Source organism: Micromonospora sp. NPDC049171 (assembly GCF_040648275.1).
In the GTDB taxonomy this organism is placed as follows: Bacteria; Actinomycetota; Actinomycetes; order Mycobacteriales; family Micromonosporaceae; genus Micromonospora.
The window spans coordinates 1-115,343 of sequence record NZ_JBEZDJ010000012.1 but is presented as its reverse complement, the minus strand read 5'-3'; the positions used below and the strand labels follow the sequence as shown (position 1 = coordinate 115,343).

The 115,343-nt window shown below is 70.6% G+C and carries 101 protein-coding genes and 1 pseudogene; 50 read left to right on the top strand and 52 right to left on the bottom strand.

Annotation, left to right across the window (positions count from 1 at the left end):
* The first annotated feature begins 23 nt into the window (after positions 1–23).
* Together AB0B14_RS17125 and AB0B14_RS17120 are read left to right on the top strand one after the other, a co-directional pair.
* The gene (locus AB0B14_RS17125) at positions 24–362 is read left to right on the top strand and encodes a type II toxin-antitoxin system RelE/ParE family toxin (protein ID WP_357071940.1); all 339 of its coding nucleotides are present in this window, start codon (positions 24–26) and stop codon (positions 360–362) included.
* The gene (locus AB0B14_RS17120) at positions 359–658 is read left to right on the top strand and encodes a helix-turn-helix transcriptional regulator (protein ID WP_357071943.1); all 300 of its coding nucleotides are present in this window, start codon (positions 359–361) and stop codon (positions 656–658) included. The genes AB0B14_RS17125 and AB0B14_RS17120 overlap by 4 nt, the downstream gene beginning before the upstream one ends.
* Positions 659–668: 10 nt before the next feature.
* Here AB0B14_RS17120 and AB0B14_RS17115 read toward each other — a convergent pair.
* A pseudogene (locus AB0B14_RS17115) lies at positions 669–1,079 on the bottom strand (DUF3427 domain-containing protein); the annotation flags it as partial.
* A 118-nt stretch (positions 1,080–1,197) separates the two neighbouring features.
* Between AB0B14_RS17115 and AB0B14_RS17110 the strand changes: the two are divergent.
* Together AB0B14_RS17110 and AB0B14_RS17105 are read left to right on the top strand one after the other, a co-directional pair.
* Positions 1,198–2,553, top strand: a complete 1,356-nt coding sequence (locus AB0B14_RS17110; protein ID WP_357522951.1) for a hypothetical protein — start codon at positions 1,198–1,200, stop codon at positions 2,551–2,553.
* Between the two features lie 401 nt (positions 2,554–2,954).
* Complete coding sequence (locus AB0B14_RS17105; protein ID WP_357071949.1) at positions 2,955–5,054, top strand: MMPL family transporter; 2,100 nt, start codon at positions 2,955–2,957, stop codon at positions 5,052–5,054.
* Here AB0B14_RS17105 and AB0B14_RS17100 read toward each other — a convergent pair.
* Positions 5,051–5,353 carry a hypothetical protein gene (locus AB0B14_RS17100; RefSeq protein ID WP_357522950.1) on the bottom strand — a complete coding sequence of 101 codons (303 nt, stop codon included), beginning with the start codon at positions 5,351–5,353 and terminating at the stop codon, positions 5,051–5,053. The two genes, AB0B14_RS17105 and AB0B14_RS17100, sit on opposite strands and share 4 nt — an antisense overlap.
* A gap of 165 nt (positions 5,354–5,518) precedes the next feature.
* Between AB0B14_RS17100 and AB0B14_RS17095 the strand changes: the two genes are divergently transcribed.
* Positions 5,519–6,265 carry an LPXTG cell wall anchor domain-containing protein gene (locus AB0B14_RS17095; protein ID WP_357522949.1) on the top strand — a complete coding sequence of 249 codons (747 nt, stop codon included), beginning with the start codon at positions 5,519–5,521 and terminating at the stop codon, positions 6,263–6,265.
* Between the two features lie 64 nt (positions 6,266–6,329).
* On the opposite strand, the gene AB0B14_RS17090 is transcribed toward AB0B14_RS17095, so the two are convergent.
* Positions 6,330–9,416, bottom strand: a complete 3,087-nt coding sequence (locus AB0B14_RS17090; protein WP_357522948.1) for a DUF3427 domain-containing protein — start codon at positions 9,414–9,416, stop codon at positions 6,330–6,332.
* 761 nt (positions 9,417–10,177) lie between these two features.
* On the opposite strand from AB0B14_RS17090, the gene AB0B14_RS17085 reads away from it, so the two are divergent.
* From AB0B14_RS17085 to AB0B14_RS17070, 4 genes are all read left to right on the top strand, one after another.
* Positions 10,178–11,122, top strand: a complete 945-nt coding sequence (locus tag AB0B14_RS17085) for a DNA adenine methylase (protein WP_357522947.1) — start codon at positions 10,178–10,180, stop codon at positions 11,120–11,122.
* A gap of 82 nt (positions 11,123–11,204) precedes the next feature.
* Positions 11,205–13,307, top strand: a complete 2,103-nt coding sequence (locus AB0B14_RS17080) for a DUF87 domain-containing protein (RefSeq protein WP_357522946.1) — start codon at positions 11,205–11,207, stop codon at positions 13,305–13,307.
* Between the two features lie 161 nt (positions 13,308–13,468).
* Entirely contained in the window at positions 13,469–14,758 is a 1,290-nt protein-coding gene (locus AB0B14_RS17075) for a hypothetical protein (protein WP_357522945.1), read from the top strand.
* 93 nt (positions 14,759–14,851) lie between these two features.
* Positions 14,852–16,402, top strand: a complete 1,551-nt coding sequence (locus AB0B14_RS17070) for an AAA family ATPase (protein WP_357522944.1) — start codon at positions 14,852–14,854, stop codon at positions 16,400–16,402.
* Between the two features lie 1,286 nt (positions 16,403–17,688).
* Here AB0B14_RS17070 and AB0B14_RS17065 read toward each other — a convergent pair.
* The 3 genes from AB0B14_RS17065 to AB0B14_RS17055 form a co-directional block, all read right to left on the bottom strand.
* Entirely contained in the window at positions 17,689–18,261 is a 573-nt protein-coding gene (locus AB0B14_RS17065; RefSeq protein WP_357522943.1) for a GNAT family N-acetyltransferase, read from the bottom strand.
* Positions 18,258–19,631 (bottom strand): hypothetical protein, encoded by a 1,374-nt coding sequence (locus tag AB0B14_RS17060; protein WP_357522942.1) that lies wholly within the window; start codon positions 19,629–19,631, stop codon positions 18,258–18,260. Before AB0B14_RS17060 ends, AB0B14_RS17065 begins: the two co-directional genes overlap by 4 nt.
* Positions 19,632–19,892: 261 nt before the next feature.
* Positions 19,893–20,411, bottom strand: coding sequence for a flavoprotein (locus tag AB0B14_RS17055; protein WP_357522941.1), 519 nt, complete (start codon positions 20,409–20,411; stop codon positions 19,893–19,895).
* Positions 20,412–20,631: 220 nt separating this feature from the next.
* Here AB0B14_RS17055 and AB0B14_RS17050 point away from each other — a divergent pair, with 220 nt between their 5' ends.
* On the top strand, positions 20,632–21,717 hold the full coding sequence (locus tag AB0B14_RS17050) for an FAD-binding oxidoreductase (RefSeq protein WP_357522940.1): 1,086 nt from the start codon (positions 20,632–20,634) through the stop codon (positions 21,715–21,717).
* Positions 21,718–22,094: 377 nt separating this feature from the next.
* Here the strand turns inward: AB0B14_RS17050 and AB0B14_RS17045 are convergent, their stop codons facing one another.
* Positions 22,095–22,976 (bottom strand): cellulose binding domain-containing protein, encoded by an 882-nt coding sequence (locus tag AB0B14_RS17045; protein WP_357522939.1) that lies wholly within the window; start codon positions 22,974–22,976, stop codon positions 22,095–22,097.
* Positions 22,977–23,204: 228 nt separating this feature from the next.
* Here AB0B14_RS17045 and AB0B14_RS17040 point away from each other — a divergent pair, with 228 nt between their 5' ends.
* The gene (locus AB0B14_RS17040; RefSeq protein ID WP_357071987.1) at positions 23,205–23,648 is read left to right on the top strand and encodes a peptidase inhibitor family I36 protein; all 444 of its coding nucleotides are present in this window, start codon (positions 23,205–23,207) and stop codon (positions 23,646–23,648) included.
* Positions 23,649–23,651: 3 nt separating this feature from the next.
* On the opposite strand, the gene AB0B14_RS17035 is transcribed toward AB0B14_RS17040, so the two are convergent.
* A complete protein-coding gene (locus tag AB0B14_RS17035; protein ID WP_357522938.1) occupies positions 23,652–26,174 on the bottom strand; it encodes a hypothetical protein in 2,523 nt (840 codons plus the stop codon).
* A 227-nt stretch (positions 26,175–26,401) separates the two neighbouring features.
* A complete protein-coding gene (locus tag AB0B14_RS17030; protein WP_357522937.1) occupies positions 26,402–26,923 on the bottom strand; it encodes a hypothetical protein in 522 nt (173 codons plus the stop codon).
* A 205-nt stretch (positions 26,924–27,128) separates the two neighbouring features.
* On the opposite strand from AB0B14_RS17030, the gene AB0B14_RS17025 reads away from it, so the two are divergent.
* Complete coding sequence (locus AB0B14_RS17025; protein ID WP_357071996.1) at positions 27,129–28,019, top strand: hypothetical protein; 891 nt, start codon at positions 27,129–27,131, stop codon at positions 28,017–28,019.
* A 119-nt stretch (positions 28,020–28,138) separates the two neighbouring features.
* Here the strand turns inward: AB0B14_RS17025 and AB0B14_RS17020 are convergent, their stop codons facing one another.
* The 6 genes from AB0B14_RS17020 to AB0B14_RS16995 form a co-directional block, all read right to left on the bottom strand.
* A complete protein-coding gene (locus tag AB0B14_RS17020; protein ID WP_357071999.1) occupies positions 28,139–28,975 on the bottom strand; it encodes a hypothetical protein in 837 nt (278 codons plus the stop codon).
* Between the two features lie 299 nt (positions 28,976–29,274).
* Positions 29,275–29,643, bottom strand: coding sequence for a DUF4180 domain-containing protein (locus tag AB0B14_RS17015; RefSeq protein WP_357072002.1), 369 nt, complete (start codon positions 29,641–29,643; stop codon positions 29,275–29,277).
* Positions 29,636–30,088 (bottom strand): helix-turn-helix domain-containing protein, encoded by a 453-nt coding sequence (locus tag AB0B14_RS17010; RefSeq protein WP_357072005.1) that lies wholly within the window; start codon positions 30,086–30,088, stop codon positions 29,636–29,638. The genes AB0B14_RS17015 and AB0B14_RS17010 overlap by 8 nt, the downstream gene beginning before the upstream one ends.
* 87 nt (positions 30,089–30,175) lie before the next feature.
* Positions 30,176–31,960, bottom strand: coding sequence for an ABC transporter permease (locus AB0B14_RS17005; protein ID WP_357522936.1), 1,785 nt, complete (start codon positions 31,958–31,960; stop codon positions 30,176–30,178).
* 1 nt (position 31,961) lies between these two features.
* Positions 31,962–32,690 carry an ABC transporter ATP-binding protein gene (locus AB0B14_RS17000; RefSeq protein WP_357522935.1) on the bottom strand — a complete coding sequence of 243 codons (729 nt, stop codon included), beginning with the start codon at positions 32,688–32,690 and terminating at the stop codon, positions 31,962–31,964.
* Complete coding sequence (locus tag AB0B14_RS16995) at positions 32,687–33,226, bottom strand: PadR family transcriptional regulator (RefSeq protein WP_357522934.1); 540 nt, start codon at positions 33,224–33,226, stop codon at positions 32,687–32,689. The genes AB0B14_RS17000 and AB0B14_RS16995 overlap by 4 nt, the downstream gene beginning before the upstream one ends.
* Before the next feature lie 103 nt (positions 33,227–33,329).
* Here AB0B14_RS16995 and AB0B14_RS16990 point away from each other — a divergent pair, with 103 nt between their 5' ends.
* Positions 33,330–36,677, top strand: a complete 3,348-nt coding sequence (locus tag AB0B14_RS16990; RefSeq protein ID WP_357522933.1) for an AAA family ATPase — start codon at positions 33,330–33,332, stop codon at positions 36,675–36,677.
* Positions 36,678–36,813: 136 nt separating this feature from the next.
* On the opposite strand, the gene AB0B14_RS16985 is transcribed toward AB0B14_RS16990, so the two are convergent.
* The 3 genes from AB0B14_RS16985 to AB0B14_RS16975 are packed head-to-tail and all read right to left on the bottom strand — an operon-like array spanning position 36,814 to position 39,264.
* The gene (locus AB0B14_RS16985) at positions 36,814–37,671 is read right to left on the bottom strand and encodes an ABC transporter permease (RefSeq protein WP_357522932.1); all 858 of its coding nucleotides are present in this window, start codon (positions 37,669–37,671) and stop codon (positions 36,814–36,816) included.
* Positions 37,668–38,681 (bottom strand): ATP-binding cassette domain-containing protein, encoded by a 1,014-nt coding sequence (locus AB0B14_RS16980; RefSeq protein ID WP_357522931.1) that lies wholly within the window; start codon positions 38,679–38,681, stop codon positions 37,668–37,670. Before AB0B14_RS16980 ends, AB0B14_RS16985 begins: the two co-directional genes overlap by 4 nt.
* A 25-nt stretch (positions 38,682–38,706) precedes the next feature.
* Positions 38,707–39,264, bottom strand: coding sequence for an NAD(P)H-dependent oxidoreductase (locus AB0B14_RS16975; protein WP_357522930.1), 558 nt, complete (start codon positions 39,262–39,264; stop codon positions 38,707–38,709).
* A gap of 132 nt (positions 39,265–39,396) precedes the next feature.
* On the opposite strand from AB0B14_RS16975, the gene AB0B14_RS16970 reads away from it, so the two are divergent.
* Positions 39,397–39,909, top strand: coding sequence for a GNAT family N-acetyltransferase (locus AB0B14_RS16970; RefSeq protein ID WP_357522929.1), 513 nt, complete (start codon positions 39,397–39,399; stop codon positions 39,907–39,909).
* 1 nt (position 39,910) lies between these two features.
* On the opposite strand, the gene AB0B14_RS16965 is transcribed toward AB0B14_RS16970, so the two are convergent.
* The gene (locus tag AB0B14_RS16965; RefSeq protein WP_357072032.1) at positions 39,911–40,663 is read right to left on the bottom strand and encodes an SDR family oxidoreductase; all 753 of its coding nucleotides are present in this window, start codon (positions 40,661–40,663) and stop codon (positions 39,911–39,913) included.
* Positions 40,664–40,765: 102 nt separating this feature from the next.
* On the opposite strand from AB0B14_RS16965, the gene AB0B14_RS16960 reads away from it, so the two are divergent.
* A complete protein-coding gene (locus AB0B14_RS16960; protein ID WP_357522928.1) occupies positions 40,766–41,608 on the top strand; it encodes a helix-turn-helix transcriptional regulator in 843 nt (280 codons plus the stop codon).
* A gap of 92 nt (positions 41,609–41,700) precedes the next feature.
* Here AB0B14_RS16960 and AB0B14_RS16955 read toward each other — a convergent pair whose 3' ends face one another.
* On the bottom strand, positions 41,701–42,552 hold the full coding sequence (locus AB0B14_RS16955; protein ID WP_357522927.1) for an aldo/keto reductase: 852 nt from the start codon (positions 42,550–42,552) through the stop codon (positions 41,701–41,703).
* A gap of 101 nt (positions 42,553–42,653) precedes the next feature.
* On the bottom strand, positions 42,654–43,613 hold the full coding sequence (locus AB0B14_RS16950) for a LysR family transcriptional regulator (RefSeq protein ID WP_357072040.1): 960 nt from the start codon (positions 43,611–43,613) through the stop codon (positions 42,654–42,656).
* A 51-nt stretch (positions 43,614–43,664) separates the two neighbouring features.
* Between AB0B14_RS16950 and AB0B14_RS16945 the strand changes: the two genes are divergently transcribed.
* Entirely contained in the window at positions 43,665–44,591 is a 927-nt protein-coding gene (locus AB0B14_RS16945; protein WP_357522926.1) for a serine hydrolase, read from the top strand.
* A 153-nt stretch (positions 44,592–44,744) separates the two neighbouring features.
* Positions 44,745–45,722 (top strand): MBL fold metallo-hydrolase, encoded by a 978-nt coding sequence (locus AB0B14_RS16940; RefSeq protein ID WP_357522925.1) that lies wholly within the window; start codon positions 44,745–44,747, stop codon positions 45,720–45,722.
* A gap of 42 nt (positions 45,723–45,764) precedes the next feature.
* On the opposite strand, the gene AB0B14_RS16935 is transcribed toward AB0B14_RS16940, so the two are convergent.
* Genes AB0B14_RS16935 through AB0B14_RS16925 form a run of 3 tightly spaced genes read right to left on the bottom strand, consistent with a single transcriptional unit; the run spans position 45,765 to position 48,159 of the window.
* Complete coding sequence (locus tag AB0B14_RS16935; protein ID WP_357072049.1) at positions 45,765–46,304, bottom strand: DUF1697 domain-containing protein; 540 nt, start codon at positions 46,302–46,304, stop codon at positions 45,765–45,767.
* A 29-nt stretch (positions 46,305–46,333) separates the two neighbouring features.
* Entirely contained in the window at positions 46,334–47,002 is a 669-nt protein-coding gene (locus tag AB0B14_RS16930) for a response regulator transcription factor (RefSeq protein WP_357522924.1), read from the bottom strand.
* Positions 46,999–48,159 carry a sensor histidine kinase gene (locus AB0B14_RS16925; protein WP_357522923.1) on the bottom strand — a complete coding sequence of 387 codons (1,161 nt, stop codon included), beginning with the start codon at positions 48,157–48,159 and terminating at the stop codon, positions 46,999–47,001. The genes AB0B14_RS16930 and AB0B14_RS16925 overlap by 4 nt, the downstream gene beginning before the upstream one ends.
* Positions 48,160–48,328: 169 nt before the next feature.
* On the opposite strand from AB0B14_RS16925, the gene AB0B14_RS16920 reads away from it, so the two are divergent.
* Both AB0B14_RS16920 and AB0B14_RS16915 read left to right on the top strand, forming a co-directional pair.
* The gene (locus AB0B14_RS16920; RefSeq protein ID WP_357522922.1) at positions 48,329–49,102 is read left to right on the top strand and encodes an ABC transporter ATP-binding protein; all 774 of its coding nucleotides are present in this window, start codon (positions 48,329–48,331) and stop codon (positions 49,100–49,102) included.
* On the top strand, positions 49,096–51,525 hold the full coding sequence (locus tag AB0B14_RS16915) for an ABC transporter permease (protein ID WP_357522921.1): 2,430 nt from the start codon (positions 49,096–49,098) through the stop codon (positions 51,523–51,525). Before AB0B14_RS16920 ends, AB0B14_RS16915 begins: the two co-directional genes overlap by 7 nt.
* Before the next feature lie 11 nt (positions 51,526–51,536).
* Here AB0B14_RS16915 and AB0B14_RS16910 read toward each other — a convergent pair whose 3' ends face one another.
* From AB0B14_RS16910 to AB0B14_RS16895, 4 genes are read right to left on the bottom strand one after another with little or no spacing between them, the layout of a single operon-like run.
* Positions 51,537–52,100, bottom strand: a complete 564-nt coding sequence (locus tag AB0B14_RS16910; RefSeq protein WP_357072063.1) for a heme-binding protein — start codon at positions 52,098–52,100, stop codon at positions 51,537–51,539.
* A 32-nt stretch (positions 52,101–52,132) separates the two neighbouring features.
* On the bottom strand, positions 52,133–52,882 hold the full coding sequence (locus AB0B14_RS16905) for a hypothetical protein (protein WP_357522920.1): 750 nt from the start codon (positions 52,880–52,882) through the stop codon (positions 52,133–52,135).
* 2 nt (positions 52,883–52,884) lie between these two features.
* Positions 52,885–53,682, bottom strand: a complete 798-nt coding sequence (locus AB0B14_RS16900; RefSeq protein ID WP_357072069.1) for an ABC transporter permease — start codon at positions 53,680–53,682, stop codon at positions 52,885–52,887.
* Positions 53,679–54,575, bottom strand: coding sequence for an ATP-binding cassette domain-containing protein (locus AB0B14_RS16895; RefSeq protein ID WP_357072072.1), 897 nt, complete (start codon positions 54,573–54,575; stop codon positions 53,679–53,681). The genes AB0B14_RS16900 and AB0B14_RS16895 overlap by 4 nt, the downstream gene beginning before the upstream one ends.
* A gap of 132 nt (positions 54,576–54,707) precedes the next feature.
* On the opposite strand from AB0B14_RS16895, the gene AB0B14_RS16890 reads away from it, so the two are divergent.
* The 3 genes from AB0B14_RS16890 to AB0B14_RS16880 all read left to right on the top strand — a co-directional run bounded on the left by AB0B14_RS16890 (position 54,708) and on the right by AB0B14_RS16880 (position 57,197).
* On the top strand, positions 54,708–55,961 hold the full coding sequence (locus tag AB0B14_RS16890) for a histidine kinase (protein ID WP_357072075.1): 1,254 nt from the start codon (positions 54,708–54,710) through the stop codon (positions 55,959–55,961).
* The gene (locus AB0B14_RS16885) at positions 55,940–56,677 is read left to right on the top strand and encodes a response regulator transcription factor (RefSeq protein WP_357072220.1); all 738 of its coding nucleotides are present in this window, start codon (positions 55,940–55,942) and stop codon (positions 56,675–56,677) included. Before AB0B14_RS16890 ends, AB0B14_RS16885 begins: the two co-directional genes overlap by 22 nt.
* 166 nt (positions 56,678–56,843) lie before the next feature.
* Positions 56,844–57,197 (top strand): hypothetical protein, encoded by a 354-nt coding sequence (locus AB0B14_RS16880; protein WP_357072078.1) that lies wholly within the window; start codon positions 56,844–56,846, stop codon positions 57,195–57,197.
* Between the two features lie 86 nt (positions 57,198–57,283).
* Here AB0B14_RS16880 and AB0B14_RS16875 read toward each other — a convergent pair whose 3' ends face one another.
* Positions 57,284–58,063: a D-Ala-D-Ala carboxypeptidase family metallohydrolase gene (locus tag AB0B14_RS16875; protein ID WP_357072081.1), complete on the bottom strand. Its 780-nt coding sequence runs from the start codon at positions 58,061–58,063 to the stop codon at positions 57,284–57,286.
* Positions 58,064–58,377: 314 nt separating this feature from the next.
* Between AB0B14_RS16875 and AB0B14_RS16870 the strand changes: the two genes are divergently transcribed.
* Positions 58,378–59,016, top strand: coding sequence for a hypothetical protein (locus AB0B14_RS16870; RefSeq protein WP_357072223.1), 639 nt, complete (start codon positions 58,378–58,380; stop codon positions 59,014–59,016).
* Positions 59,017–59,058: 42 nt separating this feature from the next.
* A complete protein-coding gene (locus AB0B14_RS16865; protein WP_357072084.1) occupies positions 59,059–59,523 on the top strand; it encodes a PPOX class F420-dependent oxidoreductase in 465 nt (154 codons plus the stop codon).
* Between the two features lie 22 nt (positions 59,524–59,545).
* Here the strand turns inward: AB0B14_RS16865 and AB0B14_RS16860 are convergent, their stop codons facing one another.
* Entirely contained in the window at positions 59,546–60,778 is a 1,233-nt protein-coding gene (locus tag AB0B14_RS16860; RefSeq protein WP_357072087.1) for a serine hydrolase domain-containing protein, read from the bottom strand.
* Positions 60,779–60,875: 97 nt separating this feature from the next.
* Between AB0B14_RS16860 and AB0B14_RS16855 the strand changes: the two genes are divergently transcribed.
* From AB0B14_RS16855 to AB0B14_RS16845, 3 genes are all read left to right on the top strand, one after another.
* The gene (locus AB0B14_RS16855) at positions 60,876–61,469 is read left to right on the top strand and encodes a pentapeptide repeat-containing protein (protein ID WP_357072090.1); all 594 of its coding nucleotides are present in this window, start codon (positions 60,876–60,878) and stop codon (positions 61,467–61,469) included.
* A 199-nt stretch (positions 61,470–61,668) separates the two neighbouring features.
* A complete protein-coding gene (locus AB0B14_RS16850; RefSeq protein WP_357072093.1) occupies positions 61,669–62,565 on the top strand; it encodes a hypothetical protein in 897 nt (298 codons plus the stop codon).
* A gap of 102 nt (positions 62,566–62,667) precedes the next feature.
* On the top strand, positions 62,668–62,997 hold the full coding sequence (locus AB0B14_RS16845; protein WP_357072096.1) for a hypothetical protein: 330 nt from the start codon (positions 62,668–62,670) through the stop codon (positions 62,995–62,997).
* Positions 62,998–63,042: 45 nt separating this feature from the next.
* On the opposite strand, the gene dacB is transcribed toward AB0B14_RS16845, so the two are convergent.
* Together dacB and AB0B14_RS16835 are read right to left on the bottom strand one after the other, a co-directional pair.
* Positions 63,043–64,629 carry a D-alanyl-D-alanine carboxypeptidase/D-alanyl-D-alanine-endopeptidase gene (dacB, locus tag AB0B14_RS16840; protein WP_357072099.1) on the bottom strand — a complete coding sequence of 529 codons (1,587 nt, stop codon included), beginning with the start codon at positions 64,627–64,629 and terminating at the stop codon, positions 63,043–63,045.
* Between the two features lie 65 nt (positions 64,630–64,694).
* Positions 64,695–65,411: an aquaporin gene (locus tag AB0B14_RS16835; RefSeq protein WP_357072102.1), complete on the bottom strand. Its 717-nt coding sequence runs from the start codon at positions 65,409–65,411 to the stop codon at positions 64,695–64,697.
* 328 nt (positions 65,412–65,739) lie between these two features.
* On the opposite strand from AB0B14_RS16835, the gene AB0B14_RS16830 reads away from it, so the two are divergent.
* From AB0B14_RS16830 to AB0B14_RS16820, 3 genes are all read left to right on the top strand, one after another.
* Entirely contained in the window at positions 65,740–66,021 is a 282-nt protein-coding gene (locus tag AB0B14_RS16830) for an adhesin (RefSeq protein WP_357072105.1), read from the top strand.
* A 320-nt stretch (positions 66,022–66,341) separates the two neighbouring features.
* The gene (locus AB0B14_RS16825; RefSeq protein ID WP_357072109.1) at positions 66,342–66,734 is read left to right on the top strand and encodes a cupin domain-containing protein; all 393 of its coding nucleotides are present in this window, start codon (positions 66,342–66,344) and stop codon (positions 66,732–66,734) included.
* Positions 66,735–66,782: 48 nt separating this feature from the next.
* Positions 66,783–68,582 (top strand): glycoside hydrolase family 15 protein, encoded by a 1,800-nt coding sequence (locus AB0B14_RS16820; protein ID WP_357072112.1) that lies wholly within the window; start codon positions 66,783–66,785, stop codon positions 68,580–68,582.
* 1 nt (position 68,583) lies between these two features.
* On the opposite strand, the gene AB0B14_RS16815 is transcribed toward AB0B14_RS16820, so the two are convergent.
* Together AB0B14_RS16815 and AB0B14_RS16810 are read right to left on the bottom strand one after the other, a co-directional pair.
* Positions 68,584–69,774, bottom strand: coding sequence for a threonine synthase (locus tag AB0B14_RS16815; protein ID WP_357072115.1), 1,191 nt, complete (start codon positions 69,772–69,774; stop codon positions 68,584–68,586).
* Between the two features lie 14 nt (positions 69,775–69,788).
* On the bottom strand, positions 69,789–70,838 hold the full coding sequence (locus AB0B14_RS16810; protein WP_357072118.1) for a DNA polymerase ligase N-terminal domain-containing protein: 1,050 nt from the start codon (positions 70,836–70,838) through the stop codon (positions 69,789–69,791).
* Positions 70,839–70,932: 94 nt separating this feature from the next.
* Between AB0B14_RS16810 and AB0B14_RS16805 the strand changes: the two genes are divergently transcribed.
* From AB0B14_RS16805 to AB0B14_RS16790, 4 genes are all read left to right on the top strand, one after another.
* A complete protein-coding gene (locus AB0B14_RS16805) occupies positions 70,933–71,721 on the top strand; it encodes an aldo/keto reductase (protein ID WP_357072121.1) in 789 nt (262 codons plus the stop codon).
* Positions 71,722–71,847: 126 nt separating this feature from the next.
* Complete coding sequence (locus AB0B14_RS16800; RefSeq protein WP_357072123.1) at positions 71,848–72,000, top strand: hypothetical protein; 153 nt, start codon at positions 71,848–71,850, stop codon at positions 71,998–72,000.
* Entirely contained in the window at positions 72,000–72,962 is a 963-nt protein-coding gene (locus tag AB0B14_RS16795; protein WP_357072126.1) for an N-acetylmuramoyl-L-alanine amidase, read from the top strand. The genes AB0B14_RS16800 and AB0B14_RS16795 overlap by 1 nt, the downstream gene beginning before the upstream one ends.
* A gap of 178 nt (positions 72,963–73,140) precedes the next feature.
* Positions 73,141–73,731 carry a hypothetical protein gene (locus AB0B14_RS16790; protein WP_357072129.1) on the top strand — a complete coding sequence of 197 codons (591 nt, stop codon included), beginning with the start codon at positions 73,141–73,143 and terminating at the stop codon, positions 73,729–73,731.
* Positions 73,732–73,804: 73 nt separating this feature from the next.
* Here AB0B14_RS16790 and AB0B14_RS16785 read toward each other — a convergent pair whose 3' ends face one another.
* Complete coding sequence (locus AB0B14_RS16785) at positions 73,805–74,914, bottom strand: cellulose binding domain-containing protein (RefSeq protein WP_357072132.1); 1,110 nt, start codon at positions 74,912–74,914, stop codon at positions 73,805–73,807.
* 298 nt (positions 74,915–75,212) lie between these two features.
* Here AB0B14_RS16785 and AB0B14_RS16780 point away from each other — a divergent pair, with 298 nt between their 5' ends.
* Together AB0B14_RS16780 and ctaD are read left to right on the top strand one after the other, a co-directional pair.
* Entirely contained in the window at positions 75,213–76,319 is a 1,107-nt protein-coding gene (locus AB0B14_RS16780) for an FAD-dependent monooxygenase (RefSeq protein ID WP_357072135.1), read from the top strand.
* Positions 76,320–76,449: 130 nt separating this feature from the next.
* Positions 76,450–78,210, top strand: coding sequence for a cytochrome c oxidase subunit I (gene ctaD / locus AB0B14_RS16775; protein WP_357072138.1), 1,761 nt, complete (start codon positions 76,450–76,452; stop codon positions 78,208–78,210).
* A 572-nt stretch (positions 78,211–78,782) separates the two neighbouring features.
* Here the strand turns inward: ctaD and AB0B14_RS16770 are convergent.
* From AB0B14_RS16770 to AB0B14_RS16755, 4 genes are read right to left on the bottom strand one after another with little or no spacing between them, the layout of a single operon-like run.
* Positions 78,783–80,030: an MFS transporter gene (locus tag AB0B14_RS16770; RefSeq protein WP_357072141.1), complete on the bottom strand. Its 1,248-nt coding sequence runs from the start codon at positions 80,028–80,030 to the stop codon at positions 78,783–78,785.
* A gap of 40 nt (positions 80,031–80,070) precedes the next feature.
* Positions 80,071–80,652, bottom strand: a complete 582-nt coding sequence (locus AB0B14_RS16765; protein ID WP_357072144.1) for an isochorismatase family protein — start codon at positions 80,650–80,652, stop codon at positions 80,071–80,073.
* 37 nt (positions 80,653–80,689) lie between these two features.
* Positions 80,690–81,976 (bottom strand): nicotinate phosphoribosyltransferase, encoded by a 1,287-nt coding sequence (locus tag AB0B14_RS16760; RefSeq protein WP_357072147.1) that lies wholly within the window; start codon positions 81,974–81,976, stop codon positions 80,690–80,692.
* 16 nt (positions 81,977–81,992) lie between these two features.
* Positions 81,993–84,671, bottom strand: coding sequence for a LuxR C-terminal-related transcriptional regulator (locus AB0B14_RS16755; protein ID WP_357522919.1), 2,679 nt, complete (start codon positions 84,669–84,671; stop codon positions 81,993–81,995).
* 197 nt (positions 84,672–84,868) lie between these two features.
* On the opposite strand from AB0B14_RS16755, the gene AB0B14_RS16750 reads away from it, so the two are divergent.
* The 11 genes from AB0B14_RS16750 to rdgB all read left to right on the top strand — a co-directional run bounded on the left by AB0B14_RS16750 (position 84,869) and on the right by rdgB (position 94,091).
* Positions 84,869–86,425, top strand: a complete 1,557-nt coding sequence (locus tag AB0B14_RS16750; protein WP_357072153.1) for a hypothetical protein — start codon at positions 84,869–84,871, stop codon at positions 86,423–86,425.
* A 148-nt stretch (positions 86,426–86,573) separates the two neighbouring features.
* Positions 86,574–86,864 carry an ATP-dependent Clp protease adapter ClpS gene (gene clpS / locus AB0B14_RS16745; protein WP_139583456.1) on the top strand — a complete coding sequence of 97 codons (291 nt, stop codon included), beginning with the start codon at positions 86,574–86,576 and terminating at the stop codon, positions 86,862–86,864.
* Positions 86,865–86,866: 2 nt separating this feature from the next.
* The gene (locus AB0B14_RS16740; protein WP_355033101.1) at positions 86,867–87,361 is read left to right on the top strand and encodes a DUF2017 domain-containing protein; all 495 of its coding nucleotides are present in this window, start codon (positions 86,867–86,869) and stop codon (positions 87,359–87,361) included.
* 52 nt (positions 87,362–87,413) lie between these two features.
* A complete protein-coding gene (locus tag AB0B14_RS16735) occupies positions 87,414–87,902 on the top strand; it encodes a M67 family metallopeptidase (protein ID WP_357072156.1) in 489 nt (162 codons plus the stop codon).
* Between the two features lie 65 nt (positions 87,903–87,967).
* Positions 87,968–88,330: a MoaD/ThiS family protein gene (locus AB0B14_RS16730; protein ID WP_357072159.1), complete on the top strand. Its 363-nt coding sequence runs from the start codon at positions 87,968–87,970 to the stop codon at positions 88,328–88,330.
* Between the two features lie 11 nt (positions 88,331–88,341).
* Complete coding sequence (locus AB0B14_RS16725; RefSeq protein WP_357072162.1) at positions 88,342–89,307, top strand: cysteine synthase; 966 nt, start codon at positions 88,342–88,344, stop codon at positions 89,305–89,307.
* 223 nt (positions 89,308–89,530) lie between these two features.
* Positions 89,531–90,274 (top strand): MBL fold metallo-hydrolase, encoded by a 744-nt coding sequence (locus AB0B14_RS16720; RefSeq protein WP_357072165.1) that lies wholly within the window; start codon positions 89,531–89,533, stop codon positions 90,272–90,274.
* A gap of 100 nt (positions 90,275–90,374) precedes the next feature.
* Complete coding sequence (locus tag AB0B14_RS16715) at positions 90,375–91,520, top strand: glycosyltransferase family 1 protein (protein WP_357522918.1); 1,146 nt, start codon at positions 90,375–90,377, stop codon at positions 91,518–91,520.
* Positions 91,517–92,686 (top strand): glycosyltransferase, encoded by a 1,170-nt coding sequence (locus AB0B14_RS16710; protein ID WP_357522917.1) that lies wholly within the window; start codon positions 91,517–91,519, stop codon positions 92,684–92,686. Before AB0B14_RS16715 ends, AB0B14_RS16710 begins: the two co-directional genes overlap by 4 nt.
* Positions 92,687–92,695: 9 nt before the next feature.
* Entirely contained in the window at positions 92,696–93,421 is a 726-nt protein-coding gene (rph, locus tag AB0B14_RS16705) for a ribonuclease PH (RefSeq protein ID WP_357072174.1), read from the top strand.
* Between the two features lie 52 nt (positions 93,422–93,473).
* Positions 93,474–94,091 (top strand): RdgB/HAM1 family non-canonical purine NTP pyrophosphatase, encoded by a 618-nt coding sequence (rdgB, locus tag AB0B14_RS16700; RefSeq protein WP_357072177.1) that lies wholly within the window; start codon positions 93,474–93,476, stop codon positions 94,089–94,091.
* Between the two features lie 45 nt (positions 94,092–94,136).
* Here the strand turns inward: rdgB and AB0B14_RS16695 are convergent, their stop codons facing one another.
* From AB0B14_RS16695 to AB0B14_RS16665, 7 genes are all read right to left on the bottom strand, one after another.
* Positions 94,137–95,360, bottom strand: a complete 1,224-nt coding sequence (locus tag AB0B14_RS16695; protein ID WP_357522916.1) for a hypothetical protein — start codon at positions 95,358–95,360, stop codon at positions 94,137–94,139.
* A 103-nt stretch (positions 95,361–95,463) separates the two neighbouring features.
* Positions 95,464–97,002 carry a histidine ammonia-lyase gene (hutH, locus tag AB0B14_RS16690; RefSeq protein WP_357522915.1) on the bottom strand — a complete coding sequence of 513 codons (1,539 nt, stop codon included), beginning with the start codon at positions 97,000–97,002 and terminating at the stop codon, positions 95,464–95,466.
* Positions 96,999–98,183 carry an imidazolonepropionase gene (gene hutI, locus AB0B14_RS16685; protein ID WP_357522914.1) on the bottom strand — a complete coding sequence of 395 codons (1,185 nt, stop codon included), beginning with the start codon at positions 98,181–98,183 and terminating at the stop codon, positions 96,999–97,001. The genes hutH and hutI overlap by 4 nt, the downstream gene beginning before the upstream one ends.
* Positions 98,180–99,547, bottom strand: coding sequence for a formimidoylglutamate deiminase (locus tag AB0B14_RS16680; RefSeq protein WP_357522913.1), 1,368 nt, complete (start codon positions 99,545–99,547; stop codon positions 98,180–98,182). The genes hutI and AB0B14_RS16680 overlap by 4 nt, the downstream gene beginning before the upstream one ends.
* On the bottom strand, positions 99,538–100,740 hold the full coding sequence (locus AB0B14_RS16675; protein ID WP_357522912.1) for an allantoate amidohydrolase: 1,203 nt from the start codon (positions 100,738–100,740) through the stop codon (positions 99,538–99,540). The genes AB0B14_RS16680 and AB0B14_RS16675 overlap by 10 nt, the downstream gene beginning before the upstream one ends.
* A gap of 55 nt (positions 100,741–100,795) precedes the next feature.
* Entirely contained in the window at positions 100,796–102,451 is a 1,656-nt protein-coding gene (gene hutU, locus AB0B14_RS16670) for a urocanate hydratase (RefSeq protein ID WP_357522911.1), read from the bottom strand.
* Between the two features lie 16 nt (positions 102,452–102,467).
* Positions 102,468–103,313 (bottom strand): MurR/RpiR family transcriptional regulator, encoded by an 846-nt coding sequence (locus AB0B14_RS16665; protein ID WP_357072199.1) that lies wholly within the window; start codon positions 103,311–103,313, stop codon positions 102,468–102,470.
* Positions 103,314–103,531: 218 nt separating this feature from the next.
* On the opposite strand from AB0B14_RS16665, the gene AB0B14_RS16660 reads away from it, so the two are divergent.
* The 3 genes from AB0B14_RS16660 to AB0B14_RS16650 all read left to right on the top strand — a co-directional run bounded on the left by AB0B14_RS16660 (position 103,532) and on the right by AB0B14_RS16650 (position 108,278).
* The gene (locus AB0B14_RS16660) at positions 103,532–104,659 is read left to right on the top strand and encodes a hypothetical protein (RefSeq protein ID WP_357522910.1); all 1,128 of its coding nucleotides are present in this window, start codon (positions 103,532–103,534) and stop codon (positions 104,657–104,659) included.
* A 92-nt stretch (positions 104,660–104,751) separates the two neighbouring features.
* Complete coding sequence (locus AB0B14_RS16655) at positions 104,752–106,245, top strand: O-antigen ligase family protein (protein ID WP_357072226.1); 1,494 nt, start codon at positions 104,752–104,754, stop codon at positions 106,243–106,245.
* Positions 106,246–106,286: 41 nt separating this feature from the next.
* Positions 106,287–108,278, top strand: a complete 1,992-nt coding sequence (locus AB0B14_RS16650; RefSeq protein ID WP_357072205.1) for a hypothetical protein — start codon at positions 106,287–106,289, stop codon at positions 108,276–108,278.
* A gap of 80 nt (positions 108,279–108,358) precedes the next feature.
* Here AB0B14_RS16650 and AB0B14_RS16645 read toward each other — a convergent pair whose 3' ends face one another.
* The 6 genes from AB0B14_RS16645 to AB0B14_RS16620 form a co-directional block, all read right to left on the bottom strand.
* Entirely contained in the window at positions 108,359–109,978 is a 1,620-nt protein-coding gene (locus AB0B14_RS16645) for a hypothetical protein (RefSeq protein WP_357522909.1), read from the bottom strand.
* An 88-nt stretch (positions 109,979–110,066) separates the two neighbouring features.
* Positions 110,067–110,930 carry a glycosyltransferase gene (locus tag AB0B14_RS16640; RefSeq protein ID WP_357081021.1) on the bottom strand — a complete coding sequence of 288 codons (864 nt, stop codon included), beginning with the start codon at positions 110,928–110,930 and terminating at the stop codon, positions 110,067–110,069.
* Positions 110,930–111,844, bottom strand: a complete 915-nt coding sequence (locus tag AB0B14_RS16635) for a glycosyltransferase (RefSeq protein WP_357522908.1) — start codon at positions 111,842–111,844, stop codon at positions 110,930–110,932. The genes AB0B14_RS16640 and AB0B14_RS16635 overlap by 1 nt, the downstream gene beginning before the upstream one ends.
* 49 nt (positions 111,845–111,893) lie before the next feature.
* Positions 111,894–112,973, bottom strand: coding sequence for a glycosyltransferase family 4 protein (locus tag AB0B14_RS16630; protein ID WP_357522907.1), 1,080 nt, complete (start codon positions 112,971–112,973; stop codon positions 111,894–111,896).
* Positions 112,970–113,821 (bottom strand): glycosyltransferase family 2 protein, encoded by an 852-nt coding sequence (locus tag AB0B14_RS16625; protein WP_357081012.1) that lies wholly within the window; start codon positions 113,819–113,821, stop codon positions 112,970–112,972. Before AB0B14_RS16625 ends, AB0B14_RS16630 begins: the two co-directional genes overlap by 4 nt.
* A 1-nt stretch (position 113,822) precedes the next feature.
* Positions 113,823–115,082, bottom strand: coding sequence for a hypothetical protein (locus tag AB0B14_RS16620; RefSeq protein WP_357522906.1), 1,260 nt, complete (start codon positions 115,080–115,082; stop codon positions 113,823–113,825).
* Positions 115,083–115,343 lie beyond the last annotated feature (261 nt).

The following is a 115,343-nucleotide window of genomic DNA, read 5'->3' as shown; positions in this document are numbered from 1 at the left end:
TCGATGCTATGGGTTGGGGTAGCGTGGAGCTGGAACCAGAGGTTCGAGACTGGCTGGAGGAATTGCCAACGGCCGACTTCGCCAGAGCGGCGTTCTACATCGATCTCCTGGCAGGCCGAGGTGTGCAGCTCGGGGAGCCGCACACCAGACAACTCGACGGCAAGCTGCGAGAGCTGCGGTTTTATTTAGAGCGCGATGCCGTGCGCGTGACGTACTGGATAGCCTCCGATCGGAGGATCATCCTGCTCACGGTGTTCCGGAAAACGCGGATGCGGGAGGACCGGGAAGTCGAACGCGCTCGACGCGCGTTCGAGCGGTGCGTGGCAGAGCGGCACATCGTGAACGAGGGGGCAGAGCGATGAATGATCGCCTGGATTGGAATGACCTGCGTGAGCGCCGCATGGCGGAGCCGGGGGCGGCCGAAACCTACGAGGCCACCCGGATCGCCTTCGAGCTTGGTGAAGAGGTGCGCCACCTGCGGGAGGGGCATGGTTGGAGCCAAAGCCAGTTGGCGCGAGCCGCCGGCATGACCCAGTCCGCGGTGGCCCGCTTCGAGGCAGGTGGCACCGTGCCGACTCTGCCGGTCCTGGAACGCCTCGCGCGCGCCCTGGACAGGAGGCTCGACGTCAGGTTCACGCCGAACGCGGACGCCGCCTGACCGGGCAGGGTTAAGCGGCAATCGTCCGCGCGGTGGCGTACACGTCGGCGGGCAGGGCGTGGTCGAGCTGCCAGAGGACGCGCATGGGCCGGTCGCCGGTGTGCGACTCGTACGTCATGGTGCCGGCATAGAGGTAGGGCGGTGCGCCGAGGTCCCGGTCGGCGATGCGGGTCTCCCGGACGAACAGGTGCACTGCCGAACCGCCCGTTCTGTAACGCTGCCCCGTCGCCGACGCCGCCGAGGTGGTGCTCTGCGACTCCCACTGGAACAGGCTGTCGGTGATGGGCCGGTCGGCGTACATCGTGGTGGGGGAGTAGTGCGCCGCCGACTTGACCAGGGTCACGAAGAACAGGTCGGCCTGGGCGTCGGGCAGCCACTTCACCCCCTCGCGCAGCGAGCCCGGGTTGGTCATCCCGTCTGCCCACCGTGGACGGCTGCGGTAGGGCGGGCCGAGCGGTGCGGGACAGTGCCAGCAGGGAGCCCGGTACTAAGATCTCGCCTTGCCGTCAGCATGCGGCTGGCCGACACGGGGAGGTGTCATGCGGCGTCGCCAACTGCTGGCGTCCGGGGTGTTCGCGGCGATCGGGCTCAGCGCTGGGGAGCTGTTGAGAGCTGCCCCGGCCGCCGCCGAGCCGGCCGTGCTGAAGAGCGTCGGCGTCCAGCTGCCGGTGGACGACCTGCGGGCGATCGAGCTCGACGAAGCGCGCGGCCGCCTATACATCGCACAGGGGGTTGGTGGCGCACTGCCGCTGGTGGTGACCGATCTCGACGGCCGCCTGCTGTCCCGGGTCACCGCGGTCGCTGACATTTCCGACCTCGTCCTCAGTGCCGACGGACGCTTCCTGTACGCGGCCCAGGGCTTCAACCGGATCATCGCGTTGGATGCCGCCACGCTCACCATCATCGCCAGCTATCCCGCACCCGTCGGCGCCCACCTGTATACGGTCGAACCGACTGGCGAGAAGGTCGTCGGCGGGTTCATCGACGCCGGTATCGGCTCCGGCGGTCTGCTGGTCTGGTCCGCGCCCGGAACCTCGCCAGTGGTTTACACCGCGGGTCCCAACTACCATCCGATCATCGACGCCAGCCCCGGCGCGCCCGGTCTCCTCGTCGCCGGCGACACCGGGTACTCGCCCGTCACCACGTATGTCATCGATGTCTCCGGTGACAGCCCGACGATCGTCGCACAGCGGGACTACACCGGCAGCAACCTCATCGACTACGCCGTGAGCCCGGACGGCACCGAAGTGGTGGAGACGGTGGGCAGCCCGTACGAGCACCACTCGTACCGGCTGCCGGATCTCGCCGACGCCAACGTCTATCCGAGCGGCGTCTATCCGCAGGACGCCGCCTGGTCCGGGGACGGCTCGACCGTCGCCATCGGCCGCGCCCTGACCGCCTCCGGTGCCGCCGATGTCTACCTCTACGCCAAGGGCAGCACGGTCCCGACGTACGCCGTCGACTTCCGCAGCGACGACAGCCTCTGGGCGGGCACGCTGCTGGTGAACCGGGACGGCACCCGGGCCTGGGCGGTCACCTCGACCGATCCCTACCAGGAAACTCAGCTGCTGCACTCCTTCGGGCCGGCGCACCCGCCGACGCCGCCGGTCACCGACCTGGCCGTCACCGCCCAGCTCGGGGGCGGCAAGGACAAGCAGACCGCGCAGCTCACCGTGACGTGGAGTTCGCCCATCGGTGACGACAACTACTGGTGGATCACCGCGTCGACCAACGGCGGGGCCGAGCGGGAGTTCTGGCGCGGCAAGCTGGACGCCACCGGCAGATACACCCTCACCTACTCGCTGCCGCGCGGCACCACCATCTTCACGGTCCGGTACCGCGACTACTACCAGTTCTACCCGGACGGCTACGCTACCGCGACGCTGCAACGATGAGCGCGCCGGCGACAGCGCGGGCCAGCTCGGCCGCCGGCCCTGGCCAGTAGGGCAACTCCGGCCCCGGAATTCCCTCGCGGCTACGCCCTGCTGTCGCAGACCGGCACTCTTCAGGCCAGCCAGCCGCACTCGCGGCCCAGACGTAGCTGCCTGGGCTGCCGAACCTCGTGTTGTCCCGACATGTCGCACCCCGACATCTGAAACTCCCGCCACCCTCGACGGCCAAGTATCCGGAAAGGTTTGGCGGGCGACTGTAGTCTGCACAGCGGGTAGCGAAGACCACCGAAGAGTGATGGGGCGCGCGCCCTGGGCGCTCCAGGCCAGACGACTGTGGTGTCGAACGCACGGGGGGAACCATGTTCGAGCGGCTGGGCAGATTCGTTGTGGGCAGGGCGTGGTGGGTGATTGCCGGGTGGGTGGTGGTGGCGGCAGCCATCATCCTCACCACACCATCGCTCAGCGACATCACCTCAGCGGATCAGGAAAGCTTCCTGCCCCGCTCGTACGAGTCCGTGCAGGCCACCGAACTCGGGCAGAAGGCGTTTCCACAGCAGGCCACCGCGACCGCGGTCATCGTGGTCAAGCGCGCCGACGGGCAGAAGCTGACGCCGGCGGACGAGTCGACGGTGGGCAAGCTCGCCCAGGCGCTCAAGGCCAAGAACATCCCGCACACGTCCGGCTACCAGACCGGTCCGCCAGCAGTGGCACCGGACAGGTCGGTGCAGATCGTCAACGTCGGGCTCGACGCCCCCACCCCCGACGACCCGACGCTGCTCGACGCCGTCCGCGATCTGCGAGCGGACATCGGCCCGGAGTTGGCGAACAGTGGACTGACCGCGGGCGTGGCCGGCGACGTGGCGAGCTTCGTCGACAACGAGGACACCTTCAACAACGCCTTCGCCGTGGTCGGCATCGCGACGATCATCCTGATCATCGGACTGATCCTGATCATCTTCCGCAGCCCCATCGCCGCGCTGCTGCCCGTGGTGGTCGTCGGCGTCGTCCTGAGCATCACGACGGGCCTCGTCGCCGCCGCCGGCAAGGCATTCGACCTCAGTGTCAGTCAGGACCTCCAGACGATCCTGCTGATCGTGCTGTTCGGCATCGGCACCGACTACATCCTGTTCCTGCTCTTCCGCTACCGGGAACGGCTGCGCGCAGGCGACGACAAGCGCACCGCGATGATCGTCACCGTCCAGCGGGTCGGCGAGGTCATCACCTCGGCCGCCGGAGCGGTAATCGTCGCGTTCCTCGTGCTGCTCCTCGCCTCCCTGGGCTTCTTCGGCTCGCTCGGCCCGGCGCTCGCGATCGCGGTCGGCGTCATGCTCGTCACCTCGCTCACCCTCGTCCCGGCGGTCGTCTCGCTGCTCGGCCGGTACGTCTTCTGGCCGTCGAAGGCCTGGCAGCGTACGCCCAAGGCCACCATCTCGCACCGGCTCGGCAGCACCGTCGGGCGCCGGCCGGCACTCGTCGCGGCGATCTCCGGCATCATCCTGGTCGCGCTCGCCGCAGGCGTGCTGAGCTACAAGGCCGACTACGACTTCAGCGCCGGCTTCCCGCAGGACACCGAGTCGGCGAAGGCCGCGCAGGACCTCCAGCGCGGTTTCGCCGCCGGTGCGCTCGCCCCCACCGAGGTCTACCTGACCACCAGTAACGGGTCACAACTGACCGAGCAGCAGGTCAACGAGTTCGCCGCGGCCATAGCGAAAGCCCCGGGTGTGGGCCAGGCGCAGCCGCCGGAGCGCAGCACCGACCCGAGTGTGGCCCGAGTCAATCTGCTGCTCAACGAGAACCCGGTCGCCAACAAGGCGATCACCCTCGTCCGTGAGGACCTGCGCGATGCCGTGCACGCGTCGGCGCCGCCCGGCACCCGGGCGCTGGTGGGCGGGACCACCGCGATCTTCGCGGACATCAACTCGGCGAACAACCGCGACCTGTCGGTGATCCTGCCGGTCGCAGCCGGCCTGATCGCGCTCATCCTCGCGCTGCTGCTGCGCAGCCTGGTCGCGCCGATCTATCTGGTGATCGCGGTGCTGCTCAACTTCGCCGCCACACTGGGCGCGACCGTCTACCTCTTCCAAGGGCTTCAGGGCGAGCCCGGTGTCACCTTCCAGTTGCCGATCATCCTCTACCTCTTCGTGGTGGCGATCGGGACCGACTACAACATCCTGATGATCGCCCGACTACGCGAGGAAGCGCGGGAGGGCAACGCACCACACGAGGCCGCCGCCATCGGTGTGCAACACGCCGGCCCGACCGTCGCGGCAGCCGGACTGATCCTGGCCGGCACGTTCGCGGTGCTGCTGCTCGCGCCGATCTCCTTCCTTCAGCAGATGGGCTTCGCGGTGGCGATCGGCATCGTGCTGTCGGCGTTCGTCATGTCGATGTTCTTCGTCCCGGCGCTGACCGCGCTGATCGGGCACAAGGCGTGGTGGCCGGGCCACGGGGACGAGCGGCCGGCCGGCGGGCGACACGCCCCCGCCGTCGACCAACCGAGCTAGTCGCGCACCCGCAGCTTGCCGGCCCTGAAGTCCCGCAGCATCCCCTGCTGCGTCGCGCGGTCGACACCTGACGTCACCGCCGCCGCCGCGACGCCGTGCTGCCGGAACCAGCCGGCCATGAACTCCGCGTGCCCGATGCTCACGCAGAACCCGAGCGCCCGCATCCGCCCGACGTCCACCTTGTCGCCGACCGCCCGCAGCACCGACCGCGCCCGAGCGTGGTTGCCGGTGTAGAGGACGTTGAGTTCCGCCAGGTCGTAGCCCTGCCCGCGCTTCCAGGTGACCTGCGACAGGTCCACCTGGGTTCGCTGCCTCCATTGATGAGACGGTGGCGTTCAACGGCGACTGCTGGACGGGCGGGGTGCCGGTGACCTACCCGACTCCGCTGATCCGTGGGGCATCGCTCTCCGCCGGCTGACTGTAATATCGCCATGCTTTGATCAACAACGGGGAGGAAGATCCACATGCGACGGAAGTTCACGGCCGGTGCTCTCATAGCGCTGGCTTTTCTGGTTCCGGCGGCACCGGCGATGGCGCAAACCAAGGCGCCCGGCCTGAACGCGGCCTGCCAAACGGTCGAGCGCAAGGTGTACAAGGACATTCGTGAGCTTGTCACCATCGACCTGGACACCGCCACGAATCAGCAGCTGCGGATATTGACCGCCCAGATCCTGGCCGCGACCGACTCGTTGCCCGTCCTGCCCGACAGGATCCAGGAGCGGTTGCGGGGCACGCCGGATGAGCTCCGCGCGTTCCTCAAGAAGGATCTGCAGAACGTCTGGCTGATTGCTCTGCGGATCTCGGTGGGCCAGACGATGACGGGCGCTGGTCCCAACGTGAAGAAGGCCGCACAGGACGTGCTCGACGAGGAAGCCGTCGATGCCTACCTGGCTTACCTGAACGACGGCCTGTACGCCGCGCGTGTGGAGGACTGCAAGTCTCAGCCGACGGCGACCCCGACGTCTCGACCCACCGCGACGCCGACGGCCACGCCGAGCGCTTCGCCGAGCGTCTCGCCCAGCGCCACGACGACCGTCGTACCGACCCCTGCCTCTTCCACCACCCCCGCGGGCGCGGGCGGCGGCGACGGCGGGCTGCCGGTGACCGGTGCCCAAACCGCGACCATGGCCGGCATCGGCGCTGCGCTTCTGCTCATCGGCGGCGCGGTCTACGTGATCGGACGCCGACGCCGGGCACGCTTCGTCGCATAGCTCATTCGACGCGCCCGGCCCGATGCTTCGTCGGGCCGGGCGCGTTCAGCGTGGCGGGCATGACTCAGGCGGCGATCGTCCGCGCGGTGGCGTACACGTCGGCGGGTAGGGCGTGGTGGAGCTGCCACAGGATGCGCATGGGACGGTCGCCGGTGTGCGACTCGTACGTCATGGTGCCGGCGTAGAGATACGGCGGCGCCCCCAAATCGCGGTCGGCGATCCGGGTCTCCCGGACGAAGAGGTGCACCGACGAGCCGCCCGACGTGTAGCGCTGCCCGGTCGCCGACGACGCCGAGGTGGTGCTCTGCGACTCCCACTGGAACAGGGTTTCGGTGATGGCCCGGTCGGCGTACATCGTGGTGGGGGAGTAGTGCGCCTCCGACTTGACCAGGGTGACGAAGAACAGGTCAGCACCCGCGTCGGGCAGCCACTTCACCCCCTCCCGCAGCGAGCCCGGGTTGGTCATCCCGAAGGCGGCACACGCCTCGTTGCGGCTGTACCGGGCGTGCACCCGCAACGGCACCGCACCCGGGGCGGTGGTCGGCGTGACCCGGTGGATGCGGTCCCGCAGTACCTCGGCGACCTGCCGCAGCTCGGTGCAGCGCGCCGGCTCCTTCCACAGTCGGGTGAGCCGATCGACGCGGGTGGCCAGGGGTGCGTTCGGCCCCCAGAGGCTGAAGTGCAGCATGTCCAGCAGGCGACTGTTGCCCGCGTACACCTGCTGACCTGGCGCGGGCGGTCCGGCCGCGACCTGGGTCAGTAGCTCCAGCCGGTCGGTGTCGTCGGTGTGCAGCATGCGACCGATGGCCCGGCCCAGCTCCCGGTCATCCTGGCCGGGTGTGGAAGTTTCGATGCCGGCGAGTCGCCGCAGCCCGGTCCAGCCACCGATGCTTGCCGACCGGTAGACGTCCTCGATCTCCAGGCCGGTCTCGTGCAGGAACGTCGCCAGGCTGACGTCACCGAGGTGCCGCAGCTCAGACAGCAGGCCGGCCTTCGAGGTGGGCAGCGCGCTCTTCAGGTTGTCGAGCACCACCTCCTTCGCCACCCGGTCCAACTCGACGTGGCAACCGCTCGGCAGGCTCGGGAAGTCGTCGCGAACCGCCTCGATGATCGCCCGCCGACTCACCCCGGTCAGGGCACGCCAGCGCAGGTCGAACCGGAAGTTGGCGTGCTGCCCGCCGATGAAGTCGAGCACTGTCAGGCAGGGCTTGTTGTCGTCCAGGCGCAGGCCACGGCCGAGCTGTTGCAGGAAGATCGTGGCGCTCTCGGTGGGCCGCAGCATCAGGATCGTGTCGACCATCGGCAGGTCGACGCCCTCGTTGAACAGGTCCACCGTGAAGAGCACCCGCAGCTTGCCGGCCCTGAAGTCCCGCAGCATCCCCTGCTGCGCCGCCCGGTCGACACCTGACGTCACCGCCGCCGCCGCGACGCCGTGCTGCCGGAACCAGCCGGCCATGAACTCCGCGTGCCCGATGCTCACGCAGAACCCGAGCGCCCGCATCCGCCCGACGTCCACCTTGTCGCCGACCGCACGCAGCACCGACCGCGCCCGAGCGTGGTTGCCGGTGTAGAGGACGTTGAGTTCGGACAGGTCGTAGCCCTGCCCGCGCTTCCAGGTGACCTGCGACAGGTCCACGTCGTCGTGCAGCCCGAAATACTGGAACGGCGCCAGCAACTGTCGCTCCAACGCCTCCCACAGGTGCAGCTCAACGGCCGCGCGGCCGTCGAACCACCGGCGCACGTCGCCGCCGTCGGCCCGGTCGGGGGTCGCCGTCAGCCCCAGGAGTACGCGGGGACGCAGCCGCTCCAACAGCCGCGCGTACGTCGGTGCCTCCGCGTGGTGGAACTCGTCGACGATCACCATGTCGTACGCCTCGGGGTCCACCTCCCGGCGGTGCAGCGACTGGATGGAGGCGAAGACGTGCTTCCAGCCGTTCGGCCGCTCGCCCGCGACAAGCATCTCGCCGAAGCTGCCGTCCCCCATCACCTGCCGAAACGTCGACAGGCTCTGCCGCAGGATCTGCTCCTGGTGAGCGACGAAGAGCAGTGAATCCACCCTGTCGTTGCGATGCAGCCGGCGGTAGTCGAGGGCGGCGACAACTGTCTTGCCGGTGCCGGTCGCCATCACCACGAGATTGCGCCAACGCCCGTGCACCAGCCGCTCGGCGTCCAGGTCGGCAAGGATCTCGGCCTGATAGGGGTACGGGCGCACGTCCAGGTTCGAGATCTCGGTGGGCGCCTGGTCGCGGCGCTCCCCGCTCAACGCGTGCCGTAGCCGCTCGGCGTCCCGGGTCGCGTCGTACGCCTCGAACGCCGGGTCGTTCCAGTAGTCCTCGAACGTCGCCGTGAACGTGTCGATGACGTGCGGCTGCTCCATGTTCGAGATGCGGACGTTCCACTCCACGCCGTCCACAAGCGCGGTCTTCGACAGATTCGACGAGCCGACGTACGCGGTGGTCGTGCCGTTAGCTCTGCGGAACAGCCACGCCTTGGCGTGCAGGCGGGTGGTCCTCGTTTCGTACGACACCTTGACCTCCGCGCCCAACTCCTTCAGCCGGTCCAGGGCTCGCTGATCGGTTGCGCCGAGGTAGGTGGTGGTGATGACGCGGACCTTGCCACCACGGGCGATCAGCTCGCGGATGGCCGGCTCGACGATGCGCAGGCCGTACCACTTGATGAACGCGCAGAGCAGGTCGACGCTCTCTGCGGAGGCCATCTCGTGGTTGACCTCGTGGCCGATGCGGGGCTGGTGACGGCCGTTGATCAGCAGCGCGCCGGTGGAGAGGGGAGTGGTCGGGCGCTGCGGGAAGGTGGGCTGCGCGGGCGGGGCCGGCGGGGCGGCGATGGCGTGGAGCAGGTGCTTGGTGTCGGTGACCTGGTCCTGTGCTGTCGCTGCCTTTGGGCTTAGGGTGGCGATGGCTTCGGCGATGCGATTCGCCAGGTCGATCTGGTGGTGGAGTTTGTCGTCCCCGCTCGGGACGGCTTGCAGGGCGCGGGCGGCCAGGGTCGCTATGTGGCGGGCGAGGGCGTGGTGGGCGTCGGCGGGATCCAACAGACGGTGCTGAACAAGAGCGGGATCGACTTGTTCGAGCTGTTGCGCGATGTCGTAAGTAACTAGGTGCTCATAAACACCCGGCTGAAGCTCCCACACCCAGGCAACGTACCTGCTCCTATGCTTTAGATCATCTCGTGATGGGCCGAAGCCCCACAACTGTCGGGTCGCCGACAGTGGAGACCTCCGCTGATGCTCGTTCTGCCCGGTCGTGCCGGCTGGGGTTCGCCGTGGAAACGCCCGGCCTGCAGCGACGTCCAACAAGTTGACCAGCAAGCGCCTGCAGGGGCTGGGGGAAGCGTCCCTCGCTTAGCAGATCACCGATGGCATCCGGAGGAACATCATCACCTGTCCGATGCCGGCGCAGGAACGCTTGGGGGTCCCGCCGGCAGGGCCTATGCCGGTATCGTCCCGGGAACGTCTTCTGGGGAGGGATAGAGAGTGCTGGTTGGGAAGGGGCGATCTCGGCGCCCCCAGGGCGGGTGTTGCATGCTTTCTGCAGAGGCTTCGTGGACCCCGCGGGACCGTCAGCCGGAAGAGATCGACGGCCAGACTCAGCGAGATATCCAAAATGCTGAGAACCGAACGGCTTGGCGAATAAAGAGACACTGCCGCGGTGGGCAATCGTCTACGGCGCCGAGGAGTAGGAGGCACACTTTTGCGTAGTTCGCCGGGGCTATTGACCCGTCTACAACTCGACTTCACCGGACGGTAAGATTACAAGACCGTTGCACACGAACAATTCACCCAAATTGCATCACGAGCTCGACGCGTTGGGTGCGAGATGTATCGCCGGAAGGAAATGCATGGGCACCGGAGAACGACCTGCAGCCCGGACTGAACCATGGCCGCCCGCGACAGTGCTCGACAAGCCGGACGCGCATACGGACCCGGCCTTCTTCCGGCAAGCTATTCTGAGTCCTCTCAGGTATCCAGGCGCGAAGCGGCAGCTGGTTCCGATAATCAAGCTACTTATAGGTGAAAACGTGCCGACGCCTCGACTCTTCGTCGAGCCGTTCTGCGGCGGGGCCAGCACTACTCTCCACCTGCTCGGGGCCGGAGTGGTCGATCATGCAATTCTGGCCGACGTGGATCCGCTGGTTTCGGCGTTCTGGAAAACTGCAGCCTTCGACTCCAATTGGATAGTCGACGCGATCGCCGAAGAGCCAGTTACCGTAAGTCGCTGGGATTGGTGGCGGGATACGGATCCCAAAACTACACGAGAGAAAGCACTTAAGTGCATCTTTCTTAACCGAACCACATTTTCGGGGATCTTGCACGGTAGGGCCGGACCGATTGGGGGCCGCGCCCAGAGCTCGCCTTACAAAATCGATTGCAGATTCGGCCTCCCTGGCCTGACTCGTAGAATCAAAGGCGTCGCTGACCTTGCCGCAACAGGACGTCTGATCGACGTTTGGGAAAGTGACTGGCGAGACACGATCTCGCGCATTAAATCTTCTTTCACGGTGCTTTCGAAGCATGAAATCATGATGTACCTCGATCCGCCTTATGTGGATAAAGCCCAGTGGCTATATCAATGGTCATTTGAGAGTGCGCAGCACGGCGACCTAGCCACTATCCTAAAAGATGATTTTCCGTTCCGTTGGATCTTGTCCTACGACGACAACGATCACGTGCGACAGCTTTACAGCAAGGGTTCCGGTTTCGAGAAGTTTTTGCATGTTCCAAATCGTTACACGGCAGCGGGGTCTGAGGTTCGAAACACTAAGTCTGAACTTCTAGTAACCAACCTGCCTCGCGTGCCAGATTCGGAATATTTTCAGATGCTGGCGTTGCCTGAGTGACATTCGAAATCAAATTGGAGTTGAATGCTGGCTCGATTGTCGAAACAGCCTTTCAGTGAAAGCCTAGGAAGGACGGATTCGCATGTTGTCTGGGATAGCTGGGGTTGCTCTCGCGTCAGCCGACCCCCTAACTCATCTTCTCAGCGGGGCCAAGCGCCTTGGCGGCATCTACAAACTAAATTACGAGTCAGCGACTGTAATCACGGACGACTTCGTAAAGCGCGCAGTGGGAGGAGTTCCACGCAACGGCTTCCTGCTCGCAGCCGCAACTGTGCCGACTCAAGAGACAAATGCTCCGCTGGACGAGGATGAGGTCATCCTCCTGCGGGTCCGGGGTACTGCGAACCTGCCGAATGAGAGCGAACTAGCAGCAACGCGTTTAGCAGCGATGCGCGACGCCGACGTGCGAGATAAGCGACCAGACGACGTGCTGGATAACCTGACTTCGAGTCAAATTCAAATGTCGGCGTTCGACTGCGAAGTACTGGGAACATTTTACAGCGATACAGTGGCCCGAAAGCCCTTCGTTCAGTGGGGCGCGGATATTGACAATGTCTACGCTGGAGCGCGATATTTCGTTTATTCGCCATCCCCCGAAGTGCTGTCGTTTATCGCGTCATATCCCGACCGAACTGAACAGGAAGTCGAAGACAAAGTCGATCCAAGCCTTATTGATTTGGGCGTAGTCCGGTTCTCTTCCACCCGCCGCCGCGCGGCAGCAGCAAACATGGGTCAGATTCCAGTTCGTGTTCGAGTGACTGACTTTATTTCCCGTAAAACAGCGGTGCTTGGAATGACGCGAGCAGGTAAGTCGAATACCAATAAGACAATTTGTACAGCCATTTTCGAGCATGCAGCCCGCACCGGTCAGCATGTTGGACAGCTGATATTCGACCCGCAGGGTGAATACGCAAATGTTAATGAGCAGGATAAGACTGGGCTGCGTCTATTGGGTGAAGGATCCGACCTAGTCCACATCTATAAGATGAGGCCCGATCCCGAATCTGGACAAGAATTTCCACTGGCCGTAAGTTTCTTCGATACTGGAGAGTTGCCTACGGTCTGGAGTCTGATACAGGACGGGCTTGCGGACATGAACGCGTCGTATGCTAACGCCTTCAAGACCGCGGCGATTCTCGATCCAGACAGAGCAGATTTCCCGGATGGTCGGGGTGGAGACGGTGAGTATTTTGATACGCTCCGAGATGCGCAGCGAGGAAGGCTGGGATTCTACGCACTTTTGGCAAAAGCTGGCTTCGCGCCGCCACTGAGTGGCTTCTCGACGACATTTGTTATGAGTAGGCCTGTCCGTGAAGCATTGTTGGCTGACTACCCTGGATCCATCCGCTTGATCAATGGACGTAGTGGAACCTGCGCTGTTGACTCTCCGGCCGCGGCCCGGCAGGTCATGAGCTGGCTCTCGAAGCGAATTTCGGAAGTCGTGAATGACCGCATACCGGCTCCGTATTCGATGCTAGACCTTTCTTCTTGGCAAAACTGTGATCCATTCACAGCCGTTTTGGCAGTCTTTGATGCAACGGTTGGATCTGCTGTGCTTAACCGTATTAGAACTCTCGTTGACTTCCATGACTCCCGAAGTAAAGGCGATTTGACCGATCGGGTGTGGGGGGACCTCGTTCAAGGCCGTATGGTGATTATTGACCTTTCCATTGGCTCCGACCAGGTCGTCAAGTTGATATCCGAGCGTCTAGTTTTTAGGTTGATTGAAAAAGCGAATCAGAGGTTTCGGTCAAACCAGAAGAACGTCCCCATCCAGATTGTCGTCGAAGAAGCTCACAATCTCTTCGATCGCGATAAGGTGGGAAAATCCTCCACCCAAAACGATCCATGGGTTAGGCTCGCCAAGGAGGCGGCGAAGTACGGCATGGGCTTGGTTTATGCAACGCAGGAGGTAACCAGCATCGATAAGCGGATTCTTTCCAATACGTCGAACTGGGTTGTCGCACATCTCAACTCAGACAACGAAACCCGAGAGCTCGCCCACTACTACGACTTCGCTGTCTTTGCCAATGATTTAAGGAGGTCAGAGGATCGAGGATATGCCCGCGTCAAGACATTTTCAGGGAAGTACATCGTACCAGTGCAGATAGCGAAATTCGATCATGCCATGATCAATAGAGCGCGTGTTGCTGCCGGCCTGCCCCCCATTGAAGTCTCACGTTAGGCGCCCGGATGCCCTATCCTCAAGAGCGGGCCTCCCGCCTTGGTCATGTGCCCACTGCCCTGAGCCCTGCGATTGTTGAGGCAATGCGACGGTGGGACACGCCGGCGGTAAGCGCGCCCGACGCTTCGGAAGTTACAGGTCGTTGCGTTGCGCTAGAGAGCTTGCCAGAAGAAGAGCGACCAGAGGCAGCGTTCGCTATTGCTTTCGACGGGTCGAGTCAAGAGGTCGAGGCGCGTCCCAGCTATCCCTCGATCCGAGTCGGATTCTTCCAGATCGCTGGCGTTTACGTAGATATTCCCAGATTCCTCGGCGCCGGTGCGGGTGGCCTCCTAGACGTACGCGAGCTGGAGAGAGCCCAGATAACCCAGACCGTTAACAGCGTCCTACCGGGCTCGAACGTCTTTGTTCGAGGAGCCTCGGGACGTGAGAGCTTTCGGGTCGAACTTGCCCGCGCATTCCACGAATCCAACATTACGGACTTCGGCCCATCATTCAATCTAATCGATGCACTGTTGACGATTCATGGCACTCCGGGGTCCCCCGCGACATCCGTCGCTATCAGCAAATGCCCCCTCTGCGGCGCGTCTGGCCCGCCGGACATTATGGTGACGGCGTCCGGTGGAAACTGCGCGGATAAGATGTGTCGCGCCCCGCTATATCCGACAGATGTTCTGCGGATCTACGAAGAGTTTGTTGAAAGTGGAGAAAACGGACTGACTCTCACTCGAGCCATGAACATTGCCGAACGCCTTCTATTGATCTCATATCTCGACGGGTTTCTGAGAACCGGACGCCGTCACCTTTCGAGAGGGGTGTTCATCACCGATGGTCCTTTAGCCGTGTATGGGCCGTTGGCGCCGATGAAGTCGCGGTTTAGAGAGTACTGGGAGCGGCTCTGTCACCAGCTTGAGACGGAAGACCTGGCTCCGCCGCTCTTGGTGGGAATAGAGAAGACTGGTCGCTTCGTTGATCATGCCCACGCCATTCGGGATTTCATTGAACCACGTCATGTTATGATGCTAGACACGCCTTATATCAACACTCACATCACAAATAAAGAACCCACGCATCACTATGGCAAGGACGAGTTCTACGGTCGTCGTTTCATCTATAGAACCTCGACAGGCCAGATTTTGGTTTTGACGGTTCCCCGTGTCCCGGGGGGCCCTCCCTATGAGAAGCCTGTGCCACTAGACGACGGCGTCTTCCAGCTAGCAGAGTCAGAGCGGTTTGAGTCATATCCAACGCTACGGGCGACGCTGGAAGTTTTGGACAGACTCCAGACACGTCTATACCCCGACGCTGTGATTCCGGTTGCGCTAGCACACTCTGCATCGTCACTGCCGCTCGGAACTGGCAGGAGTGTACTCACCTTGCTGGCCCAGCAGGGACTGAATATGCCACAAGACAGCATCAGCCTGAGTAGGTTCAGATACCAGCACCTTAATTAACACCGCAAGTGATATCGCGCACAGCAGCTTAAGATCCCGCTTTGATTTCGCCCACCTGTGGATTTTTCTAGGACCCGTTGACATGGAGCTTGCGTGGAAATCTTGGTGGTTGAGAGAGGTAAAGGGGTCCCGGCTGCGCAGCGATATCCGTTCGCAGTGCTAATCCGCAATAATTGGGATGATGATGGGTTTAAGACCTCCTTTTTCCTGGAGGTTCATACGGTTGATCACCGTACCGTGCAGATTGGCATGGTAAAGATTCTCGAACGCGGGCAGGCTTCTGGGGCCACCAGGGTCCCGACCTACTCCGATGGTGGCTTAGGTTCCGACTATTGCTCACTCGGTCAAGAGTTGACATATTATGAAACATTAAAATCTCTGGGTAGAGAAGTGTATCAGCCGCTTCTGACGGGGCTCCGGGACGTGATCTTTCGTCCAGCGATTAGAGCGACTTTCGCTAATGAGCCCGGGTTTGTTGGTTCGCTGGAGCGTGCGGGGAGTTCGGTCCGCGCGATTGAGGATGCCGCTCAAGTCTTCGATGCGGGAGCGCCTCAAGTCTCGTCCCGTGATGCCCCGCTAATACTGAAGTTTCGATCACGAGTTGGAGGCAGTGAATTCGTTCTTCCGCTCATATTCAATGACTCGCACCACCTGCCCGACCGAATGAACGCGATCATTGGGTATAATGGCACAGGGAAGACTCGACTACTTGCGAATCTGGCAATGGTGGCGCACGCCGATCCGAGCGACCGATCGACCGATCAATGGATCTCCAGTTTCGGTAGATTTGTGGATGACGAAGAAGTTCCCTTCGGATCCGTCATTGCTGTGTCCTATAGCGCCTTCGATACATTCGAAGTTCCGGGCAAGACAGAGGATGACCAGGCCCTCCTCGAGCGGTCTGGGGCTGTCCGGGGCTACGTTTATTGCGGCCTCCGAAGTTTCGCGGCCCAGGAGAGTGTCCATGAAGGTCGGGACCCTCATCGGCTAAAGGGTATTCAGGAAATCTCCGAAGAATTCTTCCGCGCTTTGGAGCGCCTTCGCAACGAGCCGGGACGCAGTCTCATCGATTCAGCACTTGCCCCTATCGCTCAGGAGCCGTCTTTCCAGCGCCTAGGCTTCTTGCCGGAACAGGTGCATGATGAGCGTTTTCGGTATGACGTCTTCCCGGACTTGAGTACCGGACACAAGATCGTCCTGAACATGGTGACGCAGCTATCTGCTCATCTGCAGAAGCGATCGTTAGTTTTAATTGACGAGCCCGAGAGTCATCTTCATCCGCCTCTATTGGCGGCTCTGCTGCGTAGCATCTCGATTCTGCTAAAGCTTAGGGATTCTTTCGCCGTTATTGCGACCCACGCTCCTGTCGTTCTGCAAGAGATCCCTAGGCGCTATGTGCGCGTCCTTCGGCGCTTCGACGATCTTACGCTGGTGGAAGAGCCGGACATCGAGACGTTCGGGGAAAATGTGGGGCTCCTGACTAGGGAAGTGTTTAATCTTGACAGCTCATCTACCGATTACCAGAGCGTATTACGGAAGCTCGCGCGTGAATTCAGCGTCGACGAGGTTGAGGAGCTGTTTGATTTAGGTCTAAGCGTCCAAGCTCGCAGCTTTGTTGCGAGCGTTATAAGGTCGAGGAGGTAACACTTTGTATCGACTGCCTCCTCTTCCGCATGATGATGTCGCAACTTATCGAAGTATCTCGAGCGCTCGAAAATCGATCACGGTGCGTGAGCAATTATTGGCCGCCGCGCCAGAAATTCAGAAGTGTTACCAGAAGTATGTCAGCGAGCGTGGAGTGGGCTCGAGGATTAAGGCTCTCAACGTTTCCCCAGACCTTCGTCGATCCTTGGTGGGAAACTATGATCAGCTCTCCACTGGGCGTTCGCACGGACGCCTCCGAGCTGAGCTCCTTAGTCTTGCTCGGGCGGGCCGGTGTCCGATGTGCGGAAGTGGTCAGGTTGCAACACTAGACCACTTTCTCCCGAAGAGCGTTTTCCCAGAGTTCAGCGTTTCACTTCAAAATCTCGTTCCCGTCTGTTATCGATGTAACCATCTTAAACGCGAGCTCGTAGAGGAAGCGGGCCGGCGATTCCTGCACTCATACTTTGAGAATGTGCCAGGTCAACGCTTGCTGGTGGTGGACCTTCGTGTTACGGAGACGGTGGAAGTTGTTTATCGCGTAGCTACTGCTTCAGCCGTAGATTCGAGGAGCAGGAATTTTTGTTTCCAATTCGAGAAGCTCCGCTTGGCTGAGTATTTCCAGGCCGAAGCGGTTGCCGAACTCTCGGATCGGGCGGAGGCGTTAGGTGGTTACTACGGACCCGAGCGTGACCACCTTGAAGTGCGGCGTTACCTTGCTCGTGAAGAGAAAAGTGTTGCCTCCCGGCATGGACCGAATCATTGGAAGTCCGCGCTTTTCGCTTCCGCGTGCGCTTCCGATGCCTTCTGCGACGGCGGGTTTTACCTACTGGCGTCCGGAGATATGCGTCGTTAGGCTCTAGATTGGTGCGTACGCTTTTAGCTACTTGCCCGGCGTGGCACGCCTCATTGCGAAGTCATCGGACTCGTCTTCGGCGAACCACGAGGCTGGGTCGTCCGGTTCGTGGACACTTTGCGCCGGCGACGGATGGGGCGTGGGCACACGCGTTGGCCCCAGGCGGTGTTTTCGAAGGATCTTGATGTCGGATACCTCGACAAACGCATCCCACTCGACGTCAGACAACTCATAGCGACGACCCACGCCTTACATCATTGCCGTCGGCGGTGACTGGTGGTCGGCCTCGGGTCGATGACCGGCGGGTGCTCAACGGGATCGTGTGGAAGATTCGGGCGGGGCGGCGTGGCGTGATGTGCCCGTCGCTACGAGTCGTGGCAGTCGATCTACACCCGTTTCCCGCATGTGGGCTCTTGCGAAGGTCAACCCGGAGTTACTGCCGCCCAGTACGCGGATTCGGCGCTTCCTTGGCAGGGGCGAGGATCAGGACGTCGAAGACTGGTGCATTCTCCCAGCTCGGCTGCAGCTCGCTGATCTTGTTCCAGCCCCAGGAGCGGTACGCGGTCTGGGCGGCGACATTGTCAGGACGGGCCAAGAGTGTCGTTCGCGGCTCTGCCCGGCTGCCGACTAGCTCATCGTGCAGCGCCCTTGCGATGCCCTGACGCCGCCGAGCGGGATGCACCAGCAGTTCGCTGAGCGCGAAGGTGCGCTTTCCGTCCTCCTCGGTGAACCCGGGTGGCACGGGCTCGTGGATGCCCTCCCACCACCGTGTCTGCGGAGGGAGTGGGAAGCCATAGATGTAGCCGACCAAAGCCCCGTCGACAGTTGCGGTGACCAACTCCCACCCAGTTCGCTGCATGTGGAGGTCGAGTTGCCGCCGGTAACGGTCCTCGCTGTAGAACTCGCCGCCACCCGCGTATACCTGTAGGTAGAGGTCCACAAGCTGGTCCAGGATCCCCCTAGCCTCGTCGGCGTTGTGATGGCGAAGTTGCAAGCCCTCGATCACACGCTCACCGACTGGTCGTAGGCGTCGACGAACTGACGCGTTGTCGCGGTTGCCTGCTGAGGCGCCCCCAGGTTCCGGCGCACCTGTGCAAGATGCCGGCTTACCCGCTTCGAACTGATCTGATTCACCGCAGGCAGGACATCCAGAGCGAGACGCGCCGCCTCGTTGACGTCACTCTGCCGGTATGCCGCCTCGGAGAGCCGCACCGCGTAGTAGACCTGGTTCCGTCGATGGCCAGGTGACGGGTTGTCGGTGATCGTGCGTAACGACTGAACGGCGCGCTCGGGTCGGTCGAGGGCCAGATAGGAGAGCCCTTCGATCCCGATCAACTCTTGGCGATTCACGAAGTGGACGAAGCCCTGGTCATCCTCGTGAGTACCCCGGTCCAACTCCCGGCGCGCCTTGGTCATCTCGCGACTGAAACCACTGGCATCTGCGAGGACGGCGTAAGCGTGCGCCCTGCGCAGGTGCAGCAACGTGGTGAGTCGGGGTGTGGCCCACCCAGCGGACACCCGAAGAGCCGCTTCGGTGCAGTGCAGCGACTCCCCAGGTTGGCTCTCACGGATCAGTAGGGACAGATGCGTGAGGGCGCGAACTTCCACTCGTGGGTCATCCGCGATTCGGGCACGGGCTATTGCCTCATTGAGGTATGGCCTTGCCTCAGACCGGCGTTCGGCGTCGATGGCGAGCCAGGCGGCCTCGATGGAGAGATCGGCCAGGGCGCTTTGGAGCGAGTCGCCGACCTCTCTGCTGTAGCTGGCGCGCGCCGCCCAAGCCGACAGCCTGGTATGCACTTGGATGGCGACGTCGCAGAGCAGGTCGGCTCCGGCTACCGCGTCTGCCCGCCGGAGGTCGTCAACTAGGGAACTGGCGAGTTGTACCTGTTCCATGCCGACCGTCCTGGGCACTTCGGCGGGCGCCGCGAGCAGATATGTGTGACCGCTGGCAGCGAGTCCCGCGAGCGCGGCCAGTACGTTGAATCGTCGGCGTTCCGTAGCGCCACCCCCTTGGCTTGATGCCTCCTCCACGCTAACCGCCACGGCGGCCCGCCTGCCGTGCGCGGTCGGCTGTTCCTCACTATCTGCGCGGTCGGGGCCGTCTGCGATGAGGCTCGCATCCGCCCAGCAATGCTGATCGGGAAGACGAAACCAAAGGTGTCCAGCGGGAATCCCGAGAAGCTGTGCCCAATGCGTCAGTCGGTCCAGGTGCACCAGCGGTGGGCCGTTCTCCACCCGACTTAACTGCGCCTGCGTGATCCCCAACCACCTAGCCACCACGGTCTGCGGCAAGGCGACCCGCCCGTGGTACGGATGGCAGCGGTACGCCCGGATCACCCGCCCCAGATGCCGCTCTGCCAATGCGAGCCGCACCGGCTCGTGCTCCCAGAAGCTCGCCGGCACCGCCGGCGGTGCGCTCAGTCGGTCCCGTTCGGCGGCCTGGCAGGGCGTACACCGTCCGCTGTCGTTGTCCCGGGCCAACCGTCCGCCACATCGGGGGCAGTTCGCGTGGGTCACCGGCGGCTCCGTCCGTCTCGCCTCATCGAGCCTATCCATTGAACACGCTGCGTGTGGAGCTGGTATACGCACGACGCGTATCGTCGAGGATCGCTAGGCAGGGCGGACGACAGCTACTCAGGCCGGACGAAGCAACCGCAGCGCCTCGATGACCATGCTCCAACGGTCGGACGGGTGGGCGGCGTTCAGCGGCATCCCCTCGGCCACGACAATGCCGGCGCCGCGCAGCACCGCCACGTGACCCGCATACGCCGGATGCGCGGCCAGCTCCGCCTTGACGTGCGGAAAGGCAAGGATCGGTAGGCCCGCGCCCGTTGCCTCGTTGAGGACACCGAGCGCCAACGTGTCGTTGATGCCCAACGCCCACTTCGTCATGGTGTTGAACGTGACCGGCGCGGCCACCACCACATCGGCCGGTGGGTGCGGCTCGGGGTCGCCGGGCATCCGCCACTCGACGCGTACCAGATAGCCGGTCTTGTCTTGCAACGCCGCTCGGTCAAGCCATACGGCCGCGGTGGGACTGACGATCATGCACACCCGCCACCCGTCGGCGATCAGCAGGTCGACCAACTCGTCGATGTGTTCCGCCGGACCTGCGGCGCACACGACCAGATACAACACCGGGCGTTCCGTCATGCCCGCAGTCTGCCCGACCACGGCGACACGTAGTCGACCATACGAATCGCGCATGCTGCCAACGATCACCGTGACATGCCGTAGTGCCTGGTCAACCGCGAGAGTCGACGCATGGCCCGGGGCGGGTGCCTTGTCCCGGAGTTGTGCCGACCCTCAACGGCGCACCTCCGTCCCCACCCGCCCCGGTGCCCCCTCGATCCGTCAACGTCTCGGAGCCGGCATGCCCACCTCGATCGACGACGACCACCCGACTCGCCGGAGCCTGGCCGCCGCCTGGGCGTCGGTCGACGTGCGGGCCGCCGGCGACTTCTGGTGCAGCCTCGAAGACCGCCGGCCCGGCCTGCTCCGGCACCGCGACGCGCCGTTGTTCTTCACCGCGTTGGGCCAGCTCACGGTCGGTGTTGACGACCCGGCGCACCGGGCGGCGCTGCTCCTGGTGCTCGGCCGCGCGTACCGTCACTTTGACCTGCTCCCGCACACCACCACCATCGGTGATGCCCTGCTCGCCACCGTCGCCCGGCACGGCCCGCCCGCACCGTGGCGGGCCGCCCTGGGTCGCGCCACGCAGGCCATCCGCGAGGCCGCCGCGCAGGCCGGCGACGGCCCGGCCTGGTGGCACGTCCAGGTGATCGGCCACGAGCGACCGTCGCCAGACATCGCCATCCTGACGGTACGTCCCTGGCGGCGACTGCCCTTCCAACCAGGTGAGGCGGTCCCGGTGTGCACGCCGCGCCGTCCGGGGCAGTGGCGCTGGCTGTCACCGGCCAACGCCCCACGCGCGGACGGCACCGTCGAGCTGCACGTCCGCGCCGTACCCGCCGGCACCGTCTCCCACGACCTGGCCCACGAGGTACGCCCCGGCGAACTGCTCTGGCTCGGCCCACCCAGCGACGTTGGGCTGAGTCTCGACCCGTCGAGCACGAACGATCTGCTGCTCGTCGCCGGTGGCACCGGGCTGGCGCCGCTGCGCGCCCTGGTCGAGCAGATTGCCGCCGCACCGGATGGTCGGCGGGTGACGCTTGTCGTCGGCGTCCGCGCCTTCCTCGACCTGTACGACGCGATCGCCTTGGACAAGCTGCAGTGCGCCCACGACTGGCTCACCGTCGTGCCGGCGTTCTCCGCCGACCCCTGCGCCGAGCCGGTCGAGCGAGGCGACGCCCTGACCATCGCCCTCGATCACCACCGACCCGACCAGGACATCTACCTGTGCGGCCCACCCACGATGTCGGCCGACGCTCGGTCACGGCTACTCGCCCGGGGCATTCCCGCCGATCGCATTCACCTGCCCGAACGGTTCACCCGCTAATGGCTTGCTGCTCTCGTCGGCACATCGTGGCACTGCGTTCTCAGCGCGCCGCACCTGGAGGCACTCGCCGATCAGTTCTTCAGGGGCCAGGTGGGGCGTCGATTTTGGGCGGAGGCGCGGGCCGCGAAGGAAGGCTGAGACGTCCCGGCGGGCGCGGCGCTTCACAGCGATCGTTGATCGTCGGTATCTCCTGGCAGCCGCGGTGCTCGCGGTCGGAGTTGTGCTGGGAGCTGCCGCCGGCATCGCCTTCCACCGCCTGCTCCGTGAGGTACGCGGGTTGAGGCACGTGTCGTCAGGATGGCTGATGCCGGTGAGTCATCAAGATGACTCACCGGCATCACGGTCGCCGGGACAGGGCCGCCGGACTCGGCTCGCGGTCAGGCGGGGTCGCCGAACTCGCGTACGCCGTCGACGTCGACCGTGATCCGTTCGTTGTCGGTCCACTGGCCGGTGGCGGCGAGCCAACTCGGGTCGTCGCGCTCGTCGATGTCGCTCCAACTGTGCCGGTGGTGCCGTAGCTGGATCGGGCCGGTCGACTCGCCCGGCGCCAGCGTGCCGTCGGTGAGGGTCAGCTCGACCCAGCCGTAGATCGGCGTACCCGGGATCGGGTAGCCCGGTGGCGTGGGTGTGGTCGACGCGGGCGGCCCGGCTGGCGGGATGAAGAACAGCACGGTCTGCCGGATCCGGTCGCAGCCCAGGGCGGCCCAGTCGCAGTTGGCCACCAGTGAGGTGTTGGCGCCCTCGAAGCGCAGGTGGTAGCGCACCCGCACGGTGCTCAGGTCCAGTGGCCCGGTGCCGGTGTTGGTGACGTTCACGGCGTGCTGGATCTGGTTGTTGGTGGGGGACCAGTCGAGGTTGAGGTAGCTAACCGTCGCGCGGCCGTTGGCCGTGCGCACGGTCGTGACGGCCGAGGTGTCGGAGTAGCCGCCGAGCGCGCGGGCGGCAACCGCGATCCGGTACGTCGTGGCGGGTGCCAGGTCGGTCAGCGTGATCGTGGTGTCGGTGGACGTGCCGAGCCAGCGGTACGTGTGCGGGCCCAGCGGAACCTGCACCTCGTAGTTGATCGGCTGCTCGGCGGACGGATCGCCGACCCAGGTGGAGGGCGCCCAGCTGAGGGTGAGCTGGTGTGGATGGTTGGCCACCACCGTGGGGGCGCCGGGGGTGCTGATCGCCGGGCCGTCGGCGCGGGCGGCGTCGACGGCGAGCAGGCTCGCCAGCGCGGCGAGGACGACGGCGGCGGTGAAGTGGCGAGCGGGCATACCCGAATGCTAGCGGCAATGCATCGAAGCCAATGCGATGTCTCACGTGTTGGCAGTGGCCGCTCGATGGTGCCCCAAAAGACCATTGTCAGGATTCTGCACAGATCAGAACTGGCGATCAATCAAGGATGCTCAATACGCTGAGCAGGCGGTCCATCCATCGCGAGGTGTCGAATGGTCATTCCACGTCCCATTGTCGCAGTTCTCACGGCCGTACTCTGCTGGCTTTTGATCCTTTTTCCGGCACCCGGCCCGGCCGGGGCCGCTCCGGCCGGAAGTCAGGAAATAGCCGATTATCTGGCTACCCACCCGGGCGGTAAGGCGATCAACGACAACGAGATCAGCTACGACGGTGGTGCCTTCGTCGTGACCCTGCGGCGGCCGATCGGGACGCTCGCCGCCGCCGACTGCCCCTCGGGTTGGTACTGCTTCTACGAGTGGCCCAACTACGGATACCCCCGGGGCCGGCTCTCCGACTGCGGCCGGCAGAGCCTCGCCACCTGGTACTGGCAGTTCCGGGTCGAGTCGGCGCACTACAACCTCACGAGCGGTTCGGTCTCGTTCTACTACTACGACACCCGGCTCTTCGACGTCGGTGCGGGCAACCGGGTCCGCAGCGACGCGTCGCCCTACCGCAACTGGCCGAACTACGTGCAGCGTCGTTGCGGTTGACGGTCAGGCGCAGCCGGGGCCGGTGGTCCGGCTGGTCCGTTCCTTGTGCAGGAACAGCACGTAGTCGAGGGTCCGGTTGTCGGTCACCGTGGTCGTCTCGTGACTGAGCAGCTCACCGGTGTGCCCGTCGAACTGCACAGTCTCCCGGCGGTCCTGACTGTCGTCGGCACTGAACGCCAGCCCAGGTCGGTCGCTCCAGTCCGGGTACGCGCCCCGGTCCTGGATGCCCGGCGTCGCCGCCAACTCGAACAACAGCGCCGAGATCTGACGCGGGCTGAGCAGGTGGTAACGGAAGATCCGCACGACCACGTTGAGCATGCCGGCCGCGTTGCGCAGCTCCGGTGGCAACTCGCCCAGCTGCGCGGCGAGCTGCCGGCGCAACTCCACCGGGTCCGCCGAGGGCACCGGCGGAATCTCGGACAGCTCGCCCAGGCCGTAGCGGAACGACGTGGGCTGGCCGGAGCGGCGACCGCTGGTGACCAAGTTGACGATCCGGTGCCCGGACAGCGCCGCGGTCCACCAGAGCTGCTCGTCGCGGTAGCTGCGGCGATCGAGGCCCGGCGCGAGGTCCTCCGGCGCCCAGACCCGAAGACAGGACACGGTGTACGCCCCGTCGGCGGCCGTGGGGGTGATCCCCGCGACCGTCAGCGCGAGATCCGCGAGACGCCGGGTGCTGCCGGCGTACGTGGGGGTGCTGCCGACCGACGGCACGGCCCCGGGTGCCGCCTCACTCGTCGGGGCGACCGGCGTTTCGTCGCGCCCCCGGATCCCGGAGCCGTAGACCGCCACCAGCGGTGTCAGCGACACCCCACCGAGCAGGATCGCCAGGACGGCCCGCAGCTTGGGCGGCAGCCGGCTGATCCGGCCAGGGCCCGTCGGCACCCCGCTGGAGCCTTCGCCGGCGGGGCGGCGGGGCCGGGGAATCGCGTTCGTGCGGGCCGAGACGACGTAGCGCGGGGCCGGTCGGTTGACGCGCCGTTCGCCGTCGCGGACCGGCGGCCAGCCGGACGCGCCGGCGCGGGTGGCACCTGCCGCGTTCCCCGTCGCCGCGCCTGGCCGGCTGCTGATGGGGGCGTTGCCACTCGTCGACAGAGCGCCGGACGCGAGGCGCGGCGCACCGTGCCAGCCGTCGAGGCTCGGCCGTTGCTGAATCGGGATCGACCCCCAGGGCCACGCCGGTGCCTCCGGGGCGGGTGGAGGCCGCGTCTGGTCCGGCGGCGTCCGGTCCAGTGGTGCGGCGCGGTTCTGCTGGCTTGGCTGTGGTCCCGCCGCGTCGAAGCGGGCCGACCTGTCGTTGGCCGGGGACGCCGGGTGCGGTGTCGCGCCCGGCAGGGTGGGCAGGCCGGCTGCCGGCGGCGGCACCACCCCCGGCCGGAACTCCTGTCGGTAGGCGTGCGCCGCGTGGGCGGCCAGTCGGAAGTACCAGGCCCGTCCGGTGGGGCCGGCATCCTCGTAGGTGCAGCAGATCAGCGCGTGGCTCAGCAGGGAGAGCAGGTACTGCGCGCGCCAGATCGTCCCCCAACTGCCCTTCCTGGCGACCGTCAACCCCACCGTGTGGCTGGCCTTGATCACCTTCGCCGCCAGTGCGGGCAGCCGGTCCGAGGCGCGACCGCTCGGGTCGACGAGCAGGGCGAGGAGCGCGTTGGCCTCGGCGGTGCGGGGCGCACCGGCCACCTCGGGGAGGACGAAATCAAGGAGCAGGGTGACCAGGTCGCGGGTGAGTGGTGCGTCGACGGCGAACCGGTCCGTGTCGACCAGGCAGAACTTCCGGACCTGCACCTGGTCGGCCGAGGAACACGGGAAGAGCACGTTGCGCCCGTGCAGGTCGCCGTGCGACGCCCCACCGAGCCTGTCGATCTTGTGGTCGTCAAAGAGCGCTCCGGCCTCGGCGAACCGGAGCGGGTTCGGCAGCACCAGGCCGAGCGCGGGGTCGTACAGCCAGTCGGCGGCGAGGTCGCCGAGGCCCAGCGCCGAGACGGCCCCGGACACCTCCGCCTCGGCACCGGCGTCGGCCAACTCCTGTCGCACGAACTGGCCGACACTGGTCTGGCTGATCCGACGCCCGGCGCGGTGCCACCCCCACACCCCGTCGAGCAGTGTGCGGTAGGCGTCCCTGAGTTGGTCGTCGCCCACCTCGGCGAGCGGGACGACCCGTTCCGCCCCGCGCGCGACGTCCTGGAACATCAGGTGCCGGCCGTCGCCGACCGGGTATCGCGGGTACGGCTGGCGGACCAGGTGGCGCTCCGCGAAGCCCGCGTCGACGCCGACCGCCCTGCGGTGCCGGGCGGCCTCCTCACTCGCCTGCCCGGCCGACAACACCTTCACGTACAGCTGCTCGGGATCGCGGCCGTCGCTCTGCTCCACGACCACCGGAATCAACCGCCCGCCGCCGCGCCCCCGCAGCGGGGTGCCATGGCTCGGGGGGCGGATGGTGGCATCACGCCCGGCCGCCCAGTCCCGCAGCGCGGTCGAAACCGTCGCATCCTGTATGTAGCGTTCGAACTCGTCAATGAGGCCGTCGCCCATGTCCGCCGTTGGACCTTCCACGAAGGGGTGAAAGTGGACGCGGACGGGCGGGGGTGGCACGTCCGAGTGAGGGATGCGCGGGTGGGCGCGAGGCTCAAGCTACCGCAACTTTCGGGCGAACGCGGTATTTATTCGCAGCATCCCCCGCACCTACCCAAAAGTAATAGATGACTACTTTCCGCTTATGGGGCAACGCAATCCGTTACGTCCAGAGTGGAGACTGGTCGTCAGGAGCCGTCGTCATCAGAGGATGCCTCCGGCAGGTGGAGGGCCCCGACGAGGGCGTCGGCGAGGAGGGCGGCAGCGTCATCGTCGAGCCCGAGGGTCGCGGCGTGCCGCCGCGACACGTCCCGCAGTCGGGCCACCTGGGCCGCCGGGACCACGATCCGGCCCTCGACCGCCGGCAGCGCGGTGCCGGCCAGTTCGCGGCCCGGCGTGGCGCGTCGCTCGGTGCCGCGCCATCGCCGCCACCGCGACCTCGCCACCTCGGCCCCGAGGCCCAGGATCTCCCGGATCGCCATCGCCACCGCTTCGAGGACGATCGCGCTCACCAGCGCCTCGTCGATGCCGAAGCCGACCGCGCTGCCGGGCGTGCGGCCTCGCGCCGCCCCGGCGCGCCACAGCGCGGCCACCTCGTCGAAGACCTCCGACTCGTCCGGGGCCAGTCGCCCGCTCACTTGCCGGGCCAACCGCACCACGAACTCCGCCGCGTCGACGGTGGTGGCCGGAACGGCGGATTCCATGGTCAACGGGGCCTCCCGAGCCGAACCAGGCACGATTCGACTCCAGGTTATCGAGCGGGGGCAATCGACGACGTCGGTCCGTTACGCGACGTAGTCGGTTTGGAGATAATGCCTGGTCACGCGATTACCTACCGTGAATCCGTCATCACCAATGGCCTCGACGGCGGCGTCGTCACGCCCACCGCCCGGGGTCTCAGACGGGAGAAACACCATGCGTACCAAGAAACAAGCCCGAGCGTCCGTACTCGTGCTCGGTCTCGTCGCGGCCGGGGCGGTGCTCGTCCCGGCGAGCCCGGCGTCCGCCGCGGTCCCCGGCCTGGTGCGGATCGCCGCGACCAGCGTCAGCAGCTCGGCCGACTTCCACAGCGCCACGGCGACCTGCCCGGTCGGCAAGGTGCTGACCGGCACGGGCTACGAGCTGAACGGCGTCACCGGCGAGGGCATCGTCGACGACCTGCGCCCCAACGGGGGCCCGGCCACCGCGCCGACGGCCGTCACCGTGGGCGCGTACGAGGCGGAGGCGTTCGCCGGCAACTGGTCGGTGACGGCCTACGCGATCTGCGCCAACCCGCTGCCCGGCCTGGTGCGGGTCGCCGCGGTCAGCGTCAGCGACTCGGCCGACTTCCACTTCACCACGGCGACCTGCCCGGTCGGCAAGGTGCTGACCGGCACCGGCTACGAGCTGAACGGTGTCACCGGTGAGGGTGTCGTCGACGACTTCCGCCCCAACGGCGGCGTAGCCGCGGCACCGACCGCGGTCGGTGTCGGCGCCTACGAAGCCGACGCCACGGCTCTCAACTGGTCGGTGACCGCGTACGCCATCTGTGCCAACCCGCTGGCGGGCCTGGTGCGTGCCTCCACCGTGGGTGCCAGCAACTCCCTCGACTTCCGCAGCGTCGTCGCGGGCTGCCCGGTCGGCAAGGTGCTGACCGGTGCCGGCTACGAGCTGAACGGTGTCACCGGTGAGGGTGTCGTGGACGACTTCCGGCCCAACGGAGGCCCGGCGACCGCCCCGACGACAGTCGACTCGGGTGCCTACGAGGAGGACGCGTTCGCCGCCAACTGGTCCGACACGGCGTACGCCATCTGCGCCACGGCGTAGCCGGCAGGCCGTCCGGTCGGAACGGACGGCCGCCCCGACAGGCGTGATGCCTGTGGGTCATCAAGATGACGCACAGGCATCACGGTCGTCAGGACAGGGCCGCCAGCGTTCGTCCGGCCTCACGGATTCCAGTAGACGAAGACGCTGGCCTGGTCGAAGCGTCGTTCCTTCAGGTCGGCACGCTGGATCACCCAGTGGATGCTCGCGCCGCCCTGTCGGCCGCCGTGGAACTCGGCCAGCAGAACCCAGTCACCATGGTCGGGTGGCCCGTCCTTGCCGGAGCTGCCCGAGCGATCGGCGCCCAACCAGGCGGGGTTGAAACCGTTGCAGTCAGTGCCGTAGCCGCCCAGCAGCAGCGGCGTCGTATGGCCCGGGTAGGAGAAGGCGCCGTCCGGCACGTCGCCCAGAACGTCCTGCCACACCTTGGTCAGTTCCTCGAACGGAGGATCGCCCGGCAGCGGCGGAGACCACGGCGGCCCCGGGATCGTCTTGACGTAGGGCAGGGAGATGTCGACGGTGAGGTGCAGATCGCCCTGCGGGATTTCCGCGTAGACCTCGGCGCACTCCTCGTCCTCCGGAGAGAACCCCGGCGGATACTGCTCTCGCTCCTCGACGGCCACGCCCGCCGGCACGTACATCACCTGGCCGTAGCCGTCCTCCTCGGGCCAACCGAACAGCAGCAGCTGGCCGTCGGCCGGTAGCGGAAGGTCTGTCGCGTCTGCCGGCAGGGCAGCGCAGTCGATGGTGGCGATCAACGGGAACGTGGGGTCCTCGGCGTCGGCTGGAAGCAGCACGGGCCCACGGATGGCGCCCACGACCGGCCCGTCACCCTGCTGTGTCAGGAGCGCCGACGGGCGGGCGAGCCCCAGCCAGCGCTCCACCTCGGCGGCGGGGATGTCGCGGCGCAGCGCCTCGGCGCGGACCTGATCGAGAATCTTCTCGTTTCTGGGAAGCACGCGAACACCGTAGATCAACCGTGCGACAGCTCCCGACCCTACCGAGATGCGGTGTCGCTCTCGGCGGCCCGCCCAGGCAATCGATACCACGATATGCCGTCGGCGGTCCGGGTCAATGTGGACAGGTGGCGCCCCGGGCTGCCGCGAGACGCGTGGCCCGAGGGCTCTCTACTTCGTCGGCTACCGGCGCGGGGCGGGCGGCGTGCAGCCACTGATCCTCGACCGTGTCGTGGCCGGCCAGCTCCCCGCCGAAGCCGGTGTCGGCCGCCGGAACGGGTGGTCAGCGCTCGTTGAGGCGGCTACCGCGCGGCGCGCAGCCGGGAGTCGAGGGTGTCGAGGTCGGGGACGAACCAGATCTGCCCGCCCCGGTTCGACTCGTGCACCAGGGCGCGCAGCGCCGAGCTGCCCTCCAGCTGCGCGGAGATGTCCCCGACCACGACGAGCCGCACCTGGTAGTTGACGAACTTCTGCATCACGTCGCCGGCGAAGCGGGTGCCCAACGAGAAGAAGCGTTCGTCGAGCCGGTTGGCCGGCACGGCGACCACCCGGGCGCCGAGGAAGGCCGCCCCGATCAGGTCCAGGGCGTCCTGCTCGGTGGCGATGGTCGGGCCGGTCGGGTCGCAGACCAACACCTGCACGCCGGCGCGCTCCTGGATCTCGTCAGGCATGGTGGACCTCCCGGTCGAGTAGGCCGTTGTCGGCGTTGAGGACGGCGTCGAGCAGGTGCAGCAGCTCCGCGGTGGCGGCCGGGTCGCCCAAGATGATGATCTTCATGCGGTGGCGTTGCTCGTCGTACACCGTCTGCACCCGCAGTGGGTTGGCCTGGTCGTGGCCGGTGTTGGCGCTGGTGAGCACGAGCGTGCCGAGCCGGTCGGCGGCGGCCCGGTCCACGCCGTCGACCTGCACGATGCTCGACACCTCGGCCTGCCCCCGGACGCTCGCGGGCGCGGACGCCTGTCCGGTGAGCGCGTCGAGATCCCGGGCGGCGATCCGGTACTGCTTGCCGATCCGCACCGCCCGCAGCCGACCGGAGCGGATGTAGCCGCGCACCGTGCGGACGTGCAGGCCGAGCCGGTCGGCCACCTGCTCAACTGAATACATTTCCTCCGTCATCGTTCCCTATGCTAGCTGAATAGGGAGGGTTAGGTAACGTTGAGGTGCGGTGCGTGGGCACGTGTGACAGTCGCGACGATCTGCCGGTCAGGTCGCCGTGGACCGGAGGGTGTCCGCCACCGGGCGACGTGCGGCGGCCAGAGCGGGGACGGCGGTGAGTGTGGCGACCGCGACCAGGACGCCAATGGCTGTGCTGAGCGTCCAGGAGACAGGCGGGTATCGTTCGCCGTCGAAGAAGAGGTACAACCCGATGCCGAAGGGGATCCCGACGGCGACGCCGGGGATGGCGGGGAGCAGTTGCGCCACGGCCAGCCCCAGGCCGGCCTGGGCGGGGGTCGCGCCGAGCGCGCGGGCGACCGCCAGTGGCTGTCGGGTGTCGAGGACCGCGGTCCAGGTGCTCACGATGGTGTTGAGCAGCGCGAGGAAGCAGGCCACCCCGGCGACGATCAGCATGGCCTGGAGGGTTCGTTCGTTGCGGGGGTCGGGCAGCTCCGAGTAGCCCAGATTCAACGGATCGTCGTCCTGCGCCAGGATCGTGAGGACGGCGGCCAGCGCCGCAGTGGTGATCAGGGTGTTCACGGTGACGAGCCGGGCGCGGTGCGGGCGGCGCGCGTTGATGCGTACCCCGATCAGCAGCGCGGTGGGCAGCCGGCGCGACAACCAGATCGTCCACCGCCGGCGACGCGGTGGGGTGGGGACGTCCGCCAACGCCTCGATGGTGCTGGTGGCGGCGGCGCGCAACACCGGCCCCAGGGTCGCCGCGACGGCGAGCGCGAGGGCGAGCGCGGTGGCGGTGACCACCACGTGCGGCGGCGGGTTCACGCCGACGGAGCCGACGAATCCGGCGCTGGAACGGAACAGCACGGGCGCTGCGAACCAGCCGATGGCCAGCCCGGCCCCGGCGGCGGCGAGCCCGATCACGAGGTACTCGGCCAGGTGGACGGCGGCGATCATGCCAGGCCCGGCGCCGATGGCCTTGAGCAGCCCCACCCGGCGACGCCGGGCGATGACCCGGCCCGCGACGATGCCCGCGATGCCGACCACCGCGAGGCCGGTCAGCAGCCACGCGCCGACCACCAGCGCCGTCTCGGCCTGCCGGTTCTGTCGTCCGCTGCTGTGGGCGATGTCCCGCGCGGACCGGAAACTCCAGCCGCGGAAGCGGACATCGCCGCCCGCCGGGCGGATGGCCCCGGCGCCGGCATCACGGTCGACCAGTTTGAGGTTCAGGGTGTACGACAGCGGCTGGTCCCCGGCGAGGGTGGCGATGTCGCCGTGGTCGACCCAGACCAGGCCGCCCTTCTCCACCAGGTTCCCGCCCGGCAGGTGCCAGTGGACCTGCGGGTACACCGGCCGGGCGGCGGTGACCGCGAACCCGGTCACGTGCAGCGGGTGGCCATCGACGCTGACCGTGTCGCCGAGGTCTATGCCGAGGGCGTCGGCGAAGGTGCGTTCGACGACCACGCCGCCGGGGCGTACCCAGGTGCCGTCGGTCACCGCCGGCCGGTTGACCGCGGCCGGCGCCTGGTCGCGGCCCTCGACGATGACCCGGACCGTCGTGTCGCGGGCGGTCAACGCCAGGAAGACCAGTGGGTACGGCCCGCTGTGCTCGGTGACGCCGGGCAGGGTCGCCAGCGGGGCGAGCGCGTCCAGGGCCTTCGGGCCGGGGAAGCCCGGTTCCACCACCAGGTCGGGCCCGGCGGTGGCGGCCCGGGTCCGCTCGTACGGGCGGGTGACGAGCTCGGTGAGGGTGAGGCCGAGGGTCATCGTCGCGGTCGCGGCGGTGATGGCGACCAGCAGCAGGACGTTCTCGGCCCGGTGTCGACGCAGGTGCCGCGTCAGCAGTCGACACATGAGCAGCAGGCGGCCCGCCACGTCAGCGCGCCTCGCCGTAGACGGTGCCGGTGCCGGTGCTGGCGAACAGGCTGTCGTCGGCGAAGGCCCCGTCCCGCATGGAGATCACCCGGTCGGCGACCGCCGCGATGCGGGCGTCGTGCGTGACCACCACGAGGGTCTGCCCGGTGTTGCGCAGCTCCTCGAACAGCCGCAGCACCTCCAGAGTGGCGGCGCTGTCCAGGTTGCCGGTCGGTTCGTCGGCCAACACCACCTGCGGCTCGTTGCTCAACGCGCGGGCGATGGCGACGCGCTGGCGCTGGCCGCCGGAGAGAGCCGAGGGCAGGTGCGCGGCGCGGTCGGCCAACCCGACCTGGTCGAGCAGGTGCAGGGCTCGGCGGCGTGCACGGCCGGGCGACTGACCTGCCAGCAGCGCGGCCATCTCCACGTTCTCCACGGCGGTGAGTTCGTCCATCAGGTGGAAGGACTGGAAGACGAGGCCGACGGTGTCGCGCCGCAGCCGCGACAGTGCCCGCTCACTCATCGTGTCGATCCGGCGGTCGGCCAGCCACACCTCACCGTCGGTGGGGCGCTGTAACCCGCCGAGCAGGTGCAGCAGCGTGGACTTGCCGCAGCCACTGGGCCCCATGATGGCCAGGGTCTGGCCGGCGGGCACCTCCAGGTCGACCTCGTCGACCGCGCGTACCAGCGCGTCGTCCCAGCCGTACCACTTGGACAACCCCCGTGTCCGCACCGCCGTCGACCCGCTCATGCTCCCGCCTTCCGTCCCGCTCGATCACGCTCGGACCACGTGCGCTCGCACGCCTCCAGCCACTCCAGATCGGCCCGCAGCCGCAACACGACGCCCTCCAACAGCAACCCGGCGACCGGATCCACCGACCGCTCCAACGCCGCCCGTTGCGCGTCGCGCAGACGGCGCAGCACCTCACGCCGCTGCGCGTCCACCAACGCCACCGGATCGGCCAGCCGGGCAGCCGCGGCGGCGACCAGCTTCAGGTGGAACTCCGTGAGGTCCGGCTTGGGCCAGCTCACCTCGGTCAGCCAGCCGGCGACCCGCTGCTGCCCGGCCGGGGTCAACGCGTAGACCCGTCGGTCGGGCCGGTCCGGCAGGCCCTCGGCTCGCTCCGACGTCACCAGCCCGGCCTTCGCCAGCCGGGCCAGCGTCACGTAGATCTGACCCGCGTTCATCGCGTCGCCGAGCGGGCCGAGCGCGTTGCGCATCCGGCTGCGCAGCTCGTAGCCGTGCGCCGGCTCCTTGGCCAGCATGGCCAGCACCACGTCCTGCACCCCGGCACACCCCTCAAGTAGACCGCCAATAGATAACCGCTAGCTATGCCTCTGTCAAATCTCGACGTCCACTGTCGGAGGGTTCCAGTACCGTCTGGAAACCATGGACGCGCGGCGCGGCGACGCCATCATCGGGCGGGATCACCCCGCGGCTCTGCTGCGCGCCGAGCTGGACCGGGCCGCCACCAGCCACGGTGGCCTCGCCCTGATCACCGGCGAGCCCGGCATCGGCAAGACGACCCTCGTCACGTCGGCGGCGCGGGAGGCCCGGCAGCGTGGCGCGTTGGTGCTCGGTGCCGCCTGCTGGGATTCCGACAGTGCCCCCGGCTACTGGCCGTGGGTGCAGGTGCTGCGCGGTCTGCGGCGCTCCGCCGACGACTGGGCGGTGGCGCGACCGGACGCCGAACCGGCCCTCGCGGCCCTGCTCGGCGAGAACGACACCAGCAAGGAGCAGGCCGACCGCCTCACCGGCTGGGCCGGCGTCGAGCCGAGTGGGGACAGCACCGACCAGGAGACGTTCGCGTTGTACGACGGGGTGACCGCCGCCCTGGTCGCCGTCTCCCAGCATCGACCGGTCGTGGTCATCCTCGACGACCTGCACTGGGCCGACCCGGCCTCCCTGCGGCTGCTGAGCTTCGCGGCCCAGCACACCTGGTTCGAGCGCCTGCTGCTGATCGGCACCTACCGCGACGCCGAGGTCGAGTCGGGTGAGCACCCGCTACGCCCGCTGCTGATGCCGCTTGTCGCGAAGGCCACCACCATCACCCTCACCGGCCTCGCCCGGGACGAGGTGGCCGCGCTGATGACCCGGACCGCCGGGCGGGAGCCCGGCGCCGACCTCGTCGACGAGGTGCACCGGCGTACCGGCGGCAACCCGTTCTTCATCGAGCAGACCGCCCGGCTGTGGCATGCCGACGAGGCCGCGGACACGATCGCGCCCGGCGTACGGGAGGCGGTGCGCCGTCGCCTGGCCCAACTGCCCCCGCCCGTGGTCGAGGCGCTCACCGTCGCCGCCGTGCTGGGTCGCGAGTTCCACCGCCAGGTCCTCGCGGCCTGCGTCACTGCCCCCGTGGCGCAGGTCGACAGGCTGCTCGACCGTGCGGTGACCGCCCGGTTGGTGGTCGCCAGGGGTGGCGGCCGGTTCGCCTTCGCCCACGACCTGGTCCGCGAGACGCTCTACGACGGTCTGGCCGACGACGACCGGCAGGCCCGGCACGGCACTGTCGTTCGGGCGGTCGACGACCTGCGGGAGCTGACCGATCTGTTGATCCCTGCCGACCTCGCCCGGCACGCCTACCTCGCCGGCCCCGCGCTCGACCGGGCCCGGCGGGCCACGCTGCTGGTCGCCGCCGGGCGGGACGCGTTCGCCCGGCTCGGCACCGACGAGGCGGCGGTGCACTTCCGTCGGGCGCTGGAGGTCGTCGAGGACCGGGAGCAACGGGTGCGGATCCTGGTCGAGTTCGGCGAGGCGCAATATCACCACGCCGGCCGGGAGGAGGCCGGGCAACTGTTCACCGAGGCCGGGGTGCTGGCTCGCACACTCGACAACCCGGTGCTGCTGGCCCGCGTCGCCCTCATCGTCAACCGCTCCCGCCAGGTGGAGACCGTCGACTCGCTCGACGCGGCGGAGCTGGTGCGCGACGCGTACCGGAGACTGATCGGCGAACCGGACACCGAGGCGACGGTCGGCACCCTGATCGCCGACCTGATCACCGCCACCGAGACGATCGCCCGCCGAGGGCAGGACGACGAGGCGCTCACGTTCAGCCTCTGGGCCCGCCACGACACCACCTGGGGGCTGGGCACCGCGGCGGCCCGCGCCGCGCTGACCGCCGAGATCCGGGATGTGGCCCGCCGTACGGCAGACCGGGAGACCGAGCTGTGGGCCACCTCGCTGCGCTGGGTGGCGCTGCTGGAGTTGGGCGACCCTCGCTTCATCGAGGAGTTCACCGCCTTCGTCAGCGTGGACCGGCGGGGCGACCTCGCTCGGCACCGGATGGCGGCAGCCGTCGACAGCGGGATCATCGCGGCCTTCCGAGGTGACTTCGTCGAGGCCGACACGAGGTTTGGCGACCTCACCGACCCGAGCAATGCCGAGTTCGGTTTCATGGGGCATCACCTGCGCTGGTCCCGGCTGCTGCTCCAGGGCCGGTACGACGAGGCCGACACCCTGCTGGACGGCCTGGCCCCGATGGACTACCCGTACCGGGAGTTACTGCGGGCCATTACCGCAGCGGAGCGTGGCGACGACGCCACGGCGGTCCGGCTGACCGCGGGTATCGAGGCCGCCGCCATCCGGTACCCGCGTCCGGTGTCGCCACTCTGGCTGCGGTTACGTGCGCAGGTCGCCGCCGCGTCCGCCGACCCGCGGCGCTGCGACGCCGCACGGGCCGAGCTGGCCCCGCACCGTGGAGAGTGGACGGTGGGGCTTTTCGGCTGCGACATCAGCGGGCCCGTCGACCACTGGCTGGCGCTGATCGACGCCGCTCAGGAGCGCTGGGACGACGCCGTCGCCGGCTTCACGGCCGCCCGGGACTCCGCCGACCGGCTGGGCTCGCGCCCCTGGTCGCTCATCGCCCGCGTCGGCCTCGCGAAGGCCCTCGCCGGGCGGGGGCACCCCGGTGACGCCGCGACGCTGGCCGCGCTGCGTGCCACCACCGCCCAGGAAGCAACAGCTCTCGGTATGACGCAGGTGCTCCGCCAACTCGCCACGACCTCCACCGCTGCGGCCGGGCCCACCGCCACCGCACGCCAGGCCGTCCCGCCAGGAGCGACAGTCGTGCCGACCGCAGCCACCGAGCCGGGCCAGCTTGCCGGGCCGGGCCAGAGCGTCGGGCCGGGCACCGCCGGGCCAGGCCAGGCTTTCGCGTCCGGTCAGGCAACGGCGGTCGCGCCAGCCTTGGAGGGGTACGAGTTTCGGCGCGACGGGCCGGTCTGGCAGCTCGCGTACGCCGGTGTCGTGGTGCACCTGCCCGACGCCAAGGGCCTGCACGACCTGCACCTGCTGTTGAGTCGGCCGGGCAGTGACGTGCCGGCCGTGGAGTTGCTCGACCCGGCCGCCGGGCCGGAGTTGGTCGCCGCCCGGCAGATGGGTGCCGACCCGGTCCTCGACGACGAGGCGAAGGCCCGCTACCGGCGACACCTGGCACGTCTCGACGGGGAGATCGATCGGGCCGCCGCACGCGACGACGACCGGAAGGTGGCCGCGCTGGACGCCGAACGGGGTGCGTTGCTCGACGAGCTGCGTGCCGCCGCGGGGCTGGCCGGGCGGAGTCGCCGCCTGGGCGACGAGGCCGAGCGGGCCCGCAAGACGGTGACCGCGCGGATCCGGGACACGCTACGCAAACTCGACGGTCGGCACCCGGCCCTCGCCAGCCACCTGCGCGACTCCGTCTCCACTGGCAGCACCTGCCGTTACCTGCCGCCCAAGCCGCTGCCCTGGCGGCTCTAAACCCGCCCCGCGCTGCCCACCCCACCCCACCCGCCCGCCGCGATCTTGCACTTTCGGTCCGCCGTTACGGGTGGATTCACCACATTCGTCGGGACAGAAAGTGCAAGACCGCGCGGCGGGCCGGGGCGGGTCAGGGTTAGCGGCGGTTGTAGCGGTACATGGTCAGGGTGCCGAAGACCAGGAGGAAGCCGGCGCTCCACACCAGCAGCCACATCGTGGCCGTCGGGTCCGACTCGCCGCTCATCGCCCCGCGGATCGCGGCCACCAACTGCGTCACCGGGTTGACCTTCACGAACGCCTGAAGCCAGCCGGGCATGGTGCTCGGGTCGACGAAGACGTTGCTCAGGAACGTCAACGGGAACAGCACCATCATGCTGACCCCCATCACCGACTTCTCGCTGCGCAGGATCAGCCCGAAGAACGTCCACACCCAGGAGAACGCGAACGAGAAGACCACCAGCAGCCCGATCCCGACGGTCGCCCCGACCACCCCGCCGGCGGGGCGGAACCCGAGCGCCAGCCCCAGGCCCAGGATCACCAGGGCGGCGAGGATGTAGCGCAGCACGTCGCCGAAGATCATGCCGACCAGGGCTGCCGGGCGCCAGACGGGCAGTGTCCGGAACCTGTCGAAGATGCCCTTCTCGATGTCGGTGTTGAGGCCGACCCCCGTGTACATGGTGATCATCACGACGCTTGTCACCATGATGCCGGGAAGGAAGAACTGGAGGTACTCACGAGGGCTGCCGGCGAGCGCACCACCGAAGAGGTACGTGAACATCAGCACCATGATGACCGGGAACGCGGTCACGTCGAAGAGCTGCTCCGGCACGTGCTTGATCTTCAGCATGGCCCGCCAGCCGAAGGTGAGCGACGCGCCCAGGGCGCTGGGCCGGGGCGGCCGGGCACCGGGCGCCAGCACCGTCGCCAACGCCTCGGCGGAGGGGACGTAGACCATCGGTGCCCGTTCGGTGGTGCTCGTCGTGGCGTTGCTCATCGGGCTGCCTCCAGTTCGTCGTCGCGCTCGTCGGCCGGCACGGCGGGGTGGTCGGTCAGGGCCAGGAAGACCTCGTCCAGGCTCGGCTGACCGAGGGAGAAGTCGTCGACGACGATGCCGGCACGGGCCAGGTCGCCGAGCGCACGAGCGGCCTGGGCGCTGGCGTCGAGGTCGGTGCCGGCCTCGCCGACCCGGGCCGTCAACGCCACCGGGTCGGCGGCGAGCTGCACCGGCACGTCGAGTGCCTCCCGCAGCAGCTTCTCCGCCTGGGGCCGTTGGCCGGGATCCCGCAGTCGCAGGTGGACGGTGCCGGAGCCGACCGACGACTTCAGCTCACCCGGGGTGCCCTCGGCGATCACCCGCCCGTGGTCGACCACCGCGATCCGCCCGGCGAGCTGGTCGGCCTCGTCGAGGTACTGCGTGGTCAGCAGCACCGTCGTGCCGTGCGACACCACCGCGCGGATGATCTCCCACACCTGGTTGCGGCTGCGCGGGTCGAGGCCGGTCGTCGGCTCGTCGAGGAAGAGCAGGTCGGGCGTGTTGAGGATGCTGGCGGCGATGTCGATGCGCCGCCGCATGCCACCCGAGTACTTCTTCACCTGGCGGTCGCTCGCCTCGGTCAGGCCGAACGCGGCGAGCAGGGCCGCCGCGCGCTCCCGGGCGGCCGGCTTGCGCAGGCCGAGCAGGCGGGCGAGGAGCACCAGGTTCTCCGTACCGGTCAGGTCCTCGTCGACCGAGGCGTACTGGCCGGTGAGGCTGACCCGGGAACGGACCTTGTCGGCCTCGGTGACCACGTCGTGCCCGAACACCCGGGCCGAGCCTCCGTCGGGGCGCAGCAACGTGGCGAGCACCCGGACCGCTGTGGTCTTGCCCGCCCCGTTCGGGCCGAGCAGGCCGTACACGGTGCCGGCGGGCACCTGGAGGTCGATCCCGGCCAGCGCCCGGGTCTCCCCGAACGAGCGGGTGAGCCCCTCGGCCTCGATGGCCAGGCCGGTGGTGCGTCTACTCATGATTCGTGCCTTTCGTCAGTTGTCGTCAGGAGACGTAGGGTCGGGCGGCTCGGCCCTCGCGCAGGGCCAGACCCCACCAGCGGAGCTGGTCGAGCAGGACGGTGGCGTCGCGGCGCACCTGGTCGGTGCCCTGCGGTGTCGGCTCGTCGGCGAGCAGGTCGATGCCGACGACGTCGCGCACCGTCATCGCGTGCAGGGCGGTGAAGACCGTGCGTAGCTGGTCGACCGCGTGCCGGCCGGTGGATCGACAGCCGTACGCCACGAAGCCGACCGGTTTGGCCTGCCACTCGTCGTACGCGTAGTCGATGGCCTGCTTCAGGGGCGCCGGGAAGCTGTGGTTGTACTCGGGGGTGACCACGACGAACGCCTCCGCCCGCCCCACCTCGCCGACGAACGCCCGGATGGACGCGGTCGGCTCGGCGGGGTAACGGCCCGGAAAGTCGTACTCGGTCAGGTCAACGACAGTCACCGCCAGGTCGTCGTGCCGCACGGCTTGGTCGACGAACCAGCGGGCGACCCGATCGCCGGCCCGCCCCTCCCGGGTGCTGCCGATGATCACGGCGACCCGTAACGGTGTCATCATCGCCACCCCCTTCCACCCACAAGGCGCGAGACGGTGGCCAGCCGCCCGCTAGATCAGATCTAGCGGGCGGCGTTTCGGGGTGGAATGTCGGTCGGGATCGGCTTGACTGTGGTCGACGAACAGGGGACTGGGATGGTTCAGGTACGTATCGACCCGTGGCGCGAGGAGGATCTCGATCTGCTGCGGCGGCTCAACACCCCGGAGACGCGCAAGCACACGGGTGGCCCGGAGAGCGACGAGCAGGTGCTCGCCCGGCACGAGCGCTACGTGCACTTCGCCGACGACGGCCAGGGTTGCATGTTCGTCATGGTCCTGCCGGACGGGACGCGGGTGGGCAGCGTCGCGTACTGGGCCCGGCAGTGGCGGGAGCAGCAGGTGTACGAGATGGGCTGGGCGGTGCTGCCCGCGTACCGGGGGCAGGGGCTGGCGAGCGCGGCGGTGCGTGCGGTCGTCGACGTGGCCCGCACCCGACGGGACCGGCGCTACGCCCACGCCTACCCCTCGGTGGACAACCCCGCCTCGAACGCGGTCTGCCGCAAGGCCGGGTTCACGCTGCTCGGCGAGACGGATTTCGAATACCCGCCGGGGCGGCTGATGCGTGCCAACGACTGGCAGCTCGACCTGACCGCCCCGCCGACCCGCTGAGTCACCAGGGCAGCACCCCGTACCCGCCGCCGGCGTCCATCTGGAAGCCCCAGAGCAGCCCGCTCGGCCCGTCGGCGGGCAGCGTCGCCAGGTGCACGCTGACCTCGGCGCCCTGCTCGGCGGTGCGGAAGCCGTGGTGGCTGTTGAAGTCGGTGGCGCAGTAGCCGGGGTTCGCCGCGTTCACCTTGATCGGGGTGTCCCGCAGCTCCTTCGCGTACATGGCGGTGAGCATGTTCAGCGCCGCCTTCGACGACGGGTACGGCACGGAGGTCAACGCGAACAGCGCGCTCGCCGGGTCGGTCATCACCGCGATCGAGCCGACCTCGCTGGAGACGTTGACGATCCGGGCCGCGGGTGCCCGGCGCAGCAGTGGCAGCAGCGCGTTGGTCACTGTCGCCACCCCGAACACGTTCGTCTCGTACACCCCGCGCAGTGTCGCCACCGTCGTCTCGCTGGGCAGCCCCCGCTCTCCGTCGACGAGGATGATGCCGGCGTTGTTGACGAGCACGTCCAGCCGGCCGTACTCCGTCTCCACCAGTTTCGCGGCTGCCGCCACCGACTCGGCGTCGGTGACGTCCAGCGGCACGAACCGCGCGTCCGCGCCGCCGTCGCGCAGCTCCCGCTCCGCTGCCCGACCGCGCTCGGCGTCGCGGGCACCGACCAGCACGGTCATCCCGAGGACGCCGAGCTGGCGGGCGGTGGCGAAGCCGATCCCCTTGTTGGCCCCGGTGATCAGGGCGATCATGTTCGTCATGCCGTCGAGCCTGTCCGCGCCGGCGGCGCGGGGGGAGAGACTGCCCGAGGCTGGGACCGGCGGTACCACCCTCGCGAGCCCGGTCCGGGGCATGCTGGGGGAATGACGAGCAGCGGCCTGCGGCGGGACGAACTGGCGGCGTTCCTGCGCACCCGCCGCGCCCGCCTGAGCCCCGCCGAGGTCGGTCTCCCCGACGGGGTACGCCGGCGCACGCCCGGGCTGCGTCGGCAGGAGGTCGCCCAGCTCGCCGGGATGTCGATCGACTACTACATCCGGCTGGAGCAGGGCCGTGGGCCGCATCCGTCCCGGCAGGTGCTGGCCTCGATGGCTCGGGCGCTGCTGCTGAGCCGGGACGAGCGCGAGTACCTGTTCCGGATCGCCGGGGAGAATCCGCCACCGACCGCGGGCCCGAGCCGGGAGGTGCCCTTTGGGCTGCGGCACCTGCTCGACGCGATGACCGAGACCCCGGCGTACCTCGTCGACGCCGCGTACCACGTGTTGGCCTGGAACCGCCTGGCCACGTACTTCGTGGGGGATCTCGCGGCGTTGCCCGACGCGGACCGCAACATGATCCGCTGGACGTTCCGGCAGCCGGCGACCAGCGCGCACTGGGCCGATGCCGAGGTGATCCGATTCGTGCGCGGCGCGGTCGCGGACCTGCGGGCCGCCTACGGCCGTTACCCGGCCGACCCGGCGATCCGCGACCTGGTCACCGAGCTGCTCGGCACCGCACCCCGGTTCGCGCAGCTCTGGGCGGAGCACGACGTCGCGGAACGTCGTCCCGTGGTCAAGCGGGTGCCGCATCCCGAGCTGGGGCAGTTGGAGTTCGAGTGCCGCGTCCTGCTGGTGCCGGAGACCGACCAGCGGATGATCGTCTACGTTGCCGAGCCCGGATCGCCGACCCACGCGATGTTCCGCCGGATCGCCGAGCGCGTCGGGTCGTGAGCGCCGGAACAGCGTGATGCCTCAGAGTCATCATGATGACCCTGAGGCATCACGCTCACGGGGGACCTGCCCGCCGTGGCCGGCGGCTCAGGTCACTTGGGTACGTAGGCGAAGGTGTCCGGGTTCGGGCCGGTCCGCCCGGCCTCGCCCTTGTTCAGGCTGGTGATCCGCTCCATCGCCGCGTCGTCCAGCTCGAAGTCGAAGATCCGGGTGTTCTCCTCGATCCGCTTCGGGGTCGTCGACTTCGGGAAGATGATGTCGCCGCGCTGCACGTGCCAGCGGAGCACCACCTGCGCCGGGGTGCGGCCGACCTGCTCGGCGATGTCGACAACCGTCGGGTCGTCGAGCACCTTGCCCTGCGCGATCGGCGACCACGCCTCGGTGGGGATGTTGTGCGCGCGGCCGTAGGCGCGGACCTCGTCGTTGGTGAAGTAGGGGTGTGCCTCGATCTGGTTGACCGCCGGCACGACGCTCGCCTCGTCGGCCAGCCGCTCCAGGTGCGTCACCTGGAAGTTCGACACGCCGATCGAGCGGGCGCGGCCGTCGCGCTGGAACTCCTCCAGCACCTTCCAGGTCGAGACGTAGTCGCCGTCGTACAGGGTCGGCAGCGGCCAGTGGATCAGGAAGAGGTCGATGTAGTCCATCTTCAGCGCCGCGAGCGTCGAGTCGAACGCCCGGCGGGCGTCGTCGGGGCGGTGGAAGCCGTTGTTCAGCTTGCTCGTCACGTAGACCACGCCGCGGTCGAGGCCGGACACGCGGACCGCCTCGCCGACCTCGGCCTCGTTGCCGTACATCTCGGCGGTGTCGATGTGCCGATAGCCCGTCTCAAGGGCCGTCGTCACCGCCGCGACGGTGTCCTTCGGCTCGATCTGGAACACCCCGAAGCCGAGCTGCGGAATGGTGGTGCCGTCGTTCAGGCTGATGTCGGGAATCGTGTTGGGCACTGCGGCTCCTTCGCGTCTTCGTGTTCGATCTTCCATCCTTACCCGCCGGGACGTGCCGTTCACCGCCCGACCCCGGGTGACGAGCGCAACGACCGGGACCTTCACCCGGTCGTGTCGAAGAGCACCGGCCAGGGCCGGGCCGCCGGCACCGACGCCGGCACGGGCGCGACGGGCTCGGCATCGGCCAGCACCTCGGCGGCGAGCTGCCCGAACATCGACGCCGCCGGGTGTGCCGACCGGTCCGGCCAGGCCGCCGAGGTGCGTCTGACCAGCGAGGTGTCGGAGATCGGCCGCCAGGCGATCCGGGGTTCGCGACGTGCCACCGCCGCCGGTTCCACGGCCACCGCACCGCCGGCGAGCACGAGCCCGAAGAGGAACTCCGGGTTGCGGGCCGGCCGCACCCGGGCCGGCCGCCAACCGTGCTGGCGGCACACCGTCAGCAGGTGGTCGTGCCACCCGGGCGCGGTCGCCCGGGGCACGGCCACCAGATCCAGACCGGCCAGCGACGCCAGCGCCACGTCCCGGCCGCGGGCCAGCGGCGAGGCGCGCGGCAGCAACACCCCGAGGGGTACGTCGACAGGTGCGCCGAAACGCAGCCCGTCCGCCGCCACCGGGTGGTGCACCAGCCCCACGTCCAGGGTCCGCTCGGTGAGCATCCGGGTCTGCTCGGCGGTGGTCAGCTCGTGCAGTTCCACGTCCAGGCCGGCCGCCCGGGTGGTGAGCCCGTCCAGCAGCGCGCGCAGCGTCACCGCGGGCGTCTCCGGCGGCACACCGGCCCGGAGTACGCCCAGCTCACCGGCCCGGATCTGCCCCATCAGGCTGCGCAGCCGGCCCGCACCGGCGAGCAGTTCCTCCGCCTCGCCGAGGAGCAGCTCGCCGGCGGTGGTGAGGCGTACCTGGCGGCGGGACCTGTCGAACAACTCGACGGTCAGCTCCCGTTCCAGGCGCTGGATCGACTGGCTCAGGGGCGGCTGGGCCATGCCGAGCAGCTCCGCGGCCCGGCCGAAGTGCAACTCGTGTGCGACCACCACGAAGTGCCGCAGGTGTCGGAGCAGATCCACGGCCGGACCCTACGCCAGCGCCGGCCGGGTGCCGCTGGATACCGTGCCGGCGTGGACGTCAACGAGCGCATCGAGGCCATCTTCACCGCCGTCGGGGTGACGGCCAGCCTGCACGCCGTCGACCTGGACGCCGTCGACCTGACCGTCGGCGTCGGCGTCGGCGTTGGCGTTGGCGACGGTCCGGAGGTCGGGGTGCGGGCCGACGAGCAGGTGGTGATCGCCTCGATCTTCAAGATCCTGCTGGTGTTGGAGTTCGCCAGGCAGGTCGAGGCCGGTCAACTCGACCCGACCGAGCGGGTCCTGGTCACCGCCGCCGACCGGCTCGGCGGGTGGGGCCTGGCCGGTTGCACCGACGACGTCGAGGTGTCGCTGCGCGACCTCGCGTACTTCGCCATGTCGGTCACCGACAACACGGCCGCCGACCTGCTGCTGCGCCGGGTCGGCCCGGATCTGCTGCCGATGCTCGCCGCCGAGCTGGGGCTGACCCGTACCCGGATCCTCGGCGGCCCCCGGGACCTGGTCGAGATGATGCTCACCGACGTGGGCGCGCGTACCGAGGCGGAATTCGCTCGGGTCTTCCCCACGTTGCCGGCGGACCGGGTCCGGGCCATGCGGGTCTTCGACCCCGCGCGCACCACCTCCAGCACCGCCCGGGAGATCACCCGGCTGCTCACGCTGATCTGGCGGGACGAGGCCGGGCCGGCGGCGGCGTGCGCGATGGTCCGCACCTGGATGGCCCGGCAGATCTTCTGGACCCGGCTGGCCGCCGGCTTCCCGCCCGGCGTCCGGGTCTCCGGCAAGACCGGCACCCTGCCCGGCCTGCACCTGGAGGCCGGGGTCGCCGAATACCCCGACGGCGGTCGGTACGCGATCGCCGTCTTCGCCCGCGCCGACCGGTTGGCCTCGCGCCGCATCGACGTGGACCTGGCGATGGGAGAGGCCGCCCGCACGGCCGTCGAGGCGTTGCGCGGCGACTGATTTCGTGACATCTCGCGCGTCCGTGCACCGCCGCTGGGCTGCTCCGATATGCGCTGCCGTATCGGAGCCGACGGCCCTTCGTCTTGGACCGGGGCACGGCGGCGCTGGTTGGCTCGGGTCGACCGATCGCCCGACCACGGGGAGTAAATCCGCATGCCCAGTCTCGACCGCCGTCGCTTCCTGCGCGACGCCGCCGCCACCACCGCACTGGTCTCCGCCGGTGGCCTTGCCGCCGGCTTCGCCACCCCGGCCCAGGCCGCGCCGCCCGCCGCCGCACCCACGCCGACCGCCCGCCGCCGGGGCGCGGTCAGCTTCCGCTGGTGGGGTACGGCCGGCTGGCGCGTCGACATCGCCGACCGGACCGTTCTCGTCGACCCGTTCCTCAGCCGGATCGACACCGGGCTGTTCACCGGCGCGTTCCAGACGGCCACCCCGTTGACCGTGCGCACCGACGTGATCGATCCGCGCGTCGACAGGGCCACGACGGTGCTCGTCACGCACACGCACTGGGACCACTTCATGGACGTGCCCTACATCGCCACGCGCACCGGCGCGCGAGTGTTCGGCACGCTCACCGCGTACCACCTGGGGTTGGCCTACGGGGTGCCGTCGACGCAGCTCAGCGCGGTCAAGGGTGGGGAGGTGCTGGACTTCGGCGACCACAGTGTCGAGGTGGTCGGCTCCCTGCACAGCCGCAACCCGTCGTACTCGGTGGCCTTTCCCGGGGTGCGGGTGGCCCAGCCGCCGCAGCCGGCGACCATCGCGGACCTGCCGGAGGGCGACACGCTGGGCTACCTGCTGCGGGTCGACGGCGGCCCGGCGGTCTACTTCACCGGGGCCAGCGACGTCGCCGAACGCAACCTCACCGGGCTGGCGCCCGACGTGGCGATGGTGGCCATGCAGAGCGCCACCACCACCGGCGACTATCTGCCTCGGCTGCTGGCCGGCCTCGACTACCCGAAGGTCATCGTGCCGGTGCACTACGACAACTTCGAGACCGAGTTGCGGAACCCGCCGGTCGTCGCGCCGACCGACCGCACCCGGTTGAACGACATGATCGCCGCGGTGCGCCGGATCTCGCCGCGCAGCCGGGTGCTGGTGCCCGAGTACGAGACCGCGTACCACTTCTGACCGGCGTCGGTGGGGGTCGCGGGGCCGCGACTCCCACCCGGGTCAGGCGGGGGCCAGCTCCGCCAGGGCCCGCACCGACTTCCAGTTGCGGGTGGTGGCCACCACGCCGAGCTTCTTCTCCAGGTACGCGTTCGTGAACTTCGACCGCCCGTAACCGCCGTCGACGAAGTGCAGGAAGACCTCCCGGCCGGTCACCGTGAACGACACGTTCTCGCCGCCGGGCACGGCCAGCGCGTCAACTGTGGACTTCTTCGGCTCGGTGGCGAGGAAGGCCACCAGCAACCTGGTCGGGTCGTCCTCCCGATCGGCGTACGGGTTGCCGCCGGCCACCGCCGCCAACTCCCGGCCACTGCGCACCAGCACCGGCACGGTCAACGCCAGCTCGTCGGTGAGCGCCCGCTCGATCCCGGCGGCCAGCTTCTCCGCGTCGCGCACGGTGCTGCCGAAGGCCACGTTGCCGCTCTGCAGGTACGTCCTGACGTCCTCGTGCCCGAGGTCGGTGACGATCCGGCGCAGGTCGGCCATCGCCAGTCGGGTGGTGCCGACGTTGACCCCGCGCAGCAGGGCGACGTAGCGGGTCATGGCTCCTCCAGGGTTCGTGACCGACCGGCTCAGCGTAGGCTGCTCGGCCCCACCAGGCCCGTCTCGTAGGCGACGATGACCAGTTGCGCCCGGTCCCGCACCGCCAGCTTGGTCAGCAGCCGCCCGACGTGCGTCTTGACGGTGGCCTGGCTGAGGTTGAGGTGCGCGGCCAGTTCCGTGTTGGACAGGCCACGGGCGATCAGCGTGAGCACCTCCCGTTCCCGCTCGGTCACCCCGTCCAGTTGGCGCGGCAACGGCCGGGCCGGCTCCGCCCGCCGGGCGAACTCGTCGATCAGCCGGCGGGTCACCGTCGGCGCGAGCAGCCCCTCCCCGGCGGCGACCACCCGGATCCCGGTCAGCAGGTCCGCCGGTGGGGTGTCCTTCAACAGGAAGCCGCTGGCTCCGGCGCGCAGCGCACCGTAGACGTACTCGTCCAGGTCGAACGTGGTCAGGATGATGACCCGGGTGTCGGCCGTCGCCGGGTCGGCGCAGATCCGTCGGGTCGCCTCGATGCCGTCCATCTCCGGCATCCGTACGTCCATCAACACCACGTCCGGCCGGTGCTCCTCGGCCAGCGCGACGGCCTCCACACCGGTGCCCGCCTCGCCAACAGTGGTGCAGTCCCCGGCGAGGTCGACCAGCAGCCGGAAGCTGCCGCGCAGCAGTGCCTGGTCGTCGGCGATCAGCACCCGGATCACGCGGCCACCCGGTAGGGCAGGCTGGCCGTCACCGCGAAGCCCCCGTCGGAGCGGGGCCCGGCGCAGAACTCCCCACCGTGCAACGCCACCCGCTCCCGCATGCCGATCAGGCCGTGACCCTCCCCGCCGACCAGGACCGGCCGCCGGCCGTCGTCGGTCACCTCCACCCGCACCTCGGCGGGCGTGACAGTCACCATCGCGTGGCAGGCGGCCGGCGCGGCGTGCTTCACCACGTTCGTCACCGCCTCCTGCACGATCCGGTAGACGGCGAGGCCCACCGACTCGGGCACCGCGCCGACGGCTTCCTCCCGTCGGACGTCGAGCCGAACGTCGACGCCCCCGATCGCCGCCTGCCGGGCCAGCGCGGGCAGCTCGTCCAGGCCGGGCGTCGGCGCGTACGGGGTGGTGCCCGCACGTAGGACGCCGAGCACCCGGCGGACGTCGGTCAGCGCGTTGCGGCTGGTCTCCTCGATCACCCGCAGGGCGGCCCCCGCCTCCCGGGGATCGGCCTCGGCGACGTGGTTCGCGACGGCCGCCTTCACCACGATGAGGCTCAGCGTGTGCGCGACCACGTCGTGCAGCTCCCGTGCCACCCGCAGTCGTTCCTCCGTGGCGGCCTGGCGGACCAGGTGATCGCTCTGCCGGGCGGCGAGGGCGCGACGCTCCCGCAGCAGCCAGCCGATCAACCAGGCTGGCGCGATCATGACTGTCGCGTAGACCACCGCCCCGGTACGCGACCACAGGTCACCGGCGGTCAGCACCAGACCGACGCTGACCAGGGCGAGACAACCGGCCGCGCTGAGCACCGACCGGCGAGTGGCCGTCGACGTGGCCACCGTGTAGAAGGACAGGCCGATGGCGAACGCCGGCGCGGCGGCGGCGAAGTTGGGAACCACCCCGGTGACCAGCGCCCCGGTGGTGCCGGCGCTGATCACCAACGCGACGGTGATCGGCCACCGCCGCCGGACGGCCAACGGCAGCCCGAGGGCCATCCCGACGAGCACGGACACCCAGAGCGGCTCGCGTACGCCACCGTGCAGGGGCGACTCCAGCGCCGCGTACGGGCAGAGGAACCCACCGACCGCCAGGGCGAGCACGGCGTCCACGAGGTAGAGGTCCATCGGCCGCAGCCGCCGGGTCAGCAGGAGAGCTGTCACGCCCGAGACGGTATCGGTCGGCCGGACCGACCGCGTCCACCCGTGGGCGGTCATCCCGCGGGACGACGTACCGGCGGTTCCGGGCCCGTGCCTCCACCCGGGGGCGGGTCGGAAAGTGTCAGCTGCGGCACGACGCGCGACACCTGCCGCAACCGGCACTGTGGCGGTCATGACCACAGACACGGTGACCCTGACGGGGCTGCGCGCGGTGTACGGCACCGGAACCCGGCGGGTGACGGCGCTCGACGGCGTGAGCACCAGCTTCGCGAGCGGCACGTTCACGGCGGTGATGGGCCCCTCGGGCTCGGGGAAGTCCACCCTGCTGCATTGCGCGGCGGGGCTGGACAGCCCGACCGAGGGGATCGTCACGATCGACGGCACGCGCCTGAACGATCTCGGTGACAACGAGCTGACCCGGTTGCGGCGCGATCGGATCGGCTTCGTGTTCCAGGCGTTCAACCTGGTGACCACGCTGACCGCCGCGCAGAACGTCGAGTTGCCGTTGCGCCTGGCCGGCCGCCGCCCGCCGGCTGAGGACGTGACCGCCGCGCTGGACGCGGTGGGCCTGGCCGACCGGGCCGGGCACCGGCCGAGTGAGTTGTCCGGGGGCGAGCAGCAGCGCGTCGCCGTGGCCCGCGCGTTGATCACCCGCCCGGCGGTGGTCTTCGCCGACGAGCCGACCGGGGCACTGGACAGCGCCGCGTCGCGGCAGGTGCTCCGGCTGCTGCGCGGGCTCGTCGACGACCACGGGCAGACCGTGGTGATGGTGACCCACGACCCCACCGCCGCCGCGTACGCCGATCGGGTCCTCCTCCTCGCCGACGGCCGCGTCGTCGACGAACTGACCGGCGGGATCACCGCCGCTGCCGTTGCCGCGCGGATCGCCGAGCGGGAGACGCGCCCGTCCTCCCCGGTGACGACGCCCGCGGAGTCGTCGTGCTGAGCATCCGGCGCTCGACCAGCGCGTTCGTGGCAGTCGCCATCGGGGTCATGCTCGTCTCGGTCGCCACCCTGCTGCTCGCCTCCGGCCGGCCGCAGGTGCCGGACCGGCTGGCGCGGGCGGCGGTGGTGGTGCAGAGCCCCGAGGCGGGCACGTCGGCCGACAACTTCGCGCCGACCCGGCCCTGGTCCGCCGCCACCGCCGCGGATCTCGTCGGCCGGCTGGGCGGTCTGCCCGGTGTGGCGGCGGCGGTGCCGGACCGGACCTTCTACGCCCAGCCGCTCGTCGATGGCCGTCCCTCAGCCGGCGACACCCGGCGGGAGGACGCCCACCAGGGGCACGGCTGGTCCAGCGCCCAGCTCGGCGGACTGCGCCTCACGGCCGGCGAGCCGCCCCGCACAGCCGGCGAGGTGGTCGTCGACAGTGCCCTCGGGCTGCCGACCGGCGGGCCGGTCACCCTGCTCACCGCGGCGGGTCCGGCGCCGTACACGGTCACCGGTCTGGTCGACGCGCCCGGCGTCCATGTCGCGGACGAGGTCGCCGCCGCGCTCGCCCCCGGCGTCCGGGCCATCGGGTTGGTGCTCGCACCGGGAGCCGATCCGGACCGGGTCGCCGCGGCGGCCGGTGGTGTCGTCGGCGCGGACGGACGGGTGCTGACCGGCGACGCGCGTGGCGCGCTGGAACCCCGCGACGACGCCCGCACCCGCTGGATCGGCATGCAGGTGCTCACCGCCACGGCAGCCCTCGCCGGCTTCGTCACGGTGTTCGTGGTCGCTTCCACCTTCGCGTTCACCGTCGCGCAGCGCCGCCGTGAGCTGGGCCTGCTGCGCGCCGTCGGCGCCACCGCACGCCAGGTCCGCCGCGCGGTGTACGCCGAGGCGCTCGTCGTGGGTGCCTCGGCCGGGCTGGTCGGCCTGCTGGTGGGCGCGGCACTGGCCCCGGTACTGGGCCGGCTACTCGTCGACGTCGGCTACGAACCGTCGACCTTCCAGGTCCGCTACGCAGCCTGGCCGCTCGCCCTCTCACTCGTCGCCGGGCCGGTGATCGCGCTGCTGGCCGTCTGGTCGGCGTCGCGCCGGGCGGCGCGGGTCCGCCCGATGGAGGCGTTGCGTGAAGCGGCGGTGGAGCAGCGGCCGATCGGGCGGCTGCGGATCGGCACCGGCGCGCTGCTCGTCGCGGCGGGGGCCGCGCTCAGCGTCGGCACGGCGACCGCCGACGAGGCCCGCGTCGCGGCACAGTACGCCCTGTACGCGGTGATGACCCTGGTGGCCGGTGCCACAGTGCTCTCCCCGGCGGTGGTCGGCCCGGTGGTGCGACTACTGCGCTCCCCGGTGCGGCGCTCCGGTGGCGCGATCGGGATGCTCGTTCGCGGCGGCGCGTTGACCGCGACCCGGCGGACCGCGTCCACCGCCGCCCCGGTGCTGCTCACCGTCGCCTTCGCGGTGCTGGTGTCCGGGATGGTGCGGACCACCACCGCCGCGTACGCGGCAGGCCGGGCGGACAACGTGAACGCCGGCTGGATCGTGGTGCCGGACCGGGCACCCGGTCTGTCGGACCAGGCGGTCGCCGCGACCGGCGGTACCGCCCTCCTGCCGACCACTGTCTTCCGCACCGACCCCGGCAGCGGGCCGGCCGACCGGCCACTGACCGCGCTCGGTGTGGACCCGGCCGGCTTCGCCGCCGCGAACCGGGCGCTGACCGTCGTCGCCGGCTCGCTCGACGACCTGCGCGGCGACGACACGGTGGTGCTGACCGCCTCGGCGAACCTGCGGCCGTCCGAGCCGTACGCGGTGGTCTTCGCCGACGGGGCACCTGTGACGTTGCGCGTCGTCGCCGTGGTCACCGACGACTCGCTCCCCGGTGATCTGCTGCTGCCCCGGGCGGTGGTGCGCACGCACGACCCCTCGGCGCTGACGTCCACGGTGTACGTCCGGGACCGGATCGATCCTCCGGCCGGCGCGCGGATCGTCGACGTCGCCACCTGGGCGGCCGAGGCGGACGCCGCCGAGGACCGCCTCGTCTGGCTCTTCACGCTGCTGCTGATCGGTGTGTCGGCCGGCTACGGTGCCATCGCGGTGGCCAACACGGTGCTGCTGGCCGCCGCCGGCCGGGCCGCGGACCTGCGGCTGATCCGGTTGGCCGGGGCGACCCGGCGGCAGGCCATCTGGCTGGTCACCGCCGAGTCCGCCCTGGTGGTGCTGATCGGGGCACTGCTCGGTGGCGGCGTCGCCTTCGTCGGTCTGCTCAGCATCCGCGCCGGCCTCGCCGAGCAGGTCGGCGCGCCCGTCGACCTGGTGGTGCCGTGGTCGGTGATCGTCGGCGTACTGGGGCTGTGCCTGCTGCTCGCCGCGCTGGCGAGCATCCTGCCGACGTGGCGGCTGCTGCGGCACCGCCCCGGGCGGTCACCGGTCGGCCTGCTCGGATGACCGTGTTCCGTTCACTCGACGACCGGCAGCACGACCTCGTTGCGGCGCAGGAACCACGGCGTCCACGGCAGGTCGTAGCGCGCGTACCGGATCGCGCCTGTCGGTTGCAGCCCGGCCGCGGTGACCGAGCGGCCGAGCATGGTGGCCCGTTGACTGAATGCCTGCTCCGTCCACCGCCCGGAGAACCGCATCGCCGCCGCCAGGTGCGCCGGCACCTCGCGGATCCGCACCCTCGGGTCGACCGGTTCGGGCAGGGTGGCGGCGGTGTGGGCGGGCGGCATCACGAACTGGATCAGGTACGCCCCCGGCCGCTCGCCCTCCACCTGGACCACCGGAACGATCATCGCGATCTTCTCCGAGCCGCTGGCCGCGGGCAGCGCCGGCGCGGCCGTCCCGATCGGGTGCCGGGCCCGGTTGGCGCCACCGATGTACGCGGCCAGCGGCCGGAACGCCTCGATCGGGGCCCGGGTGAAGGACGCCTGGATCTGCATTTCGGCCACCAGGTGGGCCGGGTACCGACGCAGCTCGAAGCCGGGGTGTCGGGACACCACCCGGTACGGCTGCTGTTCGGTCATCGCGCGTCTCCCAGGGTCTGCTGGGACAGACGCTACCGCCCGTCCGCCTCCCGCTCGGCCGAAGTCGACGGCTCGGGCCCAGCGGTGACGGCCCGCGCGGTCAGCCGCCAGTACTGCCGCTTGCTCTCGTCGCGCAGCACCACCCCGAGTTGGCCCAGCTCGCGGCGCAGCTCCCGGGCGTCGTCGCGGCGGTCCCGCTCGATCGCCCGTTCGCGGGCGCGCAGCAGTGCGTCCGCGCCGGCGGGCAGACCGGGCAGGTCGGGCACCCACAGCCGGTACGCCGACCGGTGCGGGTCGCCGTCCGCCCAGCTCCAGCCGTACGTGCGGAACGCCTCCGCCAGCTTGGCGGCCGGCAGGTCCGTCGACTCCCGGACCAGTTCCGCGCCGTCGCCGTCGAGCAGCACCAGGTGCTTGTCGGCGAGGAAGACCACCCGGGCGTCGGCCCGGGCGACGGCCCGGTCCTGGTCGGAGCGGCGCAGCCGGACCTGCGCCGCGTCGACGGTGACGATCAGCCGTTCGGCGGTGCCGATCCCGGCGACGACCAGGCCGGCCAGCACGCCCACCGCGACCGTGCCGGCGGTGGCCTGCGGCTCGGGCAGCCGGTCCAGCCACTCGACCAGGTCACCGAACGGCACCCAGGGCAACCGGGCGAGCCAGCCCGTTGTCGCCGCGAGGAGCCAGCCGAGGCCCGCGCCGACCAGCGGGAAGCCACCCCACATGACGACCAGCTCGGTCACGCCGCCGCTGACGACGGTGCGTGGTCGGTAGCCGGACACGTCCATGGTCAGGACACCTCGCGGCGCAGCGTCCGGAACAGACCAGCGGCCAGCGGGAGGACCATCCACAGCAGCAGGGACACCACGATCCGCCCCCACTGCCCGCCGGTGACGGCGTCGCTGCTGAACAACGGCTCCATGGTCTTGCTGGTGTCCAACCACTCGGACGGGCCACGCAGGGGCTTGACCATCTCGCCGAGCACCCCCCAGATGGTGGGCAGCAGGAAATAGCCGACGATCGCCAGCGGCGGGTTGAGCAGCAGCAGACCGAAGGCGGCACCCGTCAGCACGCCGGTAACCTGGAGGATCACCGCGTTCAGCAGCAGCGACCAGTCGAACTGCCAGGTGCCCGCGCCACCGGTGGCCGAGGCCACGAGCGTGCCGACGGCGGCGAAGACGAGGCTGGCCAGCACCGAGGCGAGTGCGGTCAGCATCACGGCGATGAGTTTAGCGACGACCACCCGTTCCCGGCGGGGCACCAGGGCGTACGTGGTGAGGGCCGTCCGCTGCGACCACTCGCTGGTGATCGACAGGATGCCGAGCACCGGCAGCAGCACCGACACCGGCAGCAGCGACGGGACGAAGAAGTTGGGGAAGGTCTGGTCGGCCTCCTTCGAGTAGATCAGTTGCAGGGTGACGATCACGGCGGTGACCAGGCCGATGGTGATCACCAGCCAACGCCCGGCCCGGGTGTCGACGAGCTTGCGCACCTCCACGGCGGAGAGCCGGAGCAGCGTCGGACGGCGTACCGGAGTGTGCTGCCGGGGCGCGACGGCGCCGGCGGCGGGCGCGGTGGTGGTGGTCATCGGACGGCCTCCTTGGTGGATTCGCCGGCGGTCAGGGTGAGGAAGAGCTGTTCGAGGCCACCGCCGCTGGCGGGCCGCAGCTCGGCCAGCGCGACGCCGGCATCGGCGGCGGCCTGGCCGACCGCCTCGGCGTCGGCCTGCACGAGCAGCCCTTCGGAGCTGTCGGCGGGGCTGAGGCCGGCCCGCTCCAGTGCCCGGCGCAGCGCCGCGTCGTCGCGGGCCCGGACCACCGTGCCGCCGCCGGCCAGCAGCTCGTTCTTGTTGCCCTGGGCCACGATCCGGCCGCCCCCGATCACCACCAGCCGGTCCGCGACCGCCTCCACCTCACGCAGCAGGTGGGAGGAGAGCAGCACCGTGCCGCCCCGGTCGGCGAAGTCGCGCAGCAAGCCGCGCATCCAGAAGATCCCCTCCGGGTCCAGGCCGTTCGCCGGCTCGTCGAGGATCAGCACCCGAGGGTCGCCGAGCAGCGCCTGCGCCAGGCCGAGCCGCTGGCGCATGCCCAACGAGTACGCCCGTACCCGACGCTTCGCCGCCACCGCGTTCAACCCGACCAGGTCGAGCTTCGCGGCGACCTCGCGCCGGCTCAAACCCATGGTGTACGCGGACAGCGTCAACGCCTCGCGGCCGGTCCGCCCGGCGTGCTGGGCGGAGGCGTCCAGCAGCACCCCGACCTCCCGTCCCGGGTTGGGCAGCTCCCGGTACGGGTGACCGGAGACGGTGGCGCGGCCAGCGGTCGGGGCGGTGAGCCCGCAGATCATCCGCATGGTGGTGGACTTGCCGGCGCCGTTGGGGCCGAGGAAGCCGGTGACGGTGCCCGGCTCGCACTGGAACGACACGTCGTCCACGGCCGGGTGTGGCCCGTATCGCTTGGTGAGGTTCTCTACCGTGATCATGCCGATGAGCCTGCCCGCGCCGCCCGGCCATTGGCTGCGGCCACCGGTCGGTGCCCCGTCGACCTTGGTCGAGGTTCGGGTCTCGACTTTGGTAGCTGGTCGTGGTGCCCGTCGGCTGCCTAGCATGGGGCCGTGACCAGCCTCGCCGTCCCGGAGCACCCCTGGCTGCTGCCGGGGGAGCTGGTGGTGCCGGCCGACCAGGGGCGTAGGCGTCCGCGCCGCACCACCCGCGACTGGATCGTGGACAGCCTCGCGTTCCTGGCTGGCCTGCTCTGGGTGCTGTTCGTCACCGCAGACGCCCTGTCGCCGGATCCGGCGATGGCGATCCCGCTGCCGCACCACTGGATGACCGGCGTGGACGCGCTGCTCGGTCTGGTCTGCTGCGGTCTGCTCTGGGTGCGCCGACGGTGGCCGCTCGGGCTGGTCGTGGCCACGACACCGCTGACCATGTTCGCGTTGGCCGCCGCCATTCCGCTGCTGATCTTCTACTTCACCCTGGTGGTGCACCGACGGACGGCCGTCGCGATCGCGGTCACCGGCGCCGGCCTCGTCACCAACCTGGTCTTCAGTTGGGTGCGTCCGGACCCGAACATGTCGTACTGGGAGACCGCGTCCTGGGGTGTGGTGCTCAGTTTCGCGGTGCTGGCCTGGGGGATGTTCGTCCGGGCCCGTCGGCAGTTGATCGTGTCGCTGCGCGAGCGGGCCGAGCGGGCCGAGGCCGAGCAACAACTCCGGGTCGCCCAGGCCCGCCACCTCGAACGCACCCGCATCGCCCGGGAGATGCACGACGTGCTGGCCCACCGGATCTCGCTGCTCAGCCTGCACGCCGGGGCGTTGGAGTTCCGCCCGGACGCGCCGCCGGACGAGGTGGCCCGCGCCGCCGGGGTGATCCGGGGCAGCGCACACGCCGCCCTCCAGGACCTGCGGGAGGTGATCGGGGTGCTCCGCGCCGAGGGTGACCACGACGTCGACGCCCCGGAGCCGCCCCAGCCGACCCTCGCCGACCTGCCGGCCCTGATCGCCGAATCGCGCTCGGCCGGCGTCAACGTCAACGTCAGCGACATCGTCGACCGGTCCGGGGAGGTGCCGGCGGCGCTGGGCCGGGCCGCGTACCGGATCGTGCAGGAGGGGCTGACCAACGCCCGCAAGCACGCGGCCGGCGCGGCCGTCACCGTGGACGTGGCCGGTGGGCCGGGCGCTGGTCTGACCGTGGCGATCGGCAACCGGTGGCCGGTCGGCGCACCGCCCGGGGGGACGCTGCCGGGCGCCGGCACCGGCCTGGTGGGCATCAGCGAGCGCGTCACGCTTGCCGGCGGCCGGCTGGCCTACGGCCGGGACGACGCGGGCGACTTCCGGTTGGCCGCCTGGCTGCCGTGGCCGGCGTGACCGGGCCCTCGGGCGTGATCGGGCCGTCGGGGCCGGAGTCGGCCGTGCCGTCGGTGCGCGTGTTGATCGTGGACGACGACGCCCTGGTCCGGGCCGGCCTCTCGATGATCCTCGGCGGCCTGCCGGACCTGACCGTGGTCGGTGAGGCGGCCGACGGCGGCGAGGTGCCCGCCGCGATCGCCGCGTACGCCCCGGACGTGGTGCTGATGGACATCCGGATGCCACGGGTGGACGGGTTGACCGCCACCGAGGCGCTGCGCGCCCAGCCGCACCCGCCGGAGGTGCTGGTGCTCACCACCTTCGACGCCGACGAGCAGGTGCTGCGGGCGCTGCGCGCCGGGGCGGCCGGTTTCCTGCTCAAGGACACCCCGCCGGCGGAGATCGTGCACGCCGTACGACGGGTGGCGGCCGGCGAGGCCACGCTCTCCCCGACGGTGACCCGGACGCTGATCGCCCACGTGACCGCCGCCACTGGAGGGCCAGCCGGTCCCGACCCGCGCCGGGAGCGGGCACTGCGGCTGCTCGGCGGGCTCAGTGAGCGGGAGCGGCAGGTGGCGGTCGCGCTGGGGCGGGGTCAGACCAACGCGGAGATCGCGGGGGAGTTGTTCATGAGTGTGGCCACGGTGAAGGCGTACGTCTCCCGGCTGCTGACCCGACTGGACCTGAACAACCGGGTCCAGGTGGCCCTGCTCGTGCACGACGCCGGCCTGGTCTGAGCCCCGTCGTACCGGAATTGAACTTTCGTCCGGCGCCGGCCGTACCCATGGCCGAGGATGTCGGTGCGGTGAGTCCGCCGTACCGCTGCCGAGCTGCGGGAGGCCTGCCGTGCGAGTTGGTGAGCAGTCGACGGATCCCATCGATCAGGTACTGGGAGAGGTGCCAATGCCGGCACCGCTGACCCCGGAGGACGTTCGGCTCGCGGTCCGGGCGGTGGTTGTGCACACCGCCGAGGAGTGGCCCACCGGGCCGCTGTGCCGCAACGACGGTGCCTCCTACCCGTGCCGCCTGCACCGCTGGGGGCGACGGGTGTTGGAGACACACGGGCTCAACGAGCGGCAGATCGAGGCGGTGATCCGGCACGGCAACCCGTTCGTGCACGTGCCCTTCCCCTTCACGGCGACCGGGCCGTCGCGGCAGCAGGCCGCGCGGGTCGTCTCGCCGGGGGCGCGGTCCACCGCTGCTGGCCGGCCGGTGACGCCCCCCGTCACCGCGCCGCGCTGGCCCCGGGCGAGCTGAGCACCCGCCCGACCTGGGGCGACACGACGCCGGCCCGACGCGAAGATTCCCTCCGCGTCGGGCCGACGTCGCGCTGGGCGGAGGGCTCAGTTACCGACGCCGCAGTCCGGCGCGGACCAACTCGTTGTGTTCGAGCTCTGGTCGCTGTTGTTCTCCCGGCGCGAGTCGAGGTGCACGTGGTCGTCGTGGTCGGGGTAGCCCGGCCCGTAGATCCCGCTGAAGCCGTTGTTGCGGGCGCCGCGGGCGATCTGGCACAGCGAGGACGAGCGCGCGGTGACGTCGGCCGCGTTGCCGTACAGGTGCTGGCTGTCGGACGCGCCACCGACCTGGTTGTTGCAGGCGCGGCTGCGGAAGCCGCTGGACACGTCGAGGGGTTTGTCGCCGAGGCTCTTGCGGAGCGCCTCCAGCTTCCACATGGTGCGCAGCGCGTTCTGCCGGGTCTGGGCAGTCGACAGCGGGCCACCGCCGTATCCGGACCCGCCGCACCCGTTGTCCAGTTCGCCGTGGCTGAAGTGCGCGGGCGTGCAGTCGTTGTCCTGTAGTTGGTACAGCTTGGCGTAGGTCTGCGGGCCGGCGACACCGTCGGCACGCAGCCCGTACGCCTGCTGGAACCGCTTGACCGCGGCGGCGGTCTTCGGCCCGTACTGGCCGTCGTTCTCCACGATGTCCCGGTAGCCGGCCCAGCCGGCGACCCGGATCTGCAACTGGCGGACGTCGTCGCCCGAGCGTCCCTGGTACAGGTTGCGGGTCCAGGTGTAACAGCCGTCCGCGTGTGCCGCTGGTGCGGCGACCACCGCGGCGATTGCTGCCCCGGGCAGCGCCAGGGCGAATGCGACGGCGACCCGCTTCAAGGTGTTTACGCGCACAGAAGTCCTCCCGATAGGAGAGCGAATGGGGTGGCTCCAGGACATCGACCGAGAAGTCCCGCGATTTCCACCCTGACACTGATCGGTGCGGTTGGAGGTAATTAACGAGAATCGTCCTCACAAACTGTCGTCCCTGGGTGTTGGCTGGGAATTAGGCTGATTTGCCAAACAGTCATCGACCACCGATCGGGGCCGCGCCGGTCAACCACGACCAAGCACACCGAACGTCGCAATCAGTCGGACCGAGGGTGATGTTCCCTTGTCACAGGTGGGCGGTAACGTCAGGCCGGGACGGCGGGATGGCGGAGGTGCACGTGGCACGCGGTGGCGTCTTCTGTGTCGAGGGTCAGTGGCACCGTGACCTCAACGAGCGCGGCTCCGTGTTGCCCACCCTCGAGCTGCTGGAGCGACTGGGCAAGATCCGCTTCATCCACAAGGACGCGGCCACCCGTGACGAGTTGTTCTACTTCCTGGACCGCTGGCTGCTCAAGCAGTATGCCGACCACCGGGTCGGCTTCTTCGCCATGCACGGAGAGCCGAGCCGACTCTGCCTCACCGACTGGCAGTCCGTGGAGTTGAACGAGGTGGCCGACCTGATGGCCGGCCGTGCGGAGGGGCGGCGACTCTATTTCGGCAGCTGCTCGGTGCTGCGGGCCTCGGACGCGGTGTTGCGCGAGTTCCTGGAGGTCACCGGAGCCGCGCTGATCTGCGGTTTCAGCCGAGAAGTCGACTGGGTCGAGTCGGCGGCCTTCGAGACCGTCCTGCTCGACGTGCTCGCCAACGGCCAGCGGCACAACGCCGCGGAGCTGCGGATGGGCTCCGCCCACTGGGCGCCGCTCGCCGCGTACCTCGGCTTTCGGGTGATCTATGCCAACGGGCGGGCCTGGCGCCCGTCCAGCCGCCCCCGGGTGCCCACCCAGGCGGTGCACCGCTCCGCGGCCCGACCGCGCTGACCCGCCGCCGCCGCGTCGCCGCCACCCTGGTAGGAACGGGGAATGGCGCGCAGCATCGCACGGAACACCCGGGTCGACCGGGACAGCCTGCTCGACTTCCTCCGACCGCGACACCGCGTCGTGCTGATGACCACCCGGGCCGACGGTCGTCCGCAGTCGTCCCCGGTCTCCGCGGGGATCGACGGGCAGGGCCGGCTGGTGGTCTCCACCTATCCCGAGCGGGCCAAGGTGACGAACATCCGCCGCGACCCCCGGGTGTCGGCGTGCGTGCTCAGCGACGACTGGAACGGCCCCTGGGTGCAGATCGACGGCACCGCCGAGGTGCTCGACCTGCCCGAGGCGCTGGAGCCGCTGGTGGACTACTTCCGCAGCATCTCCGGCGAGCACCCGGACTGGGACGACTACCGGGCGGCGATGGTGCGTCAGGGCAAGTCACTGATCCGGGTCACCATTGACGCGTGGGGTCCGATCGCCACCGGTGGCTTCCCGGCCCGCCTCGCCGACTGAGGGCGGCCCTCGGCGGTGCTGGTCAGTCGACCAGGGCCGAGTAGACGAGCTGGCGCAGCTGGGAGCGCAGCGGATAGCTACTCGACGGCATCAGCTGGGCGAACAGCAGCGCGGTGACCTCCTCGGCCGGGTCCACCCAGAAGGCGGTGCTGGCCACCCCACCCCAGTAGAACTCGCCGACGCTGCTCGGCACCCGACTGGGGATCGGGTCGTCGACCACCGCGAACCCGAGGCCGAAGCCGATCCCGTCCAGGGTCGTCTCGGCGAAGCCGCCGGTGGACAGGGTGCCCAGATCCTGGCCGCCCGGCAGGTGGTTGCGGGTCATGAACCGCACCGTGCGCGGCCCGAGCAGCCGCACCCCGTCCAGTTCGCCACCGCGCAGCAGCAGTTGGGTGAAGCGGTGGTAGTCGGCGGCGCTGGAGATGAGACCGCCTCCGCCGGAGAACAGGGTCGGCTTGCGGTACGCGCGTGCGCCGAGGCTGTCGTACCGGACGGCCTGGCCGGTGCGCGGGTCTGGTACGTAGAGCGCCGCCAGCCGGTCGGCCTCGTCGCCGTCCACCCACCAGCGGGTGTCGGTCATGCCCAGCGGGCCGAAGATCCGGTCGGCGAAGAACGCGTCGAGGCCCTGCCCGGAGAGCACCTCGACGAGCCGGCCGAGCACGTCGGTGGCGACGGAGTAGCCCCAGGCGGAGCCGGGTTGGAACAGCAGCGGCAACTCGCCGAAGGCCGCACACGCACCGGCGAGGTCGACATCCTCCGGCGGGTGCAGGTCGTAGCCGGCGGCCCGGTAGAGCCCGTCGACCACCGAGGTCTGCAGGAAGCCGTACGTCAACCCGGCGGTGTGGGTGAGCAGGTGCCAGACCCGGATCGGCTCGACCGCCGGCACGGTGTACGGCTTGAGCGTCGACCCCTTGGAGTAGACCCGCAGGTCGGCGAACTCCGGCAGCCAGCGGCTGATCTCGTCGGTCAGCTCGAACCGGCCCTCCTCCCACAGCATCATCGCCGCGACCGAGGTGACCGGCTTGGTCATCGAGTAGATCCGCCACAGCGTGTCGGCCTCGACCGGTGTGCCCGACTCCCGGTCGGCCAGCCCGTACGTCGAGGAGTGCGCCACCTCGCCACGACGGGTGACCACCACCTGCCAGCCGGCCAGCCGGCCGTCGTCGACGTACCGGCCGAAGTGCTCGTCGATCCGCGCCAACCGCGCCGGGTCGAAACCGATCTGATCCGGGTCCGTGCTTCGCGCGACACTCACGCCGCCGAACCTACTAGCCGGTACGCCGACACCGGAAGGGGGCCGCCACCAGCGACGCCGACCGTCGGCTGTCGGTGGTGGCCACTAGCCTGGCCGGATGCCGGAGCTGACCGAGGATGTGACCTTCCGCAACGAGGACTGGTACGGCGAGGAGCTGGTCGACAGGCACTTCGCGGGTTGCGAGTTCTTCGACGTGGACCTGACGGAGGCGGTGAGCCGGGGTGTGGTCTTCACCGGGTGCACGTTCGGCAACGTGCTGTTCAACGCCTCCCGGCACGTCGACTCCGCCTTCACCCGTTGCGTCTTCCAGCGGTGCAACTTCTTCGAGGCCGAGTTCTCCGGCTGCAAGCTGGTCGGCAGCACCTTCGTCGAGTGCGACCTGCGGCCGATGGCGGTAGACGGCGGTGACTGGTCGTTCGTCGCGCTGCCCGGTGCCGACCTGCGGGGTGTCCGGCTGACCGGGGTGCGGATGCGCGAGGCGGACCTGACCAGGGCCAATCTCACCGGTGCCACGGTCACCGGGGTCGATCTGTCCGGCGCGCAGCTGCTCAACGTCCGGCTCGGCGGTGCCGACCTGCGCGGCAGCGACCTCACCGCGCTCGACCCGACGCTCGTCGAGCGGGCCGGTGCCATCGTCGACGCCGAGCAGGCCATCGTCATCGCGCAGCTGCTCGGCTTCCGGATCGGCTGACCCCAGAAGGCCTTCGGGCCTCACCGGTCCCGGTGCGGGCGGGCCCGGTTCGACCGACGACGTTCGGTCGCGGGCTGGACACGTCCGGCGGTCCGGATCTAGCGTGTCGTCCACACCGGTATAAACGTGAAACGGCTTACAGTGGACGGTCCGGTCCGCGGCGGTCGATGGCGGCCGGGTGGTGGAGGTGGAGGGGTCGGTGGCGGACGAGGACCGCACGCGGGCACAGACCCGCACCGCGCTGCGCCGGGTGGCCCGTGCCCGACAGCGGCGGCGCTGGGCGGTGGAGGGGGCTGCCGTACTCGTCTGCCTGGTGGTGTTGGTCTCGTACCTCGCCAGCCGGTCCGACCCGGAGCCCGGCGACGACCAGGCGGGCGACGCGCCCGCCGGTGCCGCCCGTTCCGTGGCGCGTCCGGGCACCGACGGGCGCACCGGCGAAGCGGGGCCGGCGATGCCGGGCCTGCGTCCGCGCCAGCGCCCACCCTCGCCCGACCCCACACCCTCGACCAGCGCTCCCGCCGCACCGCCCGCGTCGCCCGCGTCGCCGGGGTCCCCGGTGCTGTCGGTGACCCAGGCAGAGATGTCCGCCGAAGTCGACCTCACCGCCGTGGGCACCCGGGACTGGGTGCACTGGGGTGAGCGTGGCGGCAACTCGACGGTCCGCAAGCGCTCCGGCTCCGGGGAGATCGTCGACGCGGGTGGCGCCGGCACCCGGGTCGGCTGGGACGGCAACCAGGAGTACGTCCGCTGGTCCGACGGCTCGTCGCAACGGTCGACGAGCGGTACTGCCAACGGCGTCTACACCTGCGGTGCCGGCAACGGGTTCACCCTCGCCGTCACCGGCAGCGGCGAGCCGCGCACGGTCCAGGTCTACGGCGGCATCTGGATGGCACGGGGTCGCCTGGAAGCGCGCCTGTCCACCGGCGGGCCGGCCCGCACCGCCGTGCTCGAGGATCCGTACACCAGTCAGAGCGCGCAGTTCACCATCCGGTTCTCGCTGCCGAAGAGCGCCCGACTGCTGCTGACCTGGACCGTTGAGAAGGTCTTCACCCCGCACTGCGGCAACGTCGGCCTCCAGGCGGTGGCGGTTCGCTGACCGACCGGTCGCACAGCGGGACAGTTTGTCCGTCGCGTACCGTCGAGGAGGTCGTAACTTTCTGCTGTCCCCATCCGACTATCCAGTGTGGAGGCAGCGGAGATGAGCAGCAGGACCGCCCACCGCGTCCGTCGCGCCGTTACGTCCGGTGCCGATGAAACGTCCGGGGAGGTGCTCCGCGACATTCCCCTGCCGCCGTACGTGACCGGCGAGGACACCCAGTTCGCGGTGCGGGCGGTGGTGGTGCACGCCCCCCAACGGTGGTCCGGGGGAGTGGTCTGCCGCAACGACGCCAGCCCGCACCCGTGCCGCCTGCACCGCTGGGGCACCCGGGTGCTCGCACTGCGCGGGCTGCGGGCGGCCGACATCGCCGCGCTGATCGAGCGCGGCGACCCGACGGCGGTGGTCCCCCCACCGGACCGGTCGGCCTGACCGCACGTCCGGCCGGGAGACGCCGGTGCGCCTCCCGGCCGCCGCTCAGCAGGTGATCGGCTTGACCCAGGAGCACTCGACGCCCTCCGGGGTCCGGGGGGTCTCCGGCACTTCCGGCGGTGCCACCCGTGCCGTCGTGGTCGTGCCGCTCTCGCGGTATCCCGCCAGCGCCACGGCGATCTGGTCCTCCAGCGGCTTGACCGACGCCGTCAGGTAGTTGTTGAGCAGGATCGAGAACGCCAGCAGTCGACCGTCGGCGCTGGTGACGTAGCCGGAGAGCCCGGAGACGCCGGTCAGGCTGCCGGTCTTGGCGTGCACGTTGCCCGCCGCCGGGGTGCCGGCCATCCGGCTGCGCAGGGTGCCGCCGACGAGCCGCTCGGGTTGCCCGGCGATCGGCAGCGCCGAATACCAGGTGGTGAACCACGGTTCGGCGCGGACGGCGTTCAGCAGGTCAACGAACTCCGTCGCGGGGACCAGGTTGCGCCGGGACAGGCCCGAGCCGTCGCGCTGGCGCAGCTTTCCGGTGTCCATGCCGGCGTCGGCCACGTACTCGCTGATCGCGGTCACACCGGCCGTCCAGGTGCCTGACCCGGAGACGACCCGGCCGATCTCCTTGGTCAGCACCTCGGCGTGCCCGTTGTTGGAGAGCTTGAGGAACGGCGTCATCAGCTCGCCCAGGCTCATCGACTCGTGCTGCGCCACCGGGTCGGCCGTCTCCGGGGTGGGCTGGCCGAGCACGGTCCGACCGAGCACCCGGACGCCGTGCCTCTGCAGCGCCGCCCGGAACACGTCGGCCGCGTAGCCGGTGGGCTCCCAGACGGTCACCCAGTCGCTGGCGGGCTCGTCGCCGACGGCGATCTGCCCGGTCACCACGACGGTGTTGCCGCCGTGTTCGCGCTCGATCGTGATCGAGGTGCCGCCCTCGGCGACAGTCTTCGCACGGTTGTCGACGCGGACGTACGCGGTGGGCGGGGTGGTGCTGACCGTCGGTGCGGCGCCGGCCCGGGCAGCCGGCGCAACGTGCACGATCACAGTGCCCGCGTCGTAGTCGGTGTTCGGCGCTACGGTGAGCGCGGAGACCTGGGCGGCGTAGTAGTAGGGCTCGTCGTCCCAGGTCCAGTCGGGGCCGAGTCGGGTGCGGTCGTAGCGGGTGTCGTCGGCGACCAGGTTGCCGGTCACCACCCGTACGCCGTCGGCGGCGACCTGCGCGGCGAGGGTGTCGTAGTCCTCGGCGAGCATCGTCGGATCGCCGCCGCCGCGAAGGTAGAGGTTGCCGGAGAGCAGGCCCGCGCGGCGCGTGCCGGTGCCGCGGACGTCGGTGGTGAAGCGGTGCCCCGGGCCGAGCATCTCGAGGGCCGCCGTCGAGGTCAGCAGTTTGGTGTTGGAGGCCGGGATCAGCCGGCGGTCACCGTTGCGGTCGTACAGCGTCTGGCCGGTGCTGGTGTCGACCACGACCACCGACGTCTGCGCGCCGGCAAGCCGGGCGTCGGCGAGGATCGTGTCGATGGTGGCGCTCAGTCGGGTCGTCGCCGGGGTGGGCGACTCGGCCGTGGCACCGGGAGCTCCGGCGGTGGCCGCGGCGGCGACAAGCGTGAGCAGCGCGAGGGCCCGGGCAAAGTGACGGCGATGCATGCGCTGATGCTGTCATGAAGGTATCCGCCGGAGAAGGGCCTCGGATGCAGGTTCTTGCCAACCGGTTACGTGGGCCGGCCGACCGACTTGTCGTGACCACCCCAGTAGTGCCGCTGCGCCCCCATCACCATGGGTGCGACAAGCGCGGCGAGTGCCCCGCCGAGCAGCGGGAAAACGATGAACACCCAGAGCTGCCGCAGGGCCACGCCACCCTCGAAGACCGCCGGGCCGAACGCGCGGGCCGGGTTGACCGCCGCCCCGGTCAGCGTCACGCCCACCAGTTGGGTCGCGGCGAGAGCCAACCCGATGGCCAGACCGGCGGTGCCGGGATTCTCGCTACGACTTGTCACCACCAGCACGACGAGCACGAAGAGGAAGGTCAGGACGAGCTCCAGCACCGCCGCGCCGCCCCGGTTGATGTGCGCGCCGTAGCCGTTCGTGCCCAGCGCCGCCGTCTGGTCCGCGACGTCACCCCAGCGGGTCAGCGCCCACAGCACGAACGCGGCCACCGTCGCGCCGACGAACTGCGCGATCCAGTACGCCACCGCGCCGATCACCGAGATCTTTCCGGAGAGCAGCACACCCAGCGTCACCGCCGGGTTGACGTGGCTCCCGGACAGTGGGCCGATCGTGTAGACGAGAGCGACCATCACGAACCCGAAGGCGAGAGCGACCACCACCACGCCGCCCTGGACCCGGGCGGCGACGGCGCTACCGACGCCGAAGAAGACCAGCAGCAGGGTGCCGAGGAACTCTGCCGCGTACCGACGAAAGTCGCTCATGAATTGAGCGTAAGTGCAGGTCAGGTGGCTGTTGTCGGAATGGCTATCTGCGACCGACGCGAGCGGCGGTCCGGGGTTGGCTACCCCCGTTCGGCCGGATTACACAGGTGCGCCGGCCCCCGCTGTCGACTGACCTGGCTCTATTTGACGGATGCCTGGTCAGCGGGCACGGTGGGAGTGCAGGGGCCGTCAGCTGCCCCGATTCGATGCGACGGCGACGACCGTTCGCCCTTTCGCCTCACACGTGCGCTCGTACGCGAGCCGACCATCCGGTCCGGGCACCGCACCATGCCGACCGCGAGCCGAGAATCCACGAGGAGTTCCACACATGCTCACCATGACCGACAACGCCGTGCTCGTCATCCGTGACCTCGCCAACCAGCAGGACGTCGCCCAGGACGGCGGCGTACGCATCGCCGCCGACACCGAGGCCGGCTCGCTGAGCGTGGAGTTGGTGCCCGAGCCGGTGCAGGGCGACCGGGTGATCGACAATCAGGGCGCCCGGATATTCCTGGACGAGGACGCCGCCGAGTTGCTCGGCGACGCCTCGGTGGACGCCACCGTCGACGACGAGGGCGTCATCCAGTTCGGCTTCACCGAGCGGCAGTAGGCTCGTCCGCCCGTCGCGGCGGGGAGGGGGCCGGACACGAGCGCGCGGCGCCGCTTCGACCGTGGTCGGAACGTCGCCGCGCTCTGGCCGTCTCCCACCATCGCAGCCGTTCGGCGGTACGCCAGCGGGGACCTGGCTCGACCGGCCGTTCGTGCCGGTCCGGTGTCACGATCCCCGGTCCGCTGGGATCCAAACCCGCAGACCGTGGGGAATTCCGTCATTCGCGAGTCCCGACGTCCTGCGGCGCAGGACGCCGGCGTCTGCGGTGGCATCCGTCATTCCCGGCGTGGCCCGCTGCCGGACGGGGTATGAGCCTGGTCATGGAGCATTTCACGATCGCGACCGAAGCTGAGAAGAGCCCGGATTTCCGGCGGGTGCTGTGGACCGGTGAGCACACCCAGTTGGTCGTCATGACCATCCCGGAGGGTGGGGAGATCGGCGAAGAGGTGCACGAGGACGTCGACCAGATCCTCACCTTCGTCAGTGGCATCGGTGAGGCCCGGGTCGCCGGTTCGAAGCGGAAGGTCGTCTCCGGTGACCTGGTGGTCGTGCCGGCCGGGACCAAGCACAACTTCGTCAACACCGGCCCGAACCCGCTGGTGCTGTACACCGTCTACGGCCCGCCGGAGCACGCCGACAAGGCCGTACACCGGACCAAGGAGGAGGCCGACGCGGCGGAGGAGGCCGGCAAGGACGAGCCGCCGACCTCGTGACCGCTCGGGCAGCGGTCTGATCCGGGCCGATGCGGGTACCCCCGGCGGGTGGAGCAGCAGCCGGCGATCTCCGACTACGGATTCCTCTCGGACTCCCGATCGGGTGCGCTCGTCGGCAGGGACGGCTCGATCGACTGGTGGTGCCCGCACCGGTTCGACGGGGCCTCCGTGTTCGGGCGGCTGCTCGACCCGACCGCCGGGCACTTCCGGCTCGCCCCGGTCGGCGCCGGTGGCCCGGGGCACCGGGTGGAGCGCGCGTACCTGCCGGGCACGTTGGTGCTGCGCACGGTGCACCACACGCCGCACGGCAGCGTGGCCGTCACCGACGCGCTCGCCGCCGAGGTCGGCGCCCGCGCCCACGAGCTGGGGATGAACTCGCCCGCCGTGCTGATCCGGGTGGTCGAGGGGCTGTCCGGGCGGGTCCGGATGGGCCTGGATTTCGCACCCCGACCGGAGTACGGCCTGCTCACGCCGTACCTGCACGAGCAGCCGGACGGTGGGGTGCTGGCCGGTGCCGGCCCGGTGGTGCTGGTGCTGCACGCGCCGGGCCTGCGCCTGCACGTGGGCCGGGACCGGGTGACGCACGAGTTCGAGGTGTCCGCCGGTCAGGTGGTCGGGATGGACGTGGCGTACGGTGCCGCCTACGGCGACCCGCCGGCCCGACTGGACCCGGTGGCCGCGCTCGCCGAGACGGGTCAGGCGTGGGACGCGTACCGGGACGTGCACACGTACTCCGGCCGGTATCCCGATCTCGTCCGGCAGAGCGCGACGGTCCTGACCGGCCTCACGTACGCCCGCAGCGGCGCGGTCGCCGCCGCGCTGACCACGTCGCTGCCGGAGCGGATCGGCGGCGACCGCAACTACGACTACCGCTACTCCTGGCTGCGGGACTTCTCGTTGACCATGCGGGCGCTGTGGGTGGCGGCCTGCCCCGACGAGGCGTCCCGGCTGTTCGCCTGGGCGTCGCGCTCGATCGGCCGGATCGGCGACCAACCGGTGCCGGTGCTCTTCGGGTTGGAGGGCGAGCGTGACCTCTCCGAGCACCACTGCCACCAGCTGCGCGGATACCGCGACAGCAGGCCGGTCCGGATCGGCAACGACGCCTGGCGGCAGCGGCAGCTCGACGTGCCGGGTGAGGTGATGTCGGCGGTGTGGCGGTTGCGCGACTATCTCGGCGCGCCGTTCGAGGGCGAGCTGCGCGAGATGGTGCTCGGGTTGACCGAGCAGGTGGCGGCGACGTGGCACCTGCCGGACCGGGGCATGTGGGAGACCCGGGGCGAGGAGCGTCACTACCTGTCGTCCAAGGTGATCTGCTGGTTGACGCTGGACCGGGCGGTGGGTCTCGCCGACCGGCTCGGGGAGAGGGCCGACCCGCGCCGCTGGGCCGGGGTGCGCGACGAGATCCGCGAGGCCGTGCTGCGCGAGGGCTGGAACGAGCGGATCGGGGCGTTCACCGGTTCCTTTGGTTCGGCGGAGCTGGACGCCTCGGCGCTGACCCTGCCCGTGGCGCACTTCCTGCCCGCGACCGACCCGCGGATGCGGTCGACGATGGCGGTGGTCGAGCGGGAGCTGGGCACGGACGGCGGGCTGGTCCGACGGTGGTCGACCGACCCGGGCGGGTTTCTGCTGTGCTCGTTCTGGTTGGTGGAGTGCCTGGTCATGGCGGGCGAGACACCGCGGGCCGAGGCGCTGTTCGAGCGGGTGGTGGGGTACGCCAACGACGTGGGGCTGTTCAGCGAGCAGGTCGACCTGACCACCGGCGAGCAGCTCGGCAACACCCCGCAGGCGCTCTCCCACGTCGGGCTGATCAACGCGGCTTGGCGGTTGACCAAGCCGGACAGCTACTGAGTCACCTCAGCACGGGTACGCCGGACACGTCGACCGTGTCCGGATACTTCAGCCCGGCACCGGTGTTGAGCACCACCACCCGCTCGCCGGCCCGGATCCACCCGCCGGCGCGCAGTTGCCGTGCCGCCGTGAGGCAGGCGGCCCCCTCCGGGCAGAGCAGCAGCCCCTCGCGGGCCGCGAAGTCCCGGAGGTCGGCCAGGATGTCCGCGTCGTCGACGGCGACGGCGGTACCGGAGGACTCGCGCAGCGCCGCCAGGATCAACTCGTCGCCCAACGGGGCCGGCACGGTGATGCCGAACGCCACCGTGTGCGCGTCCGCCCACGGCTGCGCCCGGTCCTCACCGGCGGCGAACGCCCGCACGATCGGTGCGCAGCCGGTCGACTGCACCGCCACCAGCCGGGGCAGCTTGTCGCCGACCCAGCCCAGCTCACGCAGCTCGTGCAGTGCCTTGTGGATGCCGATCAGCCCGACACCGCCGCCGGTCGGGTAGATGATCACGTCGGGCGTCTGCCAGCCGAGCTGCTCGACGATCTCGTACCCCATCGTCTTCTTGCCCTCCAGTCGGTAGGGCTCGCGCAGCGTGCCGGCGTCGAAGATCGCCCCGTCCGACTCCGCGACCAGCTCGGCGACCCACCGGCCGGCGTCACTGATCAGCCCGTCGATCAGGCGCAGGTCGGCCCCCGCGGCGACGCACTCGCGCCGGCAGATGCCCGGGGCCTCCAGCGGCATGACGATTGTCGCGCCGATCCCGGCCCGCGCGGCGTACGTGGCCCAGGCCGACCCGGCGTTGCCGTTGGTGGGCATCGCGATCCGCCGTACGCCCAGCTCGCGGGCCCGGCTCACGCCGACCGCCGCGCCGCGCGCCTTGAACGAGCCGGTCGGGACCAACCCCTCGTCCTTGACCATCAGGTCCGCGATGCCGATCTCGGCGCCGTACGCCGGGGCGCGCAGCAGCGGAGTCCAACCCTCGCCGAGCGTGGTGACGTGCCGGGGGTCGCCGACCGGCAGGAGTTCCCGGTAGCGCCACAGGTCGGCCGGGCGCAGTCCGAAGCGTTCCGGGGTGAGGACCTCCGCCACCGCCGGCAGGTCGTAGCGGGCCAGCAGCGGGGAGCCGCACTCGCAGAGGTTGTGCAGCGCGTCGGCGGCGTACTCCTTGCCACAGCGCGGGCAGTCCAGATGGGTCAGGTACACGTCGCTCCTCGCCGTCAGACCGCGTCGATGCTCAACCAGCGCCGGCTGCGCCGCCCCGGCTCGTACACCGAGTCCAGCCGCTTGGCGACCACACCCGGCAGGCCCTGCTCCCGGCCGGCGCGCAGGGCCTCGTCGCCCGCGCCGGGGAACCACGGCGGAGTCTGCCAGTGCGAACCGGCCAAGGCCAGCCCATCGAGCAGCTCCCGGCGTTGCGCGTACGGCACGTCGACGCTGCTCACGCCCTCCAGCCAGAGCAGGTCGACGAGCAGGTACTGGGCGCCGGCCGGGACCCGACCGCCGCTGGCCGGGCGGATCGGGCGGACCCGGCCGGCGCCGTCGATGCGTACCAGCACACCATCGAGTACGGCCTCGGTGGGCGCGAGCGCCTCGGCCATCGCCCGCAGCCACGGGTAGCCGCCGGTGATCTCCTCGTCGGCCTCGGAGAGCAACCGCAGCCGCCCACCGGAGACGTACGCCAACGCCCGGACGCCGTCCCAACGCAGCTCGTACCCCCAGGCGGCACGGTCGCGAGGGAGCCCGGCGGCGGCCGTGGCGCGCATCGGGCGGACCAGGTCGGGCATCGGTGCCCAGCCCGGCGGCGCCGGGTCGGTCCGCCGGACCATCCAGTCCCGGCCCCCGGTGGCGAAGAGGACGTAGCGGCCGGCGGTCCGGTCGCCGGAGAGCGTCACGATCACCTCGTCGTCGCGCCACTTCTCGCACCGGTAGGTGCCCCGGTCGTGGATCGTCATCCGGCCGCCGCCGTACTCGCCCGCGGGAATCTCACCGGAGAAGTCGAGGTATTCCATCGGGTGGTCTTCCGTGTGCACGGCGAGGTGGTTGCGACCCGGGTCGCGGGGCAGGCCACGCGGCACCGCCCAGGACGCCAGCACCCCCTCGTGCTCCAGGCGCAGGTCCCAGTGCAGGCTCCGGGCGTGGTGCTGCTGGATGACGAAGCGCGCGGTGTCGCCGTCCGGGCCGGCCGCCGCGGGGCTCCGCTCGGGCACCGGCTCGGGGGTACGCGTCGCGTCCCGTCGTCGCCGGTACTCCTCCAGCCGGTCGGTCACACCCGCATTCTGCGGCAAACCGAATCGGTGCGCTGAATGCCGGAGTGTCCGGTTCGCTCGGCGGCCGGGCGCTCGGCGGGGTAGAACGGACCTCATGGACCTCACCGACCAGCCCACCGTCCTGCTCCCGGGCGACGTACGGATGCCCCTGCTCGGCTTCGGCACCTGGCAGGCCACCGGCCAGGCCGGGTACGACGCGGTGCTGGCCGCGCTCGACACCGGCTACCGGCACGTCGACACCGCCACCGTGTACGGCAACGAGCGCGAGGTCGGCCGGGCGGTGCAGGAGAGCGGGCTGCGCCGGGAGGACGTCTTCATCACCACCAAGCTCCCGCCGAACCGGGTGGGCCAGGAGCGCGCGACGTTGGAGGCCAGCCTGGAGGCGCTCGGCGTCGACCAGGTGGACCTCTGGTTGATCCACTGGCCGCCGTCGTCGCCGTCGGACAGCATCCCGCTCTGGCGTGAGCTGCTGGCAGCCCGGGACGAGAACCTGGTTCGGGCGGTCGGTGTCAGCAACTACAGCACTCTGCAGATCGACGAGCTGATCCAGTCGACCGAGGAGAACCCGGCGGTCAACCAGATCGAGTGGAGCCCGGCGCTGTACGACCGGCAGCGGCACGCCGAGCACCGGGACCGGGGTGTGGTGTTGGAGGGTTACAGCCCGTTCAAGACCAGCGACCTCAGTGACCCGGTGCTGACCAGGATCGCTGCCGCGCACGGGGTCTCGCCCGCGCAGGTGGTGCTGCGGTGGCACATCGACCACGAGATCGTGGCGATCCCGAAGTCGGTGACCCCGGAGCGGATCACCGCCAACTTCGACGTCTTCCACTTCGCGTTGACAGCGGAGGAGATGCGCGACATCGATGCCCTCGGCGAGGTCTGACTCGGCGGTTTCCTTCAAGGGCTGATTCGGTGCTGAAGGGTATCGACATCGACGTTCGTGACGGTATAGCGTGCCCGTCATCACGTTCGTCGATGCGTTAGCACCCGTCGTCGCTGGAGGATCGCCATGGCCCGATCACCATCCATCCGTCTGCGCCGCCGCGGCGTGCTCGGCATCCCCGCCCTGGTGGCCGCCGCGCTGACCGTCGTCGCCCGGCCCACTCCGGCGAGCGCCGCACCGAAGGCCGAGTGCCTGGCCGACCTGCTCCGGGACGCCTGATGGCGACGGTCGGATGGCTGGTGGACGTGCTGCGCGCCGCCGGCGTCCAGGTCGTCGTCGAGGGCGACTGGCTCAACCGGATGCGGCCCGGCTCGTTCGACCCGATCGGGGTGCTCTGGCACCACACCGCCTCGACCTCCAGCGCCAGCAACCCGCACCCCGCGCTCGGCATCTGCATCAACGGCCGCTCCGACCTGCCCGGACCGCTGTGCCAGGCACTCGTCGACTACCACGGCGTCTTCCACGTCATCTCCGCCGGGCGCTGCAACCACGCCGGGGTCAGCGGCGGCAGCGGCCCGATCCCCGCCGGGGACGGCAACACGCTCATGATCGGGTGGGAGATCGACTACAACGGCGTCAGCCAGGAGATGACCGCCGCGCAGTACAACGCGTCGCTCGCCGCCACCGCCGCCGTACTCACCCGCCTCGGCCGGGACAGCAGCTACGCCCGGGGCCACCGGGAGACCAGCACCACCGGCAAGATCGACCCGTCGTTCATCGACCTGAACGTCATGCGGGCCGACGTGGCGGCGCGGATGGCCGGCGGCACGGCATGGTCCTCCACCGTGGACAACACCACCTCCGGTCGGTTCACCGCCAGCGCCAACTGGGGTGTGTCCACGTTCTCCAGTCAGCGGTACGGCGCCGACTACCGGTACGCCGACCCGGTCGCGGCCAGCGACCCCGCCTGGTACCGGTTCAATGTGCCGGCGGCCGGCAGCTACCGGGTCGAGGCCTGGTGGCCGACGAACTCGGGCTACAACAGCGCCACCCCGTACATCGTCGCCACCAGCACCGGCAACAAGACGGTGTACGTCGACCAGCGGGTGACCGGTGGGCAGTGGCGGGTCCTGGGCACGTTCACGCTGCCGGCCGGGGACGCCAACCGGGTGGCGGTGAGTCGGTGGAGCAACGCCGCCGGCCTGGTCATCGCCGACGCCGTCCGCCTCACCCGAGTCTGACCTCGGCCGCCCGCGCTTGATCGACGCCGCCGGCGCTTGATCGACTCGACTTTCCGAAAGTCGGGGGGTCCCGGGCGTGATGATGCCCCGACTTCTGGTAACCCGAGTGGATCAAACCGGGTGCCGGATGTCAGTGGATTGATTTAAGGTCGTCGCTCCACCTCAACAAGGGAGCCCAGTGATCCGTCTTTCCACAGTCCTGGCCGCCGGCATCGCTGCCGCCGCCACGGTCACGCTGGTCGCCGGCCCGGCGCAGGCCGACACCGTCAACCGGTCCGCGCACGCCCATTTCGACGGCGACGGCAGCATGTTCGTCGACGTGACCCGGCCGGCGGTCGGCGACACAGTTGTCGACGTCGAGTGGCAGAAGAGCGTTTGTGCCGTCACCGACGGGGTGCGCGGCTGCGACACCGTCTCCCGCCGCGCGTACGACGTGCCGGTCACCCGCTTCTCGTTCTCGTTGACGGGTGCGAAGCTCACCGCGACGGTGCCGTACCAGGAGTCTCAGCAGCACTGCGACTTCGTCGACGGAGACGAGATCTGCGGCGAGGGGCAGGAAAGCGCGGGCACCACCACCCTCAAGGTCACCTGGGTGGCTCTCGACGAGCCGCTCCGGCGCGAGCGGTGGACGGGCGAGGACGGCAGCGTGCACATCAGCACGTCCGCGTGGACGACCGTCTCGGGCAGCGGTTTCGGCACCACGTACGACGAGTCGGCGACCAGCTTCGGCCAACTGAGCCGGACGCGGACCATCCCGCCGGCCGCCTGAGCAAGGCCGGCACCGACAGACGCCGCGGGGGCGTGACCTGAACTGTCACGCCCCCGCAGCCTGTCGAGAGCACTCAGCTCCGGGAGCAGCTTGCCCCGTTGAGCGAGAAGTTGGTCGGGGACGAGTACGCCCCGCTCAGCGTGCCCTGGTAGCCGAAGCTGGCCGTGCCGCCGGGTGCGATGGACCCGTTGTGGCTGATGTTGCGGGCGGTCACCGCGGACCCGCTCTGGCTCACCGTGGCGTTCCAGGCGTTGGTGACCTGCTGCCCGCCGGGCAGGCTGTAGTTCAGCGTCCAACCGTTGATCGCGCTGGACCCGGTGTTGCTGATCAGCACGTCGGCGGTGAAGCCGTTGTTCCAGGAGTTGGCGGTGTACTTCACCGCGCACCGGGCGCCGCCCGGCGGCGGGGTCGTCGGCGGCTGGCCGCCGCCGTTGACGTTGGCCGAGAACGAGGTCACCGCGAGGCCGACGCCGCCCTGCCACGGCTCGAAGCCGGCCTGGATGCTGGTCAGGTACCAGGAGTTGTTGATCGCGCCCCGGTTGCGGACGTCGTTGATGAAGTCCAGCACGCTGAAGTTCAGGCTGGAGATCGCCGACGGCGCGACGTACGAGATGACGTTGTTGGAGCCGTTGCTGCCCTGCCACACCTGCCACGTCCGGCCGGCCAGGTTCGTCGAGCCGACGACCGAGCCGATGGGCTGGATCGAGCCCTGCCGGTTGAGCCAGATCATGATCTCCATCTGGTTCACCCCGTCGCGCTTGGGCGAGGGGTCCAGCCAGATGTCGTACGACGCGTTGTAGGTCGCCCCGCCGACGTAGCGGTAGGAGATGCTGCTGGTGGCGCTGCTGATCTGGCTCACCTGCATCGGCAGGTTCGTGCCGGGGGAGCAGTTGGTGTAGTGGCAACCCAAGAAGATCGAGGGGTACGCCGTCGGCGCGCCGTTGGTGGGGCTGCTGCCGTTGAGGGTGGTGATCTCGAAGCCGTTGCTGGTCGCGTTGATGCACTGCTGGGCGGTGGTGCCCCAGCGGTTGTTCTGCACCACGTACCGCCCCTGGATCACGGTCGAGCCGTACTGCTCGCAGATCTGGGTGTCGGCGGAGGCGGTGCCGCCGAAGGCCACCGCTACCAGTGAGCCGGCGAGCAGCAGGCCGGCGGCGGCCAGGGCCCGAAGTTGACGTTTCATGACGCTCCTTGACTCGGCGCATGCCGGGCGCCGGATGTGGTGGGGTCGTGCGGGAGCGCTCCCACGCTCAAAGACACATTTACATGTCTGAAACTGCTGCGCAACCGCACGCGTCAAAGTGAGGAATCGTGCGGATTACCGCGTCCCACCGGACGGCTGTCGACGGGCTACCGGCTCACGACCGCGACACGCCGACGAGCGGCTCCGGACGGCCGAATGGGCCTGGCGTGCGTCGATCGCTCCGAGTAGCGTGTTGCCTCCAACGCGTTCCGCTCCCCCTCCGGAGGCGTACACCACCATGGGTGGCTCCCCCCTGCGCATCCTCGTCGTCGGCGCGGGCATCGCCGGCCTGGCCGTGGCCCGGGCGCTGCGCCTCGCCGGCTTCCGGCCCGACGTCACGGAGAAGCTGCCACCCGGGGAGTGCACCGAAGCCGGCCTCTACCTGCCCGGCAACGCCGCCCGCGCGCTGCACCGGCTCGGTCTGCACCACCCGGTCCGCCCGCTCGGGCAGGTGATCCACCGGCAGCGGTTCTTCGACGCCACCGGCGCGCGACTCTGCGAGGTCGACCTGGACACCCTCTGGGCCGGCGTCGGCGAATGCCGGGCGCTACCCCGGGCCGACCTGCACCGGGTGCTGCTCAGCGGCGCCGGCGGCGCCGTCCGGCACGGCGCCGAGGTCCGCACCCTGGAGCTGCTGCCGGGGGCGGTCGGTGTCACCTTCACCGACGGCACCACCACCGAGTACGACCTGGTCATCGGCGCCGACGGGCCACGCTCCTCGGTGCGCGCGCTGGCCGCGCTCGGCGGGCCGCCCCGCCCGGTCGGTCAGGTGGTCTACCGGGCGGTGCTGCGCGACGGCCCGCCCGTCACCGAGTGGACCGCCCTGCTCGGCCAGCGCTCCGGGTTCCTCATGGTGCCGATCGGCGCCGGGCGACTGCACCTCTACGCCGACGAGGCCGGCACGGAGGCGCCCGCCGACCCGCTGGCCCGGCTGCGCGACCTCTTCGCCGACTACCGCGGCCCGGTGCCGGAGGTGCTGGCGGCACTCGACCGGGTGCACGTCGGGATCACCGACGAGGTCGAGTTGGGCCGCTGGCACCGGGGGCGGGTGCTCCTGGTCGGGGACGCCGCCCACGCCACCGCGCCCACTCTGTCCCAGGGTGCGGCGATGGCGCTGGAGGACGCGGTGGTGCTGGCGGAGTCGCTGCGCGCCGCCGGCAGCGTGGAAGCGGCCCTGGTGGCGTACGAGAGTCGTCGTCGTCCGCGTACCCGATGGGTGCGGGACCGGACCCGGGACCGCAACCGGACCAGGGACGTGCCGCCGGCGCTGCGCGACCCGCTGCTGCGCGGGCGCGGCGGCCGGATCTTCGGGGAGCACTACCGGTTACTGCTCGGCCCGCTGTAGGCCCGTAGTAGATCGTGTCACGCCACCCCACGCGGCGCTGCGACCTGCCGGGGACTATCCTCCTTGCGGATGACGGCCCGCCGATAACCAGCGTGTGCCGAGCGGGACAACCGAGAACCGGAGGCCACTCGTGACCACCGTCGCACCCAAGCCGGTCGTGACCCGGCCCTGGCCGGTCCGGGAGCCGGTCAAGGGGTCGGCCATCGCGCGGCTGCTGCGAACCACGGACGCGAAGCAAATCGGGATCATGTATATGGTCACCGCGTTCGTGTTCTTCATGATCGGTGGCCTGATGGCCCTGGTCATGCGGGCTGAGCTGGCCCGACCCGGGCTGCAGTTCCTGTCGCCCGAGCAGTACAACCAGCTCTTCACGATGCACGGCACGATCATGTTGCTGTTCTTCGCGACGCCGATCGTGTTCGCTTTCGCCAACTACATCGTGCCGATCCAGATCGGTGCGCCCGACGTCTCCTTCCCCCGCCTGAACAGCTTCGCCTACTGGCTGTACCTGTTCGGCGGCACGATGGCGACCGCCGGGTTCCTCACCCCGGGTGGCGCCGCCGACTTCGGCTGGTTCGCGTACGCGCCGCTGAGCAGCGTCGAGCACTCGCCCGGCGTCGGCGCCAACATGTGGATCATGGGTTTGGCCATCTCCGGTCTGGGCACCATCCTCGGCGCGGTGAACATGATCACCACGGTGCTCACCCTGCGTGCGCCCGGCATGACCATGTTCCGGATGCCGATCTTCACCTGGAACATCCTGGTCACCAGCCTCCTGGTGATCCTGGTCTTCCCGCTGCTGGCCGCCGCGCTCTTCGCGCTCGCCGCGGACCGCATCCTCGGCGCCCACGTGTACGACGCCGCGACCGGTGGGCCGATGCTCTGGCAGCACCTGTTCTGGTTCTTCGGGCACCCCGAGGTCTACATCGTCGCGCTGCCGTTCTTCGGCATCATCAGCGAGGTCATCCCGGTCTTCTCCCGCAAGCCGATCTTCGGCTACAAGGGTCTGGTCGCCGCGACCGTCGCGATCGCCGCGCTCTCCATGAGCGTCTGGGCGCACCACATGTTCGCCACCGGCCAGGTGCTGCTGCCGTTCTTCAGCTTCCTGAGCTACCTGATCGCCGTGCCGACCGGTATGAAGTTCTTCAACTGGATCGGCACCATGTGGCGGGGTCAGGTCAGCTTCGAGACGCCCATGCTCTGGGCGATCGGCTTCCTGGTCACCTTCCTCTTCGGTGGTCTCACCGGTGTGCTGCTGGCCAGCCCGCCGATCGACTTCCACGTGTCGGACTCGTACTTCGTGGTGGCGCACTTCCACTACGTGCTTTTCGGCACCATCGTGTTCGCGGTCTTCGCCGGCATCTACTTCTGGTTCCCGAAGATGTTCGGCCGGATGCTCGACGAGCGCCTGGGCAAGGTGCACTTCTGGCTCACCATGATCGGTTTCCACACCACGTTCCTGGTGCAGCACTGGCTGGGCAACGAGGGCATGCCCCGCCGGTACGCCGACTACCTGCCCAGCGACGGCTTCACCACGCTGAACACGATCTCCACGATCGGCGCGTTCATCACCGGTATCTCCACGCTGCCGTTCCTCTACAACTGCTGGAAGTCGTACAAGACCGGCCCGGTGGTCGAGGTGAACGATCCCTGGGGTCACGGCAACTCGCTGGAGTGGGCGACCAGCAGCCCGCCGCCGCTGCGCAACTTCGACCGGATGCCCCGCATCCGCTCCGAGCGGCCGGCGTTCGACGAGAAGTTCCCGGAGCTGGCTGCCGGCGGCCAGAGCCTGGCCGGCCCGCCGGAGGGTGGCTCGAAGCCGCTCACCAGCGAGTCGGACGGCGGTGCCAGCTACCGCGAGGACACCGCAAGCGACATCGACCGGCACTGACGAGCAAGCCCAGCCGTACGACGGGCGCCGCCCCCGGAACCACCGGGAGCGGCGCCCGTCGCCATGTCCGGCCAAGCGCCCGTGCGCCTCGCGTCCGCGCGTCCGCGCGCCCCGCGCCCCGCGCCTCGCGCCCGCGCCCCCGGCGTCCCGGCGCTCCCGCGTCCGCCCCGGGTTTCCGCGTCCGCCCCGGGTTTCCGTGCCCGCCCCCGGGCGTCCGCCCCCGCCCCCGCGCCTGCGCCTGCGCCAAGATCCGCGCAACTTCCCGGATGTTGCTGCCTGCGGCGCGGTCTTGTCGGCGGCCCGGCCCGGCCCGGCCCCGAAGGGAGCTAGGTGCCCGAAGCGACTGATGCCTGTGAGTCATCAAGATGACTCACAGGCATCACACTCTTCAGCATGCCCGCATGCCCGCATGCCCGCATGCCCGCATGCCCGCATGCCCGCATGCCCGCATGCGGGCAGGATGCCCGGCGGGCGCCAGACTGGTCGAGGCCGCGCGGCACGTCCGGGACTGACCAGGTCGCTGCGCCTCCGACCCTCAACGCGTCGGCGCGAGACCTGTCGGGGCGGCCCGGTCAGCGGGCGGCGGGGGTGAGGTCGGCCTCGACGGGCGGCGGCGGGGAGGCGGCGGCGTTGCGGCGGCGGCGTAGCTCGATCGGGAGCACCACCAGGGTGACAAGTGCGCCGAGCGCGCCGGTGACCACGAAGCCCCAGAGCGGCGCGGTGGCGTCGATGACCGCACCGGCGAGCGGCGCGCCGATCGCGATGCCGACGGTGACCGCAGATCCGTGCAGGCCCATGGCCTCACCGCGGACGGCAGCCGGGACCAGGCGGCTGACCGCGTCGGAGGACGCCGCGATGGTCGGCGCACAGAGGGCGCCGGCCGGGATCAGCGCCAGGCACAGCAACCACCAGTGCGCGCCGCCCAGCCCGACCGGGATGGTGCACAGGGCGAGGGCGGCGGTCAGTGCCAGCGGGGAGAACGAACGGTGCACGGCCCCGTAGGCGAACCCGCCGACCAGCGAGGCGACCGCCCAGATGGCCAGCACCACGCCGGTCCAGCCGACCTCGCCGCTGGCCCGCAGGACGGCGACCACCGCCACGTCGGTGCCGCCGAGCACCAGGGTCGCGGCGGCGCTGAGCGCCAACACGGCGAGCAGTCGTGGCGTCAGCCACTCCCGACGCGGTACCCGGCGCTGCGGGCCGGTGGCCTCGGCGGCACCGCGGGTCGGCGGGTTGACCACCCACAGGGCGATCCCGGCGGCGACGATTCCACCACCGACCAGGTACATGGTGGTCTGCGCGGAGATCGCGGTGACCAGGGCCACCGCCAACGCCGGGCCGATCATGAAGGACAGTTCCACAGACATCGAGTCCAGCGCGTACGCGGGGCGGCGTTGGTCCTCCGGAACCAGCGTGGCGATCGACTGACGGACCACGGAGAAGATCGGCAGGGCCAGGCAGCCGGCCACGAAGGCCGCCGGCAGCAGCAGCGGGTACGGCAGGCCGGGAGCGGTGGACCAGAAGATCGCCTCGGCGATGGCGGTGAGCACCAGGACCGGGCGCAGGCCACGCCGGTCCACCAGTCGGCCCAGTAGCGGCCCGCCGATCGCCGCGCCCACGGTGACGGCCGTGCCCACCAGGCCGGCCGCCCCATAGCCTCGATCGAGGTCGAGCACCACGTGGAAGGTCAGGGTCACCCCGGTCGCGGTGAGCGGGATGCGGGCAAGCACGGCGACCAACAGAAGCGACCGCAGGCCGGGCAGGGCGAGCGCCTGCCGGTAAGGTTTCATGTTCACGTAGGTCCGTACCTCCGGCGACATCCTCGGCCGGCGGCGGCCCGAAGGCCACCGAATTACGGTCTTATGCGGCCCTGATCACAGGCTCGCCGTGCAGGGTTACCCCGGCGCCGTCCATGGCACGCAGGGCCACGTCGGTGGTCGCCGGGGCGACGGCTGCGGTGAGTTCGAGCAGCACGGTGGTGGCGAACCCCTCCCGGGCCGCGTCCAGCGCGGTCGCCCGGACGCAGTGGTCGGTGGCGATGCCGACCACATCCACCCGGTCCACGTCGTGCCGGCGCAGCCAGTCGGCCAGGCACTCGCCGTCGTCGGCGTGCCCCTCGAACCCGGAGTACGCCGCCGCGTGCTCGCCCTTGTGGAAGATCGCCTCGACCCGACCGGTGTGCAGCTCGGGGTGGAACTCCGACCCGGTGGTGCCGACCACGCAGTGCCGCGGCCAGGACTCCACGAAATCCGGCGGATCGCCGAAGTGCGCTCCCGGGTCGACGTGGTAGTCCTTGGTGGCGACCACGTGCGACCAGCGGTCCGGCTCGGAGGCGAGCAGCCGGGAGATGCCGGCGGCCACGCCCGCGCCGCCCGCGACGGCCAGCGAGCCACCCTCACAGAAGTCGTTCTGCACGTCCACGATGATCAGCGCGTTGGCCATCGAGGGTCTCCCTTCGAGATCGGATCGAGCGGAAGGCTCAGTCGGCGGGCACGACGGAGACCGGCACCGCCGGGTCGCCGGCCGAGAGTTTCAGCCCCTCCCACGGGATGGAGATCAGGCATTCGCGCAGGTGCTCGCGCGACTCGTCGAGGGTGGGCAGCGACACCGGCTCGCCCGCGACCACGTACGAGTGTTGGAGCATGCGGTCGTTGGGCTGCCGGTCCGGTACGCCCTGCGGCACGATGATCTCCTCGGTGGCGGTGCCGGTCGGCTTGTGCCGGCGGACCGCCACCTTCCGGCCGCCGATTGTCGCCTTGTGCTCGGAGCGCTTCACCACCGGCCGTCCCTCGACCTCGACGAGCTTGTAGACCAGCCCGGCGGTCGGCGCACCGGAGCCGGTCACCACGGCCGTGCCGGCGCCGTACATGTCCACCGGTTCGGCGGCCAGTGCGGCGATCGAGTACTCGTCGAGGTCGCCGGAAACAATGATCTTGGTCTCGGTGGCGCCCAACGAGTCGAGCAGCTCCCGGGACTGTTGGGCGATCACCGCGAGGTCGCCCGAGTCGATCCGTACCGCCCGCAGCTCCGGCCCGGCGACCGCGATCGCGTTGCGGATGCCCTGGCTGATGTCGTACGTGTCGACAAGCAGCGTGGTGTCCTTGCCCAGCGTGGCGACCTGCGAGGCGAACGCCGCCCGCTCGTCGTCGTGCAACAGGGTGAAGGCGTGCGCCGCCGTGCCCGCCGTCGGGATGCCGTAGCGCGCACCGGCGGCGAGATTGGAGGTGAACCGGAAGCCGGCCAGGTACGCGGCCCGCGCCGCGGCCACCGCCGCCTCCTCGTGGGCTCGGCGCGACCCCATCTCGATGAGCGCTCGACCCCGTGCCGCGGTCACCATCCGTGCCGCCGCCGCGGCCACCGCGCTGTCGTGGTTGAGCACGGAGAGCACAAGTGTCTCCAGCACCACACACTCGGCGAAACCGCCGGAGACGGTGAGGATCGGTGAACCGGGGAAGAACAGCTCACCCTCGGCGTACCCGTCGATGTCGCCGGTGAAGCGGTAGTCGGTGAGCCAGGCCGCGGCCGCGTCGTCGACCACCCCGGTCCGCAGTAGGAAGTCGACCTCGGTGGGGTCGAACCTGAAGTCGCGGATCAGCTCGATCAGCCGGGCCGTTCCGGCGACCACGCCGTAGCGGCGGCCGCTGGGCAGCCGGCGGCTGAACACCTCGAAGACGCACCGGCGGTCGGCGGTGCCGTCCCTCAGTGCCGCACTGACCATGGTCAGCTCGTAGTGGTCGGTCAGCAGTGCGGGGCGGTTGATGCTCACGGCCCCAGCCTAAGGTTCAGTCCGCGTCGCCGCCCTCGTGGCCCGGGATCGCGCGCAGCGCGGCCCCCAGCTCGGCTCGGCCCGCCACGCCGAGTTTGGCGTAGATCCGCTGGAGGTGGTTCTCCACCGTGCGTGCCGAGAGGTAGAGCCGTTCCGCGATGGCCCGGCTGGGCGTGCCGTGCGCGGCGAGGCGGGCAACCTGCCACTCGCGTTCGGTGAGCACCGGTGCGCCCGCGTGCAGCGCTGGCGTCCGGATCAGGTCGCAACCGCCGAGCAGGCCCGCCAGGCGTTCCCGGGCGTCGTTGGCCGCGGTGGAGTGCTGCCGGCGCAACCGCTGCACGGCCTGGGCGGTGGCCTCGGCGGCATACACGGCCAACTCCAGTGCGGCGTAGTCGTCGGCGACCGCGAGCAGATCCGCGGCGGAGTCGGTCACCGCCGCGCGGGCATGCCGGGCCAGCAGCGGTGGAAGCACCCCGTCGACCCGCTCGGACAGCTCGGCCAGGCGCTGCGCCACCGTACGCCGGCCACCGTCGGAGCAGGTGGGCCCGATCGGCATGCCGGCCTGGTCCAGCCGGACGAGATCGTGCAGGACGTGCACCTCGTGCCCGGCGAAGCCGTCCGCGCGCAGCCGGTCCACCAGGTCACTGAGCTGTTTGACCGCACCCGGCAGGTCACCCGACGCGGCGAGCGTCGCACCGCGGGCCTGCTCCAGCCACGGGTAGAGCACCGCCATGCCGGGTGCGTGGGTGCGGTCCGCCTCGGCCATCGCCACGGCGGCCTGCGTGGCGTCACCGCGCAGCGCGGCGGACTGGGCTCGCTCGGCCTGGGCCAGACCGGCGTAGACCCGGCTGGTGGCCAACACCGCGCAGGCACCCAGCGAGGCCCGGATGGCGGCGTCGCTCTGCCCGCGCAACCGGGCCGCGTACGACTGGAGGATGGCCAGGTAGCCGGTGCCGAGCCGGAAGTCACCGGCGCCGGCGAGGTCGGCGAACTCGTCGGCCACTATCGCGTCGATCCCGGCCAGGTCTCCGGTCAACATGAGCCGGGTGCCCCGGGCCAGCTCCAGAGCCAGTTGCAGGTACGGCATGTCGGTGCGCCAGTTGGCCACGGCGGAGTGCACCTGGGCGATCGCCGTACCGCTGCGGGTCAGCTGGCCCTGCGCGGCCTGGACGTACGCGATGGTGCAGCGGGCCAGCTCGCGGGCGGCGACGCCGGCGGCCGGCCGGTCCAACACCTGTTGGCTGAGCCGGACCGCGGTGGTCGTGTCCAGTCGGTGCAGGCGCATGATCGCCTCGAAGGCGTGCACCCGGGACCGGTCCGCGGAGTCGCTGAGCTGCTCGACGCGGCTCGCGATCTCCTCCACGGTGGACTCCTGGCTCAGCCCCCAGTAGCTGACCATCCCGCGCACGGTCAGCCAACGGCAGAGCCGCCACTCGTCGCCGGCCTCGGGGGTCACCGCGTCGAGGACGTCGATGGCCTCGTCCGGCCGGTCGGCGAACATCAGGATGGTGGCCAGCAGCTCGGCCGCGTCGGAGCCACCACCGGCGTGCAACGCGGCACGTGCCAGCCGGGTCGCCAGCGGCACGTCGTAGCGGGTGAACGCCTGGACCGCCGCGTCCACCAGCAGGGCCGGGTCCTGTGCGGTGCCGGAGTCGAGGCGCCACACCGCGACCCGCAGCAGGTCGTCGCGGCGGCGCTTGCCGACCTGCTCGAGCAGCTCCGCGAGGTGGGCCTGAAGTCGGCGGGTGCGGCTGACCGGGCAGCGGCGGCGCATCACCTCGCCGTAGAGCGGGTGGGCCAGCCGCACGTTGGTGCGTCGGTCGTGCTGGACCACGCTGATCAGCCCGCGCTCCTCGGCGGTCTCCACGTCCGACTGGTCGGCGGCCTGCCGCAGGAGGTACAGGCCGAGTGGTTCGCCGAACGCGACGAGCTCGACGACCGCGCGGACGCCGTCGGTGAGTTTGCCGACCCGGGTGTCGATGAGGTCGGTCAGGTTGGGCGCCAGCTCCAGTCGCCCGGTCCACTTCCAGATCCCGTAGGTGCGTTTCAACTCGGAGCTGCCGTTGGCGGCGTGCACCAGCTCCCGCAGCAGCAGCGGGTTTCCGGCCGACAGCCGGCCGAGCCGGTCGGCGGAGCCGGCGTCGACCGGGCCGCCCAGGATCGCCGCCAACAGACCAGCGGTCTCCGCCTGCGGCATCGGGGTCAGCTCGACGTGCTCGACCAGATCGTCTGTCCAGAGTGCGCGGATCGGCAGGGGGATCTGCTCGCCGTCGCGCAGGGTGCCGACCACTGTGGCGTTCTCCGAGCGGGCGACCAGGTGGACCAGCGCCGCCGAGGGTGGGTCGAGCAGGTGGGCGTCGTCGATGGCGAGCACGATCCGTCGACCAGCCGCCTGCTGTTGCAGCACGTTGAGCGCCCAGCGCAGGATGCCGGCGGGGGAGAGGCCCTGGGGCTGCTCGGCGGGGAGGACCTGCACCAGCCCGCCGAACGGCAGCGCCGCGGTGGTGGCGCTGGCCGCGATGGACCAGATCGCGAAGCGTTCGGTGGGCAACGTGCTCAGGCCCTCGCGCAGCAGCCGACTCTTGCCGATCCCGGCGCTGCCGCTGAAGAAGAGCCCCCGACCAGCCTCGCCGGTCACCGCCGCCAGCAGGCGGTTGAGCTCGTCGGTCCGGCCGACGAACTTCCATCGACTCATTCGCGCAGCATATCGACCGGAATCCGTCCGCGCCCGCACCGTCACTCAACGAAGTTGAGTAGTCGCACAATTACCGGTGAGTATCCGGAGTGTTCCACCTGGTTGCCGACCCGCACGTAGTCTTCCGGCATCCGGGTTTCTTCACCGGATTTCGCACCCGACCGGGCGTCCGGTCGCCTGCCCCGGGAGGCCACCTGATGAAGCAGGGCCCTCTCCCCTCGGTCGACTCGTCGGACGACGTGGCCGGCCCGGTCGATCTGCCCAGCTGCGGTCCGCTGCCCACCCAGGTCGGCGTGACCAGCCCGGCCCCGGACGAGCCCCTTGGCGTGGTCGCGGTCGGCCCGGCCGGTGCCGAGCGACGCGCCGTGCTCGCCACGCTGCTCGGGCTCGACCCGGTCATGCTCACCGTGCCGGCCGGCAGTTGGCTACTGGTACGCAACGCCAAGGTGCCCACCCGGGCGGCGTTCGTGCCCGGATACCGCCAGCCCCACTCCTACGGGGCAGACCGGAACGCGGCCGGCCCGGCGTTGGCCCGTCCACCCCGGCGGGTCGAGCTGAGCGTGCCCGAGCCGCTGCTGCGGCACTTCACCCTGATCGACTCACCGGACACCGCCACGTTCGGCCTGGCCGGCAGGCCGGTGCTGCTCGACGCGGTGGGCCGGGCCGGTGCACTGCTCTTCGTGATCGCCGCCGACCAGGCGTTCACCGCCGCCGAGCTGAACCTGCTCGCCGAGGTCGCACCGACCGCGGTGGAGGTCGTCTTCGCGGTGACTCCCGGCGTGGCGGGTTGGGCCCCGCCGTCCGACGGTATGGCGACGACGGAGGACGCGGGGGCGTCCGTCCCGCCGGCTGCCGGTCGGGCGACCGAGGTGGACGCGGCCGCGGTGACCGTGGCGGCCCACCGCGCGGCGCTGTTGGCCGCGGTGCCGGCGCTGGCCGGCGCGCGGTGGTTCCCGGTCGACGCCCACTCCGCCGACTCCGCCGCCGACCTGCGGCGGGCGTTGGTGGTTTGGTCGTCGGGCGAGGGGCTGCGGCGGGCCAGCGCCGACCCGCCGGTGCCGCCGGGCCAGCACGACCGGGTCGCCGTGGCCGCCGATCCGGGCGGCTGGTCCGAGCACCTCGACCGGCAGACCCGATCGTGTGCGCAGCGGATCCGCCAGCATCTCGCACTGGAGCTGGCCAACATCCACCTGCGGGCCGTCCAGGAGATCGTGTTCGGGGTCGGTTGCGCGGGCCTACCGGACCTCCTGGACCGGGAGATGGCGGCGTTGTCGCTGTTGGCCACCGCCCAGTGCGACCAGGCGGTGCGCGGCATCATGGCCGACGCCGCGGCCCGGGTGCTCGGTGGGCCGCCGGTCGAAGGGGTGCGGCGGCGGATCGCCACCGCAGTGCAGTACGGCCTGGCCGATGATCGGCCCGGCCACGAGCTGGACAAGGTGCTCCTGATCACCAGCACGGCCGGGGTGGCCACGTTGACCGGCCCGGAGGCGATCGACGCCCTCGCCAACTATCCGCCCGCGTCCCGCGCCGAGGTGCTCCCGCCGGTTGCGGTGGCGCTCTCCGGCGGGTGCTGGCAGCAGTGGCGTACCCCCGGCAACGACGACCACAGCGCGGCGCGGGCCTGGTCCCAGCGCGCGGTGCGGGAGGTCGAGCTGGGGTTGTCCCGGGAGGTCTCCCGACGGTTCGAGGTGATCCGCCTCTCGCTGGGCGCGGTGCTCTCCGATGCAGTCGATCACGGCATCCTGCTCGCCTGACGGCGTGGCCGCCCCCGAGTCCGGGGCCGCGTCCCCGCACGCGTCCGACGGTGTCCAGGGCGGGTCAGGGGTGTCCGGGGTGGGCGATCCGCGCCGGGCCGGCGTTCCGGTTCCTCGGTTCCGGGAAACCGGTGGCACGATGGGGGGTATGGCGGCTCCACAGGTTGCACCGGTCGAGACGCCGGACACTGATGAGGTGCCGGCGGCTGACCGGCAATGGGTGACGATCGTGTGGGACGACCCGGTCAATCTGATGACGTACGTGACCTGGGTCTTCCAGAAGCTTTTCGGCTACAGCCGGGAGAGGGCCGAGCAGTTGATGCTGGACGTGCACCACAAGGGGCGTGCCGTGGTCTCCACCGGTGCACGGGAACGGATGGAGCACGACGCGTCGCAGCTGCACGCGTACGGGCTGTGGGCGACGGTGGACAAGTCGTGAGCATGTTCCGCCGGCAGGCCGGCCGCTACGTCGCCACCTTCGCCGTCGACGAGGTGCGGGTGCTGCGCAAGGTCGCCTCCGAGGTGGTTGGCCTGCTCACTGACGGCTTCGACCACACCGACCCGGTCGTCGGTCGGCTCTTCCCGGCGGTCTATCCGCAGGACGCTCCCGGGACGGCCGAGTTCCGCCGCTACACCGAGGGCGACCTGAAGACCGCGAAGATCGATCAGGCGGGGGCGATCCTGGCCGCGCTGCCGGACGACGCCGGCGGTGAGGTGCGGCTGGACGCCGAGGCGGCCGAGGCGTGGCTACGGGCGCTCAACGACGCCCGGCTCGCGATGGGCGTCCGTCTGGAGATCAAGGACGGCACGGACCTGGGCGAGGAGTTGGACGACGCGGTCGCCGAGGATCCGGGATCCAGCCGGGTGTTCCAGCTCTCGGTCTACGCGTACCTCGGATATTTGCAGGAGTCGCTGCTCAACGCCTTGATCGACTAAGCGTGACCGGCACCACTTCGGCCCGTGCCCGACAGGCGTTAGGCTGGTGCACGTGCTGAGCATCGACCGGTCGATCATCGACGCGATCGTCGCCCACGCGCGCCGGGATCATCCAGACGAGGCGTGCGGCGTGGTCGCCGGTCCCGTCGGCAGCGACACCCCGACCCGGCACATCCCGATGGACAATGCCGCGCGGTCGATGACCTTCTACGAGTTCGACTCGATGGAGCACCTGCGCGTGTGGCGGGAGATGGACGACCGGGACGAGGAGCCCGTCATCATCTACCACTCGCACACCGCCACCGAGGCGTACCCGTCGCGGACGGATGTCTCCTTCGCCGGTGAGCCGGGCGCGCACTACCTGCTCGTCTCGACCCGCGAGCCCGCCGCGGAGGAGATCCGGTCGTTCCGGATCGTCGACGGCGTGGTCACCGAGGAGCCGGTCCGTGTCGTGGAGGCCAGCGTCGACCCGCACGCCGTCCAGTCCTACATGTTCGGGCAGAGCCCGGCGACGGTCGATTACGAGTGTTCCGGTCGCTGACCTGTCAGCGCCGCAACCGTCTCGTCCCGTCACCGTAGGCACACCCGATCGAGGAGTTCGACATCATGGCCATTGAGGTTCGCATCCCCACCATCCTGCGCAGCTACACCGGCGGCGCCAAGGTCGTCGACGGCGCTGGCGACACGCTCGCCGATCTGCTCACCGACCTGGATTCCCGGCACGGCGGTCTGCGCGGCCGGCTGATCACCGACGCGGGCACGCTGCACCGCTTCGTCAACGTCTACGTCAACGACGAGGACGTCCGTTTCCTCGGCGCACTGGACGCCAAGCTCTCCGACGGCGACAGTGTCACCATCCTGCCGGCCGTGGCCGGCGGCGCGTTCGGCTTCGCCGCGGCCGCGGCGATCAGCTCGCACAGCGCCGCGGCAGTGGCGGCCAGCGGGCACGCCGCCGTCGCGGCTCGCTGAGGTCGGCCGCCATGGCGCGGTACGAAAGCCTGCTCGACGCCTGTGGGGGCACGCCGCTGGTCGGCCTGCCCCGGCTCTCTCCGACGGTGCCCGACGGTGCCCCGCCGGTGCGGCTCTGGGCCAAACTGGAGGACCGCAACCCCACCGGCAGCATCAAGGATCGCGCGGCGCTGTTCATGGTCCGGGCGGCGGAGGAGGCTGGCCGGCTCCGCGCGGGTGACACCATCCTCGAACCGACGAGTGGCAACACCGGCATCTCGTTGGCGATGGTGGCCAAGCTGCGCGGCTACCGGCTGGTCTGTGTGATGCCCGAGAACGTCTCCACCGAGCGGATCCAGCTGCTCCGGATGTACGGGGCCGAGATCATCTTCTCGCCGGCGGCGGGTGGTTCCAACCAGGCGGTCGCCACCGCCAAGCAGATCGCCGCCGAGCACCCCGACTGGGTGATGCTCTACCAGTACGGCAACGAGGCGAACGCGCGGGCGCACTACGAGACGACCGGGCCGGAGCTGCTGCACGACCTGCCCAGCATCACGCACTTCGTGGCCGGGCTGGGCACCACCGGCACCCTGATGGGCACCGGGCGCTACCTGCGGGAAAAGGTCGAGGGCATTCAGGTCGTGGCCGCCGAACCGCGCTACGGCGAGTTGGTCTACGGCCTGCGCAACATCGACGAGGGCTACGTGCCGGAGCTCTACGACGCCTCGGTGCTCTCCCGGCGCTTCTCGGTCGGCACCCGGGACGCGGTGCTGCGTACCCGCCAACTCGTGGAGGTGGAGGGCATCTTCGCCGGCTTCTCCACGGGCGCCATCCTGCATGCCGCGCTGGCGGTGGCGCACGAGGCGGTCCGCGACGGTCGACGGGCCGACGTGGCCTTCGTGGTCTGCGACGGTGGATGGAAATACCTGTCCACCGGCGCGTACGGCGGGACGCTCGCCGATGCCGAGGACGCCCTGGAAGGGCAGCTCTGGGCCTGACCGAGCCGGTCTTCCCGGTACGGGCCGTCGACGGGTGTCGACGGCCCGTACCGCATCCGCCGCGCCGTGAGTGTGTGTCACGTTCGTGACAACTTCCGGCGGATGATTCTTGCCGCCCGGTGCCCCAGCGTAGGCTGCGCAGCGTGACGTACGCGTCGGTAGAGATCATGGCTGAGGCAACGGCCGGCAGGGATGCTACTGACAGTGACAGCGAGACGACTCGATGCGACTGACCGTCCTGGGCAGCGCCGGCAGTTTTCCCGGCCCCGAGTCGCCCTGCTCGGCCTATCTCGTCGAAGCCGACGGCTTCCGGCTCCTCGTCGACTTCGGCTCCGGCTCGTTGTCCAGCCTCCAGCGGTACGCGGGACTGCACGCCCCGGACGCGATCCTGCTGACCCACCTGCACTGCGACCACATGTTCGACGCCGTTCTGTACGTGGTCGTGCGCCGGTACGCCCCGGACGGCCCCTATCCGCCGTTGCCGGTGTACGCGCCCGCCGGCGCACCGGACCGGCTCAGCGCCGCGTACGGCGACGACGGCTCGGTGGAGGACGTCTACCAGTTCTACGCCCTGCAGCCGGGCACCTTCCCGATCGGCCCGTTCGCGGTCACCGTCGACCGGGTCAACCACCCCGTCGAGACGTACGGCGTGCGGCTGGAGCACGGCGGCCGGTCGTTGTGCTACTCCTCGGACACCGCGCCGTGCGCGGCGCTGCTGCGGCTGGCCCAGGACGCCGACGTGTTCCTCTGCGAGGCCAGCTACCTCGATGGCATGGACAATCCGCCGGATCTGCACCTGACCGGCCGGGAGGCCGGTGAGGCGGCGACCAAGGCCGCGGTGGGTCGGCTCCTGCTGACCCATCTGGTGCCCGCCTGGGGGAGTGAGGCGCACACCCTGGAGTCGGCCGCCGGTGCGTACACCGGGCCGATCGACGTGGTCCGACCCGGCGCGAGTTACGACATCTGACCCGTTGGGGTGGGCCGGGCCGCGGTGTTGTGCCGCATTGTTCGCCGCCCGGTCAGCGGGCGGTTGTCTGGCGCACCCGTGACACCCGCACGGTGTGGGCATGCGGATCGCCATCGTGACCGAGTCGTTCCCACCGGACGTGAACGGCGTCGCGCACTCCGTGGTGCGCACGGCGGAGCACCTGCTCGAGCGGGGCCACGAGCCGGTGGTCATCGCGCCCGCCCCGCCCGGTGCCGGCCGGCGGGGCCTCGACCGGCTGCCGTACCCGGTGGTGCGCATCCCCAGCGTGCCGCTGCCCCGCTATCAGGGTTTCCGGTTGGGCGTGCCCACCACCACCCGGTTGACCGGCGCGCTGCTGTCGGCCGAGCCGGACGTGGTGCACCTGGCCAGCCCGTTCGTCCTCGGCGCACGGGCGGCCACGCTGGCCAGCCGGCACCGGCTGCCCACGGTTGCGGTCTATCAGACCGATGTGGCGGCCTACGCGCGGGCGTACCGGGTGAGCTGGGGTGAGGCGGCGGCCTGGCGCCGGCTCCGGGAGATCCACAACTCGGCGCAGCGGACCCTCGCCCCGTCCACCCGCGCCGCCGCCGACCTGATCGCCAACGGGGTGCAGCGGATCTGGCTGTGGCGCCGGGGAGTGGACGCCGTCCGCTTCGATCCGGCCAAGCGGTGTGCGGCGCTGCGGGAGCGGCTGGCACCCAACGGTGAGTTGCTGATCGGCTACGTCGGTCGGCTCGCCCCGGAGAAGCGGGTGGAGCTGCTGGCGGCGACGTCGCGGCTGCCCGGGGTGCGGGTGGTGGTGGCCGGGGACGGCCCGGCCCGCCGCCAGCTGGCCCGGGACCTGCCCCGGGTGACCTTCCTCGGCGTGCAGCACGGCGAGGAGCTGGCCCGGCTCTACGCCAGCCTGGACCTGTTCGTGCACACCGGACCGCACGAGACCTTCGGGCAGACCATCCAGGAGGCGCTGGCCTCCGGGGTGCCGGTCGTGGCGCCGGCCAGCGGTGGCCCGGTCGACCTGGTCGACCAGGGGGTGACCGGGCTGCTGGTGCCGCCGAACGACGGTGACGCGCTGGCCGCCGCGGTCGCCGAACTGGCCGGGGACGCCGATCGGCGGCGGGCCTACGGGTTGGCCGCCCGGGTCGCGGTCAGTCGGCGTAGCTGGGCGGCCGTCGGCGACGAGCTGATCGGGCACTACCACGCGGTACGCGCCGTGGCCGCCAACGTTGGCCTGCCGGCCGCCTCGTGACCGGCGCGGCGGGCGGGCTGCGGATCGTGCGGCTCGCCAACTTCGTGACCCCGCGCTCCGGCGGTCTGCGGACCGCGTTGCGGCACCTCGGGGAGGGCTACCGGGCGGCCGGGCACGATCCGGTGCTGGTGATACCCGGCCAGCGGGCCGCCGACGAGTCGCACCCGTGGGGGCGGGTGATCACCCTGCCCGGCCCGGAGCTGCCGGGCAGTGGCGGTTACCGCCTGCTCGCCGGTCGACGCCGGCTGGCCCGACTGCTCGCCGACCTGGCACCGGACCGGTTGGAGGTCTCCGACCGGTTGTCACTGCGCTGGACCGGCCGGTGGGCGCGGGCGCACGGGGTGCCGTCGGTGATGGTGTCGCACGAGTCGCTGACCGGGTTGCTCGGCCAGTGGGGCGCGCCGGACGCGCTGCGCCGCCCGAGCGCCGACCGCCTCAACCGGGCCACCAGCCGGGCGTACGACCGGATCGTCTGCACGACCCGGTGGGCGGCCGAGGAGTTCGACCGGATCGGCGCCGACAACGTGGACCTGGTGCCGCTCGGGGTGGACCTGGACACCTTCCACCCGGACCGGGCCGACCCACGGCTGCGCGCCCGCTACGCCGACCCCGGCGAGTTGTTGCTTGTGCACTGCGCCCGGCTGTCGCCGGAGAAGCGGCCGGAGTTGGCCGTGCAGGCGCTCGCCGAGCTGCGCCGGATGGGCGTACCGGCGGTGCTGGTGCTGGCCGGCGACGGCCCGCTGCGCGGCGCGCTGGCCCGTCGGGCGGCGGGACTGCCGGTCACGTTCACCGGTTTCCTACCGGACCGCGTCGCGGTGGCCGCGTTGCTCGCCAGCGCGGACGTCGTGCTGGCGCCGGGCCCGGTGGAGACGTTCGGCCTCGCCGGGCTGGAGGCGCTGGCCAGTGGCACCCCGGTGGTGGTCAACGCGGCCAGCGCGCTGCCCGAGGTGGTCGGCGACGCGGGCGTGGCCGCGTACGGCTCGGGCGCGTCGATGGCCGAGGCGGTGCGCCGCATCGTGGCTCGCCCGGAGGCGCGGCGGCGGCGTGCGGCCCGGGAGCGGGCCGAGGAGTTCGGCTGGCCGGCGGCGGTCGCCGGGTTCCTCCGGGTGCACGGCGCGGAGGTTCCCCGGGGCACCCCGAGCGAGGTGGATCGCCGCACCGCATAGGGTGCAGGGATGGCGCGACCTGACGGGCGAGGGCCCAATCAACTTCGACCGGTGACCCTGGCCCGGGGCTGGAGCACCCATCCGGAGGGCTCGGTGCTCGTCGAGTTCGGCGGCACCCGGGTGCTCTGCACGGCGAGCGTCACCGAGGGGGTGCCCCGCTGGCGCAAGGGCTCCGGGCTCGGTTGGGTCACCGCCGAGTACGCGATGCTGCCCCGGGCCACCAACACCCGCTCCGACCGGGAGAGCGTCAAGGGCCGGGTCGGTGGCCGCACCCACGAGATCTCCCGGCTGATCGGCCGCAGCCTGCGGGCCGGCATCGACCTCAAGGCGCTCGGCGAGAACTCGATAGTGCTCGACTGCGACGTGCTCCAGGCCGACGGCGGCACCCGCACGGCGGCGATCACCGGCGCGTACGTCGCGTTGCACGACGCGGTGGGGTGGCTTGCCTCCCGCAAGGCGTTGGCCGGCAAGCCGGAGAAGGTGATGCACCGGTCGGTGTCGGCCGTCAGCGTGGGAATCATCGCTGGCGAGGCGCGGCTGGACCTCTGCTATGAGGAGGACGTCGCCGCCGAGGTGGACATGAACGTGGTGTGCACCGGAGCGGGTGACTTCGTCGAGGTGCAGGGCACCGGCGAGGCGGGCGTGTTCGCCCGCGACCAGCTCGACAGCCTGCTCGACCTGGCCGTGGCGGGTTGCGCGGAGTTGGCCGAAGCCCAGCGCAAGGCACTCGCGTGAGCGCGACGAGTGCGCTTGCGAGCCCCGCAGTCGCGAACGAAGGTGTTTCCGCATGAACAAGGTCCTGCTCGCCACCCGTAACCGTAAGAAGCTTGTCGAACTCCAGCGGATCCTGGACGGCGCGCTCGGCACGCAGCGGATCGCCCTGCTCGGGTTGGACGACGTCGAGCGGTACGAGGAGCTGCCGGAGACCGGCCTGACCTTCGGCGAGAACGCGCTGATCAAGGCGCGGGAGGGTTGCCGGCAGACCGGCTTGGCGACCATCGCCGACGACTCGGGGCTCGCGGTCGACGCGCTCAACGGGATGCCGGGGGTGTTCAGCGCCCGCTGGTCCGGCCGGCACGGCGACGACCGGGCCAACCTCCAGTTGGTGCTGGACCAGATCGGCGACGTGCCCGACGAGCAGCGGGCGGCCTCGTTCGTCTGCACGGTGGCGCTGGTGCTGCCCGGCGGCAAGGAGCACCTGGTCGACGGTCGGCAGTCCGGGCGGGTGCTGCGCGCGCCGCGCGGTGACGGCGGGTTCGGCTACGACCCGATCTTCCTGGGCGACGGCCAGGACCGGACCAACGCCGAGCTGACCCCGGCGGAGAAGGACGCGATCAGCCACCGGGGCAAGGCGCTGCGCGAGCTGGCCAAGCTCGTCGCCAAGGTGCTGCCGCCCGCCGCCTGAGCAGCACCGGGACGCGGCGGCGCGGTCGGTGACCTCCGACGGCTGTCACCAGCTCTTGGTCACGAGGTCGCCGCCCAGTTCGTCGATCCCGACGCGGTCCTCCGTCGCGAGCACGGTGAGCAGTCGTTGCGCTTCGGCCACGGTGGCGATCCGGCCGGTCGAGGTGGCCCGCGCGGTGTCCAGCTCTTCCAGCCACAGTCCGTCGCGCTCCCAGGCGACCTGCACGCAGCCGCCGGAACGGCCGAAGGCGGTCAGGAAGTCCCTGCTCAGCGGTCGCATCGCGTGGAGCAGAAGGCAGGCCTCGGCCGCGTCCAGGGGCACCTCCTTCTGGAAGTCGTCGCGGTGCTGGTAGGTCGTCTCGAGAAAGTCGGGCGGGGCCGGTCGGGCGACCGCCCGCGCTGATCCGTCGGTCAACCGGCGGACCAGCTCCATGCCGTCGTGCCGGCCGACGGTCAGCTCCCGCCCGTCCTGCTCCGGGTACGCGCCCACCAGGGCGTCCCCCTCCCGTCGAACGACGACGGCGGCGTCCCGGTGGGCGAGCCGGATCCGCACGCCGGTAGGCAACCAGGGCAGGTGCAGGCCGGCGAGCCGGGCGGCCGACGACAGCCCCTCGGTCGGGGCGTACCTCCCGGTCCACGGGGAGAGCAGCGCCATCTCGACGTCCACGTCGTCGTCGACAGTGACGGGCAGCGCGGCCAGCCGACCAACCCGGCGTCGCTGCCAGGTCAACGAGACCCGGATCCGGGTGCCGGTGCTGCCGTCCCAGTGCACAGTCAGCCCCTCGGCGCGCAGCGCCGCCACCACCTCCGCGCCGATGTCGGCCGTCGTCGGCTGCCCGAACAGGCCGTACGCGACGTGCACCCCCGAGTCGTCGACACCGTTCTCGGCGTCCTGCTGGTGGTAGAAGGCGTACCCCCGGGCGGTGCGCCCCTGCGGTATCTCGGCGCCGATCTCGGTGGTGCCGCAGGTCTGGCAGCAGCTGAAGTTTTCCCGGGCCACCACCCCGGCGGTCGAGAGCGTCCGGAAGGCCGCGGTGAGCCGATCGTTGTCGGTGATTTCTGGCCACTGCGCCTGGGCGGCGAGGTGGGCGCTCAACTCTTCGGTCACCACCGGCCAGGCTTGGGCCTGGATCTCCGTAGGGTCTGCCTCGTCGGCGAGATATTCCATCGTCGCGGCGACGATCGCGGCGGCCGGCAACTCGGCCAGCGCCACCTGACGGCGGACGTGGTCCCGGATCTGCTCGGTGAGCTCAGGCTCCTCGATATCCACGGCGGCGAACCTAGCAGTGCCGGCCGACAGGCTGGTCGAGGGCGGGACCGGACCCTGCCGCCCGCCGCCTGACCCGCGGCGGGCGACAGCGACCCGACGAAGGTCAGCCCAGCGGGCCGACCTCCCGTTCGATGGCGGCGCGCAACTCCGGCCCGGCGACGACGGCGCGGGCCGCCTCCATCACCGGGGCGAGGAACACGTCCGGGCCGGGCTCGCCGGCCGCCGGGCCGAGCGCGGCGACGGCGGCCCGGCCGGCCGGTGACGGCTCCAGCGGGGCGCGCAGTTGCAGGCCGCGTACGCCGGCCAGCAACTCGACCGCCAGCAGGCTGGTGAGGTTGTCCAGGACGGTACGCAGCTTCTTGGCCGCCGCCCAGCCCATCGAGACGTGGTCCTCCTGCATCCCGCTCGTGGGCAACGAGTCCACCGAGGCGGGGGCGGCCAGTCGACGGTTCTCGGCAACGATCCCGGCCGCCGTGTACTGGGCGATCATCAGCCCGGAGTTGACACCGGCGTCGGGGGACAGGAACGCCGGCAGCTCCCGGGAGCGGGTGACGTCGAGCAGCCGGTCCACCCGCCGCTCGGCGATCGCGCCCACCTCGGCGGCGGCGATGGCGAGGAAGTCCGCCGCGAACCCGAGCGGCGCGCCGTGGAAGTTACCCGTCGACTCGACCCGCCCGTCCGGCAGCACGACCGGGTTGTCCACCACGGACACCAACTCCCGGCCCGCGACCGTGCGGACGAAGTCCAGGGTGTCCCGGGCCGCGCCGGCCACCTGCGGCGCACACCGCATCGAGTACGCGTCCTGCACGGCGTGCGCCAGGTCGTCGCGGTGCGAGTCCATCACCCGGGAGTCCTGCAACAGCCGGTGGATGTTCGCCGCCGACGCCGCCTGACCGGGGTGCGGCCGGATGGCGTGCAGCTCGGGCAGGAACGGCCGCTCCGAGCCGAGCATCGCCTCGATGGCCAACGCGGCAGTCACGTCGGCCATGGCGAACAGGTGCGCCGCGTCGTGGATGGCCAGCAGCAGCATGCCGAGCATGCCGTCGGTGCCGTTGATCAGCGCCAGGCCCTCCTTGGCGGCCAGCTCGATCGGCGTGAGCCCGGCGGCGCTCAGCGCGTCGGCCGCGTCCTGCCGCTCACCGTCGGGCCCGAGGACCCAGCCCTCACCGAGCAGCACCAGCGCGCAGTGCGCCAGCGGCGCCAGGTCACCGGAGGCGCCCAGCGAGCCGTGTTCCGGCACCCACGGGGTGATGTCGTGGTTGAGCAGGTCGACCAGGGCCTCCGCGACCAGCGGTCGGACCCCGGAGCGGCCCAGCGCGAGGGACCGGACCCGCAGCAGCATCATGGCCCGGACCACCTCGCGCGGCATCGGCGCACCCACCCCGGCGGCGTGCGAGCGGATCAGCGCGTGTTGCAGCTCGGCCCGCCGCTGCGGGGCGATGAAGGTGTTGGCCAGCGCCCCGAACCCGGTGGAGACCCCGTAGACGGGCCGGCCCGACGACTCGATGCCGTCCACGATGGCCCGGCTGGTCGCCATCGCCTCGACGGTGGCCGGGGCGAGGACGATCGTGGCGGTGCCGCGGGCCACCGCGAGAACATCGTCGGCGGTGATCCCGGTGGGCTGGATGGTCACGGTCGTCATGGCGTTACTCCGTTGCGAATTACCTGGCGGATCAGGGGGACACCGGGCCGGTAGGCCAGGTGCAGGTAGGAGGGGGCGTCCAGCACGATCAGGTCGGCCCGCGCGCCGGGGGTGAGCACACCGACGTCGTCGCGGCGCAGGGCCCGCGCGCCACCGGCGGTGGCGGCCCAGACCGCCTCCGCCGGGGTCATCCGCATCTCGCGGACCGCCAGGGCCACACAGAACGGCATCGACGAGGTGTACGACGAGCCGGGGTTGCAGTCGGTGGCCAGCGCCACCGTCACACCGGCGTCGAGCAGCCGGCGCGCGTCCGGGTAGGGCGAGCGGGTGGAGAACTCGGCACCGGGCAGCAGGGTCGCCACCGTCCGGGTCCCCGGCCCGTCGCGGTGGGCCGTGCCGGCCAGCGCGTCCACGTCGGCGTCGCTCAGGTGGGTGCAGTGGTCGACGCTCGCCGCGTCCAGCTCCACCCCGAGCCGCACCCCGCCGCCGGGGCCGAGCTGGTTGGCGTGGATCCGTACGCCCAGCCCGGCGGCCTGACCGCTGGCCAGGATCGCCCGGGCGTGGTCGACGTCGAAGGCACCCCGCTCGCAGAACACGTCGACCCACTTGGCGTACGGCGCGGCGGCGGCCAGCATCGGCCCGCAGACCAACCCGACGTACTCGTCCGGGCGGTCGGCGTACTCGGCGGGCACCACGTGTGCGCCCAGGAAGGTGGTCTCGGTGCTGGTCTCGGCGGCGATCCGCAACGAGCGGGCCTCGTCGTCGACGGTCAGCCCGTACCCACTCTTGATCTCCATGGTCGTGGTGCCCTGGCGCAGCGCCTCCCCGCGCAGCCGGCGCACGGTGGCCCGCAGCTCGTCGTCGGTGGCGGCCCGGGTCGCGCCGACGGTGGTCCGGATGCCGCCGCCGGTGTAGGGCTCACCGGCCATCCGGGCGGCGAACTCGGCGGCCCGGTCCCCGGCGAAGACCAGGTGGGCGTGGCTGTCCACGAAGCCGGGCAGCACGGCGGCCCCACCGGCGTCGATCCGCCGGTCGACGGCCGGGGCGGACGCGGACGGCCCGACCCAGGCCACCCGGCCCTCCTCGATCAGTACGGCGGCGTCGCGGTGGATGCCCAGCGGACCCTCGCCGGCACCGTTGGTGACCAGCTCCCCGATGCCGTCGACAAGCAGACTGCTCATGCGGGTATCACCGCCTCGATGGCGGCCGACAGCTCGGCTGGCACGTCCACGCTCAGGTGTTGGCCCTCGGCCACCACCACCCGGCCGTCCACGAGCACCTGCTCGACGTCCCCGGCGGTGGCCGCGAAGAACACCCCCACCGGCGGTACGCCCGCGGTGCGGGCGCTGTCCAGGCGGACCGTCACCAGGTCGGCGCGGGCGCCCACGGCGATCCGGCCGGCGTCGGCCCAGCCCAACGCGGCGTGGCCGGCGGCGCTGGCCGCCGTGAGCAGGTCCAGCGGCGCGAAGTGGCCGCGCCGGCGGGTCCGCAGCCGTTCGTCCAGCTCCACCGCGCGGGCCTCCTCGAACAGGTCGACCACGGCGTGGCTGTCGCTGCCCAGGCTCAACCGGATGCCCGCGTCGGCCATCCGGCGGGCCGGGCCGATCCCGTCGGCGAGGTCCCGCTCGGTGGTGGGGCAGAGGCACACCCCGGTCCGGCTGTCGGCGAGCAGGGTCAGGTCGGCGCTTGTCGGATGGGTGGCGTGCACGGCGGTGGTGCCCGGCCCGAGCACGCCGTGCTCGGCGAGCAGCGCGGTGGGCGTGCGCCCGTGCACGGCCCGGCACTCGTCGTTCTCGGCGGGCTGCTCGGACAGGTGCACGTGCAGCGGTGCCCGCCGGTCCCGGGCCCAGTCGGCGACCGTACGGAGCTGGTCGGCCGGGACCGCCCGCACCGAGTGCACGGCCGCGCCGACCCGGACGTGCGAGTCCGCCGGCTGGAACGCCGCCGCCCGTTCGGCCCAGCGGGCCGCGTCGCCGTCACCGAATCGCCGCTGCGGCCCGGCGAGGGGTCGACCGTCCACGCTGGAGGTCAGGTAGCAGGTGTCCAGCAGGGTGAGTCGGATCCCGGCGTGCGCGGCGGCCTCCACCAGCGCCGCACCCATCGTGTTGGGGTCGTCGTAGGCGCCGCCGTCGGGCCGGTGGTGCAGGTAGTGGAACTCGCCCACGGCGGTGATCCCGGCGAGCGCCATCTCGGCGTACACCGCCCGGGCCAGGGCCAGGTAGGTGTCCGGGTCCAGCCGGTCCGCGACGGCGTACATCCGGTCCCGCCAGGTCCAGAAGTCGCCCCGCCCGCCGTGGGTGCGCCCCCGCAGCGCCCGGTGGAAGGCGTGCGAGTGCACGTTTGCCAGGCCCGGCAGGGTCAGGCCGGGCAGTCGGGTGGCGTCTCCCAACACCTCCACTCCGGCGGCGGGGCCGCCGGCCCCCGCCAGCGGCGTCACCGCCGTGATCCGGCCGTGCTCGACCTCGATCAGCACGTCGGGCGTGGGTTCGGCGTGCTCGGGCAGCCAGGCGTACTCGGCCAGCCAGCGGGTCGGTGTCAGCGGCATGTCAGCTCCTGGAGCACCCGGGCCAGCGCGCGTACCCCGGCGGCGCAGTCGTCGTCGGTGGCGGCCTCGGCGGGGGAGTGCGACACCCCGGTCGGGTTGCGCACGAACAGCATCGCGGTGGGCAGGTGCGCGGCCAGCACCCCGGCGTCGTGCCCCGCGCCGGTCGGCAGCACCGGCGCGTCCAGCAGCGTGGCCAGCCGTTCGGCCAGACCGCCGTCGAAGGCGACGAGCGGCGTCGCCGACTCCTCGGTGACAGTCACCACCGTACCGTCGCGGCGGGCCCGCTCGGCGAGCTTGCCCCACACCGCCTCGACCAGCCCGGTCAGCGTCTGCGGGTCGGCGGCGCGGGCGTCCAGCCAACCTGTCACCTTCGACGGGATCGCGTTCGTGGCGTTGGGTTCGACGGCGACCCGGCCCACGGTGGCGTGGCCGCCGCGCAGCCGGGCCTCCTTGTTGGCCGCCAGCACCGTGAACGCGTAGGTGAGCATCGGGTCGCGGCGGTCGGCCATCCGGGTCGTACCCGCGTGGTTGCCCTCGCCCACGACGTCGAAGCGCCACCGGCCGTGCGGCCAGATCGCGCTGGCCACCGCGACCGGCGCGTCCGTCTCGGCCAGCGCGCGGCCCTGCTCGACGTGCAACTCCACGAAGGCGCCGAACCGGCCCAGCAACGCCGGGCGGGCGCCCGCCGGCCGGTCACCGAGCGCCTCGGCGAAGCTCACCCCGGCCGCGTCGCGCAGGCCGGCCGCGCGCTCGGGTGACAGCGCCCCGGTGAGCAGCCGAGACCCCAGACACGGTACGCCGAAACGCGCACCCTCCTCCTCCACGAACGCGGCAAGCACCAGCGGCCGGTCCGGGGTGACGCCCCGAGCGCGCAGCTCGTCCACGGCGAGGAACGCGCTGACGATGCCGAGCGGCCCGTCGTACGCCCCGCCGTGCGGCACCGAGTCGAAGTGGCTGCCGGTGAGCACCGCGTCCGCACCCTCGGGGTCACCCCAGTGGGCGAAGAGGTTGCCGTTGCCGTCTTCGGTGACCGGCAGGGCGCGGTGCTCGGCCTGCGCCCGGAACCAGGCGCGCAGCTCCCGCTCCGGCGCGGTCAACGCGTACCGCAGATAGCCGCCGCTGTCGGCGTCGCGCCCGATCGGCGCGATCTCGTCCCACAGGGCCCGGAACCGGCCGGGAAGGTCCGCGGTCACGCTGTGCTCCTGTTGTTCGCGACTGCGGGGCTCCGCTGCGCTGCACTCCTCGCGCTCACGCGGCACCCTCGGCCATGGGCGTGCGGAGGCCGGTGCGGCCCGCGACGTCGCGGGCGATGTCGTAGCCGGCGTCCACGTGCCGGATCACGCCCATCGCCGGGTCGTTGGTGAGCACCCGCTCGATCTTCTGCCCGGCGAGGGCGGTGCCGTCGGCGACACAGACCTGCCCGGCGTGGATCGACCGGCCGATGCCCACCCCGCCGCCGTGGTGGATCGACACCCAGGACGCGCCGCTGGCCGTGTTGACCAGGGCGTTGAGCAGCGGCCAGTCGGCGATCGCGTCGGAGCCGTCGGCCATCGCCTCGGTCTCCCGGAACGGGCTGGCCACGCTGCCGGCGTCCAGGTGGTCGCGCCCGATGACGACCGGGGCGGAGAGTTCGCCGGAGGCGACCATCTCGTTGAACCGCACGCCCGCCCGGTCCCGCTCGCCGTACCCGAGCCAGCAGATCCGGGCCGGCAGGCCCTGGAAGGCGACCCGCTCGCCGGCCATCCGGATCCACCGGGCCAGCGGCTCGTTTTCCGGGAACAGCTCCAGGATGGCCCGGTCGGTGGCCGCGATGTCGGCCGGGTCGCCGGAGAGCGCCGCCCACCGGAACGGGCCCTTACCCTCGGAGAACAGCGGCCGGATGTACGCGGGCACGAAACCGGGGAAGTCGAAGGCACGCTGGTAGCCGGCGAGCTGTGCCTCCCCGCGGATCGAGTTGCCGTAGTCGAAGACCTCGGCGCCGGCGTCCAGGAACCCGACCATCGCCTCGACGTGCGTCGCCATCGACGCGCGGGCCCGGTCGGTGAACTCGGCCGGCTTCGCCCGCGCGTAGTCCCGGGCGTCGGCCAGCTCCACCCCAACCGGCAGGTACGACAGGGGGTCGTGGGCACTGGTCTGGTCGGTCACGATGTCGATGGCGACCCCGCGGCGGAGCAACTCGGGGAAGACCTCCGCCGCGTTGCCGACCACGCCGACGGAGAGCGCACGCCGGTCCCGCTTCGCGGCGAGCACCCGTCGTACCGCGTCGTCCAGCGAGTCGGCGACCTCGTCCAGGTAGCGGTCCTGCACCCGACGGTCCAGCCGGGTGCGGTCCACGTCGACGATCAGGCAGACGCCGCCGTTCATGATGACGGCCAGGGGCTGCGCGCCACCCATCCCGCCGCAGCCGGCGGTCAGCGTGAGCGTGCCGGCCAGGGTGCTGTTGAACCTCTTGGCGGCCACCGCGGCGAACGTCTCGTAGGTGCCCTGGAGGATGCCCTGGGTGCCGATGTAGATCCACGATCCGGCGGTCATCTGCCCGTACATGGTGAGGCCGAGCTGCTCCAACCGGCGAAACTCCGGCCAGGTCGCCCAGTCGCCGACCAGGTTGGAGTTGGCCAGCAGCACCCGGGGCGCCCACTCGTGGGTGCGCAGCACACCGACCGGGCGGCCGGACTGCACGAGCATCGTCTCGTCCTCGCGCAGGTCGGTAAGCGTGCGGACCAACGCGTGGTACGACGGCCAGTCCCGTGCCGCCTTGCCGGTGCCGCCGTAGACCACCAGGTCGTCGGGGCGCTCGGCCACCTCGGGGTCGAGGTTGTTCATCAACATCCGCAGGGCGGCCTCCTGCTGCCACCCGCGGGCGGTGAGCTGGCTGCCCCGTGCGGCACGGACGGGCTGGGTCATCTCGGGTTTCCTCCGGTCATCCGCGGAACAACTGACGGCGGGCCGCGGAGGCCTCGAACGCCTCCAGTCGGCGTTGGGTGTCGGCCGGCGCGGCGTCGCAGATCGCCTGCAACAGCACCATGGCCAGGGTCATCGGGGCGGTGTGCAGGTCGAAGACGAGCTGCGCGCCGACCGCCGCCGGCAGCACCACGTCGGAGTGCTCGGTGGCGGGGCTGACCGGTGAGTCGGTGATCGCCACGACGGTCAGCCCGGCGTCGCGGGCGTCGCGGAGCGCGTCCAGCGTCTCCCGGGGGTAGCGGGGCAGGACGAAGGCGAGCAGGGCCGACGCCCCGGCCTCGGCCGCCTGCTCCAGGCGGTCGGTGAGCAGGCTGCCGCCGTCGTCGAGCACCCGTACGTCCGGGTGCACCTTGGCCGCGAAGTACGCGAAGTACGCCGCCAGCGGCGCGGCGGCGCGTAGGCCGAGCACCGGCAGCGGGCGGCTGGACGCGAGCAACCGCCCGGTCTCGGCGATCCGGTCCCGGTCGGCGAGCTGACCGGCGAGCCGGTCCAGGTTGCCCATCTCGGCGCGTACCGCCTGCTGTAGCTCGTTGCCGGCGTCCGCCGACCCGGCCGGCGTCGCGACGGTCAGGTCCCGCAGCCGGCGGCGCAGCGCCGGGTATCCGTCGTGGCCGAGCGCGACGGCGAACCGGGTGACCGACGGCTGGCTGACCCCGGCCAGCTCGGCGACCTCGGCGGCGGACAGGTACGCCACGGCGGAAGCGTGCTGCACGAGGCAGTGCGCGATCCGGCGCTGGGTGGGGGTCAGCCGCACCCCGTCGAACAGGTCGAGCAGATCGGTGCCGCGCGCACCACTTTCATTCACGGGCCGACTCTATGCATGGAATCTTTCACCTGGCAAGGCGGCGTCCTCCGACGTCACGGTGTGGTTCCGCGCCGTCCGGAGGGTGTGCGAGGGCACGTGCTGACGGGGCAGTCCGGACTCGGAGGTCATCGGTACTATCCGCTCGGCGAGACGACGGAGGAGCGCCCATGCAGCCGGAAAGTCCCTACAGGTTCACCCGCGTACTTGGCGGGTCTCTGGTGGGAAAGGCATGGGCCGCCGTCGACGGACAGGAACGCCCCGCGACCGTCGTCGTGCTGGACGGGCCGGCGGCGACGGACCCACGCTGGCGCGAGGTCTTCGCCCAGGCCGTCGGGATGTTGGCCCAGGCGCCCGGCGGCCACCCCTACGCCGAGGCCGACCTGACCTCGACCAACCCGTGGGTGGCGTACGCGGGCGACCAGCCGGACGTTCCGGAGCGACTGTTCCGACTCCTTCAGCAGGACTACCGGGCCGAGGACGCCACCGTGTCGCTCGGTGACTCCACCGCCCCGGTGAGCGGCACCCCGGTGTCGACGGGTGCCTGGAGCCAGGGCCCGGCGGGTGACGCCGCCCCGGGCGCGCTGGCCGAGACGACCCAGCAGGTCGCCCTGTACGCGCAGGCACCGTGGTCCGCGCCGGTCTCGGCGGCCCCCTCGTCCGGCGTGCCGGTCCCGCTCGACCGTGAACCGTTCGGGATGCCCGGCCGGCGGATCGCGCCGGTCCAGGTCGTCCGGAAGCGCCGCGGCTGGCTCCCCCTCGTCGCCGGTGGCCTGGCGATCGCCCTCGTCGCCGGTGCCCTGGGGTACGCCCTCGGCGGGTCCGGTGACGAGGAGAAGGCGCCGTCGGAAACCACAGCCCTCTCGCCCTTCCGGGCGACCCAGGCCTCCATCAACAAGGCGAAGTTCGTCGGCGAGCTGGCACCGCTGGGCGAACCATGGCTGCCCGACGTCAGCGGTTGCGTGGTCTACAACGACGACGGCGGCCCGGATCTGCCACCGGACGAGGAGCGCCACGTCTACTGCCCGGACGGGGCACTGCAACTGCACTTCGTGCTCTTCCGGGAACAGGCCCAGCGGGATGCGGCGCGCGCCCACCGCCAGGACCTGAACCTCGCTGCCGGGACGCTCGCCCCGGGGCTGAAGGAGGCGACCCGCACGACCGGCGGCAAGACCGGCGTGCCCGGCAGCTACGTGGAGTACGCGTTCCGGGTCGAGACCGGGACGTACTGCGGCCTCTGGTGGAATCGGGACGACTCCAACGGCGTCCTGGTCATCGAGACGCCCTGTGAGGCCGGCATCGCGGGCAACTGGGAGGCGCTGCGAGACCTGTGGCGCCGGTACAGTTGAGGCCCCGCGTGCCACGACCCGCTCTGGGCGGCGACGGCGATGGAGGCCGTCGTCCGTTGACGACGCCTGCTCCGTACGATCGCACGGTGCACATGGTGACTGACTGGTTCAACAGCCTGGGGCGCCCGGCGCGCTTCGTCGCCCTGTGCCTGCTGTTGGTGGCGGTGGCGTTCCTGGTCCTCGGCAGGTGGGACCTCGCGCTCGCCATCGGCGCCGGTGCCCTGCTGGGGTGGGTGCTGCTGAAGCCGGTCCGGATCACCTGGGCCATCTTCGTGGTGGCCTTCATGGTCCCGGTGACCATCGACCTCGGTTACCCGACCAACCCGTCGTACACGCTGCTGCTGCTCCTCTTCGTCCTCGCCGGCTGGGGGCGGCTGCACCACGCCGAACGGGACGGGTGGCCGCCGCGACGGATCGGTGCGGCACTGCTGCTCCCGTTCTGCGCCGTCCTCGCGGGCGTGCTGCACTGGCACGGCATCAAGCCGGTGGTCGTCGGCGTCGCGCCACTGCTGTGCATCGGCGTGCTGGTCTGGCACCTCGTCGAGGAGGCCCGCCGTGACCCGAAGCTGATCCTGCGCATCGCCGAGGTGTTCACCTGGGTCAGCGTGGCCGTGGCCGCGCTCGCCAAATACCAGACCCTCACCGGCACCTGGCCGCTCTTCGACCAGTTCGCGTACGACTGGACGTACACGTCCGTGTTCGACCCGACCCGGGCGGCCGGGTTCTTCGGTCACCCGATCGTCTACGGGTCCTTCGCCATGGCCATGGCGCTCGTGGCGCTGACCATCCGGGGCAGGTACTGGTACATCCCCTTCACCGCCAACCTCATCGGGCTGGTGCTGTCCGGCACGCGCAGCGCCTGGGTGGGCACCGCCCTCGCGCTCGGGATCTGGCTGCTCCTGAACGTGCGGAGGATCGCCTGGCGTGGCGTGGCCGCCGGGGCCATCATCACCGTGGTCGCCTTCGCCGCCGTCGCGGTCAATCCGTCGACCTTCCGGGTCGGCTCGTCCGAGCCGCCGCCGACCTGGGTCAGCCCGACCGAACCGGGCACCAAGCCGTCGCCGAGTCCCTCCACATCCTCGGTGGACTCGGTCGGCGTGGCAGGAGCACGGATGTCCGACCCGGTGGGATCGGCCAGCGCGAGCGCCCGCTTCGAACGCATCGCCGTCGCCTGGGACGGCATCACCCGGGACTGGTCCACGGTCATCTTCGGTAACGGCCCGGAGTCCAGCGTGCGCTACCTGGAGGACGTCGGGATCGGGGACGGGCAGGCGCAGGTCTTCGACAACACCTACCTGACCATCTGGCACAACTTCGGCCTGGTCGGACTGCTCAGCCTGCTCAGTCTCCTGCTGGCGCTGTTCCGGCGTTCCCGGTCGCTGGCCGGTCGACTGATCATGGTCGGGTTCGCCGCGCAGATCTTCTTCTTCGACGTGTGGCTGTGGCTGAGCGCCGTGGCCGTCCTGCTCCTGGCGGTCAGCCTGGGTGCCGCAGGCAGTCCAGGGGCACCGCCCTGGGCCCTGCGGGACCTGGTGCCAGGCCGGCAGCGGGCCGCCGGGCGAGACAGCGCCGCCCACAGTCACTGACCGCGCGACCTCTCAACAACCCCCTGAAAAGAATGGCCCCAATGAACGACGACACTGGTCCCCGTGGCCGGACCACGCGTGCCGGCGGTAGGTTCGTCCGCGGCATCTGGCTCTTTCCGGCCCTGCTCACGGTCGTTCTGCTGGGGCTGACGGCCCTGCAGATCAACGGCTCCTCGGTGGGCATGGTGCACACCATGTTCTACGGCACGCAGCCGGACCCGGACCTCCTGTTCAACAATCCACAGGGAATCCGGGCCGACGAGTGGAACGTCAACACCCAGATCACCGTCGCCCAGGAAGCCGCCAACTACCCCCGGATCAACCCGAATGTCGGGCAGGGGGAGGACATCTCCCTGATCAGGGATGTCCCGTACAAGGAGTGGTCGGCGGTCTTCAAGCCGCACAACCTGGCCTTCCTGGTGCTGCCGTTCGACTACGCGTTCGCCTTCAAATGGTGGCTGATGGGCTACCTGCTCATCCTGAGTTGCTACTTCTTCGTGCTGGCGCTGATGCCCGGGCAACGATGGTTCGCCGCCGGGCTCGGGCTGGCCCTGTTCTTCAGCCCGTTCGCCCAGTGGTGGTACCAGTACGTCACGTTGTCGTCGATGTACTACGCCCTGTTCGCGGGCACGGCGCTCATCCTCCTGATGCGGTCGAAACGGTTGCTCACCACCGTCGGCTGGGGTGCGCTCCTGGCGTACGTGCTCACCTGCTTCGCGCTCGTGCTCTACCCGCCGTTCCAGGTGGCCTGCGCCCTGGCGGTGGCTCCGTTCGCCGTGGGCTTCCTGATCGAGCAGCGTCGTGCGCTACCGGGCCGGCTGCTGCTGCGGCAGTTGGGCGTCGTCGTCGCGTCGCTGGCGGTCGCGGGCGCCCTGATCGGTGCCTTCGTCGCGACCCGGATGACAGTCATCGAGACCATCCAGAACACGGCCTACCCGGGTAAGCGCGTCGTGGAGAGCGGCAACTTCGCCTTCGTGCACCTCTTCTCCGGGCACACCAGTCTCAACCTGCAGTTCTCCGCCAAGGCCGAGCTCTACAAGGTGATGAGCAACCAGAGCGAGAACTCCAACTTCCTGCTCGTCTTCCCGTTCCTGGTCGTGCCCAGCGTGTTCCTGCTGATCAAGCTGTACCGTGCCCAGCGGACCATCGACTGGCCACTGCTGCTGGTCAGCATCACGCTGCTGGGGTTCCTGGTCTGGCTGTTCGTCCCCCACCAGGAACTGCTCGGCAAGATCCTGTTCCTCAACCTGGTGCCGCACGCACGGCTGCTCATCGGCATCGGTCTGCTCAGTTTCGTCGGGGTGATCCTGTTCGTGCGGCGACTGCTCGACGAGCGCATGGGCCTGCCGAGCCGCAAGCTCGTCATCGGGTACACCCTCGTCGTGCTGCTCGCCCAGGCGCTGCTCACCCTGCACGTGGAGCGGGCCTTCCCGGACTACATGCAGGATCGCGGCCTGGTCCTGTCACTGATCCCCATCCCGCTCGTCGTGTTCCTGCTGCTGCGTAAGCGGTTCGCCTGGGGCGCGGCCGTTCTGCTGGTCTTCTCGGTCGCCATGACGGCGTTCATCCACCCGCTGTACCGCGGCACCGAGGTTCTGACGCGTACGCCGCTGGCGGAGTCGATCCGAGCCATCGAGGCCGAAGACCCCGACGCCTCCTGGGCCATCGAGTCGGGTGGGGTGCAGAACTTCGCCTACATGAACGGCGCCCGCTCGTTGTCCGGCGTCTACGGCTACCCGCAGTTGGATCTGTGGCGGACGGCGGACCCGCAGGGCGAGCAGGACTTCATCTACAACCGCTACGCCCACGTCTGGTTCGTGTTCAACCGGGATCCCGCCCAGAACGTGCCGACCACGTACGCGCTGGGGACCTCCGACCACTTCGAGATCACCACCGAGCCGTGCGGCGACTTCCTCCGCCAGCACCAGGCCCGGTACCTGCTGACCGTGGAACCGCTCAACGAGCCGTGCCTGGAACTGCGCGAGACGGTCCGCTACCCGGCCGCGACGTTCCAGATCTACAAGGTGCGGTAAGGAGTTGGGGCCGGGGCCGGCCAGCAGCGGGCCCCGGCTCCACCCGAACCCACGCGGGCTTAGGTCAGCGCGGGTTGTGGTCAGCCTTTGCTGATCAGCAGGACCGGTTCCACTCCGCCGCTCGCCTGCTCGACCCGGTAGCCGGCGAGCACCTGCTGCCAGGCCTCCGCCTGCGCCATCGCGTGGGAGCGGATCAGCCACACCCGCCCGCCGCCACGCTGCTCGGCCAGCGCGAGCGCCTGGTCGAGGCTGGCGCGCAGGGCTGCCGTCTCGTGGTCGGAGATCACCACGACGTCGGACCGCGTGGGCATCCGGATCCACCAGCCGACGGTGTTGCCGAACGGAACGACCAACTCGACCCGGTCCCGCGGCGAGTAGAACGCGAAGCCGTACCACGCCAGGTCGTTCATCACGATGACGTCGTTGGCGGACCGGTGCGTCGCCACGTACTGGGTCGCCGAACGGATGTCGGTCACCGCGATGGCCGTGTAGTAGAGCCCTGGTTCGTCGCCGTCGAACCGGTACCAGCGTCCGTTGTGGAGGCCGTACCACGCGAGCAGGACCGCGCAGGCCGCCGCGGTCAGCGCCGTGGCCGGCACGCGGGGGACCGCGCGGCGGACGAGCGCGGCCCCACCGTAGGCCAGGCCGGCGACCCCGATGCCGGCGACCGCGCCCGTCACGACGAGCAGGAAGTGCGAGGTACGCAGCTCCAGCAGCGGATAGAACCGGGCGACACCAAGCGTCGTCACCGCCACCGGCAGCAGCAGGAGCGCGATCGCCGCGGCCGGGCGGCCCCGCCAGGCGAGGGTGCCGACACCGGCCAGGACCAGGCCGCCGATCAGCAGAGCGGGCGCGCCCACCATCGGTGCCAGGCCGTGCACCTGCCGGTCGAGGTAGCCGGGCAGCTCGGTCAGGCTGGGAAAACTGTCGGTCCAGTAATCCCGCATCAGGTCGTTGTTGCCGCGCGCGGAGACGCCGAAGTAGAAGACGACGATGACTGTCATCGCGCCGAACGCCGCCACGGCCACGTCCCGCAACCGCGCCCACTGCCGCCGCAGCGCGGTCACCAGCAGCAGTCCACCGAACACGCACGGAGTGGCGATCGCGGTCACGTGGCTGAACACGATGCCGGTGGCGGCCACCGCCGCGAGCACGCCGAGCCGCCCACGCGACCAGGTCTGCTCCGTCCAGGCACCCAGCGCCACCAGCACCAGGGTGATCGCGGCGTCGGCGGTGTACTGCTTGAGGTCGTGCCGGATCTGCTGGGCCGGCAGGAGCAGGACCACAGCCGCGCAGACGAGGCCCGCGACGATCCCGAGCCACCGCGTCGGCCACCGCGAGAGCCGTCCGAGCGCGTACGCGGCGACGACGGTGAGCCCGTGGAACGCCAGCGGCACCACGCGGAGGTAGTCGGTGTCCGGCACCAGCCGCAGCAGGAGACTCCAGCCGAGCGGGGTGGACGAGGTCGCCGCCGGCAGGTCGCTCAGCGGCAGCCGTACCGACAGCGCCACCCATGCCTCGTCGAGCCAGTACCCGGCCGTGAGCATCGTCCTGACGTCGTGCACCACCGGGAACAGCGCCAGCAGGACGGCGACGGCGATCCAGTCCGCCGGGACTCCTCGGCGTCGCCTCGGCGTCGCCGACGTGACCGGACGGTCCACGTCCTCACGTTCCCGCTGTACGACCACGTCGCTCCTCATCACGAGTACGGAACGGTCAGCGTCGACCCGACGGGCGGACACCAACGCGCCGGGCCGGTCGAGGCCCGGCGGCACCGGAAACGCGGCGTCAGCTGGCCCCGGACTGCCGGGCCGACGTGGGCAGGGACTCGGCCGCACCGCGCTGCGTCGGCACCGACCTGCCGATCAGGCGGGCCGCCTGCGGGTTGCGCCGGGCGGCCGTCGGCAACCCGACCACGAACTCGGGGAACAGGCCGAAGAAGGTCCGGGCGCTCTGCAACTCCAGGGTGTGCGCCCGCGACCACTGGAACGAGTTGGTCGCACGGGCCCAGTGATGGGTCCACCGCACGTCGCCGAGCAGCACCACGGGCATGTCGTGCCGCCACGCCCGCAGCCCCAGCTCGTGGTCCTCGTAGTAGAGGAAGAACGACTCGTTCCACCCGCCCATCGCGACGAAGTCCGTGGTGCGGGCCGCGACCGCCGCGCCCATCGCCCAGGCCACGTAGACGGCCTCGCCGGGGTCGGCCACCACCCGGTAGTTGGCGTGCATCCGCGACAGCGGCCAGATCTTCCGGTTGCCCAACTTCGCGGTGGCGTACGGGAAGCCACGGCCGTTGGGTTGGGGGGTGCCGTCGGTCGCGAGCAGTTGGGGAGCGACAAGGCCGCCGTGCGCGTCCAGGTGACGCTGCATCGTGGCGAGCCCGGCCGGCTCGACCTCCAGGTCGGGGTTGGCGAACAGCACGTACGCGCCGGCCGCCTGCCGGACACCGACGTTGTTGGCCTTGGCGAAGCCGACGTTCTCCGGCAGCCGGATCACCCGGGCGCCCAGCTCCTCCGCCACGGCGACCGAGTCGTCAGCGGAGTCGTTGTCGACGACGATCCACTCGTACGGCTTGGCGCCGCCCCAGCACCGCCGGAGCGTGTCCGCGGAGTTGTAGGTGACCGTCACGACACTCCACGGCGTTCCTGCCATCACGCGCTCCGAACTCTCAGATAGCTGATCAGGGATGCAAAACCGAACCGCCTGCCCTTCCACTGCCGGCGGGCGGCGGGCCCCTCCACCAGGCCACGTCCCACGCCACGCAGGAAGGGGCGGAGCAGACCCTGACGGGCACGCCGGGCGGCCAGCGCCAGGTGGGCCAGGGCGAGGACCGGTATCGCGACGAGCATCAGCGGCCAGGTGAAGGTCCGCGCGGCGACCAGGAGCCGATTGCGGGCCAGCAGGAACGCCCGGAATCCCTGGAGCTTGTTGTCGCCCTCGACGCTGTGGCCACCGGCGTGCGGGAGCATGAAGTCCAACCGTCGGGTCCGCAGGCCCTCGGCGTACATGCGGAAGGCGAGGTCGGCATCCTCACCCCAGGCGAACAGGTGCTCGTAGAACCCGCCGAAACGGTGGAAGAGCGCGGTGGGGAAGACGGCCGCGCCGCCGGACGGGCCGAGTGGCCCGCGCGGCACCGTCGCCGCCCGGTCGATGAACAGCGAGACCGGGTGCAGGTCGATGCCGACGAACTCACCGCCGTGCATGGCGAGACCCACCGCGATCGGGCTCTGCGGGTCCGCCGCGATGCTGGCGAACAGGCGGACCAGTGCGTCCTGCGGCAACCAGACGTCCGGGTTCAGCAGCAGCACGTGGCTCGTCCGCACCGCCGCGACGGCCCGGTTGCAGCCCGCCGCGAACCCCGGGTTCGACGAGTCGGGCAGGTACTCGTACCGCTCGTCGTCCAGGCCGTCGGCGATGACCTTCGCGCACTCGTCCTGCGGCCAGTTGTCGGCGAAGATGAACGTCACCGGCAGGCCCTCGGCGGCGCGTACCCAGGTCGGGAGCGTCTCGGCGAGCATGTCGCTGGACCGGTAGAGGACCGTGACGATCGTCAACGTCTCTGTCACCGGGACACCTCCCTCACTGTTCGCGGATCACGGGACGACGGCAGGTCCGTCACAGCAGAGACCTGTACAGGCTCTGCCACCGCTGCACACACCTGTCGAAGGCGTACTCCTGGGCGTACCACTCGGCCACCCGCTGCCCCTCGTCGACGGCACGGTGGGCCACCGCCTCCCGGATGGCGCCGGCGAGCGCGGCGGGCGCGAGGTCCGCCTGGAACGCCAGGGTGCCCGTCGCGTGCCGGGTCACCTCGGCCAGGCCACCGGCCCCGGTGTGCACCACGGGTACGCCCAGGGACAGCGCCTCCAACGCGCTGAGCCCGAACGACTCGACCCGGGACGGCACCAGCAGGCAGTCGATCTCCTGGAGGAAGTCCGCGGCCGTGACCCGGCCGACGAGTTCGAGGTTGGGCCGGGCGGCGATCACCATCGAGCCGGCCCCGGCGACCCTGAAGTCCAGCTCGGGCAGGAGGGAGGCGATCTCGGGCAGGAGGTCGGCCCCCTTCTCCTTCTCCAACCGGCCGAGATAGCCGACCACCGGCCGACGACCCGGCTGCGGCGTGTGCGCGGGCTTCGGGCTGGGCCAGGTGGCGGGCAGCGGGTTGGGGATCAGGTGGATGTTCTTGACGCCGCCGCGCTCGCGCAGCTCGGAGGCCTCGAACTCGGACACCGCCACGGTCGCGTGTGGACGTGCCCGACGCATCGCCAGGTCCAGCGTGATGTTGGACTGGATGATCGCCTTCTGCTGGAACGACCCGGCGGTGTCCCGGTACTGCCAGAGGCTGTTGTGCAGGGTGACGACGAGCGGGATCCGCCGGCGCCCCATGCTCAGCGCCGCCCGGGAGTGCATGGCGGCGGACAGCAGGTGGGCGCAGACCACATCCGGCTGCACCTCGTCGACCAGGCGGCGGATCTCCCGCGCGTAGCCGAGGTCGATCCGGCTGGTCGCGCTGAGCCCGACCCACGGCACTCCGGCCTCGCGCAGCGCGTGGCCGACCTCGTCGTCCGAGGTGGCGGCGATGACGTCCAGGCCGGTTCGTGCGTGCGCCGGGATGATCTCCGTCAGGATGCGTTCGGCACCACCGAGCTGCCGCCGGCCGGAGCCACCAGTGGTGCAGACGAACAACACCTTCACGAGGCACGCAGTCCCTCGACGGCACCACGCGCGATGGCACGGCGGACCGGGTTCCCTCCCACCGCAGCGCGCAGCAGCACCCCGCCCACGTACGCCGTCGTGGCGATCCGGCCGCGCGTGCCACCCATGCTCCGGCTCGCCCGGATGAACTCCCGGGTGCGGCGCTCGGAGATCTCCTCCTCGGACCAGCGCCGCTTGGCGGTCGCGTCGTCCTCGTGCATGATCACGGCCTCCGGCACGTACGCCAGCCGCAGACCCTGCTGCCGGACGGCCCAGCAGAGCCGCATGTCCTCGGAGTAGAAGAACGACGTCTCGTCGACGCCGCCGATCGCGTCGAAGTCGCTCCGGCGCATGGCGACGAAGGGACCGGTCAGCCAGTCCGCCTTCTCCGGCGGCGCGACGATGCGCAGGTTCGGCAGCACCAGGCTCAGCCCGGTGGCGTGGGCGAAACCGACGCCCAGGCCGAGGAACCGCCCGCCCTCGGTCTGCGACACACCCGACGGGGTGACCACGCCCGGGAAGGCCGCGCCCACCTGCGGGTCGTCGAGGGCGGCCACCAGGCGGGTCACGGCGTCCTCGTGCACGATGATGTCGTTGTTGGAGAGGATCACGTTCGCCCGGCTGGTGTGCCGCACGCCGAGGTTCATTCCCCGCGCGTACCCCAGGTTGGAGCCGGACTGGACGTACTGGACACCCTGCTCGGCGCAGAACGCGCTCAACGACTCCTGGATGTGCGCGGAGCTGCCGTTGTCGACGACGACGATCTCTGCCTCCGTCGGCAGCGACAGGACGCAGGCGCGGGTGCGCTCAAAGTCCTCCCAGGCGAGGACAACAATCGAGACATCCATGTCAAACCGTCCCATTATTCGGCGACTGCGCTCGTCGCAGGCTCGCTCTGGAGGCGAAGGCGTGTACGGCGTAGGCGAGCGTCGAGGCGATCGCCGCCCCGATGACACCCGCCCACGGGATGATCGCAAAGTACGCGGGGATCGCGAACCCGAGGGTGATCAGGGCGACCACTGTCGTGGCCCGCTCGCCCCGCCTCTTCAGCAGCAGGGCGCTCCAGCTCTTGCCGGCCGCGGTGGCCAGTGAACCGGGCAGGAGGACGAGGCCGAGAATCCAGGCGTGCCGGTACTCGGGCTGGACGTAGCCCAGCACACCGAGCCCGAGGACGGCGGCCAGGGCGACCGGCAGCGCCGCGGTGACCACGGCCCGGGTGGGGTCGGGCCCGTCGTTGCCGTCCCGGTTGGCCAGGATCCGCTGCGCCCGTACGACGGCACCGGCCTGCGCGAACTCCAGCGCGGCGACGGCCAGGGCGTACACGCCGAGGGGACCGGCGCCGACGAACCTGGCCACCAGGATCTGGTTGAACCGCAGCGTCATCATCTGGGCGAAGATCCCGAGGTGCAGGTTGCCGACGGCAGCCAGGTCGGCGCGGTAGTCCACCGCGGTGGCCTCCGGCCGGGGCGCGGGCCCGATCCGCCGGAGCATCCCCAGCACCAGGGCACACACGGACAGCGCGCTGACCCACTGGACGACGAGCCACACCATGCTCCACAGGCCGCCGTCCAGGTAGCCGGCGAAGTACAGCGCCACGTAGCCACCGACCAGGACCGCGCCGCTCGCCGCGCGCATCGCGTAGACGACCATGAAGCTCTTCTGGCGCAACGCGATCGACGAGACCGTGTTGAAGATCGTCAGACCGGCCGCGGAGCCCATGCCGACCAGGTAGCTGCCGAGCCCGGCCACCGTGGTGAGCACCGCGGCGGCGACGACGGAGAGCAGGACCGAGGCCGCCAACATCGCGAGGACCCAGGGGCGCCCCCGGGAGAAGACCCAGCCGCCCGGACGGGACAGCAGGAAGGTGTCCAGGGACAGGCCACCGACGGCCGCGCCCAGTGTGGCGCTCACCATGTTCGCGGAGAGTTCACCGCGCTCGGCGGGCGGCAGCGCCACCGACAGGACCGCCGCCAACCCGGTCAGACCGAGCGCGCCGATGTAGAGACGTTCGGGTGCGATGAGTCGCCGCAGCAGGCCCAGTGCGCGGCGTCCGGGCGATGGCTTCGTGCCGGGATCCGGCGATGGCCGAGCGGTATTGACCAGCGACACGCCGTTCACTCGCCCCCCATAGATGCGTTACGTGCGGGCACGACGAGTCGTACTTCGCTGGCACTTTCTACCCGAATGCCGCTACACCTGCAATCGACCAGGTGGCCCTAACCCGATAATGCCGAAACACCTGCGGTCACCGCCAGTCGGCCGGCGTAGACTCTCGGACCCGTGAGGATCCTCGTCACCGGCGGAGCCGGATTCATCGGGTCGGAGTACGTTCGCCTGCTGCTGGGCAAGCCCCTCGGTAGTGCCGACGGC

Bases quoted from the DNA above. Each gene is read 5' to 3' on its own strand.
- AB0B14_RS16655 (WP_357072226.1), top strand. From the start codon at position 104,752: ATGGTGACTGACTGGTTCAACAGCCTGGGGCGCCCGGCGCGCTTCGTC.
- AB0B14_RS16740 (WP_355033101.1), top strand. From the start codon at position 86,867: ATGTTCCGCCGGCAGGCCGGCCGCTACGTCGCCACCTTCGCCGTCGAC.
- AB0B14_RS16845 (WP_357072096.1), top strand. From the start codon at position 62,668: ATGAGCAGCAGGACCGCCCACCGCGTCCGTCGCGCCGTTACGTCCGGT.
- AB0B14_RS17050 (WP_357522940.1), top strand. From the start codon at position 20,632: ATGCCCACCTCGATCGACGACGACCACCCGACTCGCCGGAGCCTGGCC.
- AB0B14_RS16960 (WP_357522928.1), top strand. From the start codon at position 40,766: ATGACGAGCAGCGGCCTGCGGCGGGACGAACTGGCGGCGTTCCTGCGC.
- AB0B14_RS16940 (WP_357522925.1), top strand. From the start codon at position 44,745: ATGCCCAGTCTCGACCGCCGTCGCTTCCTGCGCGACGCCGCCGCCACC.
- AB0B14_RS16770 (WP_357072141.1), bottom strand. From the start codon at position 80,030: ATGTCGCCGGAGGTACGGACCTACGTGAACATGAAACCTTACCGGCAG.
- AB0B14_RS17010 (WP_357072005.1), bottom strand. From the start codon at position 30,088: ATGACGGAGGAAATGTATTCAGTTGAGCAGGTGGCCGACCGGCTCGGC.
- AB0B14_RS16805 (WP_357072121.1), top strand. From the start codon at position 70,933: ATGGACCTCACCGACCAGCCCACCGTCCTGCTCCCGGGCGACGTACGG.
- AB0B14_RS16970 (WP_357522929.1), top strand. From the start codon at position 39,397: ATGGTTCAGGTACGTATCGACCCGTGGCGCGAGGAGGATCTCGATCTG.
- AB0B14_RS16725 (WP_357072162.1), top strand. From the start codon at position 88,342: ATGGCGCGGTACGAAAGCCTGCTCGACGCCTGTGGGGGCACGCCGCTG.
- AB0B14_RS16980 (WP_357522931.1), bottom strand. From the start codon at position 38,681: ATGAGTAGACGCACCACCGGCCTGGCCATCGAGGCCGAGGGGCTCACC.
- AB0B14_RS16965 (WP_357072032.1), bottom strand. From the start codon at position 40,663: ATGACGAACATGATCGCCCTGATCACCGGGGCCAACAAGGGGATCGGC.
- AB0B14_RS16795 (WP_357072126.1), top strand. From the start codon at position 72,000: ATGGCGACGGTCGGATGGCTGGTGGACGTGCTGCGCGCCGCCGGCGTC.
- hutI (WP_357522914.1), bottom strand. From the start codon at position 98,183: ATGAGCAGTCTGCTTGTCGACGGCATCGGGGAGCTGGTCACCAACGGT.
- AB0B14_RS16880 (WP_357072078.1), top strand. From the start codon at position 56,844: ATGCCGGCACCGCTGACCCCGGAGGACGTTCGGCTCGCGGTCCGGGCG.
- AB0B14_RS16750 (WP_357072153.1), top strand. From the start codon at position 84,869: ATGAAGCAGGGCCCTCTCCCCTCGGTCGACTCGTCGGACGACGTGGCC.
- AB0B14_RS16720 (WP_357072165.1), top strand. From the start codon at position 89,531: ATGCGACTGACCGTCCTGGGCAGCGCCGGCAGTTTTCCCGGCCCCGAG.
- AB0B14_RS16680 (WP_357522913.1), bottom strand. From the start codon at position 99,547: ATGCCGCTGACACCGACCCGCTGGCTGGCCGAGTACGCCTGGCTGCCC.
- AB0B14_RS16640 (WP_357081021.1), bottom strand. From the start codon at position 110,930: ATGGCAGGAACGCCGTGGAGTGTCGTGACGGTCACCTACAACTCCGCG.
- AB0B14_RS16865 (WP_357072084.1), top strand. From the start codon at position 59,059: ATGGCGCGCAGCATCGCACGGAACACCCGGGTCGACCGGGACAGCCTG.
- AB0B14_RS16910 (WP_357072063.1), bottom strand. From the start codon at position 52,100: ATGACCGAACAGCAGCCGTACCGGGTGGTGTCCCGACACCCCGGCTTC.
- clpS (WP_139583456.1), top strand. From the start codon at position 86,574: ATGGCGGCTCCACAGGTTGCACCGGTCGAGACGCCGGACACTGATGAG.
- AB0B14_RS17015 (WP_357072002.1), bottom strand. From the start codon at position 29,643: ATGCCTGACGAGATCCAGGAGCGCGCCGGCGTGCAGGTGTTGGTCTGC.
- AB0B14_RS16785 (WP_357072132.1), bottom strand. From the start codon at position 74,914: ATGAAACGTCAACTTCGGGCCCTGGCCGCCGCCGGCCTGCTGCTCGCC.
- AB0B14_RS17110 (WP_357522951.1), top strand. From the start codon at position 1,198: ATGCGGCGTCGCCAACTGCTGGCGTCCGGGGTGTTCGCGGCGATCGGG.
- rph (WP_357072174.1), top strand. From the start codon at position 92,696: ATGGCGCGACCTGACGGGCGAGGGCCCAATCAACTTCGACCGGTGACC.
- AB0B14_RS16755 (WP_357522919.1), bottom strand. From the start codon at position 84,671: ATGAGTCGATGGAAGTTCGTCGGCCGGACCGACGAGCTCAACCGCCTG.
- AB0B14_RS17120 (WP_357071943.1), top strand. From the start codon at position 359: ATGAATGATCGCCTGGATTGGAATGACCTGCGTGAGCGCCGCATGGCG.
- AB0B14_RS16935 (WP_357072049.1), bottom strand. From the start codon at position 46,304: ATGACCCGCTACGTCGCCCTGCTGCGCGGGGTCAACGTCGGCACCACC.
- AB0B14_RS16895 (WP_357072072.1), bottom strand. From the start codon at position 54,575: ATGATCACGGTAGAGAACCTCACCAAGCGATACGGGCCACACCCGGCC.
- AB0B14_RS16830 (WP_357072105.1), top strand. From the start codon at position 65,740: ATGCTCACCATGACCGACAACGCCGTGCTCGTCATCCGTGACCTCGCC.
- AB0B14_RS16730 (WP_357072159.1), top strand. From the start codon at position 87,968: ATGGCCATTGAGGTTCGCATCCCCACCATCCTGCGCAGCTACACCGGC.
- hutU (WP_357522911.1), bottom strand. From the start codon at position 102,451: ATGACCCAGCCCGTCCGTGCCGCACGGGGCAGCCAGCTCACCGCCCGC.
- dacB (WP_357072099.1), bottom strand. From the start codon at position 64,629: ATGCATCGCCGTCACTTTGCCCGGGCCCTCGCGCTGCTCACGCTTGTC.
- AB0B14_RS16900 (WP_357072069.1), bottom strand. From the start codon at position 53,682: ATGACCACCACCACCGCGCCCGCCGCCGGCGCCGTCGCGCCCCGGCAG.
- AB0B14_RS16990 (WP_357522933.1), top strand. From the start codon at position 33,330: ATGGACGCGCGGCGCGGCGACGCCATCATCGGGCGGGATCACCCCGCG.
- AB0B14_RS16975 (WP_357522930.1), bottom strand. From the start codon at position 39,264: ATGATGACACCGTTACGGGTCGCCGTGATCATCGGCAGCACCCGGGAG.
- AB0B14_RS17045 (WP_357522939.1), bottom strand. From the start codon at position 22,976: ATGCCCGCTCGCCACTTCACCGCCGCCGTCGTCCTCGCCGCGCTGGCG.
- AB0B14_RS16920 (WP_357522922.1), top strand. From the start codon at position 48,329: ATGACCACAGACACGGTGACCCTGACGGGGCTGCGCGCGGTGTACGGC.
- AB0B14_RS17035 (WP_357522938.1), bottom strand. From the start codon at position 26,174: ATGGGCGACGGCCTCATTGACGAGTTCGAACGCTACATACAGGATGCG.
- AB0B14_RS16985 (WP_357522932.1), bottom strand. From the start codon at position 37,671: ATGAGCAACGCCACGACGAGCACCACCGAACGGGCACCGATGGTCTAC.
- AB0B14_RS16905 (WP_357522920.1), bottom strand. From the start codon at position 52,882: ATGGACGTGTCCGGCTACCGACCACGCACCGTCGTCAGCGGCGGCGTG.
- AB0B14_RS17095 (WP_357522949.1), top strand. From the start codon at position 5,519: ATGCGACGGAAGTTCACGGCCGGTGCTCTCATAGCGCTGGCTTTTCTG.
- AB0B14_RS16625 (WP_357081012.1), bottom strand. From the start codon at position 113,821: ATGGATGTCTCGATTGTTGTCCTCGCCTGGGAGGACTTTGAGCGCACC.
- rdgB (WP_357072177.1), top strand. From the start codon at position 93,474: ATGAACAAGGTCCTGCTCGCCACCCGTAACCGTAAGAAGCTTGTCGAA.
- AB0B14_RS16715 (WP_357522918.1), top strand. From the start codon at position 90,375: ATGCGGATCGCCATCGTGACCGAGTCGTTCCCACCGGACGTGAACGGC.
- AB0B14_RS17000 (WP_357522935.1), bottom strand. From the start codon at position 32,690: ATGAGCGGGTCGACGGCGGTGCGGACACGGGGGTTGTCCAAGTGGTAC.
- AB0B14_RS17025 (WP_357071996.1), top strand. From the start codon at position 27,129: ATGCGTACCAAGAAACAAGCCCGAGCGTCCGTACTCGTGCTCGGTCTC.
- hutH (WP_357522915.1), bottom strand. From the start codon at position 97,002: ATGACGACCGTGACCATCCAGCCCACCGGGATCACCGCCGACGATGTT.
- AB0B14_RS16780 (WP_357072135.1), top strand. From the start codon at position 75,213: ATGGGTGGCTCCCCCCTGCGCATCCTCGTCGTCGGCGCGGGCATCGCC.
- AB0B14_RS17055 (WP_357522941.1), bottom strand. From the start codon at position 20,411: ATGACGGAACGCCCGGTGTTGTATCTGGTCGTGTGCGCCGCAGGTCCG.
- AB0B14_RS17080 (WP_357522946.1), top strand. From the start codon at position 11,205: ATGTTGTCTGGGATAGCTGGGGTTGCTCTCGCGTCAGCCGACCCCCTA.
- AB0B14_RS16825 (WP_357072109.1), top strand. From the start codon at position 66,342: ATGGAGCATTTCACGATCGCGACCGAAGCTGAGAAGAGCCCGGATTTC.
- AB0B14_RS16765 (WP_357072144.1), bottom strand. From the start codon at position 80,652: ATGGCCAACGCGCTGATCATCGTGGACGTGCAGAACGACTTCTGTGAG.
- AB0B14_RS16645 (WP_357522909.1), bottom strand. From the start codon at position 109,978: ATGAGGAGCGACGTGGTCGTACAGCGGGAACGTGAGGACGTGGACCGT.
- AB0B14_RS16650 (WP_357072205.1), top strand. From the start codon at position 106,287: ATGAACGACGACACTGGTCCCCGTGGCCGGACCACGCGTGCCGGCGGT.
- AB0B14_RS16855 (WP_357072090.1), top strand. From the start codon at position 60,876: ATGCCGGAGCTGACCGAGGATGTGACCTTCCGCAACGAGGACTGGTAC.
- AB0B14_RS16835 (WP_357072102.1), bottom strand. From the start codon at position 65,411: ATGAGCGACTTTCGTCGGTACGCGGCAGAGTTCCTCGGCACCCTGCTG.
- AB0B14_RS16800 (WP_357072123.1), top strand. From the start codon at position 71,848: ATGGCCCGATCACCATCCATCCGTCTGCGCCGCCGCGGCGTGCTCGGC.